At 64.0% G+C, this 111676-nt stretch carries 110 protein-coding genes (2 of these 110 only partly in view); 57 read left to right on the top strand and 53 right to left on the bottom strand.

All coding sequences use genetic code 11. The features are described from left to right. Positions 1-712, bottom strand: the 5' portion of a protein-coding gene (gene ilvD / locus ACEWPM_RS08420; protein WP_393961225.1) for a dihydroxy-acid dehydratase. It extends 1046 nt beyond the left edge of the window; only the first 712 of its 1758 coding nucleotides appear in the window; the start codon lies at positions 710-712; the stop codon falls past the left edge of the window. Positions 713-840: 128 nt separating this feature from the next. On the opposite strand from ilvD, the gene ACEWPM_RS08415 reads away from it, so the two are divergent. Genes ACEWPM_RS08415 through ACEWPM_RS08405 form a run of 3 tightly spaced genes read left to right on the top strand, consistent with a single transcriptional unit; the run spans position 841 to position 4042 of the window. Next, positions 841-1728 (top strand): CPBP family intramembrane glutamic endopeptidase, encoded by an 888-nt coding sequence (locus ACEWPM_RS08415; RefSeq protein ID WP_393961224.1) that lies wholly within the window; start codon positions 841-843, stop codon positions 1726-1728. 59 nt (positions 1729-1787) lie between these two features. Continuing rightward, a complete protein-coding gene (accD, locus tag ACEWPM_RS08410) occupies positions 1788-2771 on the top strand; it encodes an acetyl-CoA carboxylase, carboxyltransferase subunit beta (RefSeq protein WP_393961223.1) in 984 nt (327 codons plus the stop codon). Next, a complete protein-coding gene (locus tag ACEWPM_RS08405) occupies positions 2768-4042 on the top strand; it encodes a bifunctional folylpolyglutamate synthase/dihydrofolate synthase (RefSeq protein ID WP_393961222.1) in 1275 nt (424 codons plus the stop codon). Before accD ends, ACEWPM_RS08405 begins: the two co-directional genes overlap by 4 nt. A 581-nt stretch (positions 4043-4623) precedes the next feature. Here the strand turns inward: ACEWPM_RS08405 and ACEWPM_RS08400 are convergent. The 6 genes from ACEWPM_RS08400 to ACEWPM_RS08375 form a co-directional block, all read right to left on the bottom strand. Next, positions 4624-5181 (bottom strand): F0F1 ATP synthase subunit B, encoded by a 558-nt coding sequence (locus ACEWPM_RS08400; RefSeq protein WP_393961221.1) that lies wholly within the window; start codon positions 5179-5181, stop codon positions 4624-4626. Positions 5182-5185: 4 nt separating this feature from the next. Continuing rightward, a complete protein-coding gene (locus ACEWPM_RS08395) occupies positions 5186-5764 on the bottom strand; it encodes a F0F1 ATP synthase subunit B' (RefSeq protein WP_393961220.1) in 579 nt (192 codons plus the stop codon). 94 nt (positions 5765-5858) lie between these two features. Then, complete coding sequence (locus ACEWPM_RS08390; protein WP_393932651.1) at positions 5859-6095, bottom strand: F0F1 ATP synthase subunit C; 237 nt, start codon at positions 6093-6095, stop codon at positions 5859-5861. 83 nt (positions 6096-6178) lie between these two features. After that, positions 6179-6961 carry a F0F1 ATP synthase subunit A gene (locus ACEWPM_RS08385; protein ID WP_393961219.1) on the bottom strand — a complete coding sequence of 261 codons (783 nt, stop codon included), beginning with the start codon at positions 6959-6961 and terminating at the stop codon, positions 6179-6181. Continuing rightward, positions 6951-7313: an AtpZ/AtpI family protein gene (locus ACEWPM_RS08380; protein WP_393961218.1), complete on the bottom strand. Its 363-nt coding sequence runs from the start codon at positions 7311-7313 to the stop codon at positions 6951-6953. The genes ACEWPM_RS08385 and ACEWPM_RS08380 overlap by 11 nt, the downstream gene beginning before the upstream one ends. Positions 7314-7543: 230 nt before the next feature. After that, a complete protein-coding gene (locus ACEWPM_RS08375) occupies positions 7544-7957 on the bottom strand; it encodes a universal stress protein (RefSeq protein ID WP_393961217.1) in 414 nt (137 codons plus the stop codon). Between the two features lie 92 nt (positions 7958-8049). Between ACEWPM_RS08375 and ACEWPM_RS08370 the strand changes: the two genes are divergently transcribed. Further along, positions 8050-8382: an ArsR/SmtB family transcription factor gene (locus ACEWPM_RS08370; RefSeq protein WP_393961216.1), complete on the top strand. Its 333-nt coding sequence runs from the start codon at positions 8050-8052 to the stop codon at positions 8380-8382. Between the two features lie 172 nt (positions 8383-8554). Here ACEWPM_RS08370 and ACEWPM_RS08365 read toward each other — a convergent pair whose 3' ends face one another. Together ACEWPM_RS08365 and ACEWPM_RS08360 are read right to left on the bottom strand one after the other, a co-directional pair. Next, entirely contained in the window at positions 8555-9466 is a 912-nt protein-coding gene (locus tag ACEWPM_RS08365; protein WP_393961215.1) for a DMT family transporter, read from the bottom strand. Next, positions 9463-10344 carry a LysR family transcriptional regulator gene (locus tag ACEWPM_RS08360; RefSeq protein ID WP_393961214.1) on the bottom strand — a complete coding sequence of 294 codons (882 nt, stop codon included), beginning with the start codon at positions 10342-10344 and terminating at the stop codon, positions 9463-9465. Before ACEWPM_RS08360 ends, ACEWPM_RS08365 begins: the two co-directional genes overlap by 4 nt. A gap of 272 nt (positions 10345-10616) precedes the next feature. Here ACEWPM_RS08360 and ffh point away from each other — a divergent pair, with 272 nt between their 5' ends. The 18 genes from ffh to ACEWPM_RS08270 all read left to right on the top strand — a co-directional run bounded on the left by ffh (position 10617) and on the right by ACEWPM_RS08270 (position 23954). Next, entirely contained in the window at positions 10617-12116 is a 1500-nt protein-coding gene (ffh, locus tag ACEWPM_RS08355) for a signal recognition particle protein (protein ID WP_393961213.1), read from the top strand. Between the two features lie 88 nt (positions 12117-12204). Further along, positions 12205-12753, top strand: coding sequence for a GNAT family N-acetyltransferase (locus ACEWPM_RS08350; RefSeq protein ID WP_393961212.1), 549 nt, complete (start codon positions 12205-12207; stop codon positions 12751-12753). Continuing rightward, the gene (locus ACEWPM_RS08345; protein ID WP_393961211.1) at positions 12750-13322 is read left to right on the top strand and encodes a GNAT family N-acetyltransferase; all 573 of its coding nucleotides are present in this window, start codon (positions 12750-12752) and stop codon (positions 13320-13322) included. Before ACEWPM_RS08350 ends, ACEWPM_RS08345 begins: the two co-directional genes overlap by 4 nt. Then, positions 13319-13615, top strand: a complete 297-nt coding sequence (locus ACEWPM_RS08340; RefSeq protein WP_393961209.1) for a chorismate mutase — start codon at positions 13319-13321, stop codon at positions 13613-13615. The genes ACEWPM_RS08345 and ACEWPM_RS08340 overlap by 4 nt, the downstream gene beginning before the upstream one ends. A gap of 36 nt (positions 13616-13651) precedes the next feature. Then, the gene (gene rpsP, locus ACEWPM_RS08335; RefSeq protein ID WP_393961208.1) at positions 13652-14068 is read left to right on the top strand and encodes a 30S ribosomal protein S16; all 417 of its coding nucleotides are present in this window, start codon (positions 13652-13654) and stop codon (positions 14066-14068) included. A gap of 18 nt (positions 14069-14086) precedes the next feature. Further along, positions 14087-14716 carry a 5,6-dimethylbenzimidazole synthase gene (gene bluB, locus ACEWPM_RS08330; RefSeq protein ID WP_393961207.1) on the top strand — a complete coding sequence of 210 codons (630 nt, stop codon included), beginning with the start codon at positions 14087-14089 and terminating at the stop codon, positions 14714-14716. 3 nt (positions 14717-14719) lie between these two features. Continuing rightward, on the top strand, positions 14720-14854 hold the full coding sequence (locus tag ACEWPM_RS08325) for a hypothetical protein (protein ID WP_393961206.1): 135 nt from the start codon (positions 14720-14722) through the stop codon (positions 14852-14854). Further along, positions 14851-15372, top strand: a complete 522-nt coding sequence (rimM, locus tag ACEWPM_RS08320; protein ID WP_393961205.1) for a ribosome maturation factor RimM — start codon at positions 14851-14853, stop codon at positions 15370-15372. The genes ACEWPM_RS08325 and rimM overlap by 4 nt, the downstream gene beginning before the upstream one ends. A gap of 83 nt (positions 15373-15455) precedes the next feature. After that, on the top strand, positions 15456-15617 hold the full coding sequence (locus ACEWPM_RS08315) for a DUF1328 family protein (protein ID WP_393961204.1): 162 nt from the start codon (positions 15456-15458) through the stop codon (positions 15615-15617). A gap of 101 nt (positions 15618-15718) precedes the next feature. Beyond that, entirely contained in the window at positions 15719-16516 is a 798-nt protein-coding gene (trmD, locus tag ACEWPM_RS08310; protein ID WP_393961203.1) for a tRNA (guanosine(37)-N1)-methyltransferase TrmD, read from the top strand. A gap of 282 nt (positions 16517-16798) precedes the next feature. Further along, a complete protein-coding gene (gene rplS, locus ACEWPM_RS08305; RefSeq protein ID WP_393932683.1) occupies positions 16799-17173 on the top strand; it encodes a 50S ribosomal protein L19 in 375 nt (124 codons plus the stop codon). Between the two features lie 11 nt (positions 17174-17184). Further along, positions 17185-17406 carry a 50S ribosomal protein L31 gene (rpmE, locus tag ACEWPM_RS08300; RefSeq protein WP_076530896.1) on the top strand — a complete coding sequence of 74 codons (222 nt, stop codon included), beginning with the start codon at positions 17185-17187 and terminating at the stop codon, positions 17404-17406. 139 nt (positions 17407-17545) lie between these two features. Beyond that, positions 17546-18619, top strand: a complete 1074-nt coding sequence (pheS, locus tag ACEWPM_RS08295) for a phenylalanine--tRNA ligase subunit alpha (RefSeq protein ID WP_393961202.1) — start codon at positions 17546-17548, stop codon at positions 18617-18619. A gap of 667 nt (positions 18620-19286) precedes the next feature. Then, positions 19287-19568: a YrhK family protein gene (locus ACEWPM_RS08290; protein ID WP_393961201.1), complete on the top strand. Its 282-nt coding sequence runs from the start codon at positions 19287-19289 to the stop codon at positions 19566-19568. Between the two features lie 71 nt (positions 19569-19639). Then, the gene (gene pheT / locus ACEWPM_RS08285; RefSeq protein ID WP_393961200.1) at positions 19640-22039 is read left to right on the top strand and encodes a phenylalanine--tRNA ligase subunit beta; all 2400 of its coding nucleotides are present in this window, start codon (positions 19640-19642) and stop codon (positions 22037-22039) included. Between the two features lie 17 nt (positions 22040-22056). Next, positions 22057-22503 carry a YtoQ family protein gene (locus ACEWPM_RS08280; protein WP_393961199.1) on the top strand — a complete coding sequence of 149 codons (447 nt, stop codon included), beginning with the start codon at positions 22057-22059 and terminating at the stop codon, positions 22501-22503. Positions 22504-22595: 92 nt separating this feature from the next. Next, positions 22596-23027, top strand: a complete 432-nt coding sequence (mscL, locus tag ACEWPM_RS08275; RefSeq protein WP_393961198.1) for a large conductance mechanosensitive channel protein MscL — start codon at positions 22596-22598, stop codon at positions 23025-23027. A 117-nt stretch (positions 23028-23144) separates the two neighbouring features. Next, positions 23145-23954, top strand: coding sequence for a mechanosensitive ion channel family protein (locus ACEWPM_RS08270; protein ID WP_393961197.1), 810 nt, complete (start codon positions 23145-23147; stop codon positions 23952-23954). 67 nt (positions 23955-24021) lie between these two features. On the opposite strand, the gene ACEWPM_RS08265 is transcribed toward ACEWPM_RS08270, so the two are convergent. After that, a complete protein-coding gene (locus tag ACEWPM_RS08265) occupies positions 24022-24624 on the bottom strand; it encodes an alpha-ketoglutarate-dependent dioxygenase AlkB family protein (RefSeq protein ID WP_393961196.1) in 603 nt (200 codons plus the stop codon). 199 nt (positions 24625-24823) lie between these two features. On the opposite strand from ACEWPM_RS08265, the gene dnaK reads away from it, so the two are divergent. From dnaK to ACEWPM_RS08250, 3 genes are all read left to right on the top strand, one after another. Continuing rightward, positions 24824-26737 (top strand): molecular chaperone DnaK, encoded by a 1914-nt coding sequence (gene dnaK, locus ACEWPM_RS08260; protein ID WP_393961195.1) that lies wholly within the window; start codon positions 24824-24826, stop codon positions 26735-26737. Positions 26738-26808: 71 nt separating this feature from the next. Next, the gene (gene dnaJ / locus ACEWPM_RS08255) at positions 26809-27960 is read left to right on the top strand and encodes a molecular chaperone DnaJ (protein ID WP_393961194.1); all 1152 of its coding nucleotides are present in this window, start codon (positions 26809-26811) and stop codon (positions 27958-27960) included. Between the two features lie 249 nt (positions 27961-28209). Continuing rightward, positions 28210-29019: a division plane positioning ATPase MipZ gene (locus ACEWPM_RS08250; protein ID WP_393961193.1), complete on the top strand. Its 810-nt coding sequence runs from the start codon at positions 28210-28212 to the stop codon at positions 29017-29019. Here the strand turns inward: ACEWPM_RS08250 and ACEWPM_RS08245 are convergent. Further along, the gene (locus ACEWPM_RS08245; RefSeq protein WP_393961192.1) at positions 28976-29875 is read right to left on the bottom strand and encodes a DMT family transporter; all 900 of its coding nucleotides are present in this window, start codon (positions 29873-29875) and stop codon (positions 28976-28978) included. The genes ACEWPM_RS08250 and ACEWPM_RS08245 overlap by 44 nt on opposite strands. A gap of 115 nt (positions 29876-29990) precedes the next feature. Between ACEWPM_RS08245 and ACEWPM_RS08240 the strand changes: the two genes are divergently transcribed. The 3 genes from ACEWPM_RS08240 (at position 29991) to pdeM (ending at position 32948) form a co-directional block, all read left to right on the top strand. Continuing rightward, positions 29991-30230, top strand: coding sequence for a hypothetical protein (locus tag ACEWPM_RS08240; protein WP_393961190.1), 240 nt, complete (start codon positions 29991-29993; stop codon positions 30228-30230). 84 nt (positions 30231-30314) lie between these two features. After that, positions 30315-32270 carry a DNA topoisomerase IV subunit B gene (gene parE, locus ACEWPM_RS08235; RefSeq protein ID WP_393961188.1) on the top strand — a complete coding sequence of 652 codons (1956 nt, stop codon included), beginning with the start codon at positions 30315-30317 and terminating at the stop codon, positions 32268-32270. A gap of 15 nt (positions 32271-32285) precedes the next feature. Beyond that, positions 32286-32948, top strand: coding sequence for a ligase-associated DNA damage response endonuclease PdeM (gene pdeM / locus ACEWPM_RS08230; RefSeq protein ID WP_393961187.1), 663 nt, complete (start codon positions 32286-32288; stop codon positions 32946-32948). Between the two features lie 59 nt (positions 32949-33007). Here pdeM and folD read toward each other — a convergent pair whose 3' ends face one another. The 14 genes from folD to ACEWPM_RS08160 all read right to left on the bottom strand — a co-directional run bounded on the left by folD (position 33008) and on the right by ACEWPM_RS08160 (position 47819). Next, a complete protein-coding gene (gene folD / locus ACEWPM_RS08225; protein ID WP_393961185.1) occupies positions 33008-33901 on the bottom strand; it encodes a bifunctional methylenetetrahydrofolate dehydrogenase/methenyltetrahydrofolate cyclohydrolase FolD in 894 nt (297 codons plus the stop codon). A 131-nt stretch (positions 33902-34032) separates the two neighbouring features. Beyond that, entirely contained in the window at positions 34033-35709 is a 1677-nt protein-coding gene (locus ACEWPM_RS08220) for a formate--tetrahydrofolate ligase (protein ID WP_393961184.1), read from the bottom strand. Between the two features lie 25 nt (positions 35710-35734). After that, complete coding sequence (gene fdhF / locus ACEWPM_RS08215; protein WP_393961183.1) at positions 35735-38515, bottom strand: formate dehydrogenase subunit alpha; 2781 nt, start codon at positions 38513-38515, stop codon at positions 35735-35737. Further along, positions 38515-40200 carry an NAD(P)H-dependent oxidoreductase subunit E gene (locus ACEWPM_RS08210; RefSeq protein ID WP_393961182.1) on the bottom strand — a complete coding sequence of 562 codons (1686 nt, stop codon included), beginning with the start codon at positions 40198-40200 and terminating at the stop codon, positions 38515-38517. The genes fdhF and ACEWPM_RS08210 overlap by 1 nt, the downstream gene beginning before the upstream one ends. Before the next feature lie 148 nt (positions 40201-40348). Next, positions 40349-41128 carry a succinate dehydrogenase iron-sulfur subunit gene (locus ACEWPM_RS08205; RefSeq protein ID WP_393961181.1) on the bottom strand — a complete coding sequence of 260 codons (780 nt, stop codon included), beginning with the start codon at positions 41126-41128 and terminating at the stop codon, positions 40349-40351. 14 nt (positions 41129-41142) lie between these two features. Further along, positions 41143-41457, bottom strand: a complete 315-nt coding sequence (locus tag ACEWPM_RS08200; protein WP_393961180.1) for a succinate dehydrogenase — start codon at positions 41455-41457, stop codon at positions 41143-41145. Beyond that, complete coding sequence (gene sdhA / locus ACEWPM_RS08195) at positions 41457-43262, bottom strand: succinate dehydrogenase flavoprotein subunit (RefSeq protein ID WP_393961179.1); 1806 nt, start codon at positions 43260-43262, stop codon at positions 41457-41459. Before sdhA ends, ACEWPM_RS08200 begins: the two co-directional genes overlap by 1 nt. A 12-nt stretch (positions 43263-43274) precedes the next feature. Continuing rightward, positions 43275-43646: a succinate dehydrogenase, hydrophobic membrane anchor protein gene (sdhD, locus tag ACEWPM_RS08190; RefSeq protein WP_393961178.1), complete on the bottom strand. Its 372-nt coding sequence runs from the start codon at positions 43644-43646 to the stop codon at positions 43275-43277. Positions 43647-43658: 12 nt separating this feature from the next. Then, complete coding sequence (gene sdhC, locus ACEWPM_RS08185; RefSeq protein ID WP_393961176.1) at positions 43659-44042, bottom strand: succinate dehydrogenase, cytochrome b556 subunit; 384 nt, start codon at positions 44040-44042, stop codon at positions 43659-43661. Positions 44043-44286: 244 nt separating this feature from the next. Then, the gene (locus tag ACEWPM_RS08180) at positions 44287-44520 is read right to left on the bottom strand and encodes a TM2 domain-containing protein (protein WP_393961175.1); all 234 of its coding nucleotides are present in this window, start codon (positions 44518-44520) and stop codon (positions 44287-44289) included. 37 nt (positions 44521-44557) lie between these two features. Further along, the gene (locus ACEWPM_RS08175) at positions 44558-44851 is read right to left on the bottom strand and encodes a hypothetical protein (protein WP_393961173.1); all 294 of its coding nucleotides are present in this window, start codon (positions 44849-44851) and stop codon (positions 44558-44560) included. A gap of 77 nt (positions 44852-44928) precedes the next feature. Continuing rightward, on the bottom strand, positions 44929-46125 hold the full coding sequence (gene coaBC / locus ACEWPM_RS08170; RefSeq protein WP_393961172.1) for a bifunctional phosphopantothenoylcysteine decarboxylase/phosphopantothenate--cysteine ligase CoaBC: 1197 nt from the start codon (positions 46123-46125) through the stop codon (positions 44929-44931). Positions 46126-46182: 57 nt separating this feature from the next. After that, positions 46183-46941: a ChaN family lipoprotein gene (locus tag ACEWPM_RS08165; protein WP_393961171.1), complete on the bottom strand. Its 759-nt coding sequence runs from the start codon at positions 46939-46941 to the stop codon at positions 46183-46185. Beyond that, positions 46941-47819 carry an RNA polymerase factor sigma-32 gene (locus tag ACEWPM_RS08160; protein WP_393961170.1) on the bottom strand — a complete coding sequence of 293 codons (879 nt, stop codon included), beginning with the start codon at positions 47817-47819 and terminating at the stop codon, positions 46941-46943. Before ACEWPM_RS08160 ends, ACEWPM_RS08165 begins: the two co-directional genes overlap by 1 nt. A gap of 109 nt (positions 47820-47928) precedes the next feature. Here ACEWPM_RS08160 and cobU point away from each other — a divergent pair, with 109 nt between their 5' ends. From cobU to ACEWPM_RS08140, 4 genes are all read left to right on the top strand, one after another. Next, a complete protein-coding gene (gene cobU, locus ACEWPM_RS08155) occupies positions 47929-48453 on the top strand; it encodes a bifunctional adenosylcobinamide kinase/adenosylcobinamide-phosphate guanylyltransferase (RefSeq protein WP_393961169.1) in 525 nt (174 codons plus the stop codon). After that, positions 48450-49022: a histidine phosphatase family protein gene (locus ACEWPM_RS08150; RefSeq protein ID WP_393961168.1), complete on the top strand. Its 573-nt coding sequence runs from the start codon at positions 48450-48452 to the stop codon at positions 49020-49022. The genes cobU and ACEWPM_RS08150 overlap by 4 nt, the downstream gene beginning before the upstream one ends. 58 nt (positions 49023-49080) lie before the next feature. Beyond that, positions 49081-49947: a glutathione S-transferase gene (locus ACEWPM_RS08145; RefSeq protein WP_393961167.1), complete on the top strand. Its 867-nt coding sequence runs from the start codon at positions 49081-49083 to the stop codon at positions 49945-49947. 93 nt (positions 49948-50040) lie between these two features. Further along, entirely contained in the window at positions 50041-51555 is a 1515-nt protein-coding gene (locus ACEWPM_RS08140) for a YifB family Mg chelatase-like AAA ATPase (protein ID WP_393961166.1), read from the top strand. On the opposite strand, the gene ACEWPM_RS08135 is transcribed toward ACEWPM_RS08140, so the two are convergent. The 4 genes from ACEWPM_RS08135 to rsmI are packed head-to-tail and all read right to left on the bottom strand — an operon-like array spanning position 51533 to position 54720. Next, on the bottom strand, positions 51533-52432 hold the full coding sequence (locus ACEWPM_RS08135; protein WP_420768011.1) for an alpha/beta hydrolase: 900 nt from the start codon (positions 52430-52432) through the stop codon (positions 51533-51535). The genes ACEWPM_RS08140 and ACEWPM_RS08135 overlap by 23 nt on opposite strands. Beyond that, positions 52429-53376, bottom strand: a complete 948-nt coding sequence (gshB, locus tag ACEWPM_RS08130) for a glutathione synthase (RefSeq protein WP_393961164.1) — start codon at positions 53374-53376, stop codon at positions 52429-52431. Before gshB ends, ACEWPM_RS08135 begins: the two co-directional genes overlap by 4 nt. A gap of 58 nt (positions 53377-53434) precedes the next feature. After that, positions 53435-53848, bottom strand: a complete 414-nt coding sequence (locus ACEWPM_RS08125; RefSeq protein WP_393961163.1) for a YraN family protein — start codon at positions 53846-53848, stop codon at positions 53435-53437. Further along, a complete protein-coding gene (gene rsmI, locus ACEWPM_RS08120) occupies positions 53845-54720 on the bottom strand; it encodes a 16S rRNA (cytidine(1402)-2'-O)-methyltransferase (RefSeq protein ID WP_393961162.1) in 876 nt (291 codons plus the stop codon). Before rsmI ends, ACEWPM_RS08125 begins: the two co-directional genes overlap by 4 nt. Positions 54721-54800: 80 nt before the next feature. Between rsmI and ACEWPM_RS08115 the strand changes: the two genes are divergently transcribed. The 3 genes from ACEWPM_RS08115 to murJ are packed head-to-tail and all read left to right on the top strand — an operon-like array spanning position 54801 to position 60357. Further along, a complete protein-coding gene (locus tag ACEWPM_RS08115; RefSeq protein WP_393961161.1) occupies positions 54801-55991 on the top strand; it encodes a penicillin-binding protein activator in 1191 nt (396 codons plus the stop codon). 29 nt (positions 55992-56020) lie between these two features. Further along, positions 56021-58798 (top strand): [protein-PII] uridylyltransferase, encoded by a 2778-nt coding sequence (locus tag ACEWPM_RS08110; RefSeq protein ID WP_393961160.1) that lies wholly within the window; start codon positions 56021-56023, stop codon positions 58796-58798. Positions 58799-58812: 14 nt separating this feature from the next. Beyond that, positions 58813-60357, top strand: a complete 1545-nt coding sequence (murJ, locus tag ACEWPM_RS08105) for a murein biosynthesis integral membrane protein MurJ (protein WP_393961450.1) — start codon at positions 58813-58815, stop codon at positions 60355-60357. Here murJ and ACEWPM_RS08100 read toward each other — a convergent pair. Continuing rightward, the gene (locus tag ACEWPM_RS08100; RefSeq protein WP_393961158.1) at positions 60348-61034 is read right to left on the bottom strand and encodes a rhomboid family intramembrane serine protease; all 687 of its coding nucleotides are present in this window, start codon (positions 61032-61034) and stop codon (positions 60348-60350) included. The two genes, murJ and ACEWPM_RS08100, sit on opposite strands and share 10 nt — an antisense overlap. Before the next feature lie 84 nt (positions 61035-61118). On the opposite strand from ACEWPM_RS08100, the gene trpS reads away from it, so the two are divergent. Then, entirely contained in the window at positions 61119-62144 is a 1026-nt protein-coding gene (trpS, locus tag ACEWPM_RS08095; protein WP_393961156.1) for a tryptophan--tRNA ligase, read from the top strand. Between the two features lie 67 nt (positions 62145-62211). Beyond that, entirely contained in the window at positions 62212-63078 is an 867-nt protein-coding gene (locus ACEWPM_RS08090) for a branched-chain amino acid aminotransferase (RefSeq protein WP_393961155.1), read from the top strand. Positions 63079-63138: 60 nt separating this feature from the next. Here ACEWPM_RS08090 and ACEWPM_RS08085 read toward each other — a convergent pair whose 3' ends face one another. The 5 genes from ACEWPM_RS08085 to ACEWPM_RS08065 form a co-directional block, all read right to left on the bottom strand. After that, the gene (locus tag ACEWPM_RS08085) at positions 63139-65229 is read right to left on the bottom strand and encodes a TRAP transporter permease (RefSeq protein WP_393961154.1); all 2091 of its coding nucleotides are present in this window, start codon (positions 65227-65229) and stop codon (positions 63139-63141) included. 75 nt (positions 65230-65304) lie between these two features. Continuing rightward, a complete protein-coding gene (locus ACEWPM_RS08080; protein ID WP_393961449.1) occupies positions 65305-66297 on the bottom strand; it encodes a TAXI family TRAP transporter solute-binding subunit in 993 nt (330 codons plus the stop codon). A gap of 290 nt (positions 66298-66587) precedes the next feature. Further along, entirely contained in the window at positions 66588-67874 is a 1287-nt protein-coding gene (ccrA, locus tag ACEWPM_RS08075; RefSeq protein WP_393961153.1) for a crotonyl-CoA carboxylase/reductase, read from the bottom strand. A 110-nt stretch (positions 67875-67984) separates the two neighbouring features. Further along, on the bottom strand, positions 67985-69388 hold the full coding sequence (locus ACEWPM_RS08070; protein WP_393961152.1) for a 1-acyl-sn-glycerol-3-phosphate acyltransferase: 1404 nt from the start codon (positions 69386-69388) through the stop codon (positions 67985-67987). 58 nt (positions 69389-69446) lie between these two features. Continuing rightward, a complete protein-coding gene (locus tag ACEWPM_RS08065; protein ID WP_393961151.1) occupies positions 69447-70241 on the bottom strand; it encodes a bestrophin-like domain in 795 nt (264 codons plus the stop codon). Positions 70242-70487: 246 nt separating this feature from the next. On the opposite strand from ACEWPM_RS08065, the gene ACEWPM_RS08060 reads away from it, so the two are divergent. From ACEWPM_RS08060 to ACEWPM_RS08050, 3 genes are all read left to right on the top strand, one after another. After that, positions 70488-72455: a methylmalonyl-CoA mutase family protein gene (locus tag ACEWPM_RS08060; protein WP_393961150.1), complete on the top strand. Its 1968-nt coding sequence runs from the start codon at positions 70488-70490 to the stop codon at positions 72453-72455. Positions 72456-72534: 79 nt separating this feature from the next. Then, on the top strand, positions 72535-72981 hold the full coding sequence (locus ACEWPM_RS08055) for a GNAT family N-acetyltransferase (RefSeq protein WP_393961149.1): 447 nt from the start codon (positions 72535-72537) through the stop codon (positions 72979-72981). Positions 72982-73122: 141 nt separating this feature from the next. Next, positions 73123-73569: a DUF2244 domain-containing protein gene (locus tag ACEWPM_RS08050; RefSeq protein WP_393932795.1), complete on the top strand. Its 447-nt coding sequence runs from the start codon at positions 73123-73125 to the stop codon at positions 73567-73569. 85 nt (positions 73570-73654) lie between these two features. Here the strand turns inward: ACEWPM_RS08050 and ACEWPM_RS08045 are convergent, their stop codons facing one another. Beyond that, a complete protein-coding gene (locus ACEWPM_RS08045) occupies positions 73655-74122 on the bottom strand; it encodes a GatB/YqeY domain-containing protein (protein ID WP_393961148.1) in 468 nt (155 codons plus the stop codon). Positions 74123-74352: 230 nt separating this feature from the next. On the opposite strand from ACEWPM_RS08045, the gene carA reads away from it, so the two are divergent. Beyond that, positions 74353-75516, top strand: coding sequence for a glutamine-hydrolyzing carbamoyl-phosphate synthase small subunit (gene carA, locus ACEWPM_RS08040; RefSeq protein WP_393961147.1), 1164 nt, complete (start codon positions 74353-74355; stop codon positions 75514-75516). An 81-nt stretch (positions 75517-75597) separates the two neighbouring features. Beyond that, the gene (locus ACEWPM_RS08035) at positions 75598-77502 is read left to right on the top strand and encodes a glycosyltransferase (protein ID WP_393961146.1); all 1905 of its coding nucleotides are present in this window, start codon (positions 75598-75600) and stop codon (positions 77500-77502) included. 4 nt (positions 77503-77506) lie between these two features. Here the strand turns inward: ACEWPM_RS08035 and ACEWPM_RS08030 are convergent, their stop codons facing one another. Continuing rightward, positions 77507-78157, bottom strand: coding sequence for a GntR family transcriptional regulator (locus ACEWPM_RS08030; protein WP_393961145.1), 651 nt, complete (start codon positions 78155-78157; stop codon positions 77507-77509). Between the two features lie 104 nt (positions 78158-78261). Here ACEWPM_RS08030 and ACEWPM_RS08025 point away from each other — a divergent pair, with 104 nt between their 5' ends. Further along, positions 78262-78906 carry a pyrimidine 5'-nucleotidase gene (locus tag ACEWPM_RS08025; RefSeq protein WP_393961144.1) on the top strand — a complete coding sequence of 215 codons (645 nt, stop codon included), beginning with the start codon at positions 78262-78264 and terminating at the stop codon, positions 78904-78906. Between the two features lie 75 nt (positions 78907-78981). After that, entirely contained in the window at positions 78982-80178 is a 1197-nt protein-coding gene (locus ACEWPM_RS08020; RefSeq protein ID WP_393961143.1) for a UbiH/UbiF family hydroxylase, read from the top strand. On the opposite strand, the gene ACEWPM_RS08015 is transcribed toward ACEWPM_RS08020, so the two are convergent. From ACEWPM_RS08015 to ACEWPM_RS08005, 3 genes are all read right to left on the bottom strand, one after another. Next, entirely contained in the window at positions 80179-81306 is a 1128-nt protein-coding gene (locus tag ACEWPM_RS08015; RefSeq protein WP_393961142.1) for an aminotransferase class V-fold PLP-dependent enzyme, read from the bottom strand. Positions 81307-81378: 72 nt separating this feature from the next. After that, positions 81379-81834 (bottom strand): Lrp/AsnC family transcriptional regulator, encoded by a 456-nt coding sequence (locus ACEWPM_RS08010; RefSeq protein WP_393961141.1) that lies wholly within the window; start codon positions 81832-81834, stop codon positions 81379-81381. Beyond that, entirely contained in the window at positions 81831-82286 is a 456-nt protein-coding gene (locus ACEWPM_RS08005) for an Lrp/AsnC family transcriptional regulator (RefSeq protein WP_393961140.1), read from the bottom strand. Before ACEWPM_RS08005 ends, ACEWPM_RS08010 begins: the two co-directional genes overlap by 4 nt. Before the next feature lie 132 nt (positions 82287-82418). On the opposite strand from ACEWPM_RS08005, the gene ilvC reads away from it, so the two are divergent. Further along, positions 82419-83441 carry a ketol-acid reductoisomerase gene (gene ilvC, locus ACEWPM_RS08000; protein WP_393961139.1) on the top strand — a complete coding sequence of 341 codons (1023 nt, stop codon included), beginning with the start codon at positions 82419-82421 and terminating at the stop codon, positions 83439-83441. Positions 83442-83514: 73 nt separating this feature from the next. Next, positions 83515-84441 (top strand): DMT family transporter, encoded by a 927-nt coding sequence (locus tag ACEWPM_RS07995; RefSeq protein WP_393961137.1) that lies wholly within the window; start codon positions 83515-83517, stop codon positions 84439-84441. Between the two features lie 8 nt (positions 84442-84449). Here the strand turns inward: ACEWPM_RS07995 and folP are convergent, their stop codons facing one another. The 8 genes from folP to ACEWPM_RS07955 all read right to left on the bottom strand — a co-directional run bounded on the left by folP (position 84450) and on the right by ACEWPM_RS07955 (position 94560). Then, positions 84450-85457 (bottom strand): dihydropteroate synthase, encoded by a 1008-nt coding sequence (folP, locus tag ACEWPM_RS07990; RefSeq protein WP_393961136.1) that lies wholly within the window; start codon positions 85455-85457, stop codon positions 84450-84452. A gap of 4 nt (positions 85458-85461) precedes the next feature. After that, positions 85462-86394, bottom strand: coding sequence for a dihydroneopterin aldolase (locus ACEWPM_RS07985; RefSeq protein ID WP_393961135.1), 933 nt, complete (start codon positions 86392-86394; stop codon positions 85462-85464). Between the two features lie 97 nt (positions 86395-86491). After that, positions 86492-87118 (bottom strand): cell wall hydrolase, encoded by a 627-nt coding sequence (locus ACEWPM_RS07980; protein ID WP_393961134.1) that lies wholly within the window; start codon positions 87116-87118, stop codon positions 86492-86494. A gap of 171 nt (positions 87119-87289) precedes the next feature. After that, positions 87290-89866 (bottom strand): putative PEP-binding protein, encoded by a 2577-nt coding sequence (locus tag ACEWPM_RS07975; protein ID WP_393961133.1) that lies wholly within the window; start codon positions 89864-89866, stop codon positions 87290-87292. Positions 89867-89932: 66 nt separating this feature from the next. Next, positions 89933-92077 (bottom strand): glycine--tRNA ligase subunit beta, encoded by a 2145-nt coding sequence (glyS, locus tag ACEWPM_RS07970; RefSeq protein ID WP_393961132.1) that lies wholly within the window; start codon positions 92075-92077, stop codon positions 89933-89935. Between the two features lie 100 nt (positions 92078-92177). After that, entirely contained in the window at positions 92178-93029 is an 852-nt protein-coding gene (locus ACEWPM_RS07965; RefSeq protein ID WP_393961131.1) for a DUF1206 domain-containing protein, read from the bottom strand. 74 nt (positions 93030-93103) lie between these two features. After that, the gene (locus tag ACEWPM_RS07960; RefSeq protein ID WP_393961130.1) at positions 93104-93628 is read right to left on the bottom strand and encodes a DUF6446 family protein; all 525 of its coding nucleotides are present in this window, start codon (positions 93626-93628) and stop codon (positions 93104-93106) included. 2 nt (positions 93629-93630) lie between these two features. Next, entirely contained in the window at positions 93631-94560 is a 930-nt protein-coding gene (locus ACEWPM_RS07955; protein WP_393961129.1) for a glycine--tRNA ligase subunit alpha, read from the bottom strand. Between the two features lie 224 nt (positions 94561-94784). Between ACEWPM_RS07955 and ACEWPM_RS07950 the strand changes: the two genes are divergently transcribed. The 6 genes from ACEWPM_RS07950 to lpxK all read left to right on the top strand — a co-directional run bounded on the left by ACEWPM_RS07950 (position 94785) and on the right by lpxK (position 101512). Continuing rightward, positions 94785-96593 (top strand): serine protease, encoded by a 1809-nt coding sequence (locus ACEWPM_RS07950; protein WP_393961128.1) that lies wholly within the window; start codon positions 94785-94787, stop codon positions 96591-96593. A 94-nt stretch (positions 96594-96687) separates the two neighbouring features. Next, entirely contained in the window at positions 96688-98460 is a 1773-nt protein-coding gene (locus ACEWPM_RS07945; protein WP_393961127.1) for an ABC transporter ATP-binding protein, read from the top strand. A 93-nt stretch (positions 98461-98553) separates the two neighbouring features. After that, a complete protein-coding gene (locus ACEWPM_RS07940) occupies positions 98554-98898 on the top strand; it encodes a hypothetical protein (RefSeq protein ID WP_393961126.1) in 345 nt (114 codons plus the stop codon). Positions 98899-99016: 118 nt separating this feature from the next. Next, complete coding sequence (locus ACEWPM_RS07935) at positions 99017-99259, top strand: DUF4170 domain-containing protein (protein ID WP_393961125.1); 243 nt, start codon at positions 99017-99019, stop codon at positions 99257-99259. Between the two features lie 10 nt (positions 99260-99269). Continuing rightward, positions 99270-100520 carry a 3-deoxy-D-manno-octulosonic acid transferase gene (locus tag ACEWPM_RS07930; protein WP_393961124.1) on the top strand — a complete coding sequence of 417 codons (1251 nt, stop codon included), beginning with the start codon at positions 99270-99272 and terminating at the stop codon, positions 100518-100520. Continuing rightward, on the top strand, positions 100520-101512 hold the full coding sequence (gene lpxK / locus ACEWPM_RS07925) for a tetraacyldisaccharide 4'-kinase (protein WP_393961123.1): 993 nt from the start codon (positions 100520-100522) through the stop codon (positions 101510-101512). The genes ACEWPM_RS07930 and lpxK overlap by 1 nt, the downstream gene beginning before the upstream one ends. A gap of 17 nt (positions 101513-101529) precedes the next feature. On the opposite strand, the gene ACEWPM_RS07920 is transcribed toward lpxK, so the two are convergent. From ACEWPM_RS07920 to ACEWPM_RS07910, 3 genes are read right to left on the bottom strand one after another with little or no spacing between them, the layout of a single operon-like run. Beyond that, the gene (locus ACEWPM_RS07920; RefSeq protein ID WP_393961448.1) at positions 101530-102639 is read right to left on the bottom strand and encodes a CaiB/BaiF CoA transferase family protein; all 1110 of its coding nucleotides are present in this window, start codon (positions 102637-102639) and stop codon (positions 101530-101532) included. Positions 102640-102650: 11 nt separating this feature from the next. After that, the gene (locus ACEWPM_RS07915; protein ID WP_393961122.1) at positions 102651-103319 is read right to left on the bottom strand and encodes a DsbA family protein; all 669 of its coding nucleotides are present in this window, start codon (positions 103317-103319) and stop codon (positions 102651-102653) included. 18 nt (positions 103320-103337) lie between these two features. After that, positions 103338-103847, bottom strand: a complete 510-nt coding sequence (locus ACEWPM_RS07910) for a DUF721 domain-containing protein (RefSeq protein ID WP_393961121.1) — start codon at positions 103845-103847, stop codon at positions 103338-103340. A 93-nt stretch (positions 103848-103940) separates the two neighbouring features. On the opposite strand from ACEWPM_RS07910, the gene mutY reads away from it, so the two are divergent. The 3 genes from mutY (at position 103941) to ACEWPM_RS07895 (ending at position 108263) form a co-directional block, all read left to right on the top strand. After that, positions 103941-105026, top strand: a complete 1086-nt coding sequence (gene mutY / locus ACEWPM_RS07905; protein WP_393961120.1) for an A/G-specific adenine glycosylase — start codon at positions 103941-103943, stop codon at positions 105024-105026. 95 nt (positions 105027-105121) lie between these two features. Next, positions 105122-106243: an alkane 1-monooxygenase gene (locus ACEWPM_RS07900; RefSeq protein WP_393961119.1), complete on the top strand. Its 1122-nt coding sequence runs from the start codon at positions 105122-105124 to the stop codon at positions 106241-106243. A gap of 52 nt (positions 106244-106295) precedes the next feature. Continuing rightward, complete coding sequence (locus ACEWPM_RS07895) at positions 106296-108263, top strand: oxidoreductase (RefSeq protein WP_393961118.1); 1968 nt, start codon at positions 106296-106298, stop codon at positions 108261-108263. Between the two features lie 212 nt (positions 108264-108475). Here ACEWPM_RS07895 and ACEWPM_RS07890 read toward each other — a convergent pair whose 3' ends face one another. Both ACEWPM_RS07890 and ACEWPM_RS07885 read right to left on the bottom strand, forming a co-directional pair. Next, the gene (locus ACEWPM_RS07890; RefSeq protein ID WP_393961117.1) at positions 108476-109591 is read right to left on the bottom strand and encodes a site-specific DNA-methyltransferase; all 1116 of its coding nucleotides are present in this window, start codon (positions 109589-109591) and stop codon (positions 108476-108478) included. 103 nt (positions 109592-109694) lie between these two features. After that, on the bottom strand, positions 109695-110315 hold the full coding sequence (locus ACEWPM_RS07885; RefSeq protein WP_393961116.1) for a ribonuclease HII: 621 nt from the start codon (positions 110313-110315) through the stop codon (positions 109695-109697). Positions 110316-110455: 140 nt separating this feature from the next. Here ACEWPM_RS07885 and ACEWPM_RS07880 point away from each other — a divergent pair, with 140 nt between their 5' ends. Together ACEWPM_RS07880 and ACEWPM_RS07875 are read left to right on the top strand one after the other, a co-directional pair. Then, complete coding sequence (locus ACEWPM_RS07880) at positions 110456-111175, top strand: ArsR/SmtB family transcription factor (RefSeq protein WP_393961115.1); 720 nt, start codon at positions 110456-110458, stop codon at positions 111173-111175. Between the two features lie 70 nt (positions 111176-111245). Continuing rightward, positions 111246-111676, top strand: the 5' portion of a protein-coding gene (locus ACEWPM_RS07875; RefSeq protein ID WP_393961114.1) for a YqfO family protein. It continues 13 nt past the right edge of the window; 431 of the gene's 444 nt are visible here — the first part of the coding sequence; it begins with the start codon at positions 111246-111248; its stop codon lies beyond the right edge, outside the window.

Here is a 111676-nt window from a genome sequence, read left to right as displayed (position 1 = left end):
GGGCAGGCATCCCAGAGCTGTTCATCAGCGCAAGGCCGATCGCCTCGGAAACGCAGGCCATGGTGTTGGCGGTGAACTGGCCGCCACAGGCGCCGGCGCTGGGACAGGCCACGCGTTCCAGCACGTCCAGCGCCTTATCGGACATGGTGCCATTCTGATGGCGGCCCACCGCCTCGAACATGTCCTGCACGGTCAGGTCGCGCGTGCGGAAATCCTCGGGGATCTCCTCGATTTGGGGCGCGCGGCCCGGCAGGATCGAACCGCCATAAATGAAGACCGACGGCGTGTTGAGCCGCACCATCGCCATCATCATCCCCGGCAGGGACTTGTCGCAGCCGGCAAGGCCCACGAGCGCGTCATAGGCGTGCCCGCGCATCGTCAGCTCGACCGTGTCGGCAATCGCCTCACGGCTGGCGAGGCTCGACCGCATACCCTCATGGCCCATCGCGATGCCATCGGTCACGGTGATCGTGGTAAATTCGCGGGGCGTGCCCTCGCCCGCCTTGACGCCCATCTTGACCGCTTGCGCCTGACGGCTGAGTGCGATGTTGCAGGGCGCGGCCTCGTTCCAGCAGGTGGCGACGCCAACGAGGGGCTGGTGGATCTCTTCCTCGCTCAGACCCATCGCATACATGTATGAGCGGTGCGGCGCCTTGGACGGCCCTTCGGTGACATAGCGGCTGGGCAGTTTGGACTTGTCGAACTTGGTCATGGGGGCCTCGCGAAACCTTGGCTGATAAATTGCTGACCGAGGAATAGGCGAGCGGTCCCTCTGGCGCAAGCGCGCCGGCACCGCAGTCGTCGATTGCACCCCCCTGCGGGCAGGGATAGCGTTGTGCCATGCGATACTCAGGCTATGCCCCCCTTGTCACGCCGGCCCGCCACAGCGCCGCCATCTGGCGGCTGCTGCTGGGCATCGTGCTGACCACCGCCGTCTTTCTGACGCTGTCGATGGGCTATGGTTGGCTCTGCACGCAATTTTTGCCACCCGAAACCTGGGGTCCCGATGGCCTCGGCCTCGAAGAGGCGACGACGCCCGGTGGCGCGCTGGTCAATCTCTATGCTTTCGGAATGCTGATCCTGGCGCTGGTGGTGGTTCTGCCGGTGGTGCACAAACGCGGCTTTGCCACGCTGATAGGCCCAGGCGGATTGGCCCTGCGGCAGGCCGGACGCGTCAGCCTGTACCTGCTGGGCGTCTATGTTGCGGCCTCGCTGATTCAATCGCTGGACGTGATCCCGCTGGAGGCCGGGCTGCCCTTCGAGCGGTGGCTGCCCCTCCTGCCGCTGACCCTGCTGGGGCTATTGATCCAGACCAGCGCCGAGGAACTGCTGTTTCGCGGCTATCTGCAAAGCCAGCTTGCCGCACGGTTCCGCCATCCTGCGGTATGGATCACCGTCCCGGCGGTGCTCTTCGGGCTGCTGCATTACCAGCCCGGCGTGATGGGCGACGCCTCGTGGGTGATCGTGATCTGGGCCACGCTCTTTGGCCTTGCCGCCGCTGACCTGACAGCGCGCAGCGGAACATTGGGGCCGGCCATCGCCCTGCACTTGATCAACAATTTCGGCGCCATCGCCATCGCTGCGCCATCGGGCTATTTCGACGGTCTGGCGCTGGCGACCTACCCCTTCGGCCCGGATGACACGGCCCTCATGCTGCAATGGATGCCGGTGGATCTGGGCATCCTCCTCTGCTCGTATCTGGCAGCGCGTCTGGCACTGCGCGTCTGATTGCAATTCTACGCGCCGAGGCTTAAATCGGGGCGAACCGCGACAAACAGGCAGGTCACATGAACTGGATCACCAACTACATGCGTCCGCGCATCAACTCGATCTTCTCGCGCCGCGAGATGCCCGAGAACCTGTGGACCAAATGCGACGAGTGCGGCAGCATGCTGTTTCACCGCGAGTTGAGCCAGAACCTGAACGTCTGCACCAGTTGCGGCCATCACATGAACATCTCGCCGCGCGCGCGGTTCTCTGCGCTGTTCGACGGCGGCACCTTCTCGGAGGTGGCCGTGCCTGCGCCCAAACCCGACCCGCTGCATTTCCGCGATCAAAAGAAATATCCCGACCGCCTGAAGGCGGCGCAGAAATCTACCGGCGAAAAAGAGGCGATGCTGGTCGCCACGGGCGAGATCGGGCGCACGCCCATCGTCGCCGCCGCGCAGGATTTCAGCTTCATGGCCGGCTCGATGGGGATGTATGTCGGTAACGCGATCATCGCGGCGGCAGAAACGGCGGTCAAGCTGAAGCGGCCGCTCATCCTATTCTCCGCCGCAGGCGGCGCGCGCATGCAGGAGGGCATCCTGTCCCTCATGCAGATGCCGCGCACCACTGTCGCGATCCAGATGCTGAAAGAGGCGAACCTGCCCTATATCGTGGTGCTGACGCATCCCACGACCGGGGGCGTCACCGCGTCTTATGCCATGCTGGGCGATGTGCAGATCGCCGAGCCAAACGCGCTGATCTGCTTTGCCGGGCCGCGCGTGATCGAGCAGACCATCCGCGAGAAACTGCCCGAAGGTTTCCAGCGCGCAGAATACCTGCTGGACCACGGCATGCTGGACCGCGTGACGCCGCGCCCCAAGATGCGCGAAGAACTGATCACCATCACTCGCATGCTGCTGGGCCTCACGCCTGCCATCGCGGGAGATCTGCCCGCGCCAAGTATTGACGTGCCCGAGGCGCACGCGGGCGAGGACGCGCCTAAGGCGGGCGCCGCGCCAGCCGCCAAGCCTGACGCGCAAAAGCAGGCAGCGCCCAAGAAATGAGCACCGCCGGATCGGATGTCATCCTTGAGCGGATGATGGCGCTGCACCCCAAGATCATCGACCTGACGCTGGACCGCGTGTGGCGCCTGCTGGGCGCGCTTGGCAATCCGCAGGACGCCCTGCCGCCGGTCGTTCATATCGCCGGCACCAACGGCAAGGGCAGCACGCAGGCGATGATCCGCGCGGGGCTAGAGGCCACCGGGTGCCGCGTCCATGCCTATACCTCGCCCCATCTCGCCCGCTTTCACGAGCGGATCCGGCTGGCGGGCGAGCTGATCACCGAGGATGCGCTGAGCGCGGTTCTGGACGAATGCTATACTGCCAATGGCAGCGATCCGATCACCTATTTCGAGATCACCACCTGCGCCGCCCTTCTGGCCATGTCGCGCACACCCGCCGATTACACCCTGCTCGAGGTCGGTCTGGGCGGGCGTCTCGATGCGACGAACGTGGTCGCGCAGCCCGAACTGACGATCATCACGCCGGTCAGCATCGATCATGAGCAATATCTGGGCAATACGCTGGCCAAGATCGCCTTCGAGAAGGCCGGGATCATCAAGCGCGGTGTGCCTTGTGTTGTCGGCCCGCAGGACGATGAGGCATTGGACGTGATCGAGGAGGTCGCCGCGCGCAATGGCGCACCGGTCATTGCCCATGGCCAGCACTGGCATGTCAGCGCCGAGCGGGGCCGTATGATCTATCAGGATGAAAGCGGCCTTCTGGACCTGCCCCTGCCCAACCTCCCCGGCGCGCATCAGATCGAGAACGCGGGCGCGGCGCTCGCCGCGCTGCGCCATCTTGGAATGGGCGAGGACGCCGCCGAAGCCGCAGTCACCCGCGCCGAGTGGCCCGCCCGGATGCAGCGCCTCGATCGCGGCACGCTGGCCGAGGCCGCACCCCGCGCCGAACTCTGGCTTGATGGCGGGCATAACGCCTCTGCAGGGGCCGCGCTGGGCCGGCATCTGGCCAGCCTCCCCGCGCGTCCGACGCATCTGATCTGCGGCATGCTCAACACCAAGGATATCGCCGGCTACCTGCGCCCGTTGGCCGCGAAGGCAGACAGCCTGACCGCGCTCTCGATCCCGGGCGAGGCCAATACGCTGCCGGCCGAAGTCACCGCCAAGGCCGCCGAGGCCGCCGGGCTGACCGCGCATGTCGCGCCTGATCTGCGCAGCGCTTTGACCCGGATCGTGCAGGACGCACCTGAGGCGCGTGTCCTCATCTGCGGCTCTTTATACCTCGCCGGGCATGTGCTGCGCGAAAATGGCTGACCCAGCGTAAATTTTTTTTCGCGGGCTAAATACCCGAAAACGATTCGATTATTTAGATCAATGGGTGCGTCAGGGCCCTTACGCGTGCAGTTTCGCACTTCATTCAGGTTGACCGATTCGCAGCTTTGCGCCTATATCTTGCGTCATCGCCTAAATATGGGCGCTAATATTCCGATTTCGCCCCGTTCCGGAGAGTCCGCCGAAATGTCATTCCACGCCGCCAAGATCGCAACACGCGCCGAGGCATGGGCGGCATGACTGGTGCGGTGCCGATCTCATCAGGGGTTGCGCGCACCGCAGGGGCATTCACCGTAATTCAACCGGCTACCGGCGCGCTGGGCGTGCAGGTTAGGGGTACGCTTGGTTAAAAGTTTAGTACGCAGGCAGAAGACGAAAACGATCTGAGCAGAGTGATTGAGGGGCTGAACCAACGGCCCCCTTTCATTTTCAGAGATGCCGTTTCGCCCCACGCCGGAAAACGCATGTTTTCCGCTCAAAACTCCGTCCGGAGCTTTGACGCGCACAGAAAAACCCGGCACCAGATGGGGCCGGGTTTTGCAATGTCGGGGCCTGCTCCGCGTTTAGTGCAGCTTGGCATCCACCGTCTCAATGCCCTCGTCGATCAGTTTGTTCGCCTCTGCCGTGCTCATCTGCTTGGCGATCACGTCACGGGCCGCTGCGATGGCGATGGCGATGGCGCGATCACGCACCTCGCGCACGGCACCCGCCTCGGCCGAGGCGATTCGGTCCTCGGCGGCCTGCATCCGGCGCGCAATGGACTTCTTGAGGTCTTCGCGGGCCTTCTCGGCGGCATCATTCGCTTCGGATTTGGCTTGCGCCACGATCCGGTCGGCCTGGTCCTGTACGTCCTTCTGCTGACGCTCGAACGTGGCCAGCAAAGCCTGTGCCTCTTCGCGCAGCTCGCGGGCTTCGTCCAACTCGGACTTGATGCCATCGGCGCGCTTGTCCAGCATTTCACCGATCTTGCCGGGCACCTTGAGATAGAGCAGGAAGGCGACGAACAGGATGAACGAGATCATCACGACGAAATTCGTGTTCGACAGCGAGAAGAACGGGCCGGTAGCGGCCAGCGCGGGGCTGGCGGCAAGCAGCGCGATCAATGTTGCAATAATGCGCATGGGATTAGCCTTTCATCTGCGAGGTGACGGCGGCGTTCACCGACTTGGCGTCGGCCTTGCCACCCATCGCGGCGACGATTTCCTTGGCGGTATCCTTGGCCACGTCCTTCACGCTCTCCAGCGCGCCGGCCCGGATCTCGTCGATGGCCTTTTCGCCCTCGGCGGTCTTGGCGGCAATCTCTGCGTCGGCCTTGGCCATCGCCTCGTCGAGATCGGCTTTGATGCCTGCCTTGGTCTCGGCGATGATGTCATTGGCATTGCTGCGCGCGTCGGCCAGCGCCTTTTCATAGGCGGCTTCGGCTTCGCTCGCCTTGACCTTCAGGTCCTCGGCAGCGGCGATGTCATTGGTGATGGTGCCCTGACGCTCGGCCAGGACGGCTGCGATGCGCGGCAGCGCGATGCGCGACAGTACGAAAAAGATCACGACAAGCGTGACCAGCAGCCAGAAGATCTGGTTGCCCATCCAGTCGGGGCAGAGCTGCGGCAGGCCGATGGCCCCGCCATCCGGTCCGACGCAGACGCCGGCCTCTTCGAGGGCGATGGGCGTGGTGCCCGCCGTCTCGGCAGCGGTTTCGATAGCCATTTTGTCGTCCTTTCTCAGGAAGCCGGTCTGTCAGAGAGGGTGAAGGGCCCGGGGCCCTTCACCCATCCCGTAAGGATCAGTCTAACGATGGTTCTTAGACGGCGAACATCAGCAGAAGCGCGACGAGGAACGAGAAGATCCCCAGTGCTTCGGCGAATGCGATGCCGATGAACATGGTGGCCGTCTGGCCGCCAGCAGCCGAGGGGTTGCGCAGGGCGCCGGACAGGAAGTTGCCGACAACATTGCCCACACCGACGGCTGCGCCGCCCATGCCGACGGATGCCAGACCTGCGCCGATGTATGCGCCCATTGTTGCGATATCGCCTTCCATGAGATGTCTCCTTACTGTGGAATTTGCGGTATTTCGGTCGTTTGGTCCGGCAGGATGCCCTGCCGGTATTCCTTGCCTGCGGATCAGTGCGCCGGGTGCAGCGCGTCCTTGAGATAGACGCAGGTCAGAATGGTAAAGACGTAGGCCTGGATGAAGGCCACGAGAATTTCGAGCGCGTAGATCGCCGAGATCGCGAGGATCGAGAGCGGCGTCACGGCAAGGCCGATACCCGTCGAGATGATGATCATCGGCGCGAAGGCCGCAAAGACCTTCATCACGGCGTGGCCGGCCATCATGTTGCCAGCCAGACGAATGGAGTGGCTGACGGGGCGCACGAAGTACGAAATGACCTCGATCAGCGCGAGGATCGGGCGCAGCGGGAGCGGCGCGGCGCTGATCCAGAAAAGCCCCAGGAAACCTGCGCCATGCTTGACGAAGCCAATAACGGTGACAGACACGAAAACCAGCAGCGCGAGGACGGCGGTGACGCCGATATGGCTGGTGGTGGTGAAGGCGCCGGGCAGTAGACCGACGAAGTTGGCCATGACCACGAACATGAAGATCGTCATGATATAAGGGAAATAAGGCAGCGCATCGCGGCCCGCCACATCCTCGACCATCTTGCGGATGAAGCCATAGGCCAACTCTGCCACCGACTGCATGCGCGTCGGGATCGACTGGCGGCTGGACGAGCCCAGCACCAGCAGCGCGATCGTCGCCAGCACCGTGATCGCCATCCAGAGCGTCACGTTGGTCACGGTAAAGATGCCGACATCACCATCGCCGAAAAGCGGCTTGATGATGAACTGGTCCATCGGGTGGAAGACCAGTCCCGTTGTTTCACCGGATGCTGCTTCAGTCGCCATCTTTCGCCCTCTCGTCGCGGCCCTGCTTGGCCGAATGGTCAGCGGCCTTTTCGGCCTCTTGGGTCTGCTGGATTTCCTGCGCGCTGCGGATCATCACCTTGATCCCTGCCGCGAGGCCCAGCAATGTGAAGAGCACCAGAAATATGGGCAGCGTGCCCAAGAGCCTGTCCAGCCCGTATCCGATGCCAAAGCCGATCAGAAGACCGGCCACCAATTCTATCACCATGCGCCAGGCCAACTGAGCCTGCGAATAATGCTCGTCCGTATGCGGCTTGACCTCTTTCGGGGTCTTGAGCGCTTCGATCTTGGCCTCGAGATCGCGAAGCCTGGCGCGATGATCGGGGTCAGTCACTGGGCGTGCCCTCGGATGCGGACGGTTGGCGCATTGCTATGCGGCGGGGCCGTTTGAGTCAAGCGCGGGTACGCCGCACAAAGGACGCCCTCAGATACCTGTTTTAATTGAGTATTTTTTGAGAGATGAGAGGGCTGGCAGCGCAGCGCCCCGGCGGGATGGCGGGATTCCGGTCGCCGGGGCTTATTCAACCTTATGGTTGACAAAGAGTGGCACAGCAGCCGCGCGGCTTAGCGAACGATGAAGACCGAGCATTTGGCGTGCTGCGCGATATAGCCTCCATGCGAGCTGAAGATATGCTCCATCACGCCGGGCTCGTGAGAGGCCATGATGACCAGGTCGATGCCCAGATCGTCGATGCTCTCCATCAGCTTGCGGGTGGTGTCCACTGCGGGGTCGGTCGATTGGACCGGGTACGCCTCGACCGTGACGCCATATTCGTCGGTCAGGGATTTTGTGAAAGCATCAAGCAGCCCGCCGAATTCCTTGGGATTGTGCCCCAGGGTGCTGGGCAACTCGCCGCCGACGCTGACGACATGCACCTTGGCGTTATGTGTCTTCGCCATCTCCCCCGCGACGGCGAGCGCCTTTTGCTGCTTGTCCTTGTGAACCAGATCGACCGGAACCATGATGTGGTTGAACATGTGCTTTCCTTTCGCATTGTGGGAATACACTGCAGGAGCATTCCCTTGCGGCCATTGTGTCGCAGCACGGGCGGCACTGTAAAGGAGACGTGATGACGGGATCCCTCGACCTGACCTTTGCGGCCCTTGCCGATCCGACGCGGCGCGCGATCCTGTCCATGCTGCTGGAGGACGACATGGCAGTGACGGATGTGGCCGAGCCCTTCGACATGAGCCTTGCCGCGATTTCAAAGCATTTGGGAATATTGGGGCGCGCGGGGCTCATCAGCCAAGAGCGCCGGGGCCGCGTCAAATGGTGTAAGCTGGAGCCGGGCGGCCTGCGCGCGGCATCGGTCTGGATGCAGGGCTTTGGTCAGTTCGAGCCCGTCGATCTGGACGCATTCGAAGTTTTTCTCGCGGCCGAGTTCGGACGCGAAAAGGGCTGACCGCGGCGCACGTATCTGGCGCCGGTCGATCAGCCCGGAATTCTGCGTGGCGGTACGTTACAGGACGAAGCCGACGATGGCGAGAACGATCACGACCAAGCCGACGAGATAAATGATATTACGCATGGGATGTCCCTTTTGTTGCTATTGTCATTGCTGCGCCAACGCGGGGTCACTCGGAAAGGTTCCGGACCGCGATGCGCCCTTCTTCATTCTTGAGCAGCATCAGCAGCGCCGCGATGGTCAGCGCAACACCCGCCAGCACCAGCGCGGGAGGCAAGGGCTGGCCCAATGCGGCCTGCCAGCAGATGACCCAGCTGGGCAAGAGATAGGTATAGGCCATTACCTTTGCGCTGGGCAGGCGCAGCGACGCATATTGCAACAGGACAATGGTCAGCGCCGTAGCGACGATGGTGATATAAGCCAGCGTAATCCAGACGATAACGGGCATCGCACCCCAGTCCATCGCAGCCAGATCGCGCGCGCCCAGCGCGACGAGGATCAGCGCCGCCGCCGCGATCGTGCCGAACGAAAAGGTGACCGGCGATTGCCCCCGGTTCAACCTGCGCACCAGGGGCGTATAGATCGCATGCGCCGCGCAGCCCCAGAAAAAGATGACCTCGCCCCGCCCGATCCGGAACTCGAGCAGCATGGCGATATCCGCGCGGAAGATCACCCAGAGCGCCCCCGCCGCCCCTACCGCCAAAGCGGCGACCATGCGTAGTGTCATGATCTGGCGCATCAGCACGTAGCCCGCGATACCCGACAGGATCGGCGAAAGCGTGAACACCGCCGAAAGCGAGACGGCGGGCGCGGTTTTAAGCGCCTCGAACATCAGCACGAAGTAGCAGGCCATCAGCGCGCCCAACAGCAGGTAGCGCCAGGGTGCTGCGAAATCGCTGCGCACGACGCCGCCGCGCGCAAAGGCCCAGCCGCCCAGCAGCACCGCCGCCGCGCTGAAACGCAGCGCATTCAGCGCAGCCGGAGCGATATGCGGCGCGGCCAGCGAGCCCAGCGCGAAAGACCCCGCGATAAGCCCCGAAAAGGCCAGCATCGCCACATGGCCGCGCCATGCATCGCTCATGCCCCGCCCCACCCTGCGGCGTGCGCCTTCAGAAAGCTCATCAGCGCCTGCACCTTTGCGGTGCGGTGCAGATCAACATGACTGACCAGCCAAAGCGGGGCGGCCCATTCCTCGCGCGGCAGAGCGATCTGAACAAGCTGTCGCATATCGGGCGCCTTCAGGGTTGGCACAAAACCGATACCGACCCCTGCCTCGATCGCCGCCCATTGCGCATGGGGATCGTCGCTGCGAAAGACGACCGCATCAGGTGGCAGCGCCTGCGCCATCCAGCGCGCGAAAGGTGCGCGCGACTGCGGGTTTGCCGCCCCGACCATCAAATGTCCGGCCAGGGCGTCTGCGTCTTCGGGCCTGCCGTGGCGGTCGAGATAGGCCTCGGCCGCATAAAGCGTGACGGACTGTTCAAAGAAAGGCTGCACAACGTTGTCGGGCTGGTCCGGCGCGGCCCCCGCACGAATGGCGACATGCGCCTCGCCGTATTCCAGCCGAAAGAGGCGATCGCCGGTGAGGTATCGCACCGCCAGATCGGGATAGGTACGCTGGAAATCGGCCAGCGCGGGCACGAGGAAATGAGTGAACCCGGATAGGGACGTGACCACCAGATCGCCGTCGACATCGCCGCCATGCCCCTTGATCCGGCCCGCCAGTTGGGCAAAGGCTTCGTCCGCGCCCTGCGCCACACTCAGCAGGTCGGCTCCCGCCTCGGTCGGAGTATAGCCGCGCGCGTGACGCTGAAAAAGTCGCACACCCAGCCGTCCCTCCAGCGCGTCGATATGGCGGATGACGGTGGCATGATGCACACCCAGCGCGCCTGCGGCCCCGCTGACGGTTCCCGCGCGGGCCACGTGAAAGGCGGTTCGGATCTCGTCCCAGTTATCCATGCGGTGTCCTTGGAGTAATGTAGTATCGGTTGCCCTGCGCACTGTGATCCCATGCGCACCCAGCACGCAAGGGCACCCCCGCGCTTGACTCGCCGAGCGTCCGCGCCTAGACACCGCGCAAACCCCGGAAGCGTTTTGTCTTCCGGTCCCTTGGCCTTTGCCGGGATCGCCCTCCGTCAGCGCGTTTGCGCCCACGGGGGCTCTACCGGTTTGGCGCATTCTACGGCCTTGCCCATATCAGGGCGCAACGACACTGACAGGAGCCTTGGCAGATGTTTGAAAATCTATCCGAACGCCTCTCCGGTGTCTTTGATCGCCTGACCAAACAGGGCGCGCTCAGCGAAGATGACGTCAAAACCGCCCTGCGCGAAGTGCGAGTCGCCCTTCTGGAGGCGGACGTGTCGCTGCCTGTGGCGCGTGAATTCGTCAAGAAGGTGCAGACCCAGGCCACCGGCCAATCGGTGCTGAAATCCATCACGCCCGGCCAGCAGGTCATCAAGATCGTCCACGATGCGCTTATCGACACGCTGCGCGGCGAGGGCGATCCCGGCGCGCTCAAGATCGACAACGCGCCCGCGCCCATCCTGATGGTGGGCCTGCAGGGCTCGGGCAAAACGACGACCACCGCCAAGCTGGCAAAGCGCCTCAAGGAGCGCGAGGGCAAGCGCGTGTTGATGGCCTCGCTCGACGTCAACCGCCCGGCGGCGATGGAGCAGCTGGCGATCCTTGGCCAGCAGATCGGCGTCGACACGCTGCCCATCGTCAAGGGCGAGGATCCCGTCCAGATCGCCAAGCGGGCCAAGACGCAGGCGGCCCTCGGCGGCTATGACGTCTACATGCTCGATACCGCTGGCCGCCTTCATATCGACGCCGAGCTGATCGCGCAGGCTGCCGCCGTGCGCGACGTGGCCAACCCGCGCGAGACGTTGCTGGTGGTCGATGGTCTTACCGGCCAGGACGCCGTCAATGTCGCCACGGAATTCGACGACAAGATCGGCGTCACCGGCGTGGTCCTCACCCGGATGGACGGCGACGGCCGCGGCGGCGCGGCCCTGTCAATGCGCGCCGTCACTGGCAAGCCCATCCGCTTCGTCGGCCTGGGCGAGAAAATGGACGCCATCGAGACCTTCGAGGCCGAGCGCATTGCGGGCCGCATTCTCGGCATGGGCGACATCGTCAGCCTCGTGGAAAAGGCACAGGCGACCATCGAGGCCGAGCAGGCCGAGCGCATGATGAAGCGCTTCCAGAAGGGTCAGTTCAACATGAACGACCTGCGCATGCAGCTGGAGCAGATGCAGAAGATGGGCGGCATGGAAAGCGTGATGGGCATGATGCCCGGCATGGGCAAGATGGCCAAGCAGGTGCAGGAGGCCGGCTTTGACGACAAGATCATCGCGCGCCAGATCGCCCTGATCCAGTCGATGACCAAGAAAGAACGCGCCAACCCTCAGATCCTGCAGGCCAGCCGCAAGAAACGCATCGCCAAGGGCGCGGGCCTCGAGGTCAGCCAGTTGAACCAGCTACTCAAGATGCACCGCCAGATGTCGGACATGATGAAGAAAATGGGCAAGGGCGGCATGCTGAAGCAGGCGATGAAAGGCATGTTCGGCAAGGGTGGCGGCCCCTCGCCCGAGGAAATACAAGGCATGGACTCAAAGGCGCTCGAACAGGCGGCCAAGAAGATGGGCGGCAGCATGCCCGGCGGCTTTGGCGGCATGGGCGGCGGCGGCGGCCTCCCCTCCGGCCTCTCGGGCTTTGGCAAAAAGAAGTGATCCCCATGCTTTCATCGTTCCCGCAATATCCCCGCCGGAGGCGTTCCGCAGGCGCCACCCACCAGACCTCGATCATGGAGGCCCGCCCATGCTGACCGAAATCCCCCGCATCGAGACCGAGCGCCTGATCCTGCGCGGCCCGACCGAGCGGGATATCGAACCGACCATCACCTTCCTGATGGACCCGGTCCGCGCCGAGGGCTTCGGCACCGAGCCGGATCGCAGCCGCGCCTGGCGCTGGTTCGCGATGAATCTGGGTCACTGGGCCCTGCGCGGCTATGGCTATTTCATCATCGAGGACAAGGCATCCGGCCAGCCCTGCGGCCTTGTGGGCATCTGGGCACCCGAAGGCTGGCCCGAGCCCGAGCTTGGTTATGTCGTCTTCGACGGCTTCGAAGGGCGCGGCATCGCCTATGAGGCCGCCCTGCGCGCCCGTGAATGGGCCTATACGGATCTTGGCCTCACCACGCTCGGCTCGCATATCGTGCCCGGCAATGCGCGCTCAATCGCGCTGGCCGAGCGCTTGGGCGCCCGCTACGAGCGCAGCTATTCCAACCCCCATATGGGCGAGGACATGATCTATCGCCATCCCTCGCCCGCCGAGTTGGGCCTTGCGCCCGATCAGGTGGACGCATGACGCCTCATCTGGCCGATACCCCTGTGCTGGCGACCCAGCGCCTGACCCTGCGCGCCATCGGCCCGCAGGATATGGAGGCGAGCATCGCGTTTCTTGCATCCGACCGCGCGCAATATATGAGCGGACCCTACACGCGGCATGACGCCTGGGTTCAGACCTGCCGCCTGATCGGCGAATGGACGGTGCGCGGCACCGGGCTTTTCGCAATCTGCCTCAAGGGCACGGATCAGGTGATCGGCGATGTCGGCGCCATCTATCCCGAGGGGTACCCCGAGCCGGAAATCGGCTGGGGCCTCTGGATGCCCGAATTCGAGGGAAAGGGCTATGCCGAAGAGGCCGCCATCGCCGTGCGGCAGCACCTTTATGATGATATGGGCTGGCAAACCGCCGTCAGCTATATCGACCCCGAGAATGCGCCCTCCATCGCGCTGGCCAAGCGTCTGGGGTGCAGCCTAGACACGGATGCCGCGCTGCCCGATCTGCCTGAGTGGGAGGGCACGCTGATCTATCGCCATCCCGCGCCCGCCGATCTGGGTCTTGTCCATGCCGCCAAGGAGGCTCGCGTATGAGCGCCGATGCCGCCAAGGCCGCCCAACTGCTCAAGGACCACCGCGACAGCATCGACAGGCTGGACGCGATCCTCGTCTACACGCTGGGCGAGCGTTTCAAACACACGCAATCCGTCGGCCGCCTCAAGGCCGAGCACGACCTTCCCCCGTCCGATCCCGCGCGCGAAGCCGCGCAGATCGCGCGTCTGGAGGATTTGGCGAATCAGGCCGATCTGGACCCGGAATTCGCCAAGAAGTTCCTGAACTTCATCATCGCTGAAGTCATTCAGCACCACAAACAGCACCAATCGTAATCAAACCCGTATCCAAAACCCCAAGGAGACTACCCCATGGCCATGAAAATTCGCCTCGCCCGCGGTGGCAGCAAGAAGCGCCCCCATTATTCCATCGTCGCCGCCGACAGCCGCATGCCGCGCGACGGCCGCTTCATTGAAAAGCTGGGCACCTATAACCCGCTCCTGCCCAAGGACAGCGAAGACCGCGTCAAGATGGACATCGAGCGCGTTCAGGCGTGGATCGAAAAGGGCGCGCAGCCGACCGACCGTGTCGCACGCATGCTCGAGGCCGCAGGTGCCCGTCCCAAGGCCGAGCGCGCCAACATGAAAAAAGCTGTCCCCGGCAAGAAGGCTCAGGACCGCGCGGAAGAGCGCGCTGCCAAGGCCGCTGCCATCGAGGAGGCCAAGAACGCCCCCGCCGAGGCACCTGCCGAGGAAGCGTCCGCCGAAGAGGCCGCAACCGAAGAGTAAGGCCGGGAGCGCGCTGGAATGTCTACGTTCACGCCAGACTTCCAGTCGCAGCTGGCCGATCTGATGCGGTGGCGGCGCGATGTGCGCCGCTTCCGCGCGGATCCAGTGGACGAGGCAGTGCAAGCGCGCTGCCTCGACGCGTTTTGCATGGCACCCTCCGTGGGCCTGAGCGAGCCGTGGCGGATCGTCCATGTCGAGAGCGATGCCGCCCGCGCCGCTGCCCGCATCAATTTCGAGGCTGCCAATGCCAAGGCGCTGGCCGGCTACGAGGGTGAGCGCGCGCAGCTCTACGGCACGCTCAAGCTGTCGGGCATGCGCGACGCGCCGGTGCAACTGGCCATCTTCTGCGACGACGAAACGCCCAAAGGCGCGGGCCTTGGCGCCGCGACCATGCCCGAGATGCGCCGCTATTCGGTGGTGGGCGCGATCACCCATTACTGGCTGGCGGCGCGGGCACAGGGCCTTGGCGTCGGCTGGGTCTCCATTCTCGATCCCGTGCAATTGTCGCGCGATCTGGACGTGCCGGGCGGCTGGTTGCTGATCGCATATCTGTGCATCGGCTGGCCCGAGGCCGAAAGCCTGACCCCCGAATTGCAGGACGCCGGGTGGGAGGCGCGCACGGCGCCGCCCTCTCTGATGCGGCGCTGAGCCATGCTGCGCAAGCTGATCTTCTGGGCGGTTCTCTTTCTTGCGGGATGGGGCTATGGCAAATATCAACACGCGCAGGACTGCGCAGCAGCAGGCGGGCAGGTGACGCGCGGGCTCTGCCGGGGAGAAACGCAATGAGCGAGCATGACGAGATGATCTGCATCGGGGCCATTGCCGGCTCTTTCGGGGTGCGCGGCGAGGTGCGACTGAAGAGCTTCGCGGCGATCCCCGAGGATATCGCCGCCTATGGCCCGCTGACGCCCGAAGGCGGCGGCGCGGCGCACACGGTCACCCTGACAGGGCAGACCAAGGGCGGATTTACCGCGCGCCTGTCGGGCATCACCACCAAGGAGGCCGCCGATGCGCTGCGCGGCGTGCGCCTGATGGTCGCCCGCTCGAAACTGCCCAACCTGCCCGATGACGAGTATTATCACGCCGATCTTGTCGGCCTTGCGGTGCACGACACCGGCGGCACACTTCTGGGGGAGGTCAAGACGGTATTGAACCACGGCGCGTCCGACCTTCTGGAGATCGCCGTGCCCGGCACGCCCGAGACCGTGCTGCTGCCTTTCACTCAGGCCTCCGTGCCCACGGTCGACCTGGCCGGACGCCGCATCGTGGCCGATCCACCCGAGGGGCTTTTCCCGGACGCGTGACGCGCAGGGAACCTTGCGCCGGTCTCACGGGTTAGCGCGCTACGGGCCGGAAAATTGCGGTCCCCAAGCGAAAGGTGTTCCCCATGCTCGAATGGATTCTCATATTGCTGGCCATCGCGGCCATCGCCGCGCTTCTGGGCTTCAACAACCTGTCGGGGCTTGCGCTATCGGGCGCCAAGCTGCTGATCATCGTGGCGCTGGTGCTGTTCCTTCTGGTGCTCTTCGGGGTCATCGCACTCGCCTAGCACCATTCGCCAGGCGCCTATGATCGCACACGAGGGCAGCGCTGTGCCACGGCTGGGCATGGCGCTTGCCAAGGCTGCGCGCGACGCGCTATGGCCAGCGCATGTCGAACCCATCCATCCCTCCAGAGCTGTCCCATGGCCGCAAATCCGTGACGCTCAGCGCCGCGCCGCGCGATCTGCTGGGCGGCCCCCAGCGGCTAGCCCGGGCGTGGCGTGTGCAGGTGATCACGCTGATGCCGCAAGCCTTTCCGGGTATCTTGGGCGAAAGCCTGACGGGCCGCGCGCTCAAGGATGGTTTATGGGAACTGGAGGCGCATGATCTGCGTCAATACGGCATCGGCAAGCACCGCAATGTTGACGACACCCCCGCAGGGGGCGGCGCCGGAATGGTACTGCGCGCCGACGTGATGGGCGCGGCGATCGAGGCCGCTCAGGCCAGCGCCGCACCGGGCACTCCGCTGATCTATCTCAGCCCGCGAGGCCAGCGGTTCGACCAGCAGATGGCGCGCGATCTGGCCGCGGGGCCGGGCATGACCCTGATCTGCGGCAGGTTCGAGGGCTTGGATGAGCGCGTGATCGAACATTACGGCGCTATCGAGGTGTCGCTGGGGGATTTCGTGCTGACGGGCGGCGATATCGCGGCGCAGGCGATGATCGACGCCGCCCTGCGCCTGCGCCCCGGCATTCTGGGCAATGAGGCAAGCGCCGTGGAGGAAAGCCATTCAAGCGGCCTTTTGGAGCATCCGCAGTACACCCGCCCCGCCGAATGGCACGGCCGCACCATCCCCGAGGTTCTGACCTCGGGCAATCACGGCGCGATCGCCAAGTGGCGACAGGACGAGGCCGAGCGCATCACGCAGCAAAGGCGGCCCGATATGTGGGATCGCTATGCAAAATAGCCCCGGAAATACTCCCGCGCGGCTTGCATCGCACGCCCATCTGTCCTAAAGCCCGCGCACCCTGTCTCGGCTATACCCGAGTCGGGTGCCGCATGGCGTGCATCTTTGCCGGTTGATCTTTGCATCCGGGCCGGACATGCCGGGGGCGTTACGTAGATAATGACGATCCGATCTGGGGCGGACTTCTGACAGCGGTCAGGGGGATCCGGACAAGGGCCACCAGCTCTCGGGGCGCGAAACACTTTGCGGATGTTAACCGCAAGCAAACCCAGGAGTTCAGCGATGAACATTATCGCTCAGATCGAAGCGGAACAGATTGCCGAGCTTGGCAAGACCATTCCCGATTTCAAGGCCGGCGACACCGTTCGCGTCGGTTACAAGGTGACCGAAGGCACACGCACCCGCGTTCAGGCCTTCGAGGGCGTCTGCATCAGCCGCAAGAACGGCGAAGGCATTGCCGGCTCGTTCACCGTGCGCAAGATTTCGTTCGGCGAAGGCGTGGAGCGTATGTTCCCCCTCTATGCGACGAACATCGACAGCATCGAGGTTGTCCGCCGTGGCCGCGTCCGCCGCGCCAAGCTGTACTACCTGCGCTCGCGCCGCGGCAAGTCCGCGCGTATCGCAGAGGACACCACCTACAAGCCCAAGAAAGCGTAAGGACCGGTACGATGAAAAAAGACATCCACCCCGATTATCACGAGATCGACGTCAAGATGACCGACGGCACGATCCTGAAAATGCGCTCGACCTACGGCAAGGAAGGCGACCAGCTGTCGCTGGATATCGATCCCACCGTGCATCCCGCATGGACCGGTAGCTCGGGCCGCCTGATGGACAGCGGCGGCCGCGTGTCGAAGTTCAAGAAAAAGTACGAAGGCCTTGGCTTCTGAGCCATTCGCCTTTCGGTATGTGGAAACGCCGCTCCCTCGGGGGCGGCGTTTTTCGTCGGGCCCGCCTGCAGGGCGCTAAGGCTTGCACGCAAGGGGGATGCGCGGTAACTCGCAGGCGATATGGACGAGAGGTGCCCCGATGGACAATCTGCGCGACAAGTATATCCAGGCAATCGCCAGTGCCGCTGACGAGGCCGCACTCGAGGATCTGCGTTTGCAGGCCGTCGGCAAGAAGGGCGAGATCAGCCTTGCCATGCGAAGCCTCGGCAAGATGAGCGCCGAGGAGCGCCAGACCGCCGGTCCCAAGCTGAACGCGCTGAAGGACGAGATCAACTCGGCCCTCGCCGCCAAGAAAGAGGCGCTGGGCGATGCCGCGCTGGACGAGCGTCTGCGCGGCGAATGGCTGGACGTGACGCTGCCCGCGCGCACCCGGCGCCAAGGCACCATCCACCCGATCAGCCAGGTGACCGAGGAAGTGACCGCGATCTTCGCCGATATGGGATTTTCCGTCGCCGAAGGGCCGCAGATCGAAAGCGACTGGTACAACTTCGACGCGCTGAACATCCCCGGCCACCACCCCGCGCGCGCCGAGATGGACACGTTCTATACCCATCGCGGCGAGGCGGACGAGCGCCCACCCCATGTGCTGCGCACCCACACCTCGCCGGTGCAGATCCGCGCGATGCAGGCGCAGGGCGCGCCCATCCGCGTCATCGCTCCCGGCCGCGTCTACCGCGCCGATTATGACATGACGCACACGCCGATGTTCCACCAGATCGAGGGGCTTGCGATTGACAAGGACATCTCGATGGCGAACCTGAAATGGGTGCTGGAAGAATTCGTCAAGGCGTTCTTCGAGGTCGACGATGTCGAGCTACGCTTCCGCGCGTCGCATTTCCCCTTCACCGAACCGTCAGCCGAGGTCGATATCCGCTGCTCATGGGAGGGCGGCACTTTGAAAGTGGGCGAGGGGGATGACTGGCTCGAGATCTTGGGCTCGGGCATGGTGCATCCCAAGGTGCTCGAGGCCGGGAATATCGACCCGAACGAATGGCAGGGCTTTGCCTTCGGCATGGGGATCGACCGGATCGCGATGCTGAAATACGGGATCCCGGATCTGCGGGCGTTTTTTGATAGCGATCTGCGGTGGCTGCGGCATTATGGGTTTGCCGCGTTGGATGTGCCGACGTTGAGAGGTGGGTTGAGTCGCTAAGTGTATTATCTTTGCACCCTGCTGGCACGTTACGTCGATTGGTGCCGCGCTGTTCAGTCCTCGTTACCTCGCTGGTTGATTTTTCTCTTATTCATTTTGGGAATTAGCTCATCGCTTGTTCTCGGCTTGATTGAACTGCCTGAACCTTTGTCCCTGATGATAATCTTATTGGTGTCGTTGCTTCTTGCTCCAGCGTTTGTGGTATTCTTTTATGCTCATTTAACGTACTGGCGCGAGCAGGATGAGATCGAACAAGCCCAACGGAGGCGCACCCTAAAAATAAGGGATTTCCTGAAAAATGCAGGTTGGAAATAGTCTGTGCTCCGTCGGCTTCTGTAAAGCGGGCTAACGCTCGCCAAGCCATGAAGCTGCAAGAGGCTCGATTTCTTAAGTATGAGAATGAACTAACCCAAGCCGGACGCGCACCTGCCCGTGGGGTGGCGCTGCAACGGTTAAACGGCGTGGTTTATGCCTGCCAAGCCCTTCCACCGTCCGAACGACAGCACCCGTCATCGCAGCGCCAGCCCGTCACGCCGAAGGCGTGCCGCCTAAAATTTCGCACCTCTGGTGCGAAGGGACGGGCAGACGCTCGTCCGGCGCCTTCGGCTTGATTCCGGACGAAGGTGCGCTTCTTACTGTCGGTAAAGCCAAAAAAGGAGCCTGCCCCATGCGCCTCTTCAAGCACGAGAACCGCCAGCACTCGGCCGAGAGCAGGCGGCTCTACGCCACTTACGAACTTGCCTATACGATCGTCGATTTCGCCGCTGCAATCTCCTTTCTCATCGGCTCGATCCTCTTCTTCTGGGCCGATTACGAGACGCAGGCGATCTGGCTTTTCGTCATCGGCTCGGTCTGTTTCTGCCTCAAGCCAACGATCCGCCTCATCCGCGAGATCAAACTGCTGGAGATCGGCGATACCGAGGATCTGGCCGAGCGCTACGAGCGTTGAGTGGCCTTTCCCCGCCGCCCCTTCTGCGCTATGCGAGGCGCGACAGATAACGACCCGATGGATGACGGCACATGAAATTCACGATGTCCTGGCTCAAAGACCATCTCGACACGGAGGCCTCCGTCGATGAGATCACCTATGCGCTGACCGATCTGGGCCTTGAGGTGGAGGGCGTCACGAACCCCGCCGCGCGGCTCGCCGACTTCACGCTGGGCCATGTCACCCATGCCGAGCCGCATCCCGATGCAGACCGCTTGCGCGTGTGCAAAGTGGCGACCGGCGAGGGCGAATTGCAGATTATCTGCGGCGCGCCTAACGCGCGCGAGGGCATCACCGTGGTCGTGGCCAAGCCCGGCGTCTATGTGCCCGGCATCGATACCACGATCGGCGTGGGCAAGATCCGCGGCATCGAGAGCTACGGCATGATGTGCTCGGAGCGCGAGATGGAGCTCAGCGATGAGCATGACGGTATTATCGAGCTTCCCTCGGGCGAGGTGGGCGAGCGCTATATCGACTGGCTGGCGCAGAACGATCCGGCCAAGGTCGACCCGGTCATCGAGATCGCCATCACCCCCAACCGCCCCGATGCGCTGGGCGTGCGCGGCATCGCGCGCGATCTGGCGGCGCGCGGTCTGGGCAAGCTGAAGGACGCGCCGACCGCCCATGTCGAGGGCGAATTCCCCTGCCCCATTACAGTGACCATCGACGAGGACACCTCGACAAACGGCTGCGAGGTTTTCGCGGGCCGCCTCATTCGCGGCGTCACCAACGGCCCCAGCCCCGAATGGCTGCAGGATCGCCTCCGCGCCATCGGGCTGCGCCCGCGCTCGACGCTGGTGGATATCACCAATTTCTTCACTTTTGACCGCAATCGGCCCTTGCATGTCTTTGACGCAGGAAAAGTTGCGGGCAATCTTCGCATCCACCGCGCCAAGGGCGGCGAGACGCTGATCGGCCTCGATGAGAAGGAGTATACTTTCTCCGAAGGGCAGGTCGTCATCTCGGACGACAATGGCATCGAGAGCATCGGCGGCATCATGGGTGGCCTCGCGACAGGCTGCACGTCTGAGACGACCGATGTGTTCCTCGAGGCCGCCGTTTGGGACAATGTCCAGATCGCCGCGACGGGCCGCGCGCTGAAGATCAACTCGGATGCGCGCTACCGCAACGAGCGCGGGATCGATCCGGCCTTCAACATGGAGGCGGTGGACCTGGCGGCGCAGATGATCATGGATCTTTGCGGCGGCACGCCCTCGAACCTCGTCAAGGCTGGCAAAGTTCCGGATGTGCGCCGCGCCTACAAGCTGGTGCCTGCACGCGTGCAGTCGCTGGTCGGCATGGAAATCCCCGAATCCGAGCAGCGCCAGACGCTGACGGCCCTCGGCTTCCGCCTCGATGGCGATCTGGCATCGGTACCCAGCTGGCGCCCCGATGTTCTGGGCGAGGCCGATCTGGTCGAAGAGGTCGCACGCATCGCATCCCTGACCAAGCTTGTCGGGCGCCCCCTGCCCCGCGCACAGGCTGGCGTGCCCGCGCCGATCCTGTCGCCCGCGCAAAAGCGCGAGCAAATCGCGCGGCGCACGGCGGCGAGCCTCGGCTACAACGAATGCGTGACTTACAGCTTCATCGACCATGCCAGCGCGACTCTCTTCGGCGGCGGCGATGATGCGACGATGCTGGCCAACCCGATCAGCAGCGAGATGAGCCATATGCGCCCCGCGCTGCTGCCGGGCCTCTTGCAGGCTGCGGCGCGCAACCAGGCGCGCGGTATCTCCGACATGGGGCTGTTCGAGGTCGGCCACGCTTTCCACGGCGGCGAGCCGGGCGAGCAGCATTTGCAGGTGGCAGGCATTTTGCTGGGGCGCACCGGCCCCAAGGATGTGCATGGTGCCTCCCGCGCCGTGGATCTTTACGATGTCAAGGCCGACGCCGAGGCGATCCTGTCGGCCATCGGCGCGCCCGCCAAGGTCCAGATCCTGCGCGGCGCCGACGCATGGTGGCATCCGGGCCGTCACGGCATGATCTGCCTCGGCCCGAAAAAGGTGCTGGGCGTCTTTGGCGAATTGCACCCCAAGGTGCTGCGCGCAATGGGGATCAAGGGCAGCGCCATGGCCTTTACCCTATGGCCCGGCGAGATCCCCCTGCCGCGCAATGCAACCGCAAATCGCGGCGCCGCGCAGATGAACGCGCTGCAGGCGGTCGAGCGCGACTTTGCCTTTGTCGTGGATGCCGACGTCGAGGCGCTGACGCTGGTCAATGCGGCGGCAGGCGCGGACAAGGTGCTGATCGAGGATGTGCGCGTCTTTGACGAATTCATCGGCGGCGCGCTGGGTGAGGGGAAAAAATCCCTCGCCGTCACGGTGCGCCTGCAACCCACCGAGGCCACGCTGAAAGATGCCGATATCGAGGCTGTATCCGCCAAGATTGTTGAAAAAGTCGCCAAGGCGACCGGCGGCACACTGCGAGGCTGATCCATAGGAGAATGACCATGCTGAACGTTTATCTCAGTGGCGAAATTCACACCGACTGGCGGGACCAGATCGAGACGGGCGCAGAGGGGTTGAACGTTCATTTCAGCGCCCCTGTCACGGATCATGGCGCCAGCGACGATTGCGGCGTGGCGATCCTCGGGGCCGAGGCGGACAAGTTCTGGCACGACCACAAGGGCGCGAAACTGAACGCCATCCGCACGCGCATGGGGATCGAGGAGGCCGATGTCGTCGTCGTGCGCTTTGGCGAGAAATACAAGCAATGGAACGCGGCCTTCGATGCGGGCTACGCTGCGGCGCTGGGTAAGTCGCTGATCATCCTGCAGCCGGAAGAGCATGACCATGCGCTGAAAGAAGTGGACGCTGCCGCGCTGGCCGTTGCGCGCACACCCCAGCAGGTGGTCCAGATCCTGCGCTATGTCGTGGACGGCACGCTGCCCACGTAACGGCAATTCTTACCTCCCGCTGATCCGATTTATGCTAAACTCCTTGCGCAGGCGCGCAAACGCGCCGCATCATCTGGGATAGTGGGATATTTATGCTCAATGAATTCAAGGACTTCATTGCCAAGGGCAATGTCATGGACATGGCGGTCGGCATCATCATCGGCGCGGCGTTCACGGCCATCGTCACGTCGATGGTCGGCGATCTGATCAATCCGATCATCGGCCTCTTCACCGGCGGCGTCGATTTCACCAATAATTACGCCGTTCTGGCGGGTGACGTGCCCGCCGGTGCCTCGCTTGAGGCCGCGCGCGAGACGGGGGCATCCATCTTTGCCTATGGCGCCTTCCTGATGGCCGTCATCAACTTCCTGATCATCGCCTTCGTCGTCTTCATGCTGGTCAAATACGTCAACAAGGTAAAGTCGCTTGCCGAAAAGCCCGACGAAGTTGCGCCCAAAGTGCCGACCGGCCCCTCGGAAAAGGATATCCTGATCGAGATCCGCGACGCGCTGAAAACGCGCTGAAGTCTTGCCACCACCTGACCAAGGCCCCGGAACCTCCGGGGCCTTTCGCCGTTGGGCCGGGAAGGTTATAGCGGCATTCAATCAATTATTTAGGGTTTGAAGGGGATTATCAGTCCTATGGAAGGTTTCTTGGATCAATTGGGCGGCTACGCGCCGCTGGTCGTCAACGCGGTCAAGGCGCTGGTCGTCCTTATCGTTGGCTGGATCGTGGCGGGCCTCGTCGGCAGCTTCGTGCGCCGACAGGTGCGCAAGCATCAGCGCATTGACCAGACGTTGGGGAATTTTGCCGCCACCGTCGCGACCTGGGCCATTCGCATCATGGTGCTGCTGGCGGTGCTGAACCTCTTCGGCATCGAGGCGACCAGCGTCGTCGCCGTTCTGGGTGCCGCGACCCTTGCTATCGGCCTTGCCCTGCAAGGCACGTTGGCCGATCTGGCGGCAGGGATCATGCTGGTGATCTTCCGCCCCTACAAGCTGGGCCAATATGTCGATATCGGCGGCACCAGCGGCACGGTCTCGGAAGTCGCCCTGTTCTTCACCGAGTTGACGACACCGCAGAACGTGCAGATCATCGTGCCCAACGGGCAGGCATGGGGATCCATCATCACCAATTACTCGGCGCATGACACAAGGCGCCTCGATCTGACATTCGGCATCGATTATTCCGACAGCGCCGATACGGCGATGCAGATCATTCTTGAAAACGCCCGCGCGGATGACCGTGTGATGCAGGATCCCGAGCCTTGGGCGCGGGTGACCAATCTTGGCGACAGCTCGGTCGACATTACCGCGCGGCTCTGGACATCGACCGCCGATTTCTGGAACGTCAAATTCGAGCTGACCAAGGCGATCAAGGAAGATTTCGACGCGAAGGGCATCTCGATCCCCTTCCCGCATCAGGTGAATGTCGAGCCGAAAAAGGCGTAGGCGTCCGGCTTCATCCTGGTAAAAGGACTCAAATCCCGCCGCCCGCTCCGCATTGCAGGTGGCGGGATCAGTCCACCACGCGGCAGGTCAGGTTGATCCGCCCGCCGCCGCCAAGCAGCGAGGACGAGCCGAACCTGATCCGATCGACCCCGTGATAGGTCAGCCGCGCGTCGCCGCCCATCACCACCACATCGCCCGAGCGCAGCCAATGCGACACGGTCTTGCCCCCGCGCGCCGTATTGCCGATCCGCAGTAGCCCGTCATCGCCCAACGAGATCGAGAGCACCGGCCAGTTGAAATCCACCTCGTCCCGGTCCTGATGCAGGCCCATCCGCGCGCCCTCGCCGTAGTAATTGACGAGGCAGCAGTCAGGATCGCGCGCATCGCTGACCAGATCACGCCAGATTTCCAAAACGGCCGCCGGGATCGGGGGCCACGCCCGCCCGTCAGGATGCGCCGCCGAATAGCGATAGCCCGAGCGGTCAGACACCCAGCCATAGCGCCCGGCCGAGGTCATGCGCACGCTCATCTGGCGGCCCATCGGCGTCATGGGGCGCATCAATGGCGCGGCCGCCACCACATCACGCAGCGCCGCCACCAGCGCCGCCTGCGCCTCGGTTCTCAGATAGCCCGGTAAAATGCGAAAACCGCGCAGGTCAAGTTCGGTCATATCGCACCCTCGCTGCATCTTTTGCGGAAAAACTGCAAATCGCCTGACGCTCCACCGCTTGCAGGGCCTTCTCGCCCTCCCTATATACGCCCGGAAGCGTTGACCCGCAAACATGGGTCAAGCCTTACTGAACCGGGGTCCGGATGCCGTAACGGGTCTGACCTCGCCTATATCGCCTGAAGAGAAAGGGATGAAATCCATGTCCAAAGTTATTGGTATCGACCTCGGAACCACGAATAGCTGCGTTGCCATCATGGATGGCCAGACGCCTCGCGTGATCGAAAACTCGGAAGGGGCGCGCACGACCCCGTCCATCGTCGCCTTCACCGAGAATGAGCGCCTCGTTGGCCAGCCAGCCAAGCGTCAGGCCGTCACCAACCCCGAAAACACCGTCTTTGGCGTCAAGCGTCTGATCGGCCGCCGCGCCGATGACAGCGATCTGGCCAAGGACAAGAAGAACATGCCCTTCACCGTCATCGACGGCGGCAATGGCGACGCATGGGTCGAGGCGCGCGGCGAGAAGTATTCGCCCAGCCAGATCAGTGCGTTCATCCTGGGCAAGATGAAGGAAACCGCCGAGAGCTATCTGGGCGAGGAAGTTACGCAGGCCGTCATCACCGTGCCCGCCTATTTCAACGACCAGCAGCGCCAGGCCACAAAGGACGCGGGCAAGATTGCCGGCCTCGAAGTGCTGCGCATTGTGAACGAGCCCACCGCAGCCGCGCTGGCCTATGGTCTCGACAAGAAAGAAGAGCAGACGATCGCGGTCTATGACCTCGGCGGCGGCACATTCGACGTGACCATCCTGGAAATGGCCGAGGGGTTCTTCGAGGTGAAAGCCACCAATGGCGACACGTTCCTTGGCGGTGAAGACTTTGACATGCGCATCGTCAATTACCTGGCGGGCGAGTTCAAGAAAGAGCATAACGTCGACCTGACGCAGGACAAGATGGCCCTGCAGCGTCTGAAAGAGGCGGCGGAGAAGGCCAAGATCGAGCTGTCGAGCTCGAGCCAGACCGAGATCAACCAGCCGTTCATCTCGATGTCCTCGAACGGCCAGCCGCTCCACATGGTCATGAAACTGACCCGCGCCAAGCTGGAATCGCTGGTGGGCGATCTCATCAAGGCGTCGCTCAAGCCGTGCCAGGCCGCGCTCAAGGATGCGGGCCTTTCGGCAAGCGACATCGACGAGGTCGTTCTGGTCGGCGGCATGACCCGCATGCCCAAGGTGATCGAAGAGGTGACCAAGCTCTTTGGCAAGGAACCGAACAAGGGTGTGAACCCGGATGAGGTCGTCGCGATGGGCGCCGCCATTCAGGCTGCTGTCCTGCAGGGCGATATCAAGGACGTCGTCCTTCTGGACGTGACGCCCCTCTCCTTGGGCATCGAGACGCTGGGCGGTGTCTTTACCCGCCTGATCGACCGCAACACGACCATCCCGACCAACAAGAGCCAGGTCTTCTCGACCGCCGAGGATAACCAGAACGCCGTGACGATCCGGGTGTTCCAGGGCGAGCGTGAGATGGCGGCCGACAACAAGATGCTGGGCCAGTTCAATCTGGAGAACATCCCGCCCGCACCGCGCGGCATGCCCCAGATCGAGGTGACGTTCGATATCGACACGAACGGCATCGTTTCGGTTTCGGCCAAGGACAAGGGCACGAACAAGGAGCACAAGATCACGATCCAGGCTTCGGGCGGTTTGTCCGAGGAAGACATCGAAAAGATGGTCAAGGATGCCGAGGAGAATGCCGAGGCCGACAAGGGCCGCCGCGAGCTGGTCGAGGCCCGCAACCAGGCCGAAAGCCTGATCGACTCGACCGAGAAGTCGATGGAAGAACACTCGGACAAGGTGGATCCCACCACGATCGAAGCCATCGAACTTGCCATCTCGGCGCTCAAGGAAGACCTTGAGAAGGATGACGCGGCCAAGATCAAGTCCGGTATCCAGAACGTCTCGGAAGCGGCAATGAAGCTGGGCGAGGCCATCTACAAGGCCAGCCAGTCGGAAGACGATGGCAGCCCCTCCGCTGCGGATGAGGCTGGCGGCAACGGCGATGACGACATCGTCGATGCCGATTTCGAGGACCTCGACGACAACAAGCGCGCGTGATGCGCCGCTGAGAAACATTCGGGCCGGTCTGCTAGGCCGGCCCGTTTCGTTTCAGGTTTAGGAGGTCCCCAATGGCCAAACGCGATTATTACGAGGTTCTGGGCGTCGCGCGCGGGGCTTCTGCTGACGAGGTGAAAAAGGCCTATCGCCAAAAGGCGCGCGCCCTGCACCCCGACAGCAACAAGGACAATCCCCACGCCGAGACCCAGTTCAAGGAAGTGGGTGAGGCGTATGACGTCCTGAAGGACGCCGAGAAGAAGGCCGCTTATGACCGGTTCGGCCATGCCGCCTTCGAAGGCGGAATGGGCGGCGGCGGTCGCGGCGGGCATCCCGGTGCACACGGCCAAGGCGATTTCGCCAGCGCTTTTTCAGACGTGTTCGACGATCTCTTCGGCGATTTCATGGGCGCGCGTGGTGGCGGTGGACGACAACGGGCCGCGCGCGGCTCGGACCTGCGCTACAACATGCGCGTCACACTGGAGGAGGCCTACAAGGGTCTGCAAAAGACGATCAACGTTCCCACCTCGGTCCAGTGCAACTCCTGCGACGGATCGGGCGCCGAGGGTGGCGCCGAGCCGACGACCTGCCCAACCTGTTCCGGCATGGGCAAGGTGCGCGCGCAGCAAGGCTTCTTTACGGTCGAGCGGACCTGCCCGACCTGCTCGGGCATGGGCCAGATCGTCCAGAACCCCTGCAAGGCCTGCGGCGGCCAAGGCCGCGTTGAAAAGGACCGCGCGCTGAGCGTCAACATACCCGCCGGCGTCGAAACCGGTACGCGCATTCGCCTGTCGGGCGAAGGCGAGGCCGGCATGCGCGGCGGGCCTCCGGGCGATCTTTATATTTTCATCGAGGTGTCCAAGCACCCGCTCTTTGAGCGTGAAGAGACCAACCTTTACTGCAACGTGCCCGTCTCGATGATCAGCGCCGCAATCGGCGGTGATATCGAGGTGCCCACCATCGACGGTGGCCGCAGTAAGGTAAAGATCCCCGCTGGCAGCCAGTCTGGTCGCCAGATGCGCCTTCGCGGCAAGGGCATGCCTGCCCTGCGCGGTGGCGGCGCGGGCGACATGTTCATCGAACTGGCGGTCGAGACGCCGGTGAACCTGACATCCAAGCAAAAAGAACTGCTCCGCGAGTTCGAGGCCCTGTCCGAGGACAACAACCCCGAGAGCAAGACCTTCTTCAAGTCGGTCAAGTCCTTCTGGGACAGCATGAAGGGTTGAAACCCTCGCCTTGCCGAACTACCCAAGGCCCTGCCCCACAAGGCGGGGCCTTTTTCGATATACCGCCAAGGCCTCACGGGCGCTTGCACGGCACGCGGCCACACGCCACTGTTCCAAACCTGCACCGGACGCAGAAACAACCACATTTCAAGCGCCAACTTCCGGCTGGTGCCCTTTCCTATTGCCCATGTGCGATATACTATGCCGCAAACGCCCCAAGCCGAGGGCGTGGGCAAGGGATCTTGGGACATGGCGCATATCATCGTCGTCGGAAACGAAAAGGGCGGCGCGGGGAAATCTACGGTGTCGATGCATGTCGCCACCGCTTTGGCGCGGCTGGGCTTCACTGTCAGCGCGCTGGATCTGGATCTGCGCCAAAAAACGTTCGGCCGCTATGCCGAGAATCGTAAGACCTATATGGCCAAGTCAGGTCTGTCATTGCCCAGCCCTTTCTATCATGACCTGCCCGAGGTCGATCAGGCGGCCCTCGGCCCCGGTGAGAACATGTATGACCGGCGCCTCTCCGAGGCAGTCGCCTCGCTGGAGCCGGACAGCGATTTCATCGTGATCGACTGTCCCGGCTCGCACACGCGCCTCAGCCAGGTGGCTCATAGCCTGGCCGACACGCTGATCACGCCGCTCAATGACAGCTTTGTCGATTTCGATCTGCTGGCCCATGTGGATGCCGACGGGACCAAGATCCTGCGGCCCTCGGTCTATTCCGAGATGGTCTGGAACGCGCGGCAGCTACGCGCGCAGGCAGGGCTCAAGCCGATCGACTGGATCGTTGTGCGCAACCGCGTCGGCGCTCAGGCCATGGTGAACAAGGAAAAGATGGGCGCGGCGCTGGACAACCTGGCCAAGCGCATCGGGTTTCGCACGGCCCCCGGCTTTAACGAGCGGGTGATTTTCCGCGAGCTCTTTCCGCGCGGCCTGACCCTGCTGGATCTCAAGGATGTGGGCGTCAAGCAGCTGAACATCTCGAACATCGCCGCACGTCAGGAGTTGCGCGATCTTATAGCGGCGCTGAAGCTTCCGGGGGTCGAGGCGAAGTTTTGACACGTCTGCGCCTGAGCGCGACCACGTTCGAAACCAGCAGCGCCCCGATGATCAGCCCCCCGCCGGCAAGCGCCCATGGGCCGGGATCCTCGCCGATCACCGCCCAAACCAGGATCGGCGCCAGCACGGATTCCAGCAAGATCAGCAGCGACACCTCCGCCGAGGCCAGATAGCGCGGGCCCAGCGTCAAGAGACTTGTCGACAGCGCGATGAACGTGCCATGCGCCGCGACCAGCGGCCATTGCGACGGCACGGCCTGGCCCGGCACGGCCCAGATCAGCATGACCAGTGCCGAGAGCAGATAGGATACCGGAATCGCAGGGATCATCGAGGTGGCCCGGACCTTGCGGATCGTTGTCAGCGCCCCGGCAAAACTGGCCGAGACCGCCAGCGCAATAACGTCCCCCTGCCAGCTGGCGGTCGCATTCTCCCCGCTGCCATAGGCGATGATGCCAAGGCCGGGCAGAACGGCAGCCATGGTCAGAACCATGCGCCGGCTGAATGCCTCGCCCAGAAAGATGCGGCTGAAAAGGGCGGCAAAGACCGGGATCGAGGCAAAGATGAAGACAACATTCGCGACGCTGGTCAGTGATATCGCCATGACGAACCCGGGCGCCGTCGTAGACATGAGCAGCGTGTAGAGAAGGCCCGCTCGCCCCGTGCGCAAAACCGCCCGAAACCCAGCAAGACCTTGAAACAAAAGGCATCCAACTAGAATGAGACTACCCGAGACCGCCGCCCGCCAGAACGTCGTGGTGGCCGGATCCGCCTGAATGAGGCGCACGAAAAGGGAGTCGGGGACCAGCATCATCACACCGAGCGCGGTGATCAGGAGGCCCTTCAAATGTTCGCTCATTAGGAATTTGTTGATGGGAATCGGCACAAAGTAAAGCGATAGCGCGGATCTGCCATCCGCGCGGAACAGGGGGCCGGATGCCGACATTTTGCCGCAGATGCAAGAGGAGCATACCATGATGTCGCTCGTTCAGGTGATCTGGCTCGGCCTCTCGGCCGGCATCTTTGCCATCTGGGCCTGCACGCTCTGCGCGCTCCTTCCGGCGCTGAGGCGCCGCGCATCCGGTACAGCGATGTTGACGATGACAACGGCCTGCGCCGACCTGATGCGCGCGCAGATCCTCGGTCGGCTGGCCGCTCTGACGGTGGCGCTGCTGATGCTAATCGGCCTTGACCTGCTGATATGGCCACCATGAGCGGTGAGGACGACGCGGTTCTTCCAACCGGCGCGCGGCTCTGTCATAATCGAACAAACTCAAAAAGAGCGAGCAGCGCACCCCATGTCCGACCTCCTGACCGCCGCCACCTCCTCGGGCGACTATGATGCATCCTCTATCCAGGTCCTCGAGGATATGGAGCATGTGCGCCTGCGCCCCGGCATGTATATCGGCGGCAAGGATGACCGCGCCCTGCATCACATGGTGGCCGAAATCATCGACAACTCGATGGACGAAGCGGTGGCCGGTCATGCCACCTGGATCGAGGTCGAACTGCACGAGAATGGACATGTCTCGGTGCGCGACAACGGGCGGGGCATCCCCACTGGGCCGCACCCCAAGGACCCGACGAAATCCGCGCTCGAAATCATCTTTTGCACGTTGAATGCGGGCGGCAAATTCTCGGGCGACAGCTATCAGACCTCGGGCGGCCTGCATGGCGTCGGCTCGTCTGTCGTCAACGCGCTGTCGGATCATCTGCGTGTCGAGGTGGCCCGCAACAAGGAGCTGTTCGCGATGGAATTCTCGCGCGGTCTGCCCGTCGCGCCGCTGGAGAAGATCGGCGCCGCCCCCAACCGGCGCGGCACCTCCGTCACCTTCCATCCCGATCCCGAGATTTTCGGCTCGCTGAAGCTGAAGCCTGCGCGCCTTTTCAAGATGGCCCGCTCCAAAGCGTATCTGTTCTCCGGTGTCGAGATCCGCTGGAAGACCGGCATCGACGATGGCGAAACGCCGCGCGAGGCCAAGTTTCACTTCCCCGGCGGCCTCTCGGACTACCTGATCGAGGCGATGGGCGGTGCGACCACCTATGCCGACACACCCTTCGCCGGTTCGGTCAGCTTTGAGAAATTCAAGGTGCCGGGCAAAGTCGAATGGGCGATCAACTGGACGCCCGCGCGCGACGGCTTCATCCAGTCTTACTGCAACACCGTTCCCACGCCAGAGGGTGGCACGCATGAGGCCGGTTTCTGGGCCGCCATCCTCAAGGGCATCAAGGCTTACGGCGAGCTGGTGAACAACAAGAAGGCCGCGACGATCACCCGCGAGGATCTGATCACCGGCGCCGGCGCGCTGGTCTCGTGCTTCATCCGCGAGCCGGAGTTCGTCGGCCAGACCAAGGACCGCCTTGCCACGGTCGAGGCACAGCGCATGGTCGAAAACTCCGTGCGCGACCATTTCGACAACTGGTTGGCCGCAGACACGAAATCAGCGGGCGCGATCCTCGATTTTCTCGTCTTGCGCGCCGAAGAGCGTCTGCGCCGCCGCCAGGAAAAGGAAACCCAGCGCAAGACCGCGACCAAGAAACTGCGCCTGCCCGGCAAACTGGTGGATTGCTCGTCGAACACCCGCGATGGGACCGAGCTCTTTATCGTCGAGGGGGATTCCGCGGGCGGTTCGGCCAAGATGGCGCGCGATCGCAAGACACAGGCCCTCTTGCCCCTGCGCGGCAAGATCCTGAACGTGCTCGGTGCCGCCAGCTCGAAACTGGGCAGCAATCAGGAAATCAGCGATCTGACGCAGGCCCTTGGGGTCGGTCTGGGCTCGAAATTCAACCTCGACGATCTGCGCTATGACAAGATCATCATAATGACCGATGCCGATGTCGATGGCGCCCATATTGCGTCGCTTCTGATGACCTTCTTCTTCACCCAGATGCGGCCGATGATCGACGCGGGCCACCTCTACCTTGCCTGCCCGCCGCTCTACCGCCTCAGCCAGGGCGCGCGCCGCGTCTATTGCCTGGACCAGGCCGAGCGCGATGCTTGGATGGAAAAGGGTCTGGGGGGTAAGGGCAAGATAGACGTCAGCCGCTTCAAGGGTCTTGGCGAGATGGACGCCAAGGACCTCAAGGAAACGACGATGGATGCCAAGTCCCGCAAGCTGATCCGCGTCACCATCGACGAGGATGAGCCGGGCGAGACCGGTGATCTGGTCGAGCGTCTGATGGGCAAGAAGCCCGAGCTGCGGTTTCAGTACATTCAGGAAAACGCACGCTTTGTCGAAGAGCTGGATGTTTGAGGGCAACCGCGCCCCATGACCACCCACTCCTTCACCCTCGCCGGCGCCACGCTTATCGCCCTGCCCTCCGGTGCGCTCTATTGGCCGGATCAAAACCTGCTCTGCGTGTCGGACCTGCATCTTGGCAAATCCGAGCGGCGGGCGCGGCTGGGTACGGCCTCCCTCCCTCCTTACGAGACACATGACACGCTGGCGCGGCTTGACGCCGATCTGGCCGCCACCAGCGCCAAGACGGTCGTCTGCCTCGGAGACAGTTTCGATGACAGCGCGGCGATGAGTGCTTTGCCGGACGCGGCCAAGCTCTGGATCACCACGATGCAATCCGGGCGCCGTTGGATCTGGATCGAGGGCAACCATGACCCCGGCCCCGTCGATCTGGGCGGCACGCACCTGGCCGAACTGCCGCTCCCCCCGCTCACTTTTCGGCATATCCCGCGCCCCGGCGCCAGTGGCGAGCTTTCGGGCCATTACCACCCCAAGGCGTTGGTCAGGGCCCGCGGGCGCAGCCTTAGCCGCCCCGCTTTCCTGATCGACACGGACCGGGTGATTCTGCCGGCCTATGGCACCTATACCGGCGGGCTGCGCAGCGACAGCGCCGCTCTCTCAGGCCTCATGCGCGCCGAGGCGGTGGCTATTCTGACAGGCACGGCCGCGCGCGCCATCCCCATGCCGCGCTGAACGCAAAAGGGCCGCGCCCTGTCACAAGGCGCGGCCCAAAACCTGTCATGCCTTACGTTTCAGGCCGTCAGCCCCTCAGGCTCCTCCAGCCCGTTGGCCCGGCAGGCCGCCGTCAGCGTGTTGGCTAGAAGGCAGGCAATCGTCATCGGGCCCACACCGCCCGGCACCGGCGTAATGGCGCCCGCGCGCTCGGCGCAGCTGGCATAATCCACGTCGCCAACCAGCTTCGTCTTGCCATCTTCTTTCTCGATCCGGTTGATGCCCACGTCGATCACGGTGGCCCCTTCCTTGATCCAGTCCCCCGGCACCATCTCGGGGCGGCCCACGGCGGCCACGACGATATCGGCGCGGCGCACCACCTCCGCCAAATCCTTGGTGCGTGAATGCGCGATGGTCACGGTGCAGCTGTCACCCAGCAGCAGCTGCGCCATCGGTTTGCCTACGATGTTGCTACGGCCGATCACAACCGCATCCATGCCCGAGAGCGAGCCATGGTGATCGCGCAGCATCATCAGGCAGCCCAGCGGCGTGCAGGGCACCATGCTCTTCTGCCCGGTGCTGAGGAGGCCAACATTCGAGATATGAAACCCGTCCACATCCTTGGCCGGATCAATGGAATTGATCACCAGATCCTCATTCAGATGCTTGGGTAAAGGCAACTGCACGAGGATGCCGTGAATGCTCTCGTCATTGTTCAGTTGGTCGATCAGCGTCAAAAGATCAGCCTCCGATGTGTCCGCGTCCAGCTTGTGCTCGACGCTCTTCATACCGACCTCGGTCGTCTGCTTGCCTTTCGAGCGGACATAGACCTGGCTTGCCGGATCCTCGCCCACCAGCACCACGGCGAGACCCGGCACCAGATCATGCTTTTCCTTCAACTGTGCCACGTGCCCGGCCACCTTGCCGCGCACCTCGGCCGCAAAGGCCTTGCCGTCAATCACCTGAGCCGTCATCGCGCTCTCCTTACAACAAGGGCACCGCCCCTGCTTTCTTCTTGCTGAAAATATCCCTGCCGGCGGCAGGAGCCGCCGAAAGGCGGCGACCGTATTGCAGGGGGCTCAATGCCCCCTGCAATACGCGCTCTTTAAAACAGACCTTCGATCTCACCGCCATCGTTAAGACGGATTGACGTCGCCGCTGGCACGCGCGGCAGGCCGGGCATCGTCATGATCTCGCCGCAGACGACGACGACGAAACCGGCGCCCGCGCTCAGGCGCACTTCGCGGATCGGCACGGAATGCCCCGTGGGCGCACCGCGGCGGCTGGGATCGGTGGTAAAGCTGTATTGCGTCTTGGCCATGCAGATCGGCAGATTGCCATAGCCTGCGTCTTCCCACTGCTTCAGCTGATCGCGGATCTTGCCATCGGCCACGACACCATCGGCGTGGTAGATATTCTTGGCGATCGTCTCGATCTTTTTGAAGAGGGGCATATCGTCCGGATAGATCGGCTTGAAATCCGACACGCCGCTTTCGGCCACTTCCGCCACGCGGGTTGCCAGATCGGCGCTGCCTTCGCTGCCCAGCTCCCAGTGACGCGACAGGATCGCCTCGCTGCCCTGGCTCTTGACGTAGTCCTTGACCGCCTCGACCTCGGCATCGGTGTCGTTGACGAAATGATTGATGGCCACAACCACCGGCACGCCAAAGCTCTTGAGGTTGCCGATGTGACGCCCAAGGTTGGCGCAGCCTTCCTTGACGGCATCGACATTTTCATCCCCCAGATCGGCCTTGGCGACGCCACCATTCATCTTCATCGCGCGCACGGTGGCAACCAGCACCACGCAGTCAGGCGCGAGGCCCGCCTTGCGGCACTTGATGTTCATGAATTTCTCGGCGCCCAGATCGGCGCCAAAGCCAGCCTCGGTCACGACGAAATCGGCGATCTTGAGCGCGGTGGTCGTCGCGGTAACCGAGTTGCAGCCATGCGCGATGTTGGCAAAGGGGCCGCCATGCACGAAGGCCGGGTTGTTCTCCAGCGTCTGCACCAGGTTCGGCTGCATCGCGTCCTTCAGCAGCACGGTCATCGCGCCCTGTGCCTCGATATCGCGGCAGAAGACGGGGCTGCGGTCGCGGCGGTACGCCACGATCATGGAGCCCAGACGCTCTTCGAGATCCTTTAGGTTCTTGGCGAGGCAGAGGATCGCCATGACCTCGGAGGCCACGGTGATGTCAAAGCCGCTCTCGTTCGGGAAACCGTTCGAGACGCCGCCCAGTGACGCCGTGATCTGACGCAGCGCGCGGTCGTTCATATCGACGACGCGGCGCCAGACGACGCGGCGGATGTCGATCTCCAGCTCGTTGCCCCAATAGATATGGTTGTCGATCATGGCCGACAGGAGCGAATGCGCCGAGGTGATCGCGTGGAAGTCGCCAGTGAAATGCAGGTTCATGTCCTCCATCGGGACGACCTGAGCATAACCGCCGCCCGCAGCGCCGCCCTTCATGCCGAAGTTTGGACCGAGGCTCGCCTCGCGGATACAGACCATCGCCTTCTTGCCGATGCGGTTCAGGCCGTCGCCCAGACCGACGGTGGTGGTCGTCTTGCCCTCACCCGCCGGGGTCGGGTTGATCGCGGTAACGAGGATCAGCTTGCCGTTCTTGTTGTTCTGCACGCTGTCGATATAGGCCTGAGATACCTTGGCCTTGTCATGCCCGTAGGGCAGCAGATGCTCACCGGGGATGCCCAGCTTGTCACCGATCTCCTGGATCGGCTTCTTCTGTGCGGCGCGTGCAATTTCGATATCGCTTTTGTAGGCCATTAGGATCAGTCCCTCGTTGGTTGCGTCACTGTGCAGTGACGGAAGAGTGGGTGTCGGCTTCTACCTTGACGGCAGAAAACTTGAATTCCGGGATCTTGCCATAGGGGTCGATCGCGGGGTTTGTCAGGATGTTCGCCGCCGCTTCGACATAGGCGAAGGGCAGGAAGACCATATCGGGGGCGACTGCGCGGTCGGCCCGTGCCATGATGCTGATGCTGCCGCGCTTGGTCGTGAGGCGCACATGCTGGCCCGGCTCCACCCCCAGCTTGCGCAGGGTGCTGGGATGAAGCGAACAGTTCGCCTCCGGCTCCACGCTGTCCAGAACCCGGCTGCGCCGCGTCATCGAGCCGGTATGCCAATGCTCCAGCTGCCGGCCCGTGGTCAGGATCATCGGGTATTCCTCGTCCGGCACATCATCGGGTGCGATGACGCTGGCGGGGGTGAACCGCGCACGCCCCTGCGGACGCGGGAAGCCGTCGCCAAAAACGATGGCCTGCCCCGGATCCGTGGGGCTGAGCGACGGGTAGGTCACGGCGCCCTCCTTCTCCAACCGCTCCCATGTGATGTTGTTGAGCGAGGCCATGTTCAGCTTCATCTCGGCAAAGACATCGGCGGGGCTGTCATACTCCCAGTTCAGGTCAAGGCGGTTAGCCAGCTGCATGGTGATGCGCCAATCCTCGCGCGCGGCGCCGATGGGTGGCACGGCAGGGCGGGCCAGCTGCACCTGACGGTTGGTGTTGGTGACCGTGCCGGATTTCTCGGCAAAGGCCGACGCGGGCAGGATGATGTCGGCATAGTTCGCCGTCTCGGTCAGAAAGATGTCCTGCACCACCAGTGTATCGAGCTTGGCCAGCGCATCGCGGGCATGGTCCACATCGGGGTCCGACATGGCCGGGTTCTCGCCCAGGATATACATCGCCTTGATGTCGCCGTCATGGACCGCATCCATGATCTCGGTCACGGTCAAACCCTTCTCGGCGCTGAAATCCTCGGATTGCCAAACCTCGGTAAAGGCGTTGCGGATATTGTCATCCGTGACGCTTTGGTAGTCGGGCAGGAACATCGGGATGAGGCCCGCGTCGCTGGCCCCCTGCACGTTGTTCTGCCCGCGCAGCGGGTGAAGGCCCGCGCCCGGGCGGCCCACCTGGCCACACATGAGGGCGAGGGAGATCAGGCAGCGCGAATTATCGGTGCCGTGAATATGCTGGCTGACGCCCATGCCCCAGAAGATCATCGCGGATTTCGCGCCCGCGAAAGTGCGCGCGACCTCGCGCAGCGTCTCGGCGGGAATGCCGCACATGCCCTCCATCTTCTCGGGCGAGAAATCAGCCAGATGCGCCTTCTCGGCCTCCCAGTTCTCGGTATAGGCGTCGATATATTGCTGATCGTAGAGCTTTTCCTCGACGATCGTGTGCATGATCGCGTTTAGCATGCTGACATCGGCGCCGGGGCGGAATTGCAGCATGTGCGTGGCAAAACGCTTCATCCCCTGGCCGCGCGGGTCCATCACGATCAGCTTGCCACCGCGCTTGGTGAACTGCTTGAAATAGGTCGCGGCGACGGGGTGGTTCTCGACCGGGTTGGCGCCGATGATGATGGCGACATCCGCGTTCTCGATCTCGTTGAACGTGGCGGTCACGGCACCGCTGCCCACGTTCTCGATCAGCGCCGAAACGGACGATGCATGGCAAAGCCGGGTGCAGTGGTCCACGTTGTTGTGGCGGAACGCCTGACGGATCAGCTTTTGAAAGAGGTAGGCCTCTTCATTGGTGCATTTCGCGCTGCCGAAACCGGCAACCTCGCGGCCTCGGCCCTTGAGCCGGGACGCGGCCAGATCCAGCGCCTCGTCCCATTCCGCCTCGCGGAAATGGGCCTGCCAGTTGCCGGGATCGACGTTCAGACCCTTGGCAGGCGCGTCGTCACGGCGGATCAGCGGCTTGGTCAGGCGGTGCTCGTGATGGATGTAGTCAAATCCGAACCGCCCCTTGACGCAAAGGCGGCCCTCGTTCGCGGGGCCATTGATGCCCTCGACATACTTGATCTTGCCGTCCTTGACCTTGAGATTGATCTGGCAACCGACGCCGCAGAAGGGGCAGATGCTCTTGGTCTCACTGTCATAGTCGGCGCGGTCGCCGACCTGATTTTCATCGACCACGGTCGAAGGCATCAGCGCGCCGGTGGGGCAGGCCTGAACGCATTCGCCGCAGGCGACACAGGTGCTCTCGCCCATCGGATCGTCGAAGTCGAAGACCGGGTAGGCATTATGCCCGCGCCCGGCCATGCCGATCACGTCGTTGACCTGCACTTCGCGGCAGGCGCGCACGCAAAGGCCGCACTGGATGCAGGCATCGAGGTTCACGCTCATCGCGACGTGGCTGTCGTCGAGGAGGGGGATGTGACCTTCCTCTAGCTTGGGAAAGCGGCTCTCCGAGACGCCCTGCATGGCGGCCATGTCCCACAGATGGCTGGATTTGTCGTGCGCGACCTCCTGCTCGGGCTGGTCGGCCAACAGCATCTCGATCACCATCTTGCGCGCGCTCTTCGCGCGGGCGGTATCCGTCTTGACCACCATCCCGTCGCTCGGCTCGCGGATGCAGGAGGCGATCAGGTTCCGCTCGCCCTCGACCTCGACCATGCAGGCGCGGCAGTTGCCATCCGGGCGATAGCCGGGCGCGGGCTTGTGGCACAGGTTCGGGATGATCAGGCCACGGCCATGGCTGATTTCCCAGATCGTCTGGCCCTTGGGCGCGGTGACTTCCTCGCCATCGAGGGTGAAGGTGACGGTTTCGACGTTCGAATCGAGCATCAGATTTCCTCCGGGAAGTGCTTCATCGCCGAGCGGATCGGGTTTGGCGCAGCCTGTCCGAGACCGCAGATCGAGGCATCGGCCATCGCGGTGCAAAGCTCGCCCAGCAGCGCCTGATCCCATGTCGGCGCCTGCATCAGCTTGACCGCCTTCTCGCAGCCGACACGGCAGGGCGTGCACTGCCCGCAGCTTTCATCCTCGAAGAAGCGTAGCATATTGAGTGCCGCATCGCGCGCACTATCCTTGTCGCTGAGTACGACCACCGCCGCCGATCCGATGAAGGTCCCATGCGGCTGCAGCGTGTCGAAGTCGAGCGGAATGTCCTGCATCGACGCCGGAAGCAGACCCGAGGACGGGCCGCCCGGCTGGTAGGCCTTGAACGTGTGACCGTCCATCATGCCGCCCGCCGCCTTGATGATGTCGGTGATCGTAGAGCCGGCATAGAGAAGATAGACGCCCGGTTTCTTGACCCGGCCCGAGACGGAATAGCTGCGCAGGCCCTTGCGGTCGTTATGCTCGTGGTCCGACAGGATCTGCGGACCCTCGCGCAACACGCGCGCGACCCAGTGCAGGGTCTCGATGTTGTTGACCAGCGTGGGGCGGCCAAAAACGCCGACCTGCGCCACGAAGGGCGGACGGTGGCGCGGGATGCCGCGCTTGCCCTCGATCGATTCGATCATCGCGCTTTCTTCGCCGCAGATATAGGCGCCCGCGCCGCGTCGTAGCTCAATATAGCCCTTTGCCACGATGCCCGCGTCCTCCAGCGCCGCGATCTCGCGCGCGAGGATTTCAAGCACGGCGGGATATTCATCGCGCATGTAGATAAAGCAGGTATCGGCCTCCACCGCCCAAGCCGCAATCAACATCCCTTCAAGAAAGAGATGCGGCACCCGTTCCAGGTAATAGCGGTCCTTGAATGTGCCCGGCTCGCCCTCATCGCCATTGACGGCAAGATAGCGCGGGCCGGCGGCATCGCGCACGAAGCCCCATTTGCGGCCCGACGGGAAGCCCGCGCCGCCGAGGCCGCGCAGACCGGCATCCAGAAGCGTTTGCTGGACGGTCTCGAAATCGCCCTTTTCGCGCAGTTCGGCCAGCACCTTGTAGCCGCCTTCCGCGCGATAGGCTTCGAACGTCTGATAGTCGGGGATGGTCGGATGGGTATGGCCCGCCGCGATCGCGTCATTCACCTTTTCCGGGGTGGCGTGGTCGATATGGGCGTGACCCAGCTCCAGCACGGGCGCTGTATCGCAGCGGCCCATGCAGGGCGCGCGCAGCACGCGCACTTCGGCCGGGTCCAGACCCTTTTCCAGAGCCGCCTTCAACTCCTGCGCGCCCGCCAGCTCGCAACTGAGCGAATCGCAGACACGGATCGTCAGCGCGGGGGGCGGCGTCTCACCCTCCTTCACGACATCGAAATGGGCGTAGAACGTGGCGACCTCATATATCTCGGCCATGGCGAGGCGCATTTCCTCGGCCAGCGCGCGCAGATGGGACGCCGACAGGTGGCCGAACTTGTCCTGGATGAGGTGCAGATACTCAATCAGGTGATCGCGGCGAATCGCACGGCCCTCCAGAAGGGCACGCACATCGCTCCACGCGGCATCATCCAGCTGCCGTCCTTTGGGAGTTACACGCCCCTTGCCGCGCCCGGACTTCCATACACCGCTACCTTGACCCGCGCCCATGTCGCCTCCCTACGTTAATTTCCCAGTGTTTAATTTATTTTCCCTCCAGTCAACAGATGCAAACGACTGGGAGCGATAAACATGGGTCCGTAGAAGACAAAAAGCAGGCCGCGATGCGGCCTGCTATACTGCTTGCGTCACTTTGGGATCAAACTGCGCGCTCGACCATCATCTTCTTGATATTTGCGATGGCTTTTGCGGGGTTCAGGCCCTTGGGGCAGGTCTTGGTGCAGTTCATGATCGTGTGGCAGCGATAGAGTTTGAACGGATCCTCCAGATCATCCAGCCGCTCGCCGGTATTCTCGTCGCGCGAATCAACGATCCAGCGATAGGCATGAAGTAGCGCCGCCGGTCCAAGATACCTGTCGCCGTTCCACCAATAGCTGGGGCAGGCGGTCGAGCAGCAGGCGCACATGACACATTCATAGAGACCGTCCAGTTTCTCGCGATCCTCGATGGACTGCTTCCATTCCTTCGAAGGCGCGACCGTCTCGGTCTCAAGCCAGGGCTGGATGCTGGCGTGCTGGGCGTAGAAATGCGTGAGGTCCGTGATCAGGTCGCGCACAACAGGCATGTGCGGCAGCGGGTAGATCTTCACGTCGCCCTTCACCTCATCCATGCCATAGATGCAGGCCAGCGTGTTGATACCGCCGATATTCATCGAGCACGACCCGCAAATCCCCTCGCGGCAGGACCGGCGGAAGGAGAGCGTCGGGTCGATATCGGTCTTGATCTTGATCAGCGCGTCCAGAACCATCGGGCCGCAATCGTCCATATCGACGAAATAGGTATCGACGCGGGGATTCTCGCCATCATCGGGCGACCAGCGATAGATGCTGAACTTGCGCAGGTTGGTGGCGCCTTCCGGCTTGGGCCATGTCTTGCCCGTCACCATGCGGCTGTTCTTGGGCAGGGTCAGTTGAACCATCGTCGTACTCCTTTTCAGCCGATCAGGGTCAGGCTGTTCTGGGCAATGCATTGCAGCGCCTCGGGGCGGCGGGCGATCTGGCCGATCTGTTCGGCAAGGGCCGCGTCGACCCCGGTGATCGCGCCACTGGCGATCTGCAGGATCTCGCGCGCGTCGGCGGCTTCAATGATGCAATCGGTGACCGGCGCTGCCTTCACGCCAGGAAAATTGGTCGCCACATAGCCGTTCACCACGGTCTTGGCCTGGTTACGCGCAACCGTATCGGCGGCGTCATTCGCCGCCGTGCAGGCCGTGAGCGCAACAAGCGCCGATATGGCGAGCGCCTTCATCAGAATGTGCGTTCCTTCGGCGCGATCTTCTTAAGGCTGATGCCGCCGTCCTTCTCGGTGGTCAGCGGTGCCTCCACGATCGGACGGTAGCTGAGATCGACCGATGCACCATCGACGCGGGCGATGGTGTGAACGCGCCAGTTTTCGTCGTCGCGCTTCTCGAAATCCTCGTGCGCGTGGGCACCGCGGCTTTCGTGACGCGCCTCGGCGCCCGCGATGGTGGCCATCGCATTTGGCATGAGGTTGGTCAGCTCCAGCGTTTCCATCAGGTCGGTGTTCCACACGAGGCTACGGTCGGTGACATGCAGGTCATCCAGCTTGGCCGCGATACCCTTCATCTTTTCCAGACCCTCGGCCAGCGTCTTGGACGTGCGGAAGACGGCGGCATCGGCCTGCATCGTTTTCTGCATGTCCATGCGCAGCTCGGCCGTGGGCGTACCGCCATTGGCATTGCGGATGCTGTCGAACCGGTCGAACGCCTTGTCGACACCGGCCTTGTTGGTCGCGGGCACGGCGGCGTCCTTGTCCACGACCTTGCCGGCGCGAATCGCGGCGGCGCGACCAAAGACGACGAGGTCGATCAGCGAGTTGGAGCCAAGGCGGTTGGCCCCGTGGACCGATGCGCAGCCCGCTTCGCCCACGGCCATAAGGCCGGGCACGATGGCCTGCGGATCGTCCTTCGTGGGGTTCAGCACCTCACCCCAATAATTCGTCGGAATGCCGCCCATGTTGTAATGCACGGTGGGCAGAACCGGGATCGGCTCTTTCGTGACATCAACGCCGGCGAAGATCTTGGCCGATTCCGAAATGCCGGGCAGCCGCAGGTTCAGCGCCTCGGGCGGCAGGTGGGATAGGTTCAGGTGGATGTGATCGCCATCCTTGCCCACGCCCCGCCCCTCGCGGATCTCCATCGTCATCGAGCGGCTGACGTAGTCGCGTGGCGCAAGGTCCTTGTACTGGGGCGCATAGCGCTCCATGAACCGCTCGCCTTCGGAATTGGTCAGATACCCGCCCTCGCCGCGCGCGCCCTCGGTGATGAGGCAACCCGCGCCGTAGATCCCGGTGGGGTGGAACTGGACGAATTCCATGTCCTGTAGGGGCAGGCCAGCCCGCGCCACCATGCCGCCGCCATCGCCGGTGCAGGTATGAGCGGATGTGGCCGAGAAATAGGCGCGCCCATAGCCACCCGTTGCCAGAACGACCGTCTTGGCATTGAAGACATGCATCGTGCCATCGTCCAGCTTCCAGCAGACGACGCCGGTGCAGGCACCATCATCACTCATCAGCAAGTCGATGGCGAAATACTCGATGTAGAACTCGGCCTTCTGCTTGAGGCTCTGACCATAAAGTGTGTGCAGGATCGCGTGGCCGGTCCGGTCGGCGGCGGCGCAGGTGCGCTGCACGGCGGGGCCTTCGCCGAATTCGGTGGTGTGACCGCCGAACGGGCGCTGATAGATCTTGCCCTCCTCGGTCCGGGAGAAGGGCACACCGTAATGCTCGAGCTCGTAGACCGCCTTGGGCGCCTCGCGCGCCAGGTATTCCATCGCGTCCGTATCGCCCAGCCAGTCACTGCCCTTGACGGTGTCATACATGTGCCACTGCCAGTGATCGGGTCCCATGTTCGACAGCGATGCGGCGATACCACCCTGCGCCGCCACGGTGTGCGAGCGGGTCGGAAAGACCTTGGTCACACAGGCTGTGCGCAGTCCCTGCTCGGCCATGCCAAGCGTGGCGCGCAGGCCCGCGCCGCCGGCGCCAACGACCACAACGTCGTAATCATGCGTCTCGTATTCGTATTCGGCCATTGGGTCAGGTCCTCAAATCGCGATTTTTGCCAAGGCAAGCAAGCCGGTCGCCGTCGCCCCGTAGGACAGCACAGTCACGCCGATGATCAGGATCTTGCGCGTGCTGCCATGGGAGTAGTCCTCGATCATCGTCTGCGCACCCTTGCGGAAATGCTCGAGTCCGACAAAAATGACCAAAGCCGAGAGGACCGCGACAGCCGGATGCGCAAAGGTGGCCAGCACCTCCTCGCGCGTGCCGCCAAGCGTGCTGCCGACGATGTATAGAAAGGTTGGCACGATCAGGGCAAGTCCGACAGAGCTGACGGTCATGTACCAGTGGTGCTCGGTGCCGGAATGTGCGGCGCCCTTGCCCTCGGCGCGCTTGCGGGCGGTCAGATAACGCATCTCTCGCCTCCCTTAGATGATGATGAGGGTCAGGACGGTCAGAACGACCGATCCGACTACGCAGATCCAGCCAAGCGTCTCGGCCGATTTGATATCCAGCCACTTGCCCGTGTCCCAGATCAGATGACGCAGCCCCGCAAGGTAATGATACCAGATCGCCCAGAGCGACAGGGTCATCACCAGATCGCCGAACCACGACGTTACGACCGCATCGGCCGTATCGAAATATTCGGGGCCGGTTGCAGCGGCCAGCAGCCACCAGACGATCAGCAGAACTGCAACGATCAGCGCGTTGCCGGTGATGCGCGTCAGTATGGACGTGATCGAGGTCAGCTGCGGGCGGTAGATTGAAATATGCGGTGAAAGCGGGCGGTCGCCCCGGTTCACGTCGGCCATATCCTAGGATCCTTTGCTTGGCTCTCGCGGCGGGCGATGGGCCTGCGCGATGACTTGCCTCTTGTTTTAGTGGTCTTGACGCTGTTGCCCAGCAAAAATCCAGTAAAATTCGCAACTGGCCGCATGAGATGCGCATTTGTGATCACGGCATAATATCATGTGATCACAAAAATGATCGGCGGTGCGATGCGCCGCCGATCTCCTTCACACGGACACGGAATCAGACGCCCGGTCGCACGGTGATTCAGTGCTGCAGCGGCAGGCCGTACTTGTCCTTCATCGAGCCGATGATCAAGCGCACGAAATCGATGATCGTCCAGATGCCAAAGCCACCCAGCGTGATCAGCATCAGGATGCCGGTGCCGACCTTGCCCAGGTAAAAGCGGTGGATGCCAAGACTGCCCAGGAAAAAGCATAGCAGGACCGCGGGAACGAATTTCTTTTCGCTGACGGGGCCGACTGTCGTGGTGTTTGTCATGGTTTGGTGTCCCTCATGAATAATGGCGCTTTGCGCCTTATGGATTGGTCTGCATCACGATGGGCCGACCCTTGCCGTCGCGCCATTTCTCGATGATGAGGTAGTAGAAGATGATCAAGGTATGCAGCCCGTCCAGCAAGAAAACCAAGAGTGCCAGACCGACCATTCCCTGCGCGGCGAATCCGATGGCAAGGATCAGCAGGCCGACATCAGCCAGCCCGTGAAGCCAATCCTCGAGGTAGAAATGGTGGATGCCCATCACGCCGAAAATGCCGCAAAGCATGACGGCGACGCCGTAGGATTTAGGAGATATTTCGTTCGAAAGCTGCATGGTCGCGATCCTGACGGGGTATTGTGGCTTTTTTCGTGCAACACCCTGTCCTGCGCAAGATCAATTGCAGGCGCTATTCAGGCCAGCGCATCCGCGATCCGGCGTGCCAGACGCGCGGCAACGTCGGACTTGGGCATGCGCGGCCACCGATCGGCGCCTGCCTCGGTGATCAGCATCACCTCGTTGTCACTGCCACCCATGATGCCAGTATGCGGGCTCACGTCATTCGCGACGATCCAGTCGCAGCCCTTGCGCTGCCGTTTATCAGTGGCGTTTTGTGCCACGTCATCTGTCTCAGCGGCGAAGCCGACGACCAGCGCAGGGCGCTGATCGGTCAACTGTGACAGGATGGCAAGGATATCGGGATTTTCGGCCAGTTCCAGCTGCGGCAGGCCGCCCTTGCCTTTCTTCATCTTGGACGCGCTGGCGCTGGCGACGCGCCAATCGGCCACAGCAGCGGCGCAGATGGCCGCATCCACGGGCAGGGCCGCGCGGCAAGCCTCCAGCATCTGATCCGCCGTCTCGACGCGGTGCAGATTCACCCCCGCGGGCGGGGGCACATCTGCCGGGCCTGTGACAAAGACCACCTCGGCGCCCATGGCCACCAAGGCGCGGGCGATGGCGCTGCCCTGCGCGCCCGACGATCGGTTGGCGATGTAGCGCACAGGATCGATCGGCTCGTGGGTGGGGCCGGACGTGACAAGGATGCGGCGGCCTTTCAGCGGGCCATCCGATAGCGCCCCCTCGATGGCGGCGGCGATCTCCAACGGCTCGGACATGCGGCCCGGCCCATGTTCGCCGCAGGCCATGTCACCATCCTCGGGGCCAACGACGGAAATGCCATCCCCTCGCAGCACGGCCAGATTACGCCGGGTCGCCGGGTGATCCCACATGCGCACGTTCATCGCGGGCGCGATCATCACGGGCTTATCCGTGGCCAGAAGCAGCGTCGTCGCCAGATCATTCGCGTGACCCTGCGCCATCTTGGCCATAAGATCGGCCGTGGCGGGCGCGACGACGACCAGATCAGCGCTACGGCTGAGCTGGATATGGCCCATCTCGGCCTCATCCGTCAGATCGAAAAGATCGGTGAAGACCTTGGTCCCGGCCAAAGCGGAGACAGACAAGGGCGTGACGAACTCGGCCCCCGCAGCGGTCAGAACGGGGGTCACGCTCGCGCCCCTATCGCGCAGGCGGCGGATCAGGTCCAGCGTCTTGAAGGCCGCGATACCGCCGCCGATAATGAGCAGAATTCGTTTACCAGCCAGCGTCATAAGTCACTCCCAAGCGCCGCGACAGTATGGCGGGCGCGGATGCAAGACAAGGCCGGGCTAACGGAACGCCTCGCAAGGATCCGCGCGCGCGGGCGCGGGACTGTCGACAACCTCGTCGAATGTGCCCTCCGGCGGCGCGCCATCCTCGCCCTGTCCCAAGCTATGCAGCGCCACCTCGGGCGCGGGCAGGGCGAGCAGCGCCGGCATGCCCCAATCGGTGCGGGCGTGGCCGTTGCCAGTGATCACGGCCACCGGCCCGCCCGTCTCGCGCAAAGCGTTCAGCGCCGACCGCGCCAACGCCGCATCGCGCAGACGCTGAATTTCGACCATCATCGGCAAAATCGCCTCGGGCAGCGCGCCGCAATGGGCATCGGCCTGCAGCGCCTCGCGCGCGGCCTGCTGATCCCCCGGCAAGGGTTGATCGAGGCCGAATTCACCGGCCCCATCCCCGAAGGCGGCCTCCAGCCCATCCTCGCCAACAGCGCGGGTCTCCGCGCGCGGCACGCCTGCGCCGTAGATGCGCGCACCCGGCGCCGCCTCGATAATGGGAAAGTAATAGGCAAAGTCGGGCCAACCGCTGTCTTGCCACTCCAGCGCGTCGGCCAGCGCATCCCGATCAGCGCGCAAATCGGGCGTGATGCGCTCCGCCTGCCCGGGCGTCATCATCTCAAACACCAGCGCTGTCGGATTTAGCTGCGCAACGCGCTCCGCCTGAACGGCATGATGGGCGGGGTTGTCATGCACCTCGCCCATCACGAAAATATCCTGCGCAAAACTCGGCGCGGCCCATATGGCCAGCAGGGCAGCCCAGCGCATCACGCCAGAAGGCTCTGCACCTCGGTGCCATTGGCCTCAAGCGACTTGCGCATCTTCTGGAATGCCGCCGCCTCAAGCTGGCGCACACGCTCCTTGCTGAGGCTCAGTTCCTGCCCGAGGCTTTCAAGCGTCCGCGGCTCGTCCCGCAGCTTGCGCTCGCGCACGATGAACCGCTCGCGCTCGTTCAGCTTGCCCATCGCCTCGGTCAGCCAGACGCGCAGCGCGCCCAGATCGTGATCCACCTCGACCAACTCGTCCCCGCGCGGCGCGTCATCCTCCAGCGCGTCGATCCATTCGCGGCCCTCATCCTCGGAGCTTTGCGTGGCGTTGAGCGAGAAATCGGAGCCGGATAGCCGGCCCTGCATCATCTCGACATCGCGCAGCGGCACGCCCACTTCCTGCGCGATCATCTCGCGCAGCTGATAGCCGTCGAGCTCGTGCCCCTGGGCCATAGCCTCCCGCTCCAGCCGAGCCTGAACCCGGCGCATGTTGAAGAAAAGCGACTTTTGCGACGATGTGGAGCCTGTGCGCACCATCGACCAGTTGCGCATCACATAGTCCTGGACGCTCGCCTTGATCCACCAGACGGCGTAGGTCGAAAACCGCACGCCCCGGTCGGGATCGAATTTCTCGGCGGCCTTCATCAAGCCCAGACCGGCCTCCTGGATCAGATCGTTCATCGGTGCGCCGTAGCGGCGGAATTTCGACACCATCGAGATGGCGAGGCGCATGTAGGCGGTGATGAGACGATGCAGCGCCTCTTCGTCGCGCTGATCCCGCCATGCATAGGCCAACTGCAATTCTGTCTCAGCGTCGAGCAACTCTGCCTTCATAGCCTTGCGCGACAATGAGCTGTTTTGTTGAACGTCGATTACCATGCGACTTCTCCCGAGGTTTGCGAGCGGTTTTGGACTGCGCTCTTTCTCACTCATTTGCCAAGTGCTACGGGTTGAATAACGTTCCGGATCACAAAAGAGTTCAGATTTAATGTTGCCACCGCTTACATTGGTGCTAGGCGGCACTGCCTCGGGCAAATCGCGCTGGGCCGAGGCGCTGATACAGCGTGCCTGCGCAAATCGCCTCTATATTGCCACCGCCGAGGCCTATGATGACGAGATGCGCGCCAAGATCGCACAGCACAAGGCAGCGCGCGCGGCGGATGGCTGGCATACCATCGAAGAACCGCTGGACTTAAGGCCGGCTCTGGCCGGGGCGACCGCCGATCAGGTCATCTTGCTGGATTGCGCAACGCTTTGGCTGAGCAATCATATGCTGGCCGAGCATGACCTTGCCGCCGAGGAAGAGGCGCTGATCGCGGCGATGGCATCCTGCGCGGCGCCCGTCGTCACCGTCTCGAACGAGGTCGGGCTGTCGATCGTGCCCGATAACGCGCTGGCGCGCAGGTTTCAGCGGGCGCAGGGCGATCTGAACAAGCGTCTTGCCGCCGAGGCCGGGCTGGTCGTGAACATGATCGCGGGCCTGCCGCAGGTTCTGAAGGGCACTTTGCCATGAGCCGGATTCACTGGGTCCGCCACGGGCCGACCCACGCCAAGGCGATGGTCGGCTGGACCGATCTTCCCGCCGATCTGAGCGACGCCGCCCAGCTTGGCCGCCTTTCGGCCTATCTGCCGCAGGACGCGCTGGTCATCTCCTCGGACCTCATCCGCGCACGCGACACCGCCAACGCCATAGCGGCGGGGAGAACGAGACTGCCGGATGACCCCCACCTGCGCGAGATCAATTTCGGCGCGTGGGAAATGGCCGATTTCGACAGCGCGCCTCACCGCGAGCGTCTGCGCGCCTTTTGGGACACGCCCGGCGATCTGACCGCCCCCGAAGGCGAATCGTGGAACATGGTCACCGCTCGCGTCAGCGCCACCGCCGCCGCGCTACTGGCGGCACATCCGGGCCGCGACATCATCGCAGTCGCGCATATGGGCGCCATCCTGACGCAAGTGCAGACCGCGCTGAGCATCACCGGATACGAGGCGTTCGGCCACCGCATCGACAACCTGTCTGTCACGTCCCTGCGCCATGACGGCGCGCGCTGGCACGCGGAGGCTATCAATCACCTGCCCTGATGGGGCGCCGCACATTTGCTGACTATGCGCGCGCCCTGGCGCCGCGTAACCTCGCGCCATGACATATGATCTCATCATCGGCGATTATGCCTATTCCAGCTGGTCCATGCGCGCATGGCTCTTGTTTGACCGTTTCGGCATCGCGCGCAGACAAACCGAAATCTGCTTTGACGACGGCGAGGTGCCAGACCTCATGCCGGACTGGGCGCCGGCCAAGACCGTGCCGTCGATCCGCACCCCCGAGGGCGCGCTGGTAGGCGAGTCCCTGGCCATTGCCGAAGAACTGGCCAGCCGTCATCCGGATCTTGGCCTATGGCCGGACGCCCCGCTGGCCCGCGCGACCGCCCGCGCGGCTACGTGCGAAATGCACGCCGGGTTTACCGCACTGCGCGGCGACTGCCCGATGAACCTGCGCAAGGCCTATATAGATTTCGCCCCGTCCGACGCCGTCCAGCGCGACCTGCGCCGGTTGGAGACGGTCTGGGACCACGCCCGCGAAACCTGCGCGCCGAATGGCCCATGGCTTTGTGACGAATATGGTATTGTCGATGCGTTCTACGCCCCCGTCGCCGCGCGCATCGCGGGCTACGGCCTGAAGGTCTCGCCCAGCGCGCAGACCTATGTGGACGCGCATCTGGCCGATCCGCCCTTCCGCCGCTGGCGCGCGCTGGGGCTGGTGCATGGCCAGGAATTGGCGCGTTACCGGCGCGATTTTGCGGTGGGCACCTGGCCCGGCCCAGCACCCCGCGCTGCAAAGGCGGTCTCAGGCGGGACGCCCGAAAACGCGAAATGCCCCTATTCCGGCGAACCCGTCACGCATCTGATGGAGATGGACGGGCGCGTCTTCGGCATGGGCAATGCCCGCTGCCGCGACAAGACTGTGGCCGACCTCGAGGCATGGCCACAATTCATGGCGCTCGTCTGATAATTCGCTCTGGCGTTAACCATTCCTAAATCCCTGCCACGCTAGCGTTAATCAAGGTTTACACCAGAGAAACTAGTGCCGAAGGGGCAGGAAATGGTCGCGCGCGCCTACACGGTCGCCTTCGAGGGGGTTGAGGCCCGCCATGTCGAGGTACAATGCGCCGTCACGCCCGGCGTACCCGCGTTCAGCCTTGTCGGCCTGCCCGACAAGGCGGTCAGCGAGGCGCGTGACCGCGTGCGCACCGCGCTGACCTCGATGGCGATCGCCCTGCCGTCGAAACGCATCACGGTCAATCTCAGCCCTGCCGACCTGCCCAAGGAGGGCAGTCATTTCGACCTGCCCATTGCACTGGCCCTGCTGGCCGCACTGGAAATCATCCCCAAGGACGCCATTGAGGGCACAACATCGCTGGGCGAGCTGTCGCTCGACGGCACGCTCATGCCGGTGATCGGCGCCCTGCCCGCCGCCATGGCCGCCGCCGAAGAGGACCGCACACTGCTGTGCCCCAAGGCATCGGGCGCCGAGGCGGCCTGGGTGGGCGCGGCGCATGTGATCGGCGCCGCGACCCTGGCCGATGTTGTGCGGCACTATACCGGCCAATCACCCCTGCCCCCGGCCGAGCCGGGCGAGGTGACCGCACCGGCCATGGGCCGCGATTTGCGAGACGTCAAAGGGCAAGAGCGGGCCAAGCAAGCGATGGAGATCGCCGCCGCCGGGCGGCACCACTTGATGATGCTGGGCACGCCGGGATCAGGCAAGTCGATGCTTGCCGCAAGGCTGCCCGGCATCCTGCCACAGCTCAGCGCGCGCGAGGCGCTGGAGACGTCAATGATCCACTCGCTCGCCGGCCTTCTGGACGAGGGCGGCATCAGCCGCGCCCGCCCTTTCCGCGAGCCGCATCACACAGCCTCGATGGCCGCCATCGTCGGCGGCGGGCGCCGCGCCTCGCCGGGCGAGATCAGCCTTGCGCATAATGGCGTGCTCTTCATGGACGAATTTCCTGAGTTTTCACGGACAGTGCTGGAGACACTGCGCCAGCCGATTGAGACAGGCGAAGTGATGATCGCCCGCGCCAATGCGCATGTGACCTACCCCTGCCGATTCATGCTGATCGCCGCCGCAAACCCTTGCAAATGCGGATATCTCAGCGATCCGGCGCGCGCCTGCGCTCGCGCGCCCGCTTGCGGAGACGACTATCTTGGGCGTATCAGCGGGCCGCTGATGGACCGTTTCGATCTGCGGATCGAAGTGCCTCCGGTCAGTTTTTCGGACCTCGATTTGCCCCCATCCGGCGACAGCTCCGCCGAGGTCGCCGCCCGCGTTACGGCTGCGCAGGCCCTACAAGCCTCGCGCTACGCAGATGCGCCGGGGATGTATTTGAACTCCGACGCGGAGGGCGGCGTTCTGGCCGAGGTGGCGACGCCCGACCAAGAGGGCCGCGCCCTGCTGACCCGCATGTCCGAGCGCTTCGGCCTTTCGGCGCGGGGCTATCACCGGGTCTTGCGCGTGGCGCGCACGATCGCGGATCTGGACGGGTCAGACGCGGTGCGCCGCCCGCATGTCGCCGAGGCAGCCAGCTACCGCGTCACAGGCGCGAAAGAGACCTGATCCAGCCATCCAGTTTGGCCAGCGTCTGACGCGCCTCCGGGATGAGCGCGTGAAACATCGGCCAGACATGTGGCAGATCCTGCTCGATCACGCAGGTAACATCTACCCCCTGATCCAGCAGACGGGCCGTCATCCGGCGGGCATCATCCAGCAATATCTCGGTGCTGCCCACCGTGATCCAGACCGGCGCCGCGCCGGTGAAATCAGCAAAAAGCGGCGAGGCGCGCGTGTCGGAGGCGGAGGCGTCCTGCAGATACATCTCGGCCATTTCCGCAGCCTGATGCGCAGGCAAAAGCACGTCAGCCGCAGCGTTGAACGCGAAACTGGCGCCGGAAAATGTGAGATCCGTCAAGGGCGAGAAACAGAATGTGCCCCGAGGCTGCGGCAATCCGAACGCACAGATTTGCATCAACAGCACCAGAGCCAACCCGCCCCCGGCGCTGTCCCCGCCAAGGATCACGCCGCCCGGGTGATCCATCACCGCGCGATACACGGCCAACGCATCCTCCGGCGCTGCGGGAAAAGGGTGCTCGGGGGCAAGGCGGTATTGCGGCAGGATCACTTGCAGACCGGTCTGAAGTGCCAGCTGGGACGCCAATGCTCGATAAACGCGCGGTGACCCGAACAGGTAACCGCCCCCGTGCAGATACAGAATCACCGGTCCCTCCGGTGCGCCGGGGGGTGATACACGCAAGGCAGGGATCTGCCCGGCGCCCAGCGCCGTGGTCGCAAATGCGACGCCGCGCGGGGGGCGAAAAAACAGTCGTGCGCCGCGCTCTATATGGCGGCGCAGCGTCTTGGGGTCTTTGGCCCGTGCAAGGATCCGCTTTTCAGTCTGGCGCAGCCAGCCGTTCAGCAATCTCGCGCGCAAGCTCACGCGGCGGTGGCCGCCCGCCTCGCCTCGATGGCGTCCCATATCTTGCCGGCGATATTGAAGCCGTCAAAGCGCTCAAGCTCCTGAATGCCGGTGGGGGACGTCACGTTGATCTCGGTCAGATAGCGCCCGATCACGTCGATCCCGACAAAGATCTGCCCCTTTTCACGCAGCAGCGGGCCGATAGCGGCGCAAATCTCGCGGTCGCGCTCGGTCAGTTCCACCTTCTCGGGCCGCCCCCCCACATGCATGTTCGAGCGCGTCTCGCCGGCGGCGGGAACGCGGTTGATCGCGCCTACCGGCTCACCATCGACGAGAATCACCCGCTTGTCGCCCTTAGACACATCGGGCAGGAATTTCTGCACGATCAACGGCTCGCGACTGAACCCGGTGAACATCTCATGGAGCGAACTGAGATTGCTGTCCCCGCCCTTCAACAGAAAAACCCCCGCCCCGCCATTACCGTAAAGCGGCTTGAGAATGACATCGCCATGCCGGTCGCGAAAGGCGCGGATCGTGGGCAGATCGCGGGCAATTGCGGTGGGAGGCATGAGATCGGGGAAATCGAGAATCAGCAGCTTTTCGGGGAAGTTGCGCACCCAGAAGGGATCATTCACCACCAAGGTGCCCGGCGCGAGGCGGTCCAGCAGATGGGTGGTGGTGATGTAGAACATGTCAAACGGAGGGTCTTGCCGCAGCCAGACCACGTCGAAATCAGCCAGATCGACAGTTTCCATCTCGCCCAGGATCGCATGATCACCGTTGACACGCTGTACTTTCAGCGATTGGCCATAGGCCGTGATGCGCCCCTCGTCATAGGCCAGATGCTGAGGGGTGTAGTAAAATAGCTCATGACCGCGCGCCTGTGCCTCTTCGGCAAGGCGAAAAGTGCTGTCGGCGTCGATGTTGATCGGGCCGATCGGGTCCATTTGAAACGCGATCTTCATGGGTTTTCCCCTGTCTGGCTACACAGCCTTCATGCGGCATGGGCGTCAGGGGTGCAATTCAGAAATGCGAAAACAGCCCCTCGAGGATGTCGCAGCTCCCCGCGCCATCGACAACCGCCAGATCGAAACGGACATCGGTCAACTGGCCTTTCGGGCAATGCGCAAGGTATTCGGATCCGGCGGCATGGATGCGGCGCATCTGGGCCGGGCGGAGGCTGGCAATGGCGGCATCATGAGTGCGGGCCTGCTTGACCTCGGCAAAGACGATCTCTTCGCCATCGGCGAGGATCAGATCGATCTCACCACTCTTGCCGCGCCACCGCGTCTCCAGAAGGCGCAGGCCGGCCGCAGTATAGAGCGCGACAGCCCGTTCTTCGGCGGCAAGGCCCGAATTGTAGGCCCGGCGTCCGCGGTCACGGCGCGCTGGCGCCGGCGTGTGCGGTAGATCCCGAAGATCCAGCATCTGCGTCATGTCTGACCCTTTTCTTTTCCTGCCCCCAGTCGCAAGGCAATCTGGTAGACATCCCGCCGTTTGAGACCCAGATCATGCGACACCGCATCTGCGGCATCCCTGACGGACATATCACCCATCACCGCGTTCAGCGCCTGTTCTATATCGGAGAGGTTAACAGACCGTTCCCCAACACGATCGATCAGCACAACCATCTCGCCCTTGCGCGGCTCGCGTGCCAGTTCCTGTGCCAACTCGTCCAACGTGCCGCGCAGGACCTCTTCGAATTTCTTGGTCAGTTCCCGGCATACGGCCGCCTGCCGGTCGCCGCCCAGCACCGCGGCGGCATCGCGCAACATCGCCGCCACGCGCTTGGGCGATTCGTAGAAGGCCAGTGTCGCGGGCACGGCCCCCAGGCCGCGCAGCGCGGTTTTCCGCGCGGTCGCGGTATTGGGCAAAAACCCCGCAAAGAGGAACTTGTCCGTCGGCAAGCCCGACAGCGTCAGTGCCGTGATCACCGCCGACGGCCCCGGCGCCGAGATCAGGCCATGTCCCTCCGCGATCGCCGCGCGCGCCAGGTCGAACCCCGGATCGGCCACCATGGGCGTGCCAGCCTCGGACGCGTAAACAACTGATTTTCCTGCTTCCAGAGCCTCCATCAGACGGGGCCGGGCCCGTGCACCATTGTGATCGTGATACGCCACGAGGGGCCGCCCCTCGAGCGCGATGCCATGAATATCCATCAGCTTGCGCAGGCTGCGCGTATCCTCGGCGGCGATCACATCGGCCGAAGCCAGGATATCCAGCGTGCGCAGAGTGATGTCGCGCGCCGTCCCGATCGGAGTCGCCACCAGATACAATCCGGGGGCGAGAGTTTGCCTGACATGATTCATCGCTGGACCCGCCTCATATGACGTCTATTATCGCCCGCAACGCGCCATCCGAATAAAACGTCCGAAACGAGGTATCCCCCATGTTTGCTGTTTTGCCGATCACCCGCAAGGTGTTGACCCGTCTTATCGCGCTCTTGTCGCTGCTTTGGGTCGCCGCGTGCGAACCGGTCGGCATGGCCGGTATCGGCAGCGGCGCCGGGCAACCCATCGACCCGGACAGGCCGGTGGCGGTGGCCCTTCTGGTGCCGCACGGCTCTTCCGCGCCGGGCGAGGCGGCCTTGGCGCGCGACCTGGAGGCGGCGGCGCGGCTGGCGGTGGCGGACCTCTCGGGAGTGCAGATCGACCTGCGCGTCTATGGCACGGCGGGCCAACCCGGCCAAGCCCAGCAGGCCGCGCTGAACGCAGTGTCGGACGGGGCCAAGATTATCATCGGGCCGCTCCATGCCGAATCCGCCAATGCTGTGGCCGTGGCCGTGGCCTCGAAGAACGTCAACGTTCTCGCCTTTTCCAACAACCCCACCATCGCTGGCGGCAATCTCTACGTCTTGGGCCAGACCTTCGACAATACCGCCGACAGGCTGACCCGCTATGCATCGCAGCAGGGCAAGAAGCGTATCGTGACGGTTTATTCCAACAATCTCGCCGGTCAGCTTGGCCAGCAGGCCATCGCCAAGGCGGCGGCCAATGCAGGGGCGCAGATCGTCGGCAATGTCGGCTATGATTTCTCACAGGACGGCGTCGTTAAGGCCGTGCCGCAGGTGGCCCAGACGGTGCGCAGCACATCGGCTCAGGCCGTGTTCCTCACGGCCAACTCGGCGGGCGCGCTGCCGCTCTTCGCGCAGATGCTGCCCGAGAACGGGATCGACCCGGCGATGACACAGTATATCGGCCTTGCGCGCTGGGACACCCCGGCGCAAACGCTGGAGCTGCCGGGCGTTCAGGGAGGCTGGTTCGCCATGCCGGACCAAGGCAAGGCCCGCGCCTTCCAGTCGCGCTTCGCCCAGCGTAACGGCAATAAGCCGCACCCGATCGCCGGTCTGGCCTATGACGGCATCGCCGCCGTGGGTGCGCTGATCAAGACGGGCAAGCGCGATGCGCTGTCGCGCTCGGGGCTGACGCAATCGGCGGGATTCCAGGGTGTCGACGGTGTGTTCCGCCTGCGTCCCGATGGCACCAACCAGCGCGGCCTGGCCGTGGCAACGATACGGGGCGGCAAGGTTGTCATTCTTGACCCGGCGCCGCGGGGCTTTGGCCGTGGCGCGGGCTTCTGATCGGACCTGATCGGCAGCACATGACCCCCATGACCAAGATAGACCCGGCGCGCGATGCGGCGCCGGGCGACCTGATCTGCGAGCCCCGCGACATCTTTGACACACACGCGGTCGCGGCCCGCTTCGCCACATATGAAGGCGACACGGCGGACGAGCTGCGTCGCCACGCGGTCGACATCCTCGGCGCAGAGATGCAGCGCGGACGCAGCGCCATCGCCGCCGCATTGGCGGAGGCGCCCCTGCGCGCCCGCGCCGCGACACGCTCCTATAGCTGGCTGACCGATTGCCTCGTCCTCACCGCGTACCGCATCGCGACCGAAGCCATGCATCCGCTACCCACCCCCACCGAGTCGCAGCGCCTCAGCGTGCTGGCCGTGGGCGGATATGGGCGGGGCGAGATGGCGCCCGAGTCGGATGTCGATCTGCTGTTCCTGACCCCCTACAAGATCACAGGCTGGGCCGAGAGCGTGATCGAATCCATGCTCTATATCCTGTGGGATCTGCGCCTGAAGGTGGGCCATTCCAGCCGCACCATTCGCGATTGCCTGCGCCTCGGGACCGAGGATTTCACCATCCGCACCGCTCTTCTGGAGCATCGCTGGCTGACCGGAGACGCCGAGTTGGCGGGTGATCTGCATCACCGCCTCTGGAACGATCTTTTCTCCGGGACCGAACGCGAATTCACCGAGGCCAAGCTGGAAGAGCGTGAGACGCGCCACGAAAAGCAGGGCGGCCAGCGCTACATGGTCGAGCCCAACGTCAAGGAAGGCAAGGGCGGATTGCGCGATCTGCAATCGCTCTTCTGGATCGCGAAATACACCTACCGCGTCACCGACAAGACCGATCTGATCGGTCAGGGCATGTTTACCGAGGAAGAGTTCGACACGTTCGCCGAGGCCGAGAATTTCCTCTGGGCCGTGCGGTGCCAGTTGCACCTCATCACCGGGCGCCCCAATGACAAGCTGACCTTCGATCTGCAGGTCGAGGTGGCCGACCGCATGGGCTATAGAGACAGCGCCGGAAGGCGCGGCGTCGAGATTTTCATGCAGGACTATTTCCGCCACGCCACCGCCGTGGGCGATCTGACCCGCATTTTCCTGACCCAGCTGGAGGCGGCTCATGTCAAATCCGAGCCGCTGCTGCAGCGCATCTTTCGCCGCAAGCGCAAGCTGAAAGACGGCTACTCCGAGGTGAACGGGCGCCTCGCCATTGCAGACAATGACGGCTTCCTCGCCGATCCCATCAACATCCTGCGCGTCTTTGACGAAGCGCTGCGCACCGGTCTTCTGATCCATCCCGATGCGATGCGCCTGGTGACCGCCAATCTCGATCTGATTACCGACGATGTCCGCAGCAATCCAGTGGCGCAAAAGCTGTTTCTGGGTCTCATGCTGCGGCACGGCAACCCCGAGCGCGCCTTGCGCCGGATGAGCGAGCTGGGCGTGCTGCCCGCCTTCATCCCCGAGTTCGAGCCGATCGTCGCAATGATGCAGTTCAACATGTATCACCACTACACGGTCGACGAGCATACGATCCAATGCATCAGCCACCTTGCCAAGATCGAGCGGGGCGAGTTGATCGAGGAGCTGCCCGTCGCCTCGTCGATCCTCAAGCACGGGGTGAACCGGCGCATTCTCTACGTGGCGCTCCTCTTGCATGATATCGGCAAGGGGCGGTCTGAGGATCATTCGATCCTTGGTGCCAAGATCGTGCGCAAGGTCGCGCCGCGTCTGGGGCTAAAGCCCAAGGAGGTGGACACCGTCGAATGGCTGGTGCGCTATCACTTGCTGATGTCGGACATGGCGCAAAAGCGCGACATCGCCGATCCGCGCACCGTGCGCGACTTTGCCAAGGCGGTGCAGGTGCGCGAGCGGCTGGACCTGCTCTGTGTGCTGACGGTCTGCGATATCCGAGGCGTTGGGCCGGGAACGTGGAACAACTGGAAGGCATCGCTTTTGCGCGCGCTCTATCGCCAGACCCTGCACGCTATGGAGAACGGGCTGGAGGACCTGAATCGCGAGCAGCGCGGATCGGACGCCAAGCAGCGGTTGCGCAAGGCGCTGGGTGGCTGGGGACCCAAGGCGCTCAAGCATGAGACCGCGCGGCATTACCCGCCCTATTGGCAGGGTCTGCACGTCACCGCGCATGTCGTCTTTGCCAATCTTCTGCGCAATCTGGCCGGAAAGGATGGCGAGATCGGGATCGATCTGCATCCTGACGAGGACCGCGATGCGACGCGCGCCTGCTTTGTCATGGCGGACCATCCGGGCATCTTCTCGCGCCTTGCCGGCGCGCTGGCGCTGGTTGGCGCGGGCGTGGTGGATGCGCGCACCTATACGTCCAAGGACGGATATGCGACAGCAGTCTTCTGGATACAGGATGCGGACGGGCACCCCTTTGCGGATGAGCGTCTGCCGCGCCTGCGCCAGACCATTCTCAAAACGCTCAAGGGCGAGGTCGTCGCGCGCGATGCCATGAAGTCGCGCGACAAGATCAAGAAGCGCGAGCGCGCGTTTCGCGTGCCCACGCATATCACCTTCGACAACGAGGGATCCGAGATCTATACGATCATCGAGGTCGATACCCGCGACCGGCCCGGCCTGCTCTATGACCTGACCCGCACGCTTGCGGCGGGCAATGTCTATATCGCCAGCGCCGTCATCGCGACTTTCGGCGAGCAGGTCGTCGATACCTTCTACGTCAAGGATATGTTCGGTCTGAAATTCTACTCGGAGGCCAAGCAGAAATCGCTGGAAGCGAAGCTGCGCGCGGCCATTTCCGAAGGCACGCAAAGGGCCATCGAGTGAGCAGCTCATCGCAGATACGGCCGACGCGCCTGATCACGGGCATCTTTACGGTGGGCGGCTGGACCATGGTCAGCCGCATCCTCGGCTTCGTGCGCGACGTGATGATCGCGGGGCTGATCGGGCCGGGGCCGGTGATGGACGCCTTCGTCGCCGCCTTCCGCCTGCCCAACATGTTCCGCCGCTTCTTTGCCGAAGGCGCATTCAACGCCGCTTTCGTGCCGATGTTCTCGAAACGGCTTGAAGGCGGCGACGATGCCGAAGGCTTCGCGCGGCTCGCGCTCAGCGGGCTGGCGTTGGTGCTGCTCTTCGTCGTGGCGCTGGCGATGATCTTCATGCCCGCGCTGGTCTGGCTGACCGCCGAGGGCTTTGCCGGGGATCAGCGGTTCGACCTCACCGTCGAATTCGGGCGTGTGGTCTTTCCCTATATCTTCTTCATCTCGCTGGCGGCGCTGCTGTCGGGCGTGCTCAACTCGACCGGGCGGTTCGTTGCGGCCGCGGCCGCGCCCGTATTGCTGAACGTCATGCTCTGCACCGCGATGGCGGTGGCCGTCTGGACGGGAGGCAGCGTGCCGACTGCACTGGTCTGGACCATCCCTTTCGCGGGCATCGCGCAGCTGGCACTTGTCTGGGTCGCCGCCACCCGGGCGGGGCAACGCATCACACCCGTCCGTCCGCGTTGGTCGCGCGAGATGCGTCAGTTGGTCAGGATCGCAGTGCCTGCCGCGCTGGCCGGCGGCGTCATGCAGGTCAACCTGCTGGTGGGGCAGCAGGTCGCCTCGAATTTCGACAGCGCCGTCAGCTGGCTTTATGCGGCCGACCGGCTCTACCAGTTGCCACTGGGCGTTGTCGGCATCGCTGTGGGCATCGTCCTCCTGCCAGACCTCTCACGCCGCCTGCGGGCCGATGACGGCGACGGTGCACGCATGGCGCTTAGCCGGGCGGGCGAGGTGTCGCTGGCCCTGACCATCCCCGCCGCCGTGGCCCTTGTGGTCATCCCGATCCCGCTCATCACGGTGCTGTTCCAACGTGGCAATTTCAATGTCGACGATACAGCCGCGACCGCGCTGGCAGTGGCGATCTACGGCCTCGGCCTGCCGGCCTTCGTGCTGCAAAAGGTGCTGCAACCGATCTATTTCGCGCGCGAGGATACCAAGAGGCCGTTCTACTACGCAGTCGTCTCGCTTGTCATGAACGCGGTTCTGGCTATTGGCCTTGCGCCCTATATCGGGTGGATCGCGGCGGCGATCGGCACCACCCTCGCCGGCTGGGCGATGGTCTGGCTGCTGGCGCGCGGCGTGCGGCCCTTCGGCGATGTCGCGCGCTTCGATGATCGGTTTCGCAGCCGGATCTGGCGCATCTGCGTGGCCTCGATCCTCATGGGCGCGGCGCTCTGGGCATTGATGGTCGGTCTGTCGCCCATCTTCGGCGTGCCGGGCTGGCGTGCGCTGGCGCTGCTTGTCCTCATCACGCTGGGCATCGTCGTCTACTACTTTGCCGGACGGCTCATCGGCGCCTTTACCAAGGCCGAGCTCAAGGCCGCCCTGCGCCGTCAGCGCTGAAGCAGCCTTTCGCGCAGTTTCGACCAGCCGCCAGGGCGCAGCACGAAGGACGCGGCAAATCCGCTCAGAAAGCCGGTCAGATCCGCAACCCAGCGCAGTGTGCCGCCAAAAAACAGGCTAAAGAGAAGCTGCGCGCCCATCAGGAACCCGATGAGTACGAAGGCGCGGGCCTGGCTGCCGCCCTGCTGGCCCAGCTTGAGCCAAAGCAGATACGTAAAGGCGCCAATCAGGCCGTAGATGCCTGGAAACGCGCCGTAGAGCCACGGATTGTCACGTGAGACCAACCCGTAGACCAGCGCGCCGCAGATGGCAGGGATGAAGAACGCGGCCAGGGTGGCCATGGGGCGAAACACCTCGCCCACGAATTTGCCCATCGCCAAGAGTAGCGCGGCGGCAAAGAGCATCTGGCTGAACCCGCCATGCAGGAACGGATAGGTGATCAGCCGCAGGAGGTGCTCGGGTGGATAGATCCCGTTGGTGATCATCCAGCGCAGGATATCCCCGCTAAATCCGTAATCCTGGATCATCGCCTGCCGCCAGCCCACCGCTTGCGGTCCACCGATCAGCCCCTTGGAGCCGAGGAAAAACGCGATCTCGGGGATGACCACGGCCAGGAAAAGCAGCACCACGACGGGCGGCAGCGGATTGAACGGGCTGGAATCGTCGGGATGGCTCATGGGTGCGCTTTGGCCTTTGCTTGACGGGGCATGGACGCATGGGTAGTTGAGGCTGGCACGGAAATCCAGACGGAGACGCTACAGATGAGCGATGCAGCCTTCACCCCACGGGTGTTTTCGGGCATCCAGCCCTCCGGCGATCTGCACCTTGGCAACTATTTGGGCGCGCTGAAACGCTTTGCCGATGCGCAGGACAAGGGTGTGCAATCGCTCTATTGCATGGTCGATCTGCACGCGATCACCGTCTGGCAGGACCCCGCCAAGCTGCGCCACGCCACGCGCGAGCTGACCGCAGGCTTCATTGCTTCGGGGCTGGACCCTGAAAAATCAATCCTTTTTAACCAGTCCCAGGTGCCCGAGCACACGCAACTGGCCTGGATCTTCAACTGCGTCGCGCGCATGGGCTGGATGAAGCGCATGACCCAGTTCAAGGACAAGGCTGGCAAGAATGCCGAGAACGCCTCATTGGGCCTCTTTGGCTACCCGGCACTGATGGCCGCCGATATCCTTGTCTACCACGCCACCCATGTGCCCGTGGGCGAGGACCAGAAACAACATCTGGAGCTGACGCGCGACATCGCGGCCAAGTTCAACCACGATTACGGTGTCGAGTTCTTTCCGCTCGCCGAGCCGGTGATCGAAGGCGCGGCCACGCGCGTGATGAGCCTGCGCGACGGGTCCAAGAAGATGTCGAAATCCGATCCTTCGGACATGAGCCGCATCAACATGACCGACGACGCGGACACGATCTCCAAGAAGATCCGCAAGGCCAAGACCGATCCCGAGCCTCTGCCGATGGATCTGGACGGGCTGGAGGGCCGCCCGGAGGCGCGCAATCTGGTAAATATCTATGCGGGCCTTGCGGGCATCAGCGCCGAAGAAGTCATGCGCGACATGGGTGGGCGCCCGTTTTCCGAGTTCAAGCCGGCACTGGCCGATCTGGCGGTCGAGCGCATGGCGCCCATTTCCGAGGAGATGGGTCGCCTGATGCAGGATGTGGGCGAGATCGACGCCATTCTTGGCCGCGGCTCGGATCGCGCGCGAGAGATTGCCTCGCCGATCCTTGCGCAGACCTATGATATCGTCGGCATGGTCGGACGCGGGGGATAGAAAATTTCTTAATTTTCTAGCGCCTTCGGCGAAAGTATTTTCAGCAAGATAAAGGAAGGGGATTGCCATGGCGACTGGGACGAATATCCGCACATATTTCGAGGGTCGCTGGCATGAAGGCGATGCATCCGTCATGCGGGCTGCGGATCATGGCATGTGGCTGGGCAGCGCGGTGTTTGACGGGGCGCGGATGGCTTACGGCTTGGTGCCCGACCTCGATCTGCATTGCGCGCGGGTGAATGCCTCGGCGCGCGCGCTGATGCTGGAGCCGACCGTCGAGGCGGGCGAGATGGTGGAGGTCATCCGCGAGGGGCTGCGCGCCTATGCGCCGGGCGCCGCGGTCTATATACGGCCGATGTATTGGGGGCAGGACACGGGCTATATGGCGCTTGTGCCGGATGCAAAATCGGTCGGCTTTGCCATCTGCCTCGAAGAGGTGCCGATGCCGCCCGAGGGCGCGTCGACCACCCTGACGCGCACGCGGTTCCGCCGCCCGGTGATGGAGGATGCGGTGGTCAACGCCAAGGCCGCATGCCTTTACCCCAACAACGCGCGGATGCTGGTCGAGGCGCGGGCCAAGGGCTTCGGCAATGTGCTGTGTGCCGATGCGATCGGCAACGTGGCCGAGAGCGCGACGGCCAATGCGTTCATGGTCAAGGATGGCGAGGTGTTCACGCCCGCAGCCAATGGCACCTTCCTTGCCGGGATCACGCGGGCGCGTCATATCGCGAACCTGCGCGCCGATGGTGTGACTGTGCATGAGACAGTGCTGAGTTTCGACGACTTCCACGGCGCGGACGAGGTGTTCCTGACCGGGAACATGGCCAAGGTCACGCCGGTGACGGCCTTCGACGACACCTCCTACCAGATCGGTCCGGTGACGCGGCGGGCGCGCGAGCTCTATTGGGAGTGGGCCGCAGGCAGTCCGCTGTAAACCGTCCCGACTATAGCGAGCAATAAACGCCGGGCGGCTCTCCGCCCGGCGTTTTGTTGTCTAGAGCGCGGCCCGCTCGGCTGTTGTCATCCGCAACATCGGCAACTGGCGGATGACCACCGGCGCGATCAGCGCGAGGCCGACCAGCGTGGCGTAGAGGTTGGGCGCGACCAGAAGGATCGCGGCTACCGCCAGCAGCGCCCGCTCATAGGCGCGCATCGGGCCGATCAGCCAGTCGGCGAAGGCTGCCGACAGCATCCAGATGCCAGCCATCGCGCCTGTCACGCCGATCAGGAACTGCGTCCAGGTGAACCCGTCCACAACCAGCAAGAGCGACGGCGAGAAGACGAAGACGAAAGGCACCAGCGCCTTGCCCATGCCGAGGCGGAAGGCCGTATTACCCGTTTTGAACGCATTCGAATCCGCGATCCCCGCCGCCGCATAGGCAGCGAGTGCCACAGGCGGCGTGATGTCGGCCATGACCCCGTAGTAGAAGACGAAGAAATGGGCCACGAGCGGCTGCACCCCCAGCATCCCGAGGATCGGCGCCGCCACCGCGATCATGATCAGGTAGTTGGCCGTGGTCGGGATGCCGCAACCCATCAGGATGCAGACGATGGCCGTCATGATCAGCGTGAACATCAGTGTCAGCGCCGGAACCGTCATCACCTCGAACGGGATGAAGGCGAGGAAGCCATGCACGCTGGCCGCCCAGCCGGCCGCGACCGAGGTGACCATGTAGGCAATCTTGAAGCCGACACCAGTCAGTGTGACGACACCGATGATGACACCCACGAGTGCTGCGGCGGCGGTGACCGACAGCGAGAACTTGGCGCCGGTGACGAAGCTGTCCCAAAGCTCGGACACCGAGGCGCGCGCTGCGCCCATGACATCACTGCCGTGGCGCACAAGGTTCTGGATGATCAGCACGAGGATGCACGAGAGGATCCCGTAGAAGGCGGCAAGGTAGGGCGTCTTGCCCGACAGCAGCGTTGCCACCAGCACGAAGAGCGGCAGCGTGGTCAGCCAACCAGCCTTGAAGACGGCCCATGCAACGGGCAGCTCATCCTTGCTGAGGCCACGCAGGCCGCGGCGGCGCGCCTCGAGATGGACCTGCACCAGCACGCCGAAGAAGTGCATGAAGGCCGGGACGAGCGCTGCGGTGAGGATCGTGGTCAGCGGGACTCCGAGATATTCGATCATCAGGAAGGCGACCGCGCCCATGACGGGCGGCGTGATCTGCCCGCCAGTGGAGCTTGCCGCCTCGACCGCCGCCGCGAAGTGGCGTGGATAGCCAATGCGGATCATCGCAGGGATGGTGAGCGAGCCGGTTGTCACGGTGTTGGCAATCGACGAGCCTGAGATTGAGCCGAGCATCGCGGAGGACACGACCGAAACCTTGGCCGGGCCGCCCGCGAACCGGCCCGCGAGGGACGATGCGAGGTCGATGAAAAGCTGCCCGAGGCCGATGCGCGTGGCCATCACGCCGAAGAGGACGAAGTGGAACACATAGGTCGCAATCACGCCCAGCGCGGTGCCGTAGATGCCCTGGGATGTCAGGTAGAGGTGGTTGACGATGTTGGTCCAGCTGGCGCCGGGGTGGGTCAGCACGCCGGGCATCGACTGGCCGAAATAGGCATAGGCCATGAAGAGGATTGCAATCACCGGCAGAGGCCAGCCCATGGCGCGGCGCGTCGCCTCCATCAGAACCACGATCAGAATGGTGCCCATCAAAACGTCGATCATCAGCGGGTTGCCGACACGGAACGCCAGATCGTTGAAAACCCATGGCACATACAGCGCCGAGACAATGCCCGCGATGGCAAAGACCCAGTCGGCCAATGACACGCCCATGGGCGTCAGCAGCGTATTGCGCGGCTCGGGGCGCGCGCCAAACACGGTGAATGAGAAAAAGATCAGGCCCAGCGTAAAGGCCAGATGCGTGCCACGATGCACGGTGGCCTGCGGGATGCCGTAGCCGGACGTATAGAAATGATAGCAGGAGAGGATGAAAAGGACGCCGCCGATGATCCATTGCATGCTGGGCAGGAGCGGCCTGAACCGGACCTCTGGATCATACTTCTCTTCCAGAGCCTTCATTTCCGCGTCGGTCATTTCCTTGACGCGTTCCGATTCCGATGTCTCGGCCATTGTCGCCTCGCTGCGATGTAGGGGATGGCAAGCCGGCCCGCGCGTGGCGGGCCGACGGAGCGGCGATTGGACCGATTACTCGATCAGGCCCTGCTCGCGGTAGAACTTCTCGGCGCCCGGATGCAGCGGAATACCGATACCGTCAAGCGCTGTCTCAGCGGTGATTTCCTTGCCCTTCTGGTGACCGGAATCCAGCAGCTTGCGGGTATTCTCATTCCAAAGGGCGGCGGTGATGCCGTAGATCAGGTCTTCGGGCTGATCGGCACTGGTGACCCACTGGGCACCGACCGACAGGGTGGTGACATCATCGGCAACGCCCTCGTAGGTGCCGCCGGGCACGACGTTCTCGGCGAAGAAGGTGTATTCGCCGGTCACGGCCTCGGCCTCTGCGCCCGAGATCGGGACGAGGGTGATGTCTTCTTGGCTGGCCAGCTCGGCGATAGCACCCGCCGGGAAGCCGCCCACGAAGAAGAACGCGTCCATCGCGCCATCGCGCATACGCTCGGCCGCCTGGTCGGGCTTGAGGAAGGCGGCGTCGACGTCATCCTCGCTCAGGCCATAGGCGCCGAGGATGATGCGTGCATCGACCAGCGTGCCGGAGCCCGGCTCGTCCAGCGAGACTGTCTTGCCTGCGAGGTCAGACACCGAAGTGATGCCCGAATCCGCCGACGCAACCAGATGGATCGTCTCGGGGTAGAGGTTGGCGATGGCGCGCAGGTTGTCGACCGCGTCTCGGCCTTCCCAGATCCCGGTGCCGGTCTGCGCCCATGTGGCGACATCCGACTGCGAGAAACCCGATTCCAGCGTGCCACCCGCGATGGCGTTGATGTTGGCGACCGAGCCGTTGGCCGACAGTGCCGAGGCGATCAGACCAGGATACCCGCAGGAGCCGCCTTCTTCGCAGGGACGCGAGCCGGGCGGGTTCGAGATCGCGTTCGCGATCAGGCCGCCGATGGGATAGTAGGTGCCGGACGTGCCGCCGGTGCCGATGCGGAAAAACTGCGGCTCTTGCGCGGATGCGACAGTGCCGACGGCCATCATCGCAGCGCCGACGCCTGCGGCGCGCATGAGGCGTGTGAAACCGGTTTTCATGAGGGTTCCTCCTTGAACTCTATGAGACATGAGGACACGACTAAACTACACGCTTTCAAGGTTTGCAACGTGATTGCTATGCTGCCCTGCAGCGTAAAGACCGCATTTGTATTGCGCTGCACGGACGGTGCGCGGGCAGAGTCACGAGTTTCATCAGACAAGATCATCGCAGCAGGCACAGCACGCCCTGTTGCCGCCCCACGCGCCAAAGAAAAACCCGCCCCGACATATGTCGGGGCGGGTTCAACAAAACAAATCCGCGATGTCTAGCCACGCACGTCCAGCGCATCCTCGACCGTCCGCAAGCCGGTGCGGGGCGATTGAACCAGCACGGCCATGTTGCCGGGCTTGTGCTCGTTCCGCAGCATTTTCAGATGCGCGGCGGGGATGTCGGCCCATGGGAACACTTCGGACATGCAGGGGTCCAGCCTGCGCTCGACCATCAGGTTGTTCGCCGCGCTGGCCTGTTTCAGATGCGCGAAATGCGAGCCTTGCAGGCGCTTCTGGTGCATCCACATGTAGCGCACGTCGAAGGTGCAGTTGAACCCGGTCGTGCCGGCGCAGATCACGACCATGCCGCCTTTCTTGCAGACCAGCGACGAGACCGGGAATGTCGCCTCGCCGGGATGCTCGAAGACCATGTCGACATTCACGCCCTTGCCGGTGATCTCCCAGATCGCCTTGCCAAAGCGGCGCGCCTCTTTCAGCCAGGCGTTGTATTCATCGGTATTGACCTTGGGCAACTGACCCCAGCAGGAGAAATCCTTGCGATTGATGGCGCCCTTGGCGCCCAGATCCATGACGAACTGGCGCTTGTCCTCCTCCGAGATGACGGCAATCGCATTGGCGCCCGCCGTGTTGATCAACTGGATCGCATAGGAGCCAAGGCCACCCGAGGCGCCCCAGACCAGCACGTTCTGGCCGGGCTTCAGGTCATGCGGCTCGTGGCCAAAGAGCATGCGGTAGGCGGTGGCCAGCGTCAGCGTGTAGCAGGCACTTTCTTCCCATGTCAGATGCTTGGGGCGCGGCATCAGTTGCTGCGCCTGCACGTTGGTGAATTGCGCGAAGGAACCATCCGGCGTCTCGTAGCCCCAGATCCGCTGGCTGGGCGAGAACATGGGATCGCCGCCATTGCACTCCTCATCGTCGCCATCGTCCTGGTTGCAGTGTATGACCACCTCGTCGCCCACCTTCCAGCGGCGCACCTTGTCGCCCACGGCCCAGACGATACCGGCGGCGTCACTTCCTGCGATGTGATACTCGGCCTTGTGCACGTCGAAAGGGCTGATCGGCTGGCCGAGGCCTGCCCAGACGCCGTTATAGTTGACGCCCGCCGCCATCACGAGGACCAGCACCTCGTTGCTGTCCAGCGTCGGCACGTCGACCACTTCCTGCTTGAAGGATTTGTCGGGCTCGCCATGCCGCTCGCGGCGGATGGTCCACGCATACATCTGTTTGGGCACGTAGCCCATCGGGGGCATCTCGCCGACCTCGTAGAGATCCTTTTCGGGTGCGTCGTAGCGCGCGATGCCGGTATCGGTGTCCAGTGCCATGCGGGCCTCCTGTATCGGTGTCTTGCCGCAATGCAGAATCGCGGCGATCTACCTTGGGAATACCGGCCCCTACGCAACAATGCAATGCCGGGGTGTGGTTTTTTGTAACTTTATGACCCCGCAGGCGCAGAAACATCGACTGCAAGCGCAGCATTCAAGGGGCTGTCGCTGCCGGGCAAGAGATGCGCGATCGAGGCGGCGTAAAAGGCCAGAAGGGGCGTTCCGCTCTCGGTCACCGTCCAGCCGCCCGTGCCCTTGCGGATTGCTCCGCGCGCGGCCAGCGCGGCGCAGGCGCGCGCAACCTCTGCGTCGATATCGTCGATCAGCGGCATGTCGGCCCCGCCGATCCGCAATACCTCACGCGCTGCAACGGCCAGCGCCGCCGCATCCATCGGCGCGCGCCGGTGGAGCAATGCGCGCGACACCATCGGCACGCACAGAAGCGGCATCGCCGCCTCGATCCGGTCCATCAGGTCGCGGCCCAGATCCTCCAGCTGCGGCGTCGCGCCATACTCGCTTAGCCGCACGGGCGGGGCAAAGACCACTGCCGCCGTGCCATAGCGGGTGAACCGACCCCGCAACCGCTGCCACATGATGCGAGCGGCCGAGCGGATGACCGCGCGCTTGCTGGCAGCAAACCTGCGATCGCCACGCGCGGCGGCGTCAATCAGGATGCGGTCCTCCAGAACGCGGTCGTAATTGATGGCAACGGGCACAAAGACCACATCACGCCCGCCGGGCTTCCACCCCTCGACCACGTAGGACAGCAGGCCCAGCTTGGCCGGTCTGACGCGACCGTCCAGCGTCAGGCCACCCTCAGGGAAGATTGCCTGCGTCACGCCCCCGGTGGTCGCCATCTGCACATAGCGCGCCAGCACGGTGCGGTAGAGCCCCCCGCGCGACCGCCGACGGATGAAATAAGCGCCCATCGCCTTGATCAGGCGGCTCAGCGGCCAGACGCGCGCCCATTCACCCACGGCATATGACAGCGCCGAGGCCTGGGCGGCCAGTGTCGTGACCAGCACGTAATCCATGTTGCTGCGGTGGTTCATGATGAAGATCAGCGTCGCGTCATGCTCGATCCCGTGGATGATCTCGCTGTTATCCGGGCCGGTTTTTACATCATAGAGCAGATTAGCCAGCCAGTTCGCCACCCGCGTGCCGAAGCTGAAATAGGCAAAGGCGCTGAAGCTTGGGACAATCTCGCGCGCATAGCGGCGGGCCTGCTCGAAGGCGACATCCTCGCGCACGTTGTTGCGCGCGGCATAGTCGACGATGGCCTGTGTCACGTCCGGATCATAGATCAGGCGCAGGATCATGTCGTGGCGTCGGGCCAGCTTGAAGGGCTCGATCGGGCGGTGGAGACGGGTATTCAGCTTGGCCACCGCGCGCTCCAGCCGGCGGCGAAAGAACCAGCGCACGGAGGGAAAGAGGAAATGCGAGGCGAAGGTGACAGCCGCGAAGGCAATCAGCAGCAAGAGGGCCCAGAGGGGCATATCCACCGTCGATGTCACGCGCTCGATCCCCCTGATACCGCGCGCCCCGACCATCAAAGGGCGGGACGCTGCATGTCTATTTCTGTTGCATCCCCGCCAACAAGGCGGACAAGGGACGCTGGTCCACTTCGATCAGGCCGCGCCGGGGGCGGTCAAGATCAATGATCATGAAGACAAGTAGCACGATCAGCGCCAACATCAGATAGACAGGTGTGGCAGGCGCCGTCCCCGCGAGCGCCGAGGAAAACCCGAGCATTGCCCCCGACAGGATGAACGTGCCGAAGAGCATGAAAAGCACGATCTCGGGCACATGCCGCTCGATCGCGGCATCGCGCGCGCCCAGCGCGTCGATCATGTCATTGAGCGAGGCGGCATAGCTGACCGCCGCCGGCCCGCCCGCACTGGCAGCATGGGCCGAGGCCTGCTCCCAAAGCTCGGCAAAGGCACCCTCGGCGTTGGCGACTAGGCGCTTGCGCCGCTGCGTCTGGTCGGCCGGCACTTCGGCGGCATCGAGACGCAGGCGGGTATAGCGGCGCAGATCAGCCTTGGCCTCGGCGCGCAGATCCTCGGGTAGGAAATCGGCACGCAGCCAGGCGGTGCCGATGGCATTCGCCTCGTCCACCACGGCGGACGAGCGTGTGTCATGCCGCGACAGGCCCAGCGAGAAGGTGAAACCCAAAAGCAGCGCCAGAAGGCCCAGCATCGAGCCCTGGACAGCGGTCGTCTGGCTGCGCCCCTCCTCGGACTGGTTGCGGTGGCTGCGCCGCCCGATCATCCAGGCAATCCCCATGGCGACCAGCATCAGCGCCAATAGGCCGAGTGCGATCAGACTGGACGGAATATCATAAAGCACTTCGCGTGGTCCTATCATGGGGATCCCTCGTGGCGCGGATGCCACTGGCATCGCCGGTGTCGTGATGTGCGCGGCTTGTAGGGCAAGAGCGCGCGCCAGACCAGACGCATGACGTCCGGCATCTGTAATCAGATCGGCACCGCGGCGGGGATGCATCGCATGCGCGGCATCGAAATTGCCGCATTGCGGCGAATTGACATCAACTCAATCTTTCGCATAGTTAACCCCAAGCGCAATATTGTTACCAGACCGCGAGGCAAGATCATGTCCAAGCCCACCGCAGACCGTCCGTGGCTGATCCGCACCTATGCAGGTCACTCGACCGCCACCGCGTCAAACGCGCTCTACCGCGCGAACCTGGCCAAGGGTCAGACGGGCCTGTCGGTGGCGTTCGATCTGCCGACGCAGACGGGCTATGACAGCGATCACGTTCTGGCACGGGGCGAGGTCGGCAAGGTCGGCGTGCCGATCTGCCACCTGGGCGACATGCGGCAGCTTTTCGCGGACATTCCGCTGGAGCAGATGAACACGTCCATGACGATCAACGCGACGGCGCCCTGGCTGCTGGCGCTCTACATCGCCGTGGCCGAGGAGCAGGGAGTGGACCCCTCGACCCTGCAAGGCACCGTGCAGAACGACCTGATCAAGGAATATCTGAGCCGCGGCACCTATATCTGCCCGCCGAAACCGTCGCTCAAGATGATCGGGGACGTGGCCGAGTATTGCTACAAGAACGTGCCCAAGTGGAACCCGATGAACGTGTGTTCCTACCACCTGCAAGAGGCCGGCGCGACGCCCGAGCAGGAGCTGTCATTCGCCCTCGCCACAGCCATCGCCGTGCTGGACGAATTGCGCCCCCGCGTGCCCGAGGAGGATTTCCCGGTGCTGGCCGGGCGCATCAGCTTCTTCGTCAATGCCGGCATCCGATTCGTAACCGAGATGTGCAAGATGCGCGCCTTCGTGGACCTCTGGGACGAGATTTTGCAAGACCGTTACGGCGTGAAGGATGCCAAGTTCCGTCGCTTTCGCTACGGCGTGCAGGTCAACAGCCTCGGCCTGACCGAGCAGCAGCCTGAAAACAACGTCTACCGCATCCTGATCGAGATGCTGGCCGTGACCCTCAGCAAAAAGGCGCGCGCCCGCGCCGTGCAACTGCCTGCCTGGAACGAGGCGCTGGGCCTGCCGCGCCCATGGGATCAGCAATGGTCGATGCGTATGCAACAAATCCTGGCCTACGAGACGGATCTGCTGGAATTCGACGACCTCTTCGACGGCAACCCGGCAGTGGACGCACGCGTCGATGCGCTGAAGGACGGTGCGCGGAGCGAGTTGGCCAGCCTGGACAGCATGGGCGGTGCCATCGGGGCCATCGACTACATGAAGGCGCAGCTGGTCGGCAGCAATGCCGCGCGTCTGGGCCGGATCGAGGCGGGCGAAACGACCGTGGTCGGCGTCAACAAGTTTACGACGGGCGAGCCGTCGCCGCTGCAGACCGAGGATGGCGGCATCATGACAGTCGATCCCGCCGTCGAGGCCGAGCAGATCGGCCGCCTGAACGACTGGAAGGCCGCGCGCGACGCCGCCGCCGTCAAGGACGCGCTGGCCGACCTGCGCGCCGCCGCGGCCGAGGGGCGCAATATCATGCCCGCCTCGATCAACGCCGCGCGCGTGGGCGTGACCACCGGTGAATGGGCGCAGCAGATGCGCGCCGTGCACGGCGAATATCGCGGCCCCACCGGCGTCAGCACCAGCCCGTCGAACATGACCGAGGGTCTCGACGACATCCGCGAGGCGGTCGCTTCCGCCTCGGCCAAGCTGGGCTGCCGGCTCAAGTTCCTGGTCGGCAAGCCGGGCCTCGACGGGCATTCCAACGGGGCCGAGCAGATCGCCTTCCGCGCGCGCGATTGTGGCATGGATATCGACTATCGCGGCATCCGCCTCACGCCCGAGGAACTGGTGCGCACAGCAAAGGAGGACGGCGCGCATGTGGTGGGCCTGTCGATCCTGTCGGGCAGTCACATTCCGCTGGTCGAGGACATGATGCAGCGCATGCGCGATGCTGGCCTTGGCGCCGTGCCGGTGATCGTCGGCGGTATCATCCCCGAGGAGGACGCGGCCCGCCTGCGCGCCATGGGCGTCGCACGGGTCTACACGCCCAAGGATTTCGAGCTGAACACCATCATGCGCGACATCGTGGCGCTGGTCGATCCGGGTGCCGTCGCCGCCGAGTGACGGCAGGCAAATAAGGGCTGTCGGCGCGGACGTCATCGGCTAGGCTGACGGCACATGTCGGGAATCAACGAGGCCGCCCATGTCAGATACGCTTACCATCCGCCCCCTCCAATCCTCGGACGAGGCCGAGTGGCGCCGCCTTTGGACCGGGTATCTGCAATATTACGAAACCTCAGTGCCCGAAGAGGTCTATGAGACCACGTTCCGGCGACTTCTGTCCAAAGACCGCCCCAACCAGAACGGCCTTCTGGCGCTCAGGGGCGATCATCCCGTGGGCCTCGTGCATTACATCTATCATCCGCATAACTGGAAGATCGAGGATGTCTGCTACCTGCAGGATCTCTACGCCGATCCTGCGGCGCGCGGCACCGGGGTGGGCCGCAAATTGATCGAGGCGGTCTATGAGGCCGCAGACCGCGACGGACGGCCATCCGTCTATTGGATGACGCAGGATTTCAACGCCAAGGCCCGGCAGCTCTATGACCGGATCGGTGTGCTGACGCCGTTCATAAAATACGCTCGCTAGGCGTGCGGGCCTTGCCGATGGTCAGGGCGGCAAAAGACCGCACAGAGTCCACTTTTCAAACCGCAGCTTCGAGTTATTTTTATAGCCATGCCGTATGAATGGTCCCCACCCGCGATTGGAACCGATACCCGCCGCCTGGATATGTGGCCGCACCGATCCCTGCCCCGGCGCGGCTTTGCCGGTTTCATGCTGGCAACCTGCCTGATGTTCTCGATCCCGCTTTTTGCGCTGGTGGGTACCGTGGTGCTGTGGGGCCTCTTGCCATTCCTGGCCCTGGCCGTCGTGCTGATGTGGTGGGCGCTGGAACGCAGCTATGCGTCCGGACGCATGCATGAAGCGCTGATCATCGACGCGCAGGAGGTGCTGCTGACCCGCACCAATCCGCGCGGTGACGTACAGAAATGGGATTGCAATGCCTATTGGGCACAAGCCCAGATTTATCCCACCGGCGGGCCGGTCGCCAATTACATCACCCTGCGCGGGTCGGGCCGCGAGGTGGAAGTGGGCGCGTTCCTGTCCGAGGATGAACGCAAGGCACTCTTCGCCGAACTGACCGGCGCGCTGAGCCTCGCGCGGGCCAACGCCTAGACGCAGAGGGGCCGGCCCTTTGCCGGGCCGGGTTTTCGTGTATTTTTGGAACGGTGAAAGATGGCGGCCAACGCCCGACCGCGCGTTACTGCGTCATCCGGTCCTTGATGCGCGGGCCCACGGCGCCGAAATCCATCTGGCCGGTATATTTGGCCTTGAGCACGCCCATGATCTTGCCCATGTCACGGATCGAGCTTGCGTCCGTCTCGTCGATGGCGGCCTCGATGGCGGCGGAGATTTCTTCGTCCGAAAGCTGGCGGGGCAGGAATTCGGCGATGATGGCCGCCTCCTGCTGCTCGCGCTCGGCCAGGTCGATGCGGCCCGCCTCCTCATAAGCGCGCACCGATTCCTGTCGCTGCTTGGTCATCTTGCCGAGGATGACCAGCACGTCATCGTCGCCGAGCTGCGTATCCCCGTCATTGGCGCGGGCTGCGATTTCCTGATCCTTGATCGCAGCGTTGATCAGCCGCAGCGTGGCAAGGCGGGGGGCGTCCTTGTCGCGCATCGCCTGCTTGAGGGCGTCGTTGACGCGGTCGCGCAAAGTGTTCTGCATGTCTCAATCCTCTGGCCCCAGCGGCGGATCAATCGTCCGGCGCGGTGTCACAAGCCACGCTACCTATCCAATCACGCCCCTCAAAGCAACCGACCAGCGCCCTGCCGCTACGTCACCTCGCGCCCCTTGGCCCTTGACCCTTTGGGGAGGCACCCTTAGTTTCGCGCAGATTTTGCGCCTGTCAGCCCGAATTGATCCTGCCCCAACAGCCCCCATACCGGAGAGCCGCCATGCCCGATGCGCCCCAGTCCCGCCCTACCGCCTGTCTCGCGCTGGCCGATGGCAGCGTGTTCTACGGGCGCGGCTTTGGCGCCACTGGCGAGGTCGTGGCCGAGCTTTGCTTCAACACCGCAATGACCGGCTACCAGGAGATCATGACCGACCCCAGCTATGCAGGCCAGGTCGTCACCTTCACCTTTCCGCATATCGGCAATACCGGCACCAACGCCGAGGATGACGAGACCGCCGATCCGGTGGCTGCGGGCATGATTGTCAAGTGGGACCCGACCGAACCCAGCAGCTGGCGCAGCACGCAGACGCTGCAGCACTGGCTGGCCCAGCGCGGGCGCATCGCCATGGGCGGCGTCGATACACGCCGCCTCACCCGCGCCATTCGCCAGCAAGGCGCGCCGCATGTCGCGCTGTCGCATGACCCTGAGGGCAATTTCGACGTCGGTGCGCTGGTCGAAAAGGCCCGCGCCTTTGCCGGGCTCGAAGGGCTGGACCTGGCCAAGGACGTGACCTGCGCGCAGTCCTATCGCTGGAACGAAATGCGCTGGGCCTGGCCCGACGGCTATCCGGTGCAGGAGAACGCGCTGCACAAGGTGGTCGCGATAGATTATGGCGCCAAGCGCAACATCCTGCGCTGCCTCGCCAGCGCGGGATGCGACGTGACAGTCCTGCCCGCCACGGCCACCGCCGAGGAGGTGCTGGCGCATGAGCCAGATGGCGTATTCCTGTCGAACGGTCCGGGCGATCCGGCGGCGACGGGCGTCTACGCCGTGCCCGTGATTCAGGAGCTGCTGAATGCCGATCTGCCGATCTTTGGCATCTGCCTTGGCCATCAGATGCTGGCCCTCGCGCTGGGCGGCAAGACCGTCAAGATGAGCCACGGCCATCACGGCGCCAACCACCCGGTCAAGGATTACACGACGGGCAAGGTCGAGATCACGTCGATGAACCACGGTTTTGCCGTCGACGGCCAAAGCCTTCCAAAGGGCGTATCCGAGACGCATGTATCGCTTTTCGACGGGTCGAATTGCGGGATTGCGCTGGAGAATCGCCCGGTGTTTTCGGTGCAGCACCACCCCGAGGCAAGCCCCGGCCCGCAGGACAGCTTTTACCTTTTTGAACGGTTTGCGGCCTCGATGGCCGCCAGAGCGCCCGTTTCCTAAGGATTTTTTCCGCGGCTGTTTACTATCCGTTAACCAGAATGAACGAAACTCTTCGCTACAAGTGAGGGCGAAGGGCATCCTATGGGTATTTCAGAACTGCGAGAGCTGGACACGCAGTCCTGGACATCTGTCAGCCTGCGGCCGGATGCAGGGCGGCCCGCCCCGCTCTGTGCGCTGGGGCACCATCTGGTGCAGGCTGGCACGATTTCGCAATCCGATGCCGACCTGGCCCAGATCGTGCAGGCCAATTGCGACGCGCCAATCGATCGCGTGCTGCGCGCCGAGGGGCTCCTGGATGAAGCGGACGTTCTTCAGGCACAAGCTACGCGCGCGGGCCTGCGGACCGCGACGGCCGCCGAACTGCGCGCTGGCGCCGAACTGCTTGCCGGTATCGACGCGCGCAGCTTGATTCGGCGGGGAGCCGCGCCACTGCGAGGTGCGGATGGTGTTCTGCGCCTCGCGGTGGACCGCCCCGAGGCGGCCGATGCCTTGGGCGATCTGCCGGATGGGCTGCGGCGCCGGGGGCCCGTCATCGCGCCGCGACGCGCCATTCAGGGAGCCATGGCCGACGCGGCGCGTATCGCGCTGACCGCCGCTGCCGAGGCGCGCGCGCCGGCAAGCGAGAGTTGCCGAACCTGGTCTGCGTCACCGGCGCGGCGCGGGGCGCTGGCGATCTTGGCCATCGGATTCTGCATCGCGGCCAGCGTCGTTTATCCGGCGCTCGTCTTTGGCCTTTTCGTGGGCTGGGCTGCACTGACATTGGTCATCTCGGCAGCTTTCAAGCTCAGCTCGTCCTGCGCGCGGGTCATTGCCGGACCGCCTCAGACGATCCAGCCGCCCCTGCCTGCGGCAGCCAAGCTGCCCAAGGTCTCGATCCTTGTGCCGCTCTACCGCGAGACGCGGATCGCGGAGGCGCTCATCAAACGGCTGAGCCGTCTGACCTATCCGAAATGCCTGCTGGACGTCATCCTCGTCTTGGAAGAAACCGATGAAACGACGCGCCATACCGTCCATGGCATAGACCTGCCGCCCTGGATGCGCGCCATCATCGTGCCCGATGGCCAACCACGAACCAAACCGCGCGCGATGAATTACGCGCTGGATTTCTGTGAGGGCGATATCGTCGGTATATTCGACGCCGAGGATGCGCCGGACCCGGACCAGATCACGCAGATCGCCCGCCGCTTTGCCGCTGCACCGCCCGATGTGGTCTGCCTTCAAGGTGTGCTCGACTATTACAACCCGCGTCAGAACTGGCTGGCACGGTGCTTTACCATTGAATACGCAACATGGTTTCGCGTGATGCTGCCCGGCATGGCGCATCTGGGCTTCGCCATCCCGCTGGGCGGCACAACGCTTTATTTCCGACGTGACGTACTGGAGGAGCTGGGCGGGTGGGATGCGCATAACGTGACCGAGGATGCCGATCTGGGCTTTCGCCTCGCCCGGCACGGCTATCGCACCGAAGTGATCGGCACTGTCACCGGGGAGGAGGCGAATTGTCATCCCTGGGCCTGGATCAAGCAGCGGTCGCGCTGGCTCAAGGGTTACATGACAACCTACCTGGTTCACATGCGGCGCCCACTGCTGCTGCACCGGCAACTGGGCGCTTGGAAATTCTGGGGGTTTCAGGCGCATTTCCTGGCTGCGCTCTCTCAATTCCTGCTGGCGCCCTTCCTGTGGTCCTTTTGGCTCGTCCTCTTTGGCCTGCCCCACCCGCTGGACCCGGTGCTGCCGCGCGAGGGATTGCTGATGTTCGGCAAGCTGTTTCTCGCGGTCGAGATCCTGAATATCGGGTTTTACATGCTGGGCGTATCGGGGCGAAAGCACCGTCATCTACTGCCTTGGACGCCGACTATGCATCTCTACACGCCGCTTGGCACCATCGCCGCGATCAAGGCAGTTTACGAGATGATCACCGCCCCGTTCTACTGGGACAAGACCAGCCACGGTCACTCGCTCCAAGGCACGCAAACCGATATCTGACGCCTCAAAGCGTCGATTTGACCTCGCCCGATTCCAGCTTGAGCCGGGTCACGAACGCCTTTGAAATATGCGCTTTGAGCGCATCATGTGCCGTTCGCGAATCGCCCGCCTCGATGGCCGCGACGATGGCATCGTGCTCGGCAATCGCATCCTCGCCCCGCCCCTCCGCCGCCAGCGACGTGGTCGCCATCAGCGCCATCGAGCGATGCACAAGGCCCAGTTGCTGCACGAGAAACCGGTTATGCGAGGCCAGATGGATCTGCTTGTGAAAGCGCCGGTTGGCGCGGGCCATCTTGGCCGGATCGCCGATCAGCGCCCGGTCCTGCTCGACCATGTCGCGCAGCACGGCGACCTCCTCGGGCGTGGCGTGGCGCGCCGCAAGACTGGCGGCCAGCCCTTCCAGCTCGGCGCGCACGACATAGAGTTCGGCGCGCTGATTATGATCCAGCGAAGCGACAATCAGGCTGCGCCCGTCCCGCGTCAGCAGGGATTGCGTCTCCAGCCGCTGCAGCGCCTCGCGGATGGGCGTGCGTGACACGCCGAAACGCTCGGCCAGATCGCTTTCGACCAGGCGGTCGCCGGGGCGGAAATCGCCCATGTCGATCGCCCCCAGAATCAGCGAATAGGCGTCTGTCTGGGGCGGTTTCATGGGCATGGTTCCGGTTCTGGCTGTCATTCGCGCGACGGTAGGCGCGTGCGTCCCTGCAATCAAGCCTCGCCTCCATTGACAGCCCCGCCCGCGCCTCTAGTTTGCCTGCCATGCCGAAACAGGATTTCAGCCATGTCGACGCCTGGGTGTTCGACTTGGACAACACGCTATACTCGCCGCACCTGCGCCTTTTCGACCAGATCGAGGTGCGGATGACGCAATTCGTGATGGACACGCTGGGCGTGGATCATGCCGAGGCCGACCGCCTGCGCGTCGACTATTGGCGCGACCATGGCACGACCCTGGCCGGGCTGATGAACGTGCATGGCATGGCGCCTGAGCAATACCTGATCGACGTGCATGACATCGACATGAGCGTGCTCAGCCCCGATCCCGACCTGCGCGCGCGCATCACCGCCCTGCCGGGGCGCAAGATCATCTTTACCAACGGCAGCGCGCCCTATGCCGAGCGTGTCGCCGAGGCGCGCGGCCTTGGCGGCATTTTCGACGCCATCTACGGGGTCGAGCATGCGGGTTACACCCCCAAGCCTCAGCGCAGCGCCTTCGAGGCGGTCTTTGCCGCCGATGGGCTGACCGCTGCCTCCGCCGCCATGTTCGAGGATGATCCGCGCAACCTGGCGCAGCCGCATGCGATGGGCCTGCGCTGCGTCCTTGTCGCGCCCGATCCTCACGAGGCGCCGCATATCCACCACCATACGGACGATCTGGGCGGGTTTCTGGCGCGGCTGGTCTGACTGCGGCCTCTTGCCGGCTGGCCCCCGCCGTCCTGCGGTTCTATGTAGAGGCAACGGCATCGAAAGGATACGCGCATGGACAAGGTCGACATCCTGATTTCGGGCGGCGGCATCGCGGGCCTGACGGCGGCGGCCGCCTTTGGGGCAGCCGGGTTCAGCGTGCTCTGCGTCGATCCCGCCGCCCCCGTGACCGAGCGCAGCGCCAAGGGCGCCGATATGCGCAGCACGGCCTTCCTGCAACCCGCGCAGCGCCTGCTGGAGGAATGCGGCCTCTGGGATCGCCTCGCCGCCCACGCCATGCCCTTGCAGACGATGCGCATCATCGATGCCGGCGGGGCCGAAGGGGCGCCGCGCCTCACCCGGTCCTTCGATGCCAGCGAAATTTCGGATCAGCCCTTTGGCTGGAACCTGCCAAACTGGCTTCTCCGGCACGAGATGTTGGCCCATGTCGGGGCGGCGAAGAACATCACCTTCCGGCCCGGCATCGGCACCGACGGCCTTCTGACCCGCGATTCTGAGGCGCGCGTGCGCCTGACCGATGGCAGCCACGTCACCGCCCGGCTGGTCGTCGCCGCCGACGGTCGCGGCTCACCCATCCGGCAGGCAGCGGGCATCGACGTGCATACCACGCGCTACGGGCAAAAGGCGCTGGCCTTTGCCGTCACGCACCCCATCCCGCATGGCAATGTCTCGACCGAGATCCACCGCAGCGGCGGCCCTTTCACGCTGGTCCCTCTGCCCGATCACGAGGGCATACCCTCCTCCGCGGTGGTCTGGATGGAGCGCGGAGCCGAAGTGCAGCGCCTCGCCGCGCTGGACGAGGCCGCCTTCAACGAGGCGCTGAACGCGCGCAGCTGCCACATCCTCGGCCCGCTCACGCTGGCCTCGCAGCGCAGCACATGGCCCATCATCAGCCAGATCGCGGATCGCTACAGCGCGCAGCGCGTGGCGCTGATTGCCGAGGCCGCGCATGTCATGCCGCCCATCGGCGCGCAGGGGCTGAATACCTCACTCGCGGACCTGCGCGCCCTGCTGGATCTGGCGCGCAAATCGCCCGATACGCTGGGCGATACCGCCATGCTGGACGCCTATCACCGGGCGCGCCATACCAAGGTGGCGGTCCGCATGAAAGGGATCGACATGCTCAACCGCGCGTCGATGATGGACGCCCAGCCGCTGCGCGACGCACGGGCGATGGGCCTCAACGCGCTCTACGCGCTGGCCCCGGTGCGGCGCACACTGATGCGGCTGGGTCTTGGCGCCAAGGGCTGATCAGAGCACCTTGTCCAACACCGTCTCCAGCCTCTTCAACGCGCCATCGACGTCATAGAGCTTGTCGAGGCCGAAGAGGCCGAGGCGGAAGGTGCGGAACTCCTCGCCCTCTCCCACCTGCAGGGGCACGCCCGCGGCAATCTGCATGCCCGCGGCGGCGAATTTCTTGCCGTTCTGAATATCAGGATCGTCCGTGTAGCTGACCACGACACCCGGCGCGCCGAATCCCTCGGCGGCGACCGATTTCACGCCCCGTTCCTTCAGCATCGCCCGCACACCGTTGCCCAGCGCCCATTGCGCATCGCGCAGCCGGTCAAAGCCGTATTCCTTCGTCTCCAGCATCGTGTCGCGGAAGGCGCGCAGCGCGTCGGTGGGCATGGTGGCGTGATAGGCATGGCCGCCGTTTTCATAAGCTTGCATGATCTGGAACCATTTCTTCAGATCGATCGCGAAGCTGTTCGAGCTTGTCGTCTCCAGCCGCTCCACTGCGCGCGCCGACATCATTACCAACCCGGCAGAGGGCGAGGCAGACCAGCCCTTTTGCGGCGCCGAGATCATCACGTCCACGCCAGTCTTCTTCATGTCGATCCAGGCACAGCCCGATGCGATGCAGTCCAGCACCAGAAGCGCGCCCACGTCATTCGCGGCGTCGGCGAGCGCGGTCACGTAATCATCGGGCAGGATGATCCCCGCCGAGGTTTCCACATGCGGCGCAAAGACGACGTCGGGCTTCGCCTCGCGGATTTTCGCGGTGACTTCCTCGATCGGCGCGGGGGCATAGGGCGCGGTCGCGCCGTTGCCCGTCTGCCGGGCCATGCAGACTGTCTGCTCACCCGCGAACTTGCCCGCGTCGAAGATCTGGCTCCAGCGGTAGGAGAACCAGCCGTTGCGCACGATCAGCACATGCGCATCCGCTCCGAACTGCCGCGCAACCGCTTCCATCCCGTAGCTGCCGCCGCCGGGGATCAACGCGACAGCATCGGCGTTGTAGACGTCTTTCAACATGCCCGAGATGTCGCGCATCACCTGCTGAAAGCTGGCGGACATGTGGTTCAGCGAGCGGTCTGTGAAAACCACCGAATATTCCAGCAGGCCATCGGGATCGACTGTATCGAGAAGGGCGGTCATGGGGCATCTCCTGTAAAGCTGTCCAATTGCTAGCGTGCGCCGCGGCGAAAAGCCAGTGCCCTCGGGCGCCGCTCAGATCGGCCCTGGCCGGCGCTCCTCGCTCAGAAGGACATTCGCTTCGACATCGCCGACGCCCGGCAGAGTCATGATGCGCCGTCGCAAAACACGCTCGAAATCGCTGATATCGCGCGCGACGACCCGCAGGCGATAATCGTAAACGCCCAAGATATGCTCGACACTCTGCACCTCGGGGATGGCCGAAACCGCCCGCTCGAAATCATCGAGGCTAACGCGCCCCTTGGTCGCCAGCTTGACCCCCAGAAACACGCTGACGCCAAAGCCCAGCTTCTCACGGTCGAGGTCCAGCCGCCTCCCCTTGATCACCCCGGTCTCATGCAGGCGTTTGATCCGCCGCCACACCGCCGGCTGCGAGAGGCCCAGCTTGCGCCCGAGTGCCGAGGCGCTCTGCGTGGCGTCCTGCACCAGGTCGCGCAGGATCTGTCGGTCCGTGTCATCCAGCGGGATCACAGCGGCAGCCCTTCATCCGACTTGATCCGCGCCATATGCATCAGCGCCTCGATATCCGTGATATGCGGCAAGGGCAGGATCGCGCTGCGATAGATGTGCTGATAATGCGCCATGTCGCGCGCGATCACATACAGCCGCAGGTCGACCCGGCCCAGAAAGGTCTGGATCTCGATCACTTCCGGCACAAGCCGCGCCGCTGCCGTAAACTCGTCAAAGGCTTCGGGGCGCGTCTTATCGAGCTGCGCGCGCAAGGAAACCTCCACCTCGTAACCGAGCGCTCGCCAGTCGATCACGGCGCGGTTACCGAGGATCACGCCGCTTTCCTCCATCCGCTCCAGCCGCCGCGCACAGGTATTGGCCGTGACCCCCGCAAGATCCGCCAGATCCGAGAGTGCCGCCGAAGGGGCGTGCTGGTAATGCCGCAGGATGCGCCTGTCCGTATCGTCGAGCATGATTTTAACGCTAATGTTTCATCTTAGTTATAAATACTCAAAATTATTATCCCATCAACGTGCTTTTGCATTTCCTCTCGGGCGCATCCCTGTAATTTCAGCCTCAATCACACAACCGAAAGGGATATAATCATGCGCGTTTATTATGACCGCGACTGCGACATCAACCTGATCAAGGACAAGAAGGTGGCCATCCTCGGCTACGGCAGCCAAGGCCACGCCCATGCGCTGAACCTGCGCGACAGTGGCGCCAAGAACCTTGTCGTCGCGCTGCGCGAAGGCTCGAAATCCGCCAAGAAGGCCGAGGGCGAGGGCCTGAAGGTCATGGACATCGCCGAAGCGGCTGCCTGGGCCGATCTGATCATGTTCACCATGCCCGACGAGCTTCAGGCCGAGACCTACAAGAAATACGTGCATGACAACATCCGCGAGGGCGCGGCCATCGCATTCGCCCACGGTCTCAACGTGCATTTCGGCCTGATTGAGCCCAAGGAAGGCATCGACGTCATCATGATGGCGCCCAAGGGTCCCGGTCACACCGTGCGCGGCGAATACGTCAAGGGCGGCGGCGTGCCCTGCCTCGTGGCTGTCGACACCGACGCATCCGGCAAGGCGCTGGAGCTGGGCCTCAGCTATTGCTCCGCTATCGGCGGTGGCCGTTCGGGCATCATCGAAACCAACTTCCGCGAAGAGTGCGAGACCGACCTTTTCGGCGAGCAGGCAGTGCTGTGCGGCGGTCTGGTCGAGTTGATCCGCATGGGTTTCGAGACGCTGGTCGAGGCCGGCTACGCGCCCGAAATGGCCTATTTCGAGTGCCTTCACGAGGTCAAGCTGATCGTCGACCTGATCTATGAGGGCGGCATCGCCAACATGAACTACTCGATCTCGAACACGGCCGAATACGGCGAATATGTCAGCGGCCCGCGCGTCCTGCCCTACGAGCAGACCAAGAAGGAAATGAAGGCGATCCTGCACGACATCCAGTCGGGCAAGTTCGTGCGTGACTTCATGCAGGAAAACGCGGTCGGCCAGCCGTTCTTCAAGGGCACGCGCCGGATGAATGACGAGCACCAGATCGAGGAAGTCGGCAAGAAGCTGCGCGGCATGATGCCGTGGATCTCCGCGGGCAAGTTGGTCGATCAGGACAAGAACTGATCGCGGCGTAATTACCTTTCAAAGGGGGCATCCAAAGGGGTGCCCTCTTTCATATCCGAGCAAGGCATCCGCCATGACACCCATCAGCCCGATCAACTGGGTCCGCCTATTCATATTGGGCGCCATGCTGGGCGCTGCGTTCATGTTCACCAAGCTGGCGCTGGAGGGCGTCGGCCCGCGGCTCGTGGTTGCCTCGCGCCTCGGTCTTGGCGCGGCGCTGCTGCTGGGCATCGCCTACGCGCGTGGCACCGGCCTGCCGCCTCTGCGCGGCAAGGGGGCGGGAATCGTCTGGGCCTTTGCGCTTGGCATGGGCATTTTTACCAACGCCTTGCCGTTCTTCCTGCTCAGCTGGAGCCAGCAATTCGTCGCGTCGGGCTTTGCCGGAGTCTGCATGGCGGTGGTGCCGCTCCTGATCCTGCCGCTGGCGCATTTTCTGGTGCCGGGCGAACGGATGAACCTGCGCCGCCTCATCGGCTTCATGATCGGCACGGCGGGGGTCATCGTGCTGATCGGCCCCTCGGCCTTTGCGGCCACCGGGGCCGAATTCGAGCTGACGGCGCGCATAGGCTGTATCGCGGCCGCGTTCTGCTATGCCATCGGCGCCATTCTCACGCGGCTGTGCCCTGACGTCGACATGATATCCTTGGCGGCCGCGGCGCTGACCATCGGCGCCGTGCTATTTGTGCCTTACGCGCTGGCGGTTGATGGCCTCCCCGACAGCGTGCCCGCCACCAGCCTGCTGGCGCTGCTCTATCTTGGCACACTGCCCACCGGCATGGCGCAACTCTTGCTGGTGAAGGTCATCCGCAGCGCGGGGCCGGTCTTCATGTCCCTCCTGAACTATCAGGTGCCGCTGTGGTCGATGATGCTGGGCATCGCGTTTCTAGGCGAAGAGCTGCCGCCGAATATCTATTGGGCGTTGCTGCTGATCCTCTTTGGCCTCGCGCTCAGCCAGGCAGGGGCGCTGCGGCGTCTGTTCTCAGGCCGCCGCCGGGCCTGAGGCGGGCGTCATGCGCGCCCCGACGTCGCCGCCTGCCACAATGCGATGGCCGAGCGTGTCTCGGCTACGTCATGCGCGCGAATGATCTGCACGCCCTGCGCGATGCCCGCCAGCGCCACGGCGACCGAGCCGGGCATGCGCGCCGCGGCCTCTGGCGCCGCGCCGATGGTCCCAATGAACTTCTTGCGCGACGCGCCCAGAAGGACAGGACAGCCGAGCCCGTGAAAGATGCTGAGACGGCTCAGCAGCGTCAGGTTATGCGCCTGCGTCTTGCCAAAACCGATGCCGGGATCAACGATGATCTGCGCTCGCGGGATGCCTTGTGTTTCCAGCGCGTCGATACGGCCCTCCAGAAAATCATAAACGTCGAGCGTCACATCCTCGTAATGCGGCGCGTCCTGCATCGTCTGCGGATCGCCTTGCGCATGCATCACGCAGACCGGCACGCCCGCCTCGGCGCAATAGGGCGCGAGCGCGGCGTCATACGTAAAACCCGAGACGTCATTGACCAAGCTTGCGCCGGCCCCGATCGCCGCCTGCGCGACGGCGGCCTTGCGCGTGTCAATCGAGATAGGCGTGGGGGTCGCCTGCCGGATGGCGGCGATCACGGGCGCGGTGCGGGCGATCTCATCCTCTTCGGCAACGGGCAAGGATCCGGGCCGGGTCGATTCGCCGCCTACGTCGATGATATGCGCACCCGCGCCAGCCATGGCACGCGCCTGTGTCAGCGCGGCCTCCGGCGCGTCAAACTTGCCCCCGTCCGAGAAGCTGTCGGGCGTCACGTTGAGAATGCCCATCAGGCGCGGCGCGTCAAAGCCGAGGCCCACAATCGGCGCACGCGGGGCGGTCAGCCGCTCAAGAACATTGACGGGAATATCACTGATCGGCACCAGATCGCTACCGGCCCGCGTGATCCGCTCGGCCCGGTCGAACCACGCCCAGCCGCCTGCGAGGGGCTGCGCGCCTTCGGGGCGGCAGGGGTCAAGCTGGGCAATGGGGCGGTAATAGCGGCGCATCGAATCAAAGCCCGGACTCGGCAATATCCTGCACCAGAACGGGCACGCGCGCACCGCCTTCAGGCGGCTCCTCCCCGATCAGGAGCAGGTCCGAGGCGTCCATATGCCCCGCGAACCATGCGGCCAGGGCCACCGGCTTGTCCGGGCCAACTGTGGGGCCGTCGACGGCATCCAGCACGATCTTGGATGGCGCCCAGACGCTGATGCGGCCATTGCGCATGGCCCAGTCCAGCTCGGTCCGCGTATCAACGACGACGCAGCGATCGTCGCGGCCTGCCAGCACCCATGCATTCTGCTCGATCGCCAGAAGATCGACACGGCGCTGGGTCATCCGGTGCCCGGTCTGGGGCGGCATCGCATCGGCGCGGCCCACGCAGAGGATGACCGGCTCGGCCCGCTGCTCAAGCTGGTCGAGCCAGCGTTCGAGATTGGGCGACTTCACTGCGGCATTCGTCAAATAGACGACATGCGGGCGCGGCGCATGGGCGGCGAGGGTGCTGGCGGGCTTGGTCGCCAGGTTATCGACCGAGCGGACGATCTCGACCCCCAGCGCGCCGGGGCCACGATCCAGCTTTTCGATGCGCACGAAGGTGCGCACGGCCTGCGGCTCGGCCAGGATACGCTCGGCCACGTTCTCGGCGAGGGTTTCCAGCAGATTTAGACGCTCTTCGGCCAGCTCGGCGGCGATAGCCTCGGTAACGCGGTCGTAGGAAAGAATGCGATCCACATCATCGTCCAGATCGTCGCCAACGGGGCGCACCTCGACCACGACGTTGAAACAGATGCGCTGGGTGATCCCGCGCTCAAGCTGAAAAGCGCCGATCTCGACCTCGACGATATGATCGCGCAGTGAAATACGGTCCAGCGGGCCATCCGGCGCGGTCGCCATGGCGCGGGCATCGGGATGCCCGAAGGCCAAAGTGGTGTCGTTGGTCATCGCCGGTTCCCTGATCGTCACTCCGGACTGGCGCCGGCACCCGCGCGCCTTAGCACGGCGGCCCCCGGCGCACAAATCAGCAAAGCGGCGCGGGAGGTCAGTTCTGCGACAGACGCGTCGGTTGCCTGTAGAAGTAATGATCGCCGATCTCGGCGGTGCGCGGGAAGACGCGAGCCCAGCGCGGGCTGACAGCATTGGTATGGTAATGCGTCGCGCCCTTGGTCAGGGGCCGCTGCGCGCCATTCGTCATGATGCTGGCAACCTTGCCGACGCGCTCGAACGCTCGCGGCTCGGCGATGACCTCGGCATGGCCATCGCAGGTATAGGTAAACTGACAGGCGTATTTCGCGCCGGTGCCCTGATTGATCACACCGCAGATCGTGTTGGGATAGCGCGGGCTATCGACGCGGTTCAGGATCACTTCGGCCACGGCGAACTGGCCTTTCACGGTCTCGCCGCGGGCCTCGAAATAGAGCGCCTCGGAGAGGCACTGCCATTCGGCGTCGCCCTTGGCGGGCTTTTGTGCATCCAGCCACTCGCGCGTGTAACCGGCGGTGGCGACGGGCGCCTTGAGGTAGCTTGCGACACGGGCCTGGCTCATCGCGGAGAGACCGCGGCGTTCTTGGCCCAGAAGCTTGTTGATGGCGGTATCAGCGCCGGCGGGAATGGCCGCGACCAGCGAAAACATGGCAGCGGCAATGGCAAAGCAAAAACGATGCGTCATAAAACACCTGCAGACAGCGAGGGGCGCAGCCCCCCAGGATCGCGGTGAGATATAGTTTTTGGTCGCAATCGTCCAGCCCATGCCGATTTTCGACAAATTCACGCCGTTTTCAGACTCCGCGGAACGGAGGCGCGCCCGCCTGAAAAACGCTTCATATGGTAGGGTTTGGCGTCAGGCCGCGCCGATCTTGTCCCGCACGGCCAGCTGTGCGGCAGCTAGCCGCGCCACCGGCACACGGAAGGGCGAGCAGGACACATAATCGAATCCCGCCGCCCGGCAGAAGGCAATCGATTCGGGGTTGCCGCCATGCTCGCCGCAGATCGACAGGGTCAGATTCGGATTCGCTTCGCGCGCCCGCTCGGCCCCGATGCTGAGCAGCTCGGCCACCCCATCGAGATCAAGCGTGTGGAACGGATCCTCGGGATAAACGCCCAGCTGCACATATTCCGACATGAAACGCCCGGCATCGTCGCGGCTGAGGCCGTAGGTCATCTGCGTCAGGTCATTGGTGCCGAAGCTGAGGAACGAAACCTGCGGCGCGATATCGCCGGCGCGCAGGGCCGCGCGGGGCGTCTCGACCATGACGCCGAGGCGATAGGCGAAATCGTGGCCCGTCTCGCTGCGCACGGCGGCGGCGATGGCATCAATGCGCCCCTTGACCAGCTCGACCTCGCGGCTGGCCGAAACCAGCGGGATCATGATCTCGGGCACGATTTCAACGCCCTCGCTGGCCACCTTCAGCGTCGCCTCGAATATGGCGCGGACCTGCATCTCGTAAATCTCGGGCACCGTGATGCCCAAACGCACACCCCGCATACCCAGCATGGGGTTGTATTCGGCCAGCGCCTCGACCCGGCGGGTCACCTTGGAAAGGGGCAGGTCCAGCGCCTCGGCCAGTTCCCGGTGGCCCGCCCGGTCGCTGGGCAGAAATTCATGCAGAGGCGGATCAAAGAGCCGAATGCAGACAGGCTGGCCCTGCATGATGCGGAAAAGGTCAGCGAAATCGTCGCGCTGCATGGGCAAAAGGCGTTCCAGCGCGGCAGCGCGGTCGGCGCTGGTGCTGGCAAAGATCATCTCGCGCATGACGCGCAGGCGCGCCTCTTCGAAGAACATATGCTCGGTGCGGCACAGGCCGATGCCCTGAGCATGGAAATTATGCGCCATCTTGGCGTCCATCGGCGTGTCGGCATTGGCCCGCACGGCGATATCCCGCACATCGTCGGCCCAATCCATCAGCACCTGAAAACTGTCGTCATGCCCCGCATCCAAGAGGGGCGCGCGGCCGAACAGGACCTCGCCATTGGTGCCGTCGATAGTCACCTCATCGCCCTCTTTCAGCACGCGGCCATCCGGTGCGGTCAGCTTGCGGCCCGCCGTGTGGAACCGGATCGACGACGCGCCCACGACACAAGGCAGGCCAATCCCCCGCCCGATCACGGCGGCGTGGCTAGTCATCCCGCCCCGCTCGGTCAGAATGGCAACGGCGGCGTGCATGCCGCGAATATCCTCTGATGTCGTCTCGCGCCGGACCAGAACGGTTGCCTCCCCGCGTGCGGCGGCGGCCTGCGACGCCTCGGCGGTAAAGACGATCCTGCCCGTCGCAGCGCCGGGGCTGGCGGCGACACCGCGTGCCAGAACGTCGCGCTTGGCCTCGGGATCGACCTGCCGATGCAGTAGCTCGTTGAGGGCACGCGGCTCGATCCGCATCAGTGCTTCTTCGCGCGCGATGATCCCATCCTCGGCCATCGCCACCGCAATGCTGACCGCCGCGCGGGCGTTGCGCGCCACGCGCACGCCATCCAAGAGGTGCAGCTTGCCGTTCTCGATGGTGAACTCGGCCTGCATTTCCTCGCGCAGCTTTTCGCGCATCAGCGACAGGTGAGATTTCAGCTGTGCAAAGGCCTCGGGCGCCAATTCCTCCAGCGATGGCCCGCGCGGGTCGCGCTCCAGATAAAGCGCCTCCTTGCCGCCACTCAGCGCGTCGCGCCCCTGGCTCTGGCTCAGGTAGCGGCCCGTAATCTGCCGTGCACCTGTCGCAGAGTTGACCAACTGCATGACGCCGCTGCCGCACTCACCGCGGCCCAGCCCGATGGCCATTTCCTGCACGACAAGGCCCAGTCCCGCATCGGCAGGCGCGCCCTTGGCCTGACGCAAGAGCCGCGCGGTGGTCCCGTCCCACGCCCGCGCCATCGAGCGCAGCACCTCGGCCAGTTGCACGGCGGGATCCTGGGGAAACGCTTCTTCGACCTCGTCCTCGTAGACGCGCAGCGCAAAAGCCAGCGCGTCATCAGGGTTCTCGGGCATGTCGTCCAGCATGTCGGGGTCCAGCCGCGCGACATGGATCGCGTAGCTTTCGACAAAGCGCAGGTAGAGCCGGGTGGCGGCCTCGGACCCGATCCGTTCGGCCAGACAGCTTTGCATGGCGCCGGACATGCCGATATTCAGCACTGCACGCGGTCCGCCCCAATCGCTATCCTCGGACGAAGGGCGTACGCATAGCAGCGCCTCCTTGCTCAGGTGGGACAGAAGTGTGCGGATATCTGGCATGTCGCCCGATGCAATCCGCCGCACCGCGTCAAACGATAGCGCAACCGTCGGCGGCACCGGCAGATCCAACCGCGCAAGGCGCTGCAGGCATTTCGCCCGCCCACCATGCGTATCGGCTCTGATGCGCGCATCGGGCGTGATCAGCGTGATGTCGGTATCGGCTTGCTGCACTGCGGCGTCCTTGCTGTGTCGGTGCAGCATAGGCGGGATCACGCGCAAGGCAAGGGAAACTCTGGCCCGAGCGCGAGCGGCGCAAGCCGGGCGTCCCTAGCCTTCGATCTTGCTCAAATCCGCCGCCGATAGTCCGATCTTGCGGATTTGGCCCAGCATGTTCAGCCGGTTTCGGCGCACCACCTGGTTTTCCGCATTTACTTGCACCGCCTCGAAGAACGCGTCGATCGGCGCGCGCAAATCCGCGAGAGCCGACATGACGGCGGCGAAATCCTCGGCCTTGAGGGCGTTGTCGATCTGCGGTGCGGCCGCCTTGAGCGCGTTGAAGAGCGCGCGCTCCTCCTCGGTCTCGGAGAATTTCACATCCGCACCGAAGGAATATTCGACCCCGTCCTTCTCCTCGGCCTGGGTCAGTATGTTGTTCGCCCGCTTGAAGCCCTGCAGCAGGTTTTCACCATCCTCGGTCTTGAGGAAATCGCTCAGCGCCGTGGCGCGTTTGACCAGCAGCGCGAGGTCGTCATTTCCGTCCATCGCGATACAGGCGTCGATCACGTCATGGCGCACGCCCTGGTCGCGGAGATAGACCTTGAGGCGGTCGTGAAAGAAAGCCTCCAAGTCGTCGGTGAGCTCTAAAACATCCTCGAGCTTTGACGGCTTGAACGTCCTGCCTTGGCGCTGATCCAAATACCCTCTGGCGACAGCATCAGGAAATTTCTCTGCCGCTTTGTCGAAAAATTCTGAGAGATTTACCCGAAGCCCATTTTCCAGCACCAACCGAATAACCCCCAGTGCCGCTCTCCTCAGCGCATAGGGATCCTTGCTCCCGGTCGGCTTCTCATCAATCGCCCAGAAGCCCGTCAGCGTGTCGATCTTGTCGGCCAGCGCCACGGCAACAGACACCGGCGCAGACGGCACGGCATCTCCCGGCCCCAGCGGTTTGTAATGCTCTTCGCAGGCTTGCGGAACGCCGTCGTCATGGCCCGCGGCCTGCGCGTAATAGCGGCCCATCAGGCCCTGCAATTCGGGGAATTCGCCTACCATTTCCGATTGCAGATCGGCCTTGGCAACGCGCGCAGCCTCGGCCGCCAGATCCGGCTTGGCGCCGACCACTGGAGCGATTTCACGCGCCAGCGCCTCGATCCGGGCAATGCGGTCCGCTTGCGATCCCAGCTTGTTGTGGAAGGTCACGTCACTCAGCCCAGCGGCCATCCCCTCCAGCCCGCGGTCCTGCACCAGCCGCAGATCATTCTCCCAGAAGAATTTCGCATCCGAGAGCCGCGCGAAGAGCACCTTTTGATTGCCGGCAAGGATCGTCTTGCCATGATCGGACGTCTCGCGGTTGGCGACGGTCACAAACCGCTCAATCCGGCCCGTTTTGGGGTTGCGGACCGAGAAGAATTTCTGGTGTTCCTTCATCGAGGTTTGCAGCACCTCGGGCGGCAGGCCGAAGAACGTCTCGTCGATGGTGCCCATCAGCACCACGGGCCATTCGACCAGCCCCGCCACCTCGGCAAGCAGGCCAGCATCCTCGACCACTTCCAGACCGGCCGCAAACGCCTGATTGGTGGCGTCCTGCCAGATGGCATCCGCGCGCTCGGCGGCGTCCAGCACTACGCAAGCCTTCTTCAGCTTGGCCGCATAGTCGTCAAAGCTGCTGACGGAAAAACGCCCCGGCGCCATGAAGCGGTGGCCCTCGGTGGTAATGCCCGCCTTGATGCCATCCACGTCCAGATCCACCACCTGCGCCTCGCCCGCGTCATCGGTGAGAATGCACAGGATCGAATGCAGCGGGCGCACCCAGCGCAAGCTACCGCTGCCCCAGCGCATGGATTTGGGCCAGGGGAAGTTACGAATGACCTGCTCCAGCACCTCGGCCACGATGACATCGGCATTGCGGCCCGGACGGGTGATGGTGGCGTAATAAACCTGACCCTTCTTCTCGTCGCGGATTTCCAGATCGTCGCGGGTGACGCCCGCACCGCGCAGGAAGCCCTCGATCGCCTTTTCGGGCGCGTCAGTGCGGGGACCCTTGCGCTCTTCGCGCAGGGTGGGGGATGCGGCGGTAAGGCCGCTCAGCGCCAGCGACAGGCGGCGCGGCGTCGAAAAGGCGGCAGCACCTGCATAGGTCAGGCCAGCCTCGACGAGGCCGTCGGTCACGCGCGCCTTCAGGTCCTCGGCGGCACGGCTCTGCATCCGCGCCGGGATTTCTTCGGAGAAAAGTTCGATCAAAAGATCCGGCATGGCCTCACCATCGTCATGGACGTCACGGGCCGCAAAAACGTGCGGCAATTCGGTGAGGGGGATACCCGCGCACCGGCCCGAGGTCCAGCGAATAGCGGGCCTAGCCCGGCGCGTGCGCCTTTGCCTTGGCTTTGGCCTTGGAGGCAAGGGTTTGCACATCCGAACCTGCGCGGCGCGGCACGATGCGGTAGACGGCCTCGACTGCGTTTTCCAGTGCGAAGCACAAAAGGCCGATGGCCATCGCGGCAAAGAGAACCGCGCCGTAGCTCATCGAGCGGATGTAGCCTAGCGCTTGCCCCACGCCGCCCGCCTGACCGGGATCTGAGGTCAGGCCCGCGTAAAGGAGGAATCCCCCGACGATGCCAACAATGATACCTTCGGCCAAGAAACCGGTTTTCATCATGGGGTCGAGCCGCTCGGTCGTGCGGGTGACGACGATGTCTTCCTTATATTTGCCGCGCAGACCTTTCTGGATGTAGTAGATACCCGCACCGATAACCGCGGCGCCGACAACGGCGACCAGCGTGGGGCCATATGGCAGCGCCATCAGCTTGGCGGTCCAGTTTTCGGCGCCGCCGCCACCGCCGCTGTTCTGGCCGGTGGCAAGGCCAATGATCGACACGCCAAGCACGCCGTGAATGAGGCCCGTGACCATCTGGGCGAGGCGCGCAAACATGCCCTTGGCATCGTCGCCGTAATTCTCAAGGTCCATAGCCGCATCAATAAGCCGCCAGACCATATAGGCCATCAGGCCGAGGCCGATGATCCACAAAAGGAGGTCGCCGAAACTGACCTGCCTGAGGTCCGCCAGCGCGTTTTGCGTGCCTTGCGCCGCACCGCCCCAGAACACCGCCGACAAGGCAAGCCCGCCCACGACCAGATACACCAATGCCCGCGCGCCATAGCCTGCGCGCATGACCGGTACGACCCATCCGGGTGCCTTGTTATCCATTGGCTCTCTCCCTCTGATCTGAGGAGGAAAGCATCTGGTGCGGCACTTTGTTCCGTGGGGATATGTCGCGGCGGTCAGTAGTCTTCGGGTGGGGTGGGGCAATCCTCGGGCGCCGGTTTGCCGTCAAACACGATCTCGCCGCAGCGATTGAGCTGATCCCAGACCCAGCCGCGCCCGTCCTCGTGGATGGCGACGACACGGTCGATGCCGTACTCGATATTCTCAGTACCCATGAAGGCAAGCGCCGCGCCGGATTCAATTGCCGCGCCGATTTCCTCCGCATCAAAGCAGTCGAACCAGCCGGGCGCGGTCAGCGGCACGGCCTCCTCGTCCAGCATGTAGGTTTCGGTCAGCATCGCGTGGCCCATCGAGGTGTCAAAGCACGCGCGGTAGCGGATGGGCGAGCTTGAGGCGTCGATGCCCCGGAAGCTCTCATAGGGCACAGGCTCGGGCATGCCGGTGATCAGCGAGGTGATCTGCACGTCCGTCTCGCCATTGGGCACGACATCCTCGTAATAGGCGTAGACCTGTTGGTAATACATCAGAAAGCCGCCGCCGATTGCGCAGACAAGCAGGAGCACTGTCAGGAACTTGCCCATCCTCAGGCGGCCCAGCCGCCGGCGCTGGTCTGCACGAAGGCATCGGCGCATTTCTTGGCGAGGGCGCGCACGCGGCCGATATAGGCCTGCCGCTCGGTCACCGAAATGACGCCGCGCGCGTCCAGCAGGTTGAAGATATGACTGGCCTTGATGCACTGGTCATAAGCCGGATGGGCCATCACGATGCGCTTTCCGGTCTTTGGGTCCGTGTCCGGCGCGTCCAGAATGGCGCGGCACTCGGCCTCGGCCTCTTCAAAGTGGCGCAGGAGGGTGTCGGTGTTGGCCACGTCGAAATTCCACCGTGAATACTCCTCTTCGGTCTGGCGGAAGATGTCGCCATACGTCAGCGGGATGGGCGCGGAGGGATCGTTGTAGGGCATGTCCATCACGTGATCGACGCCCAGCACATACATCGCGAGGCGCTCCAGCCCGTAGGTCAGTTCGCCCGAGACGGGCGTGCAGTCATGCCCGCCAACCTGCTGGAAATAGGTGAACTGGCTGACTTCCATGCCATCGCACCACACCTCCCACCCAAGACCCCAGGCACCCAGCGTCGGGCTTTCCCAGTCATCCTCGACAAAGCGGATGTCATGCAGCGCCATGTCGATGCCGATCGCCTCGAGCGACCCAAGATAAAGCGCCTGCAGATCGGGCGGGCTGGGTTTGATCAGCACCTGATACTGGTAGTAATGCTGCAGGCGGTTGGGGTTCTCGCCATAGCGCCCATCGGTGGGGCGGCGCGAGGGCTGCACATAGGCGGCGGCCCAGGGTCGCGTGCCAAGGCTGCGCAGTGTGGTGGCCGGGTGGAACGTGCCGGCGCCGACCTCCATGTCATAGGGCTGCATGACGGCGCACCCCTTGGTGGCCCAATAGCTTTGCAACCTCAGGATAATCTCCTGAAAGCTGCGCGGTTTGGCTGGCATATCGCTCATGAGGGCCTCTCTGGACGTCGGCGGGGCAGAAGGCCCCTGAAACAGCGCCTTCTACCTACGGCGGCCCGCGCGAGGGGTCAATCACGGCGGAAGGGGTAATTTGTCACCCCAAGATCGACAAAGCGCGCCTGCAGGATGGATTTTGGGTGCACACAGGCGGAATTTTGGTAGAACCCTTGGAAATACGGTAAATTGCGCGATTGGCTCAGGGGTTAGACTTTAGAATGATACGGAGTTTTCTGGCGGCTGTCGCCGTTGTGATCGCGGGCGCCGCCGGCGTGGGGGCGCAGCAATCAGGCGCAGACGGTGAGATGGTTTGGGTCCAGATCGAGGCGCAACCAAACCTTGCCGCGATCAACGAGGCGCTGCGCCGCCGCAGCGCGGAGCTTCAGGACGTGAATGGCTTCGATCTGGACGGATCGGGATGGTACGTCGTCTCGCTTGGGCCGTATCGGCCTGAAAAGGCGTCCGAAATCCTCAGCCGTCTGCGTCGCGACGGACGCATCCCGCGCGACAGCTACATCGCCGCGAGCAGCGATTACGCACGCCAGATTTGGCCGGTCGGCGCGAACCTTCTGGCCGAGGGCGCCGCCGCGCCGCAGCCCGATCCCGCATCGGAGGCAACAGACGAGACCGCGCTTGCCGCGCCCCAGGCGCCGCAAGCCCCCGTGCCTGACACACAACCCGAAATCGCGCCCGCGCCGGAATTTCAGGACGAAACCCCACGCGAGGCCCGCGCCAGCGAGGCCACCCTCACCCGAGAGGAGCGCGCGGACCTGCAAGTTGCGCTGCAATGGGCCGGCTTCTACGACGGCCGCATCGATGCGGCCTTCGGGCCGGGCACGCGAAACTCGATGGCTGGCTGGCAGCGCGCCAATGACTTCGAGGCCACCGGCATCCTGACCACGCTGCAGCGCGCCGAGCTGCTGCGCAGCTATAACGCCGTGCTGGAAGGCATGGACATGCAACTGGTCAGCGAGCCCAAGGCCGGGATCCAGATGCAGCTGCCGCTGGGCGTGATCGAATTTGCCCGCTACGAGCCGCCTTTCGTGCAGTTCGATGCCAGTGGCGATCTGCCCGCGCGCGTGCTGATGATCAGCCAGGAGGGCACGCAGGACACACTTTTTGGCCTTTACGACATCATGCAGACGCTGGAGATCGTGCCCCAGGACGGCCCGCGCGAGCGCCGCAGCGACGGCTTCACCCTCGTCGGAGAAAACGCGCGCATGATCTCGCATACCGAGGCCAGCCTGCAAGACGGGCAGATCAAGGGCTTTACCCTGATCTGGCCCGCAGGCGACGAGGATCGCCGCGCCCGCATTCTGGGCCTGATGCAGGATAGCTATACCCGCATCGAAGGCGTTCTGGACCCTGCCGCCGGGGCTAATGACGCGCAGAGCATCGACCTTGTCTCGGGGCTGGAGATCCGCAAGCCGCTCTTTACGCGCTCGGGTTTTTACGTCGATGGGCGCGGGACCGTCGTGACCACCTCCGAGATCGTGGGCGCCTGCGGGCATATCACCATCGAGGACGGGCAAAAGGCCGAGATCGCTGCCTCGGACGCCGAGCTGGGCGTAGCGGTTCTGCGCCCGACTGGCACCATCGCCCCTATCGGCGTCGCCGCCCTGTCGCAAAGCGCGCCGCGCCTGCAATCCGAGGTGACGGTAGCGGGCTATTCCTATGGCGGCGTTCTGGGCGCGCCCTCCCTGACCTTCGGCACCGTGTCCGACATTCGTGGGCTGAACGGCGAGGATAACGTGGCGCGCCTTGCGCTCAATACGCTGGAGGGCGACGTGGGCGGTCCGGTGATGGATGCAGGCGGCGCCGTTCTGGGCATGCTGCTGCCGCGCCAGCAGGGCGGCCGCATGCTGCCCGAGGATGTCGCCTTTGCCGCCGATGCCGAGGCGCTGGCCGGCGTGCTGAGCGAGGCCGGCACCGCGCCGGCAACGGCAGGGCCGGGGGCCGCGCTGGCCCCGGCGCAGATGTCGGACCGCGCAGCCGGCATGACCGTGCTGGTCAGCTGCTGGGAATGACCATAGCCGAAAAGCCATGCGGGGGGCAGGTGACCTTGCCCCCCAAACGCGGTAGGAGCAGGCCAACCGCCAACACCCAAAGGCCCGCCATCCGATGAGCAAGCCCGAAAAATCCAAGCGCGCGCCCCTCTATTCCGAGCGGGACAAGGAAAATCTGCGCTGGCTCTGGTCGCGGTATCTGCGGCAGAAGACGCCTTGGCTTTTCGTAGTGCTGGGCATGATCCTGGTGCAGGGCGTTGTCTATCAGCAATTCCTGTCGATGACCGAAAGCGGCCTGCGCGTGATCTTTGACAGCGGCAGCGTGGCCGACCTGATCCAAGTCTGCATCGTGGTCTTTATCCTCTTCGCGGTGCGCGGCATGATGTCCTATCTGGTTCCGCGCGTCACGGTCTGGATCAGCAATGACGCGATCTTCCAGATGCGGCGCGATCTGATCGAACACATGATGAAACTCGACCTCGCTTATTTCGAACGCACGAAGTCGGGCGAGCTTATCCAGCGGTTGGTGACTCAGACGCAGGCACTGGGTGTTTTCGTAGGCCAGGCCACTGCCAACGCCGTGCGCGACGCGGTGACCGTCATCATCGTTTCGGGCTACCTGATCTGGAAGAACCCGATCCTCTTCGCGACCGCCGTTGTCGTGCTCCCGTTCATAATCTGGGTGATGAACTACGTCTCGGACCGGGTGAAGATCGTGCAGGGCGAGGCCGAGACGGCGATGGCCGAGTACATGAACGGCATCGAGGAAACGACCGCCGGGATGCGCACGGTCAAGATCGCCAGTCAGGAGGGCGTCGAGACTGACCGCCTGATGAAAGGCACCGCTTCCATCCGCGATCTGATGAACCGCGTGCAGATCACGCAGGCGCTGACGATGCCGTCCATCGATCTCAGCTCGGCATTTGTCTACGTGCTGGTGATTGGCGGCGGCGGCTACATGGTTCTCTCGCCCAATTTCGACATGGATGGCGCGGGCATCATCACCTTCCTTCTGGGGATGGTCATGGTCTTCGATCCCGCCCGGCTTCTGGCGATGTTCTTTGGCAGCCTGCCGTCCAATCTCGTGATACTGGAGCGGATTCGCCGCCTTTATGACGAGGTGCCCACCATCACCGACAAGGAGGGCGCGGTCAGTGATTTCGACACCCATGGCGATATCAGGCTGGAAGATGTGCGTTTCTCCTATTCGAAGGACCAGCCGCTGTTCCACGGGCTCGACATGACGTTCAAGGGCGGCGAGGTCTCGGCTATCGTTGGCTCGACCGGATCGGGCAAGACGACGGTCCTGTCCCTGCTGACGCGGCTCTACGATACCAAGGGCGGGCGAATCACCATTGGTGGGCAGCCCATCGACCAGCTGAAGGTCAGCGCGCTGCGCGGGGCTTATTCGGTGGTCGCGCAGGACATCGTCATCTTCAACAACTCGATCTGGGAAAACATCCGCTATGTCCGCCCGGATGCCAGCGATGAAGAGGTCTGGCAGGCGGCGGAGAATGCCGAGATCGCCGACCTGATCCGCGCCCGTGGCGGCGCGTCTGTCGGCCCCAAGGGCGCGCAACTGTCGGGTGGCCAAAAACAGCGCATCGCCATCGCGCGCGCCTTTCTCAGCGATGCACCGATCCTTCTGCTGGACGAGGCGACAAGCGCGCTCGACCAGGCGACCGAGGCGCGCATCAAGAGCGCTCTGGACCGCCTGACGCGCGGGCGCACGACGATCGTTGTCGCGCACCGGCTGTCGTCGATCGCGGGTGCTGACCGGATCTTCGTGATGGAGGCCGGACAGCTGGTGGAAGAGGGGCAGCATGATCAGCTGCTCAAGCAGAACCGGCTTTATGCGCAACTCTACAAGACGCAAAAACAGGCCTAGCGATGGCAACGCGGGGCCGCTGCCTGCTGTTCGGGCCGCGCATGATGGCGTAGCATGCAAATGTAGCTAGCCCTTGCTCCAAGGAGACACGCCATGCGACCGACAATAATTTCACTCCTCCTCTTTGCGCTTTCCAGCGCGGGCGCATCAGCGGGCGGGGTGGCCATGTGCCTCGAAAAGAGTGGCACGACCGAAGCACAATGCGCCTGCGCTGAGGCCGCGCTGATCGAAGAGATCGGCGCGGACGACGCCGGAATCTATGACCGTGTCGGCACGCGCTATCTAGAAAGCAGGGAGGCTGGCCAGTCGATGGGGGATTCCTGGGACGCGGCCATCGCCGCGACCGCCGCCGAGATCGGCGTTGGCCGCACTGCACTGCTGACCCGCATGAATGTCGCGGGCAAAGCGCATCGGGGTGCGATCAAGGCCTGCGAATAAAGCGTTTGACGGACCGCTTTGACGGCACGGGCGCGGCCGCGCCCCTTGCCCCCGTCTGCGCCAGCCCATAGTTTCGCGGCCAAGCCGAAAGCCAGAAGTAACCCTACAGGAGCCAGCCATGACCCAACGCCTTCACCTCGTCTTTGGCGGCGAATTGACCGATCCGTCCAAGAACGTGTTCAAGAATGTGAACGATCTGCATATCGTCGGCATCTTCCCCGATTACGAAAGCGCCCATCACGCTTGGAAGGCCGAGGCGCAACGCACTGTAGACAACGCGCATATGCGCTATTTCATCGCCCATCTGCACCGCCTGCGCGACGAAGAAGCGCCTGCATCGCCCACCGAAGAGCTGGGCTAAGGCACAGGCTATGGCCCGCTCGCTCAGCCTTGCGGCCTATATGGCGCTGGCCCGGCGTAGCGGCGGCGCGACTAGCGCGGGCTTTGCCCCCAGCGCCAAACGCCCCGAGGGCGCGGTGATCTGGGGCCACGCCACCAGCCTTGAGCATGCCAATGCGCTGGTTCAGCTGACGCAGCGGCTGGCGGCGCAGCGCGGCAGCGCCTCCGGCGTCGCAGGAGGCGGTCTTCACCTGCTGCTGACCACCGCGCCCGGAGTGCATATGACCGGCCATGCGCGCGCGCTGACATGCCGCCAGAGCCTGCAGGCCGACAATCCTGCCGAGGCGGAGGCATTCCTCGCGCATTGGCGCCCCGATATCTGCCTCTGGACAGGCGGCGATCTGATGCCCGCGCTGCTGATATCGGCTGACGAGGCGGGCGTGCCCCTGATCCTGGTCGATGCCGAGACATCGATGCTCGAGCGCCCCGGCTGGCGATGGCTGCCCGACATGACGCCGGCTCTGCTGACCCGTTTTCACCGCATCTTGGCGCGCTCGGACGGGGCCGCACGCCATTTGCGCCGCCTCGGAGTGCCCGAAGAAAAACTCAGCGTCACCGGCCTTTTCCAGGAGGGTGCCATCGCCCTGCCCTATGACGAATCCTTGCGCGACGAAATGGCGACATCTCTGCGCGGGCGGCCTATTTGGCTGGCTGCGATGGCGCGCCATGCCGAGCTTGAAATGATTTTGGACGCGCATCGGCAGGCCAGCCGGTTGGCGCACCGCCTGTTCCTGATCCTCGTGCCCGAGGACCTGGACGAGACCGACGAGTTTCGCGCGACCCTGCGCAAGGGCAACTGGCGGCACACCATCTGGTCGCAGGGCGGCATGCCCGGCGAGGCAACGCAGGTCCTGCTGGCCGATACGCGCGGTGAGATGGGACTGTGGTACCGCCTTGCCACGATCTCTTTCATGGGCAATTCCCTGCTTCCCGGCATGCGCGGCAGCGATCCAAACGAACCTGCGGCTCACGGCTCGGCCATTGTCTATGGCCCGAATGTGGCGCGCTACTTGCCCAGCTACAAGCGCTACGCGGGCGCCGGTGGCGCCCGCATCGTTCGCGATGGCGAGACGTTGGCCGCCGCGCTGGCCCATCTGATCGCCGCCGATCGCAGCGCGACCATGGCCCATGCCGCGTGGGAGGTAGCGACCGCGGGCGCCGAGGTGACGGACCATATCCTAGACCTGTTGCAGGACATGCTCGACGATCTGGAGTTCGCCTGATGCGCGCGCCCGCCTTCTGGCTGCGCCCACGCCATGCGCCGGGCCTGCGCGCGCGCCTTTTGTCGCCGCTGGGGGCGCTCTATGCGCGGGTCACGGCGCGGCGACTGGCCGCTGGCGACCCGGTGCGCGCGCCTGTGCCGGTGATCTGCGTTGGCAACCTGAATGCCGGCGGCACGGGCAAGACGCCGACGGTCATCGCATTGGTCCAGCATCTGGCCGCACGCGGCCGCGCCGTACATGTGGTCAGCCGCGGCCATGGCGGGCGGCTGGAAGGGCCGGTGGAGGTGGACCCCGCCGCGCATGACGCCGCCGATGTCGGTGACGAGCCTCTGCTGATTGCCGCCTTCGCTCCCGCCTGGGTCGCGCGCGACCGCGCCCTGGGCGCGCTTGCCGCAGCCGCAGCGGGGGCCGAGGTGATCGTGATGGATGACGGGTTTCAGAACCCGTCCCTGCACAAAGACCTGTCCCTGATCGTGGTCGATGCCGTCGCCGGTTTCGGCAATGGCCGCTGCCTGCCCGCCGGCCCACTTCGCGAACCGGTGGAGGTGGGCCTTACCCGCGCCGATCTGCTGCTGTCGATCGGTGGCGCGGCAGCGCAGAAGGCGTTTGAGGCAGCGTGGGCTGACGCGATCCCCCTGCCGCATCTGCGCGGGGCGCTGGCGCCCCTGCAGACCGGGATGGACTGGCACGGAACCCGCTGCCTCGCCTTTGCGGGAATCGGGCATCCCGAGAAGTTCTTTGCCACGCTCAAGGCGATGGGCGCCGATCTGGCCGGGACCGAGGCGCTGGACGATCACCAGCCTTTCACTCCCGCCCTGCTGACCCGGCTGGAGGCAGAGGCTGCCAAGTTGGGAGCGCAACTGGTGACGACCGAAAAAGACGCCGTGCGCCTTCCGGCGGGCTTTCGCGCCAAGGTGCTGACACTTCCCGTCAGGCTGGAGATCGAGGACTGGACCGAACTGGATACCCGGCTGTCGGCGCTCGGCCTCTGAGCCGAGCCCCGACAGCTTCAACTCTTCGGCAGCTTCGGCGACGCCTTGTCCAGCGACAGCTCGGCATCCGAAAACCGTATCGGCGTCCTGACGCCTGGCACACCATCCGGGGCGATCTGCATACCGCGCGCGATGATCTGCGGATCGGCATAGACCTCGTCCAGCGTGTTGATCGGCCCGGCGGGCACACCCGCCGCCTCGCAAGCAGCCAGCAGTCCGTCCTTTGTGAAGGTCACCGTGCGGGCCGTCAAAAGCGCGCTCAGTTGGTCGCGCAGCGCGACCCGGTCCGCGTTGGTCCCATATTCCGGCGCCGTCGCCAGATCGGGCACGCCCAGCGCGGCGCAAAGCCGCCGGTACTGCGCGTCATTGCCGACGGCGATGATGATATACCCGTCCGAACAGTCGAAGACCTGGTAGGGCGCAAGGTTGGGATGAAAATTCCCGATGCGCCCCGGCGCCTCGCCAGTTGTCAGATAGTTCATCGACTGGTTCGCCGTGACCGCCACGGCTACGTCCAGCAACGCCATGTCGATTTGCTGGCCCTTGCCGGTCGCGGCGCGTTGGTGCAGCGCCGCGAGGATCGCGGTGGTGGCATAGACGCCGGTGAAGATATCGGTGATCGCAACGCCCACGCGCTGCGGCTGGCCATCGGGCGCGCCGGTGATGGACATGAGCCCCGACATGCCCTGGATGATGTAATCATAGCCCGCGCGATGCGCGTAGGGCCCATCTTGGCCAAAACCGGTGACCGAGCAATAGATGAGCCGCGGGTTCAGCTTGGACAGGCTGGCATAGTCCAGCCCGTATTTCGCCAGACCGCCGACCTTGAAATTCTCGATCACGATATCCGCGTCTTCGACCAGCGCGCGCACCTCCGCCTGCCCCTCGGGCGTGCGGAAATCGATGGCGACGCTGCTCTTGCCGCGATTGGTGCCGTGGAAATAGGCGGCGCTGCGGTCACCCTCGCGCTCGACGAAAGGCGGGCCCCAGCGACGGGTATCGTCGCCCTCGGGACTTTCCACCTTGATCACCTCGGCGCCCAGATCGGCCAGCGTCTGACCGGCCCAGGGGCCAGCCAGAATGCGCGCCAGTTCGACGACCTTGAGGCCGGCCAGAGGTGAGGCCACAGGCACGGTGCTCATTCTGCCAGCTTCTCGTCGATGATCTCCTGCAGGTCGGCATAGGCCATGTTGCCGTATTGCTGACCGTTGATCATCAAGGTGGGGGTCGAGCTGATATCGTCCGCGTCCTTGTTCTGATTGAACCAGGCCAGCAGGGTCTCGGCCTTGTCCGCGTCTTCGAGGCAGGCGTTGATCTGATCCTCCTCAAGCCCGGCAACCTTGCCGATGCGCCGCAGGTTGTTCGAGATGGTGACCGGATCATCCGCGTTCAGCCATTCCTGTTGCTGCTCGTAGAGCATGCCCGAAATGCCGAAGAACCGCACCGGACCCGCGCAGCGCGCCAGCATCGAGGCCCAAAGGCCGACACGGTCGAAATAGACGTCGCGGTAGATGAAATGCACCTTGCCGGTGTCGATGTAGTCGCGCTTGAGGCTCTGGAAGGTGGTCTGGTGGAACGTGGCGCAATGCGGGCAGGTGAAGGACGCGTATTCGGTGATCGTCACCTTGGCATCCTCGGGGCCCATCGTCATTTCAGTGATCGACGAGGTATCGACATCGGCGTATTCAGCCGTGCCTTCCGCGTCGGTGGCGGCCATGTCGGCCTCCTCGTGACCGCCCAGTTGCCACCAGAGGACACCGCCAACAATGGCCAGAAGGGCCGCCCCGATGAGTAGTTTGCGGTTCATTGCGATATTCCTTTTGGATCAGCGTTTTGACTTGGATAATACGTTTTGGGCCAAGGCTTCAAGCGCGGCGCGCAGCCCCGCATCGGCCACGGGTGCGGCGATGCGGCGCGCCTCCTCGATGGCTTCGGGATCAGGCGGGCGCGGGGTCGGCTTGGGCGCGCGATGCTGAAAGCTGACCTGCCCCTCGGCAAAGCCGGTTGGCGCGGTCTGGGTGATGGTGATGCGGCTGATCGCGTTATAGCCGTAGACGGCGTTGACGCGCGCGCGCAGCCCTTCCTTCTGCATCTCCAGCATGGGCGCCTGCGCACCGGTGGTCAGCAGGGTCAGCGTCGCGCCCATGCCGCCGCGCCCATGGCCCACCTTGACGGGCCGCGCGATGGCGGCGATGTCCTCACCGACGATCTCGGCCCATTGGGTCAGAAGCCGCGATTCGGCAAAGCCGCGGCTTTCCGACGCCTTGCGAATGCGCTCTTGCAGCAGCGTGCTGGAGCGGGCGAAACCCTTGGTGGTGGGGCGGCGGGGCGACATGCGTTGACCTCCTGTCGATGCGCGCCATTCTAGGGCATGGTGCCGGCCATGCCAGCAGATAACCCGCAGAAACGACAAAGGGCGACATAAAACATGCGTGAGATATCGCCAGAGTTAACGCCCGCGCCCCGCGCCGCCGACCTGCTGGACTGGTATGACCGCCACGCCCGCGCCATGCCCTGGCGCACGCCCCCAGCCGCGCGGCAGGCCGGCGCGCGCCCCGATCCCTATCGCATCTGGCTGTCCGAGGTGATGCTGCAGCAGACGACCGTCGCTGCCGTGACGCAGTATTTCAACCGCTTCACCGCGCGCTGGCCCACGGTGGCCGATCTGGCCGGGGCCAAGGATGGCGAGGTGATGGGCGAGTGGGCCGGCCTTGGTTATTACGCGCGCGCGCGCAACCTGCTGAAATGCGCGCGCGCCGTGGTGGCAGATCATGGGGGCGCTTTCCCCGCCGATCACGCCGCTTTGCTGAAACTGCCCGGCATCGGCCCTTATACGGCGGGCGCAATCTCGGCCATCGCCTTTGATCTGCCCGAGGTGGTGGTCGACGGCAATGTGGAGCGGGTCATGGCGCGCCTCCATGACATCCACACCCCTCTGCCCGCCGCCAAGCCCGAGCTGACCGCCGCCGCCGCCGCGCTGACCCCTGCCGAGCGTCCGGGCGATTATGCGCAGGCGGTGATGGATCTGGGCGCCACCATCTGCACGCCGCGCAGCCCCGCCTGCGGCATCTGCCCTTGGCGCGCGCCTTGCCTCGCGCGGGCCAAGGGCACCTCCGCCGAACTGCCCAAAAAGACGGCGAAAAAGGCCAAGCCTGTCCGCCTTGGCATCGCCTATGTCGTGCAGCGCGCGGATGGCGCGATCCTCTTGGAGCGGCGCGAGGATCGCGGGCTCTTGGGCGGTATGCTGGGCTGGCCCGGCACCGATTGGTCCGAGGACGCGCCCGCGCCCGCCCCGCCGCTGGAGGCCGACTGGCAGGCCCTGAGCGAGGAGGCGCGCCATACCTTCACGCATTTCCACCTGCGCCTGACGGTGCGTGTGGCGCAGGTGCCCGTGGGCGCAAACCCCGAACGCGGCGTCTTCGTCGTGCCCGCCGAATTCAAGCCCGAGCAGCTGCCCACGGTGATGCGCAAGGTGTATGACCTGTCGCGTGGCGTTCTGCCAGGAATGGAGTAGATTGCGCGCAAAAGCCCGTTTGTCGTGCGCGTTTCGCCTTGATTGAATGCGATGCATCGCGCGAGACGATCTCATCACCGCCGGAGCGTTCCTCGATGTCCACCCTCGCCCAGATTCACCGCGCCATTCCCTTCTGGATGTCGCTGCTTTTGGTCCCTGTTGCCATCCTTGGCGCCCTTCAAGGCGGCTGGGCGGTGATCCTGCTGCCGCTCTTCACCTGGTATTTCTTTTCGCTGCTCGACGCGTTTCTGGGCCTCAACCTCGACAATCTCGATCCCGATGGCGGCGACGACATGACATGGTATCGCGCCATCACGCTGATCTGGGCGCCGGTGCAATTTGGCCTCCTGTTTTGGCTGATCTGGTATGTGCCGCAGGCCGCTCATTTGGGCACGCTGGAAAAGATCGTGCTTTTCTTTGGCGTCGGCGTCATCACCGGCACGGTCGGCATAAATTACGCGCATGAATTGATGCACCAACGGCCAAGGGGAGAGCGCATGCTGGCCGATCTCCTGCTGGCGATGGTCCTTTACTCGCATTTCCGGTCCGAGCATATGCTGGTCCATCATCGCCATGTCGGTACCCCGCGAGACACGGTGACCGCGCGCTACAACGAGGGCTTTCACCGCTTTTTCGCGCGCGTTTTGCCGGGCGTCTACACCTCTGCTTTCCGCGCCGAAGCGGCGATGCTGGCGCGCAAGGGACATGGTGCGCTGCATCGGCGCAACCCCTTCTGGCGCTATTGGGCGCTACAGGCGGGCATGCTGGCGCTGGCGCTGATCCTTGGCGGTTGGGTGGGCCTCGCGCTCTTCCTCTGGCAGGCGCTGGTTGCGATTTGGCAACTGGAGCTGGTGAATTACGTCGAGCATTACGGCCTCACGCGCGAGCATCTGGGCGATGGCAGGTATGAGCATGTCAAACCGCGCCACAGCTGGAACGCCTCACACAAGGCGACCAACTGGCTCTTGATCAACCTGCAGCGTCACTCAGACCACCATTACAAGCCCGACCGCCGCTTCCCCCTCTTGCAGAACTACACCGAGGACGAGGCGCCGCAGCTGCCCTACGGCTATCCGATAATGACCATGGCGGCGATGGTCCCGCCCATCTGGCGCCGCGCGATGAACCCGCGCGTACGCGCATGGCGCAAGACCTATTATCCGGGCATCACCGACTGGAAGCCCTATAACAAGGCGCAAAATCCGCCCCCCGCTTGAAGCCGCCGAGACGCGGGGCTAGCGTGACGGCAATTTCAGCCGGAGACACGCCATGCCCGACACCGCCCAGCCCTTCGCGCATCTCTTTGCACCGCTCAAGATCGGCGGTGTCGAGGTCAGGAACCGGATCCTGTCGACCGGGCATGACACGTCGATGGCCCATGAGGGCCACGTGACCGACGCCATGATCGCCTATCATGAAGCGCGCGCGCGTGGCGGCGCGGGCTTGATCGTTTCCCAAGTCGTCGGCGTGCACGAAACGGCGCGCTATACCTCGCATGTGCTGATGGGCACCGATGACAGCTGCTTGCCGGGCTTTACCCGACTGGCCGAAACGGTCCATGCCCACGGCACCCGCATCTTTGCCCAGCTGTTCCACCCGGGGCGTGAGATCATGGAGGTGGCAGACGGCACCGCGCCCGTCGCCTACTCGGCCTCGGCCACGCCCTCGGACCGTTTTCACGTCATTCCCCGCGCGATGTCAGTGGCGATGATCAATGAGGTCGCGGAGGGCTACGGCGCCGCCGCGCGCCGGATGCAAGAGGCCGGATTGGACGGGGTCGAGATCGTGGCCAGCCACGGCTACCTGCCCGCGCAATTTCTCAGCCCGCAGGTGAACCGGCGTGAGGATGCGTATGGCGGTAGTCTCGAGAACCGCATGCGCTTTGTCCGCGAGGCGATCGAGGCGGTGCGCAGGGCGACGGGCGAGGCTTTCGTGATCGGCCTGCGCATCTCGGGCGACGAGCATGTCGAAGGCGGGATGCGCGATGCGGACAGCCTCCAGGTGATCCGCGCACTGGCGCCGTCGCTCGACTACGTGAACGTGATCGCCGGCACCTCGGCCAGCCTTGGCGGCGCCATCCATATCGTGCCGCCGATGTTTCAGGAAACCGGCTATCTCGCCCCCTTCGCTCATGCGGTGAAGCAAGCCGTGGACATCCCTGTCATGGTCGCGGGCCGCATCAACCAGCCGCAGGAGGCCGAGGGCATCGTCGCCTCGGGGCAGGCCGATATGTGCGGCATGACCCGCGCGCTGATCTGCGATCCGGCGATGCCGGGAAAGGCCGAAGCGGGCCGCGCGGACGAGATCCGCGCCTGCATCGGCTGCAACCAGGCCTGCATCGGGCATTTCCACAAGGGCGTGCCGATCTCCTGCATCCAGTATCCCGAAACGGGGCGCGAGCTGCGCTATGGCTCCCCTCGCCGCACCGAGGCTCCCAAAACGGTGATGGTCATTGGCGGTGGTCCTGCGGGGATGAAGGCGGCGGCAACGGCGGCGGCGCTGGGCCATGACGTCACCCTGCACGAGGCATCCGGCCAACTGGGCGGGCAGGCCCTCTTGGCGCAGATGCTGCCGGGCCGGGCCGAGTTCGGCGGGATCGTCACGAACCTTGCAGGCGAGATGGAGCGCGCAGGCGTGACGGTGCATCTGAACAGCGAGGCCAATGCCGAAACGATCACAGACGCCGCACCCGATGCCGTGATCGTCGCCACCGGCGGCACGGCGCGGATGCCGCAAGGGGTGGAGTTCGGCGAGGACGCGCATATCGTCACCGCCTGGGACGTTCTGCGCGGCCTGCCCAATGTTGGCGGCAGCGTGACCATCGCCGACTGGCGCGCCGATTGGGTGGGCCTCGGGATCGCCGAGATGCTGGCCGCCGCCGGCCGTCGCGTGCGTCTTTGCGTCAATGGCACCCATGCGGGCGAGATGCTTCAAAGCTATGTGCGCGACAGCATGGTGGGCCGCGTTCAGAAATTGGGAGTCGAGATCATCCCCTATGCGCAGCTCTACGGCGCGGATGACGACACCGCCTATTTCATCCACGCCGCCAATGGCGAGGCCATACTGGTGGAAGACACCGATACGCTGGTTCTGGCGCAGGGCACCTCCAGCAATGATGCGCTTCTGGGCGCGCTCGAGGGCTATGATGGCGCGCTCATCGGCATCGGCGATTGTATGGCGCCACGCACGGCCGAAGAGGCGGTGTTGGACGGGCTGAAAGCAGCTTGGTCGCTCTGAAGAGCCATCAGCGTGATTTGAGTACTTCCACCAAGATGAAGCATGAGACGCGCAGCTTCATCTTGGCAGAATACTCAAGATCCTGACCTCTCACGCCGCGCCAAGATCGCAATGAAAAAACGCCCCACCGACAAGCGGCAGGGCGCAGTTGAGGTGGTGCCTAGCGTCAGACCACAGGCACCGGCGGTGTTCTTGTTTGTCTCGGAAAGCTCTTAGTTGGGGCGGTCGGCCATCTCGGCTCGGATCTGCTGGCGCAGAAGGTCGATCGGTACACGCTTGCCGTCCTTCTTGAAGTGCCAGTAGGTCCAGCCATTGCAGCTGGGCGCGCCTTCCAGATGGGCGCCGACCTGGTGGATCGAGCCCTTGATGTCGTCACCGATCAGCGTGCCGTCGGCGCGCACCTTGGCCTTGTGGCGCTGGTTCAGCGAATAGAGCTCTTCGCCCGGGCGCAGCATGCCGCGCTCGACCAGCTGGCCGAAGGGCACGCGCGGCTCGGCGCGCTTGGAGGTGCTGACCTGCAGCGCCTCGCGGTCGAACTTACGGATGCCTTTGAGGCGCTTCTCGGCGACCTTGCGATAGCCCTCGTCCCGCTCGATGCCGATATAGTCGCGGCCGAGCATCTTGGCGACGGCGCCAGTGGTGCCGCTGCCGAAGAACGGGTCGAGCACGACGTCGCCGGGATTGGTGCTGCCCACGATGACGCGGTGCAGCAGGCTTTGCGGCTTTTGCGTCGGGTGGGCCTTCTCGCCCGCCTCGTCCTTGAGCCGCTCGTGGCCGGTGCAGATTGGCAGCACCCAGTCGCTGCGCATCTGCACGCCGTCATTGAGCGCCTTCAGGGCCTCGTAATTGAAGGTGTATTTCGCGCCTTCCGATTTCGAGGCCCAGATCATCGTCTCATGCGCGTTGGTCAGGCGCTTGCCGCGGAAATTGGGCATCGGGTTGGACTTCCGCCACACGACGTCATTGAGGATCCAGTAGCCCGCATCCTGCAGGGCCGCGCCGACGCGGAAGATGTTGTGATAAGATCCGATGACCCAGATCGCGCCATTCGGCTTGAGAAGGCGGCGCGCGGCCTTCAGCCATTCGCGCGTGAACTGGTCATAGACGGCAAAGCTGTCGAACTGGTCCCAAGCGTCGTCGACCGCATCCACCTGGCTGTTGTCGGGCCGGTGCAGATCGCCGCGCAGCTGCAGATTATAGGGCGGATCGGCAAAGATCAGATCGACCGAATTTTCTGGCAGCGCGTTCATCGCTTCGATGCAATCGCCGCTTAGGATCGTGTTGAGAGGAAGCGCGGGCGCGCCCTCGATCTTGGTCATCTTCGTCATGTCTTGCCTCTGTCCCGGCGCGATTTTGCGCTCTGTCTACTTGTGGACAAAGATGAGTCATCGATGATTCGTGGTCAATTTCTTTTTTGAATCAGGAGGTTAGTTATTTATCTTGATACAAGATATTGTGCACCGGCTTGAAGGTTCGTCTATGGTGTGGGGTCACCCCCAGATTTCGGAGCGCCTCTTTGTGGTGCGGTGATGGATATCCCGCATTCGTTTCCCAGCCATATCCGGGATAGTGTTGCGCCAAATCCCGCATGACATAGTCTCGACATATTTTGGCCATGATTGAGGCCGCAGAAATCGAAACCGAGAGGGCATCGCCCCTGATGACCGCCCGCGCCGGGATCGTCAGGCCGCGCGGGATCATGTTGCCGTCGATCAGCGCCAGATCTGGTCGGCGCGGCAATCCGGCCAGCGCGCGTTCCATCGCCAGATGCGACGCGCGCAGGATGTTCAGCTCTTCGATCTCCTCGACGCTGGCATGGGCGATGCTGACCTCGGCGCAGGCGGCTATGGTGTCGTAAAGCGCGATGCGGCGCGCGGCGCCCAGCTTCTTGGAATCGTTGAGACCTTCGGGAATATCGGCAGCGTCGAGCACGACAGCGGCCGCCGTGACGGGTCCGGCAAGGGGCCCGCGCCCCACCTCATCGACACCGGCGATGATGCGCGCGCCCGCGACCTGCGCGGCCGCCTCCAGAGAATAATCGGGTCCCGTCATGCCACGCCAAAAAGCACGCGCCGCACCGAAAGGCCAGAGATGTGTGCAGGCGTGCCTCTGCCCCTGTCGGCGGGTCCCTTCGCGCACGAGCGAAGCGTTCTGTCTGGGCGGATGCACTTTCCGGCGATACTCTGGGCGGCATGACCCTTGAACCCAGACTGGACATCATCGGGGCGGCGCTGGCCGATCCCAGCCGCGCACGCATCTTGTGCGAGTTGATGGACGGGCGCGCGTTTACCAACAAGGAACTAGCCTGCGCCGCCAGAATCACGGCACAAACCGCGAGCGTCCATCTGCGGCAGCTGAGCGCGGCCGGTCTGACGACATCTCTGCGTAGCGGGCGACATGTCTATCACCGCATCGCGCGTGCCGAAGTCGCCACCGTGCTGGAAAGCCTCGCCAGTCTGTCACCCACCGACCATCTGAGGCGCAATAGCCAAAACAGTCGAGACACATGTCTGGCGCGCAGCTGCTACAACCATATCGCCGGCCGGCTCGGCGTTCTGATGACCCGGTGCCTCGCCGCGTCGGATGTGCTGCTGATCGCGTCCGAGACGGTAGCCCCCGGCCCGCGCTACATGGCGTTCCTCAAGGAAGCCGGGATCGACGTCCCACCGGTCGCGGGCGGCAAGCCCCTGGTGAAGCTCTGCCTCGACTGGACTGAGCGGCGCCATCATATCTCGGGGCCGTTTGCGACCGCGATCCTCGACAGGGCCGTGACCTCGAACTGGTTGCAACGCCGCACGGGCAGCCGCTCCCTGATGATCACGGAGGATGGATTTCAGGCGCTGGACCGTTTCTTTGCGCTCGGCCGGGACGAGGTGGCGCAAGACGGCGATGCCTCGGAGTTAGGTGGATAACGAATCGTCTTTTCGCCGGGCCGCCCCAAATCGCGCTATCAAGGCGCATGACATTTTGCCGGAGACGCCCATGCCCCTGCCCACCCTCACGACCGACAGGTTCGTGCCCGAAGAAGGCCTGCGTATAATCGTGCAGGTGCCCGGCACCCATGCCCAGAGGATCACCGATACGGTTCTCAAGATCGCGCCGCTGACCTATGGCGATTATGATTGCGTCACCTTCAGGAGCGCACCGGGCATTCAGCAGTTCAGATCGCTGGGGCGCGGACACAATGCCGCAACCAAGACCGTGGTCGAGGTGCGCTGCCTGGAGCTGTCGTTCTTTTTGCCGCAGGACGAGCGTTTGACCGATACGGTTCTACGGGCAATCTATGCTGCGCATCCATATGAAGAGCCGGTGATCTTCGTTCAGACCTGCCTGAGAACGCAGCACATACGGGGAATGGACGAGGACAATCCCGCGAGGTTCTGGAACAGCGAGGCCGAGGACTGGATTCCGCA

The sequence above is a fragment of the Roseovarius maritimus genome, from assembly GCF_043355895.2.
GTDB lineage: Bacteria > Pseudomonadota > Alphaproteobacteria > Rhodobacterales > Rhodobacteraceae > Roseovarius > Roseovarius maritimus.
This window is presented reverse-complemented; position numbering and strand designations above follow the sequence as displayed.

Bases quoted from the DNA above. Each gene is read 5' to 3' on its own strand.
- ACEWPM_RS08415 (WP_393961224.1), top strand. From the start codon at position 841: ATGCGATACTCAGGCTATGCCCCCCTTGTCACGCCGGCCCGCCACAGC.
- accD (WP_393961223.1), top strand. From the start codon at position 1,788: ATGAACTGGATCACCAACTACATGCGTCCGCGCATCAACTCGATCTTC.
- ACEWPM_RS08405 (WP_393961222.1), top strand. From the start codon at position 2,768: ATGAGCACCGCCGGATCGGATGTCATCCTTGAGCGGATGATGGCGCTG.
- ACEWPM_RS08400 (WP_393961221.1), bottom strand. From the start codon at position 5,181: ATGCGCATTATTGCAACATTGATCGCGCTGCTTGCCGCCAGCCCCGCG.
- ACEWPM_RS08395 (WP_393961220.1), bottom strand. From the start codon at position 5,764: ATGGCTATCGAAACCGCTGCCGAGACGGCGGGCACCACGCCCATCGCC.
- ACEWPM_RS08390 (WP_393932651.1), bottom strand. From the start codon at position 6,095: ATGGAAGGCGATATCGCAACAATGGGCGCATACATCGGCGCAGGTCTG.
- ACEWPM_RS08385 (WP_393961219.1), bottom strand. From the start codon at position 6,961: ATGGCGACTGAAGCAGCATCCGGTGAAACAACGGGACTGGTCTTCCAC.
- ACEWPM_RS08375 (WP_393961217.1), bottom strand. From the start codon at position 7,957: ATGTTCAACCACATCATGGTTCCGGTCGATCTGGTTCACAAGGACAAG.
- ACEWPM_RS08370 (WP_393961216.1), top strand. From the start codon at position 8,050: ATGACGGGATCCCTCGACCTGACCTTTGCGGCCCTTGCCGATCCGACG.
- ACEWPM_RS08365 (WP_393961215.1), bottom strand. From the start codon at position 9,466: ATGAGCGATGCATGGCGCGGCCATGTGGCGATGCTGGCCTTTTCGGGG.
- ACEWPM_RS08360 (WP_393961214.1), bottom strand. From the start codon at position 10,344: ATGGATAACTGGGACGAGATCCGAACCGCCTTTCACGTGGCCCGCGCG.
- ffh (WP_393961213.1), top strand. From the start codon at position 10,617: ATGTTTGAAAATCTATCCGAACGCCTCTCCGGTGTCTTTGATCGCCTG.
- ACEWPM_RS08350 (WP_393961212.1), top strand. From the start codon at position 12,205: ATGCTGACCGAAATCCCCCGCATCGAGACCGAGCGCCTGATCCTGCGC.
- ACEWPM_RS08345 (WP_393961211.1), top strand. From the start codon at position 12,750: ATGACGCCTCATCTGGCCGATACCCCTGTGCTGGCGACCCAGCGCCTG.
- ACEWPM_RS08340 (WP_393961209.1), top strand. From the start codon at position 13,319: ATGAGCGCCGATGCCGCCAAGGCCGCCCAACTGCTCAAGGACCACCGC.
- rpsP (WP_393961208.1), top strand. From the start codon at position 13,652: ATGGCCATGAAAATTCGCCTCGCCCGCGGTGGCAGCAAGAAGCGCCCC.
- bluB (WP_393961207.1), top strand. From the start codon at position 14,087: ATGTCTACGTTCACGCCAGACTTCCAGTCGCAGCTGGCCGATCTGATG.
- ACEWPM_RS08325 (WP_393961206.1), top strand. From the start codon at position 14,720: ATGCTGCGCAAGCTGATCTTCTGGGCGGTTCTCTTTCTTGCGGGATGG.
- rimM (WP_393961205.1), top strand. From the start codon at position 14,851: ATGAGCGAGCATGACGAGATGATCTGCATCGGGGCCATTGCCGGCTCT.
- ACEWPM_RS08315 (WP_393961204.1), top strand. From the start codon at position 15,456: ATGCTCGAATGGATTCTCATATTGCTGGCCATCGCGGCCATCGCCGCG.
- trmD (WP_393961203.1), top strand. From the start codon at position 15,719: ATGTCGAACCCATCCATCCCTCCAGAGCTGTCCCATGGCCGCAAATCC.
- rplS (WP_393932683.1), top strand. From the start codon at position 16,799: ATGAACATTATCGCTCAGATCGAAGCGGAACAGATTGCCGAGCTTGGC.
- rpmE (WP_076530896.1), top strand. From the start codon at position 17,185: ATGAAAAAAGACATCCACCCCGATTATCACGAGATCGACGTCAAGATG.
- pheS (WP_393961202.1), top strand. From the start codon at position 17,546: ATGGACAATCTGCGCGACAAGTATATCCAGGCAATCGCCAGTGCCGCT.
- ACEWPM_RS08290 (WP_393961201.1), top strand. From the start codon at position 19,287: ATGCGCCTCTTCAAGCACGAGAACCGCCAGCACTCGGCCGAGAGCAGG.
- pheT (WP_393961200.1), top strand. From the start codon at position 19,640: ATGAAATTCACGATGTCCTGGCTCAAAGACCATCTCGACACGGAGGCC.
- ACEWPM_RS08280 (WP_393961199.1), top strand. From the start codon at position 22,057: ATGCTGAACGTTTATCTCAGTGGCGAAATTCACACCGACTGGCGGGAC.
- mscL (WP_393961198.1), top strand. From the start codon at position 22,596: ATGCTCAATGAATTCAAGGACTTCATTGCCAAGGGCAATGTCATGGAC.
- ACEWPM_RS08270 (WP_393961197.1), top strand. From the start codon at position 23,145: ATGGAAGGTTTCTTGGATCAATTGGGCGGCTACGCGCCGCTGGTCGTC.
- ACEWPM_RS08265 (WP_393961196.1), bottom strand. From the start codon at position 24,624: ATGACCGAACTTGACCTGCGCGGTTTTCGCATTTTACCGGGCTATCTG.
- dnaK (WP_393961195.1), top strand. From the start codon at position 24,824: ATGTCCAAAGTTATTGGTATCGACCTCGGAACCACGAATAGCTGCGTT.
- dnaJ (WP_393961194.1), top strand. From the start codon at position 26,809: ATGGCCAAACGCGATTATTACGAGGTTCTGGGCGTCGCGCGCGGGGCT.
- ACEWPM_RS08250 (WP_393961193.1), top strand. From the start codon at position 28,210: ATGGCGCATATCATCGTCGTCGGAAACGAAAAGGGCGGCGCGGGGAAA.
- ACEWPM_RS08245 (WP_393961192.1), bottom strand. From the start codon at position 29,875: ATGAGCGAACATTTGAAGGGCCTCCTGATCACCGCGCTCGGTGTGATG.
- ACEWPM_RS08240 (WP_393961190.1), top strand. From the start codon at position 29,991: ATGATGTCGCTCGTTCAGGTGATCTGGCTCGGCCTCTCGGCCGGCATC.
- parE (WP_393961188.1), top strand. From the start codon at position 30,315: ATGTCCGACCTCCTGACCGCCGCCACCTCCTCGGGCGACTATGATGCA.
- pdeM (WP_393961187.1), top strand. From the start codon at position 32,286: ATGACCACCCACTCCTTCACCCTCGCCGGCGCCACGCTTATCGCCCTG.
- folD (WP_393961185.1), bottom strand. From the start codon at position 33,901: ATGACGGCTCAGGTGATTGACGGCAAGGCCTTTGCGGCCGAGGTGCGC.
- ACEWPM_RS08220 (WP_393961184.1), bottom strand. From the start codon at position 35,709: ATGGCCTACAAAAGCGATATCGAAATTGCACGCGCCGCACAGAAGAAG.
- fdhF (WP_393961183.1), bottom strand. From the start codon at position 38,515: ATGCTCGATTCGAACGTCGAAACCGTCACCTTCACCCTCGATGGCGAG.
- ACEWPM_RS08210 (WP_393961182.1), bottom strand. From the start codon at position 40,200: ATGGGCGCGGGTCAAGGTAGCGGTGTATGGAAGTCCGGGCGCGGCAAG.
- ACEWPM_RS08205 (WP_393961181.1), bottom strand. From the start codon at position 41,128: ATGGTTCAACTGACCCTGCCCAAGAACAGCCGCATGGTGACGGGCAAG.
- ACEWPM_RS08200 (WP_393961180.1), bottom strand. From the start codon at position 41,457: ATGAAGGCGCTCGCCATATCGGCGCTTGTTGCGCTCACGGCCTGCACG.
- sdhA (WP_393961179.1), bottom strand. From the start codon at position 43,262: ATGGCCGAATACGAATACGAGACGCATGATTACGACGTTGTGGTCGTT.
- sdhD (WP_393961178.1), bottom strand. From the start codon at position 43,646: ATGCGTTATCTGACCGCCCGCAAGCGCGCCGAGGGCAAGGGCGCCGCA.
- sdhC (WP_393961176.1), bottom strand. From the start codon at position 44,042: ATGGCCGACGTGAACCGGGGCGACCGCCCGCTTTCACCGCATATTTCA.
- ACEWPM_RS08180 (WP_393961175.1), bottom strand. From the start codon at position 44,520: ATGACAAACACCACGACAGTCGGCCCCGTCAGCGAAAAGAAATTCGTT.
- ACEWPM_RS08175 (WP_393961173.1), bottom strand. From the start codon at position 44,851: ATGCAGCTTTCGAACGAAATATCTCCTAAATCCTACGGCGTCGCCGTC.
- coaBC (WP_393961172.1), bottom strand. From the start codon at position 46,125: ATGACGCTGGCTGGTAAACGAATTCTGCTCATTATCGGCGGCGGTATC.
- ACEWPM_RS08165 (WP_393961171.1), bottom strand. From the start codon at position 46,941: ATGCGCTGGGCTGCCCTGCTGGCCATATGGGCCGCGCCGAGTTTTGCG.
- ACEWPM_RS08160 (WP_393961170.1), bottom strand. From the start codon at position 47,819: ATGGTAATCGACGTTCAACAAAACAGCTCATTGTCGCGCAAGGCTATG.
- cobU (WP_393961169.1), top strand. From the start codon at position 47,929: ATGTTGCCACCGCTTACATTGGTGCTAGGCGGCACTGCCTCGGGCAAA.
- ACEWPM_RS08150 (WP_393961168.1), top strand. From the start codon at position 48,450: ATGAGCCGGATTCACTGGGTCCGCCACGGGCCGACCCACGCCAAGGCG.
- ACEWPM_RS08145 (WP_393961167.1), top strand. From the start codon at position 49,081: ATGACATATGATCTCATCATCGGCGATTATGCCTATTCCAGCTGGTCC.
- ACEWPM_RS08140 (WP_393961166.1), top strand. From the start codon at position 50,041: ATGGTCGCGCGCGCCTACACGGTCGCCTTCGAGGGGGTTGAGGCCCGC.
- gshB (WP_393961164.1), bottom strand. From the start codon at position 53,376: ATGAAGATCGCGTTTCAAATGGACCCGATCGGCCCGATCAACATCGAC.
- ACEWPM_RS08125 (WP_393961163.1), bottom strand. From the start codon at position 53,848: ATGACGCAGATGCTGGATCTTCGGGATCTACCGCACACGCCGGCGCCA.
- rsmI (WP_393961162.1), bottom strand. From the start codon at position 54,720: ATGAATCATGTCAGGCAAACTCTCGCCCCCGGATTGTATCTGGTGGCG.
- ACEWPM_RS08115 (WP_393961161.1), top strand. From the start codon at position 54,801: ATGTTTGCTGTTTTGCCGATCACCCGCAAGGTGTTGACCCGTCTTATC.
- ACEWPM_RS08110 (WP_393961160.1), top strand. From the start codon at position 56,021: ATGACCAAGATAGACCCGGCGCGCGATGCGGCGCCGGGCGACCTGATC.
- ACEWPM_RS08100 (WP_393961158.1), bottom strand. From the start codon at position 61,034: ATGAGCCATCCCGACGATTCCAGCCCGTTCAATCCGCTGCCGCCCGTC.
- trpS (WP_393961156.1), top strand. From the start codon at position 61,119: ATGAGCGATGCAGCCTTCACCCCACGGGTGTTTTCGGGCATCCAGCCC.
- ACEWPM_RS08090 (WP_393961155.1), top strand. From the start codon at position 62,212: ATGGCGACTGGGACGAATATCCGCACATATTTCGAGGGTCGCTGGCAT.
- ACEWPM_RS08085 (WP_393961154.1), bottom strand. From the start codon at position 65,229: ATGGCCGAGACATCGGAATCGGAACGCGTCAAGGAAATGACCGACGCG.
- ACEWPM_RS08080 (WP_393961449.1), bottom strand. From the start codon at position 66,297: ATGCGCGCCGCAGGCGTCGGCGCTGCGATGATGGCCGTCGGCACTGTC.
- ccrA (WP_393961153.1), bottom strand. From the start codon at position 67,874: ATGGCACTGGACACCGATACCGGCATCGCGCGCTACGACGCACCCGAA.
- ACEWPM_RS08065 (WP_393961151.1), bottom strand. From the start codon at position 70,241: ATGATAGGACCACGCGAAGTGCTTTATGATATTCCGTCCAGTCTGATC.
- ACEWPM_RS08060 (WP_393961150.1), top strand. From the start codon at position 70,488: ATGTCCAAGCCCACCGCAGACCGTCCGTGGCTGATCCGCACCTATGCA.
- ACEWPM_RS08055 (WP_393961149.1), top strand. From the start codon at position 72,535: ATGTCAGATACGCTTACCATCCGCCCCCTCCAATCCTCGGACGAGGCC.
- ACEWPM_RS08050 (WP_393932795.1), top strand. From the start codon at position 73,123: ATGTGGCCGCACCGATCCCTGCCCCGGCGCGGCTTTGCCGGTTTCATG.
- ACEWPM_RS08045 (WP_393961148.1), bottom strand. From the start codon at position 74,122: ATGCAGAACACTTTGCGCGACCGCGTCAACGACGCCCTCAAGCAGGCG.
- carA (WP_393961147.1), top strand. From the start codon at position 74,353: ATGCCCGATGCGCCCCAGTCCCGCCCTACCGCCTGTCTCGCGCTGGCC.
- ACEWPM_RS08035 (WP_393961146.1), top strand. From the start codon at position 75,598: ATGGGTATTTCAGAACTGCGAGAGCTGGACACGCAGTCCTGGACATCT.
- ACEWPM_RS08030 (WP_393961145.1), bottom strand. From the start codon at position 78,157: ATGCCCATGAAACCGCCCCAGACAGACGCCTATTCGCTGATTCTGGGG.
- ACEWPM_RS08025 (WP_393961144.1), top strand. From the start codon at position 78,262: ATGCCGAAACAGGATTTCAGCCATGTCGACGCCTGGGTGTTCGACTTG.
- ACEWPM_RS08020 (WP_393961143.1), top strand. From the start codon at position 78,982: ATGGACAAGGTCGACATCCTGATTTCGGGCGGCGGCATCGCGGGCCTG.
- ACEWPM_RS08015 (WP_393961142.1), bottom strand. From the start codon at position 81,306: ATGACCGCCCTTCTCGATACAGTCGATCCCGATGGCCTGCTGGAATAT.
- ACEWPM_RS08005 (WP_393961140.1), bottom strand. From the start codon at position 82,286: ATGCTCGACGATACGGACAGGCGCATCCTGCGGCATTACCAGCACGCC.
- ilvC (WP_393961139.1), top strand. From the start codon at position 82,419: ATGCGCGTTTATTATGACCGCGACTGCGACATCAACCTGATCAAGGAC.
- ACEWPM_RS07995 (WP_393961137.1), top strand. From the start codon at position 83,515: ATGACACCCATCAGCCCGATCAACTGGGTCCGCCTATTCATATTGGGC.
- folP (WP_393961136.1), bottom strand. From the start codon at position 85,457: ATGCGCCGCTATTACCGCCCCATTGCCCAGCTTGACCCCTGCCGCCCC.
- ACEWPM_RS07985 (WP_393961135.1), bottom strand. From the start codon at position 86,394: ATGACCAACGACACCACTTTGGCCTTCGGGCATCCCGATGCCCGCGCC.
- ACEWPM_RS07980 (WP_393961134.1), bottom strand. From the start codon at position 87,118: ATGACGCATCGTTTTTGCTTTGCCATTGCCGCTGCCATGTTTTCGCTG.
- ACEWPM_RS07975 (WP_393961133.1), bottom strand. From the start codon at position 89,866: ATGCTGCACCGACACAGCAAGGACGCCGCAGTGCAGCAAGCCGATACC.
- glyS (WP_393961132.1), bottom strand. From the start codon at position 92,077: ATGCCGGATCTTTTGATCGAACTTTTCTCCGAAGAAATCCCGGCGCGG.
- ACEWPM_RS07965 (WP_393961131.1), bottom strand. From the start codon at position 93,029: ATGGATAACAAGGCACCCGGATGGGTCGTACCGGTCATGCGCGCAGGC.
- ACEWPM_RS07960 (WP_393961130.1), bottom strand. From the start codon at position 93,628: ATGGGCAAGTTCCTGACAGTGCTCCTGCTTGTCTGCGCAATCGGCGGC.
- ACEWPM_RS07955 (WP_393961129.1), bottom strand. From the start codon at position 94,560: ATGAGCGATATGCCAGCCAAACCGCGCAGCTTTCAGGAGATTATCCTG.
- ACEWPM_RS07950 (WP_393961128.1), top strand. From the start codon at position 94,785: ATGATACGGAGTTTTCTGGCGGCTGTCGCCGTTGTGATCGCGGGCGCC.
- ACEWPM_RS07945 (WP_393961127.1), top strand. From the start codon at position 96,688: ATGAGCAAGCCCGAAAAATCCAAGCGCGCGCCCCTCTATTCCGAGCGG.
- ACEWPM_RS07940 (WP_393961126.1), top strand. From the start codon at position 98,554: ATGCGACCGACAATAATTTCACTCCTCCTCTTTGCGCTTTCCAGCGCG.
- ACEWPM_RS07935 (WP_393961125.1), top strand. From the start codon at position 99,017: ATGACCCAACGCCTTCACCTCGTCTTTGGCGGCGAATTGACCGATCCG.
- ACEWPM_RS07930 (WP_393961124.1), top strand. From the start codon at position 99,270: ATGGCCCGCTCGCTCAGCCTTGCGGCCTATATGGCGCTGGCCCGGCGT.
- lpxK (WP_393961123.1), top strand. From the start codon at position 100,520: ATGCGCGCGCCCGCCTTCTGGCTGCGCCCACGCCATGCGCCGGGCCTG.
- ACEWPM_RS07915 (WP_393961122.1), bottom strand. From the start codon at position 103,319: ATGAACCGCAAACTACTCATCGGGGCGGCCCTTCTGGCCATTGTTGGC.
- ACEWPM_RS07910 (WP_393961121.1), bottom strand. From the start codon at position 103,847: ATGTCGCCCCGCCGCCCCACCACCAAGGGTTTCGCCCGCTCCAGCACG.
- mutY (WP_393961120.1), top strand. From the start codon at position 103,941: ATGCGTGAGATATCGCCAGAGTTAACGCCCGCGCCCCGCGCCGCCGAC.
- ACEWPM_RS07900 (WP_393961119.1), top strand. From the start codon at position 105,122: ATGTCCACCCTCGCCCAGATTCACCGCGCCATTCCCTTCTGGATGTCG.
- ACEWPM_RS07895 (WP_393961118.1), top strand. From the start codon at position 106,296: ATGCCCGACACCGCCCAGCCCTTCGCGCATCTCTTTGCACCGCTCAAG.
- ACEWPM_RS07890 (WP_393961117.1), bottom strand. From the start codon at position 109,591: ATGACGAAGATGACCAAGATCGAGGGCGCGCCCGCGCTTCCTCTCAAC.
- ACEWPM_RS07885 (WP_393961116.1), bottom strand. From the start codon at position 110,315: ATGACGGGACCCGATTATTCTCTGGAGGCGGCCGCGCAGGTCGCGGGC.
- ACEWPM_RS07880 (WP_393961115.1), top strand. From the start codon at position 110,456: ATGACCCTTGAACCCAGACTGGACATCATCGGGGCGGCGCTGGCCGAT.